The sequence below is a fragment of the Bradyrhizobium sp. AUGA SZCCT0169 genome (assembly GCF_018130085.1).
Taxonomy (GTDB): domain Bacteria; phylum Pseudomonadota; class Alphaproteobacteria; order Rhizobiales; family Xanthobacteraceae; genus Bradyrhizobium.
Window position 1 is genome coordinate 1 of record NZ_JAFCMC010000030.1, and the last position, 88884, is coordinate 88884.

Below are 88884 nucleotides of genomic sequence, written 5' to 3' on the forward strand. Positions count from 1 at the left end.
GAATGGCAGCCAGCATCGATGAATTGCTGCAGCGTATCCGCGCATTGCGCGGGATTGCCGACGACGGCGATGCCGGCACCCGGGCGAACCTTGGTGATGCCGGTCCATAGATGCGGCAGCAGCAGGTCGCCATGTTCGCGGGCAAGCTGCTGCACGCGCAGGTTCGCCTCTGATTTATTGTAGAGCGTCTTCATCTCCTGCTTCTGCCGTTCGGTGGCATGACGCACCAGTTGATCCGCGGCCTCCCAGGCGTCCGCTTCGTTTTCACGGCAGATCACCTGCAGCCGCATGCCGAAGCCGATGTCGTTCTCGCGGTCATGGGCGCGGGCCATCTGCCTGATCTCGGCGATATTGCCGGCGATCCGCTCCGGCAGATCGCCCCAGAACAGATGCACATCGGAATGTTTCGCCGACAATTCCCAGGCCTGGCGCGAGCCGCCGCCGAGATAGAATTTTGGAAACGGCTGCTGCAGCGGACGCGGCCTGATATGCGCGCCCGACAGTTTGTGGAACTTGCCTTCGAACGTCACCGGGCCGCGCGTGGTCCATAGCGCCTTGAGGATCGAGACCTCTTCCTCCATCAGCGCGTAGCGCTCCTCCTTGGCGTAACGCACGCCCTCGCCTTCGACCTCGCTCTCGTTCTGGCCCGCAATCAAATTGATGCAGATGCGCCCGCCTGACATCTGGTCGAAGGTCGAGATCATCTTGGCCAGCAGCACCGGATTGATGTAGCCGGGCCTTGCTGCAATCAGCGGCCTGATCGTCGACGAGCGTGCCGCCATGAACGCGCCCGTGATCCACGCCTCCCAGCACACCGAGCCCACCGGGATCAGCAGATATTCGAACCCGGCCGCTTCCGCCGCCTGCACCACGCGATCGCAGAGTTCGGGGGAACCTGCGACCTGCGCCTCCATCAGCCCATAGGCCGTGGTGTCGCCATGCGTGGGCAGATACCAGCCGAATTCGAGCGGACGCATCGACGCTTCTCCCTGCAAACGCCGGTCTATCCGGCTCGTGTTGCGCAACAGTCTAGAGCATGATCCGGAAAAGTGGGCACCGGTTTTTCCGAAAAGATCATGCTCAAACAAAAAGATAGCTCCCAAGCGCATGCCGCAATCGGGTTCCGGACGACGTATCGTGACTTGAATCAATTCAGCTGATGGCTTTTTTGATACCCATGACATCAACGGCACGCTAAAGATGGCACCCATGTCACCGGTCTCACTCCTTCTGAATATTGTCTGGATCGTGCTTGGCGGCGCGTGGATGGCATTCGGCTGGCTGGTGGCCGCCGTGATCATGGCCATCACCATCATCGGCCTGCCCTGGGCACGGGCGGCGTTCAATATCGCGGCCTACACGCTGTTTCCGTTCGGGTTCAGGGCGGTGTCGCGCGACCTCTATACCGGGGAGGAGGATATCGGCACCGGACCGCTCGGCGTCGTCGGCAACATCATCTGGCTGGTGCTGGCGGGATGGTGGCTGGCGCTCGCGCATGTCGTCACGGCGGTCGTGCTGGCCGTGACCATCATCGGCATTCCCTTCGCCTGGGCACACCTCAAACTGGCCGGCATCGCCCTATGGCCGATCGGCAAGATCATCGTTCCGGCGTAACGATCTCTCCGATCGATCCGGCGCGGTGCAAGCCTAATCTTAAGCCGCGGTCTCGGCCGGCGGCTTCAGCCGCTCGAATTCATCGTCGCTGATCTCGGTCTGGGCGACCAGCACGCTGCAGCGCAGCCGCTTGACCAGATAGCTGCCGACGGAACCGAACCAGCGCGCCAGCGGCCCTTGCGGACGATGCCCGACGACCACGAGATGCGCGCCGATTTCCTCGGCCACTTCCGCGATCTTTTGCCCGGCATCCCCCACCTCCAGCCGCGAGGTCGGCGTAAAGCCCACCGCCTTCAGCCGCTCGGTGCCTTCGGCCAGGATCGCCTTGTAGTCTTCGGTTTGCAGCTCGATCGGAATGGTAAGCCCGGCCTCCGGCGTCATGATCGAGGAAACCTCGACAACCGCCAGCAGGAAGACCTCGGCACGGCACATTTGCGCGAGCTTGGCGCCCTCCCGCAGGGCGCGCCGGCCCTCAACGGACCCGTCATAGGCCAGCAGAACCTTCTTATACATCGGACGTCCCCATCGATGGTCGAGAAGATCAACAGACCAAGACTAGCACCAATCCGGCGGAACGGATCAGGATTTTTGACGGGCGATGAGGCTCCGCCCCCTGCCACCTTAGTCTCAGCCGGTCTCCGCAAGGCGCCGACTCCCGTGCACCCGCAGCTCGGCTGGATAGAGGCTTGTCATCCGAAGCTGGATCGGCGAGCCGGATACTCCCTCAGGAAACGGCGCCTGTTGCGGGGCGGCACATCATTTCGGATCAGAAGAACACCCGGGGCAGGTTTGGCGGGACCCGCCGGCGGCCGGCTGGACAATCGGAAATTGGTAGCCTCTCCGGGGCAATCAATGTCCGACTACACCTTTCAATCCGGCATAGATTGATCCAATTGCAGTAGCAGCCGCACCGGCGAGAGGCCCGACGGTCCGCAATAAATCCTGCATGAGACGCGCTCTTCGACGAAGCTGCTCCTCCCCAACATGAGGCCCGAGAAGGCGAGCAAGCCTGAATGCGGCTGGGTTTGGACGGCCACCACGCGACAACGTGTTTGGCAGCACCTGGAACACCAAAACACTCAAGATGTTTCCGGTGACGAATGCCAGGCAGATGCTGGCCATATATTCCGCAACTTCACGCCACTCCACTTGCGAAGCTGGAAGAATGGGTACGCCGTCGTTGACACCCGTTATGACAAGCATAAGGACGACGCTGACCGCCGCAGCGAGTATTCCTAACGGGAATGCTCCACGTAGTCCCAGCCGACTTATCGTATAGGCGAGAAAACCAAAAGGAACAGGAATGATGACGGACGCCAGGCGCAAATAGATTGGTTGGATGTTGAATACGATCGTTACAAGGACATGAGAGACAACCAGCAAGAAGACCGGGGCAAGGATATATAGAACTGAATAGGTAACAAAGCAGCGAACAGGATGCTTGATTCGGTCGAGCTTGGCGCCCGTTCGATCAAGCTCTTGCTGCAACTTGTCAAACTCGAAGACGAGTTCCTGAATTTCCAGGAGTACCGGGCGAACGATTCGAAGATCTCGCGAGCAATGCCTGCAGGCGATCGCTTCGTGTTTGACGGTTTCGGCGCAGAAGGGACATTCCATCAGCTTCGGCTACGCTTCTTGGCACGCACAAGGGAGTCAATTTCTTCCCTCATCCTGAAAAGCTCGTCGCGCGCGCCATCTATTTTTCGTACGAGGTCATCTCGTTCCGCGATCAGCGACGCCGGCACGCCGACGTCACGAGAGCAGGAGCTGCAAACAAGAACGGCAGGCTCAATTTCGGACGCGCAATATGGACAATTCATTTTCATCCAATTCGAATGTTGAATTCAAATGTAGCCACGAAGCCGATACGTTCCCTGCGCCCGTCAGGGCATGACCTTGAGCTTGATGATTTTGGAGAACGCACGGCCCTCCGAGTCTTTGATCCCAAACTGTATAAAGTGCTCGCCCGGCGGCAGCTGTGCGTCAGGAATGTCTATGCCCGATTGTTGAGCGAAGGGCCTAATTCGAGGGGTCAGGTCAACTGTTGGATTCTTGATATACGTTGCCCGAAATGCATCCAGGTCAATGGCCGAACCGCCGAACGCTCTAAATTTCAACTTTAGATGCATGGGCGCGCGAAGCGCAGCCTTGTCTTCCATATCAAGCTCGATCTTCGGTCCGCGCGTAATGCCGCGGTCAGACGGAGGGGGCATTTCTTTCGGAGGGGGCAACTTCGCTTCTTCCTCCGTGACAATTACGGTCTTGGCGAAACTTGGCTGCCCCGTCATCGCCACAAGGCAACTTGCCATTGCGGCAGCGGCAAGCGCAGCTCGCAGGGTCATCTGACAAGGCATTTCCAAACCTTTCTCCGGTCGCTGATCGACTAGCGTCGAAGGAGCCGGTTCCCGTACGGCCCCCACGGGTATCATAACACTACCGCCGTAAGGATTGTCGCGCGCGCCTTTGAGAAGAAGCTGATAGCATTGGTCTTATATTTGCGGTTGTAAGAGGTGGACACACCATGTCGGCCAACAATAATCGTTTGATAGAAGTTTTTTCTCGCGCAATCGCTTTTTCAATTCTTGCATTGGTAACAATGTTTGCCAATCCCGCTCTTTCACAATCGGGGAATCCAGCGCTCCAAAGGTGCCGAGAAACGGTTGGGAGACCAATCGTAATGCCGTGCATGAGAGCGGGTGGAAACCTTGAATCATGCCGAGCTCTCGCAACCCCAAAGGTCAGAGCATGCGTTCAAGCCGCTATGGGCAATGCGGCAGGACGACCACACGGCTCTCCTCCAGGACAAAAGCGCTCAGCAGCAGGGCCGGCTGTCGGTCGGGCGAGAGCGCTCATCGAACAAGGAAAGTTTGCGGCGGCAATCACCGAGCTTGATCAGGCGGTCAAACAGGATCCCCAGTTTGCATTTGCGTTCGCCTGGCGCGGCACGGCCAAGAGCCGAATGGGACAGTTCAGCGAAGCCATGCCAGATCTGAACGAGGCGTTGCGGCTCGATCCTCGAAACGTGCTCGCGCTCGTCCAGCGCGGATACGCCTTTTTCTTGTTGAGGGATAATGGAAAGGCGCTGGCCGACCTGAACGCTGCCGGAGAAATTGATGCCGGCGCGCCTGGGCCTTACGCTTTTCGAGGCTTGGTCTACTCGGATATGGGAGAGCAGGAGAGAGCTCTTACAGAACTCAACAAAGCTTTGAAATTGAATCCGGACTTTGCAGTGGCCCACGGGGGAATCGGCGGCGTCTACAACAAGCAACAGGAATACGAGAAAGCCTTGTTGGCATTCAACAAGGCCCTCGCGCTCGCTCCGCGACACGTGCCGAGCCTTAGCGGAAGAGGCTTCAGCCATTTCAGCCTTGGCGAATATGATCGAGCAATTGCTGACTTGAATGAATCGATCAAACTCATTTCCAAGTTCTCGAGGCCCTACGTAAATCGCGGCCGATCCTACCTTGCCGTTGGCAATTTGCCGGCGGCGATAGCGGACTTTGATGAAGCGCTCAAATTAGAACCAAAAAACATGACGGCTTTGCTTCAACGCGCTTCCGCGTTCGAACGCTCGCGAGAGCTGGAGAAGGCGCGTACTGACCTTCAGGCTGCACTCAGCATCGCCCCATCGCATCCTGTAGCTGTGGCAGGCCTCGAGCGGATCGATACGAAGCTCGGTGCGACGCGTCCATCCAATGAGCGGGCGGGTGGCCGCATCGCTTTGGTAATCGGCAATTCCAAATACGAAAGTTTCGATTCGCTCGCGAATCCGAAACGGGACGCGGAACTCGTGGCGGATGCGCTTGGAAAATCAGGCTTCCAGAGCGTGAAGTTGTTGACCGACGCAAGCCGGGAGACGCTTTCGGCCGCGCTGCAGGCTTTTTCCAATGACAGCAAGAATGCCAACTGGGCCGTCATTTATTTTGCAGGACATGGGATTGAGCTCGATGGCAGCAATTATCTTGTTCCCGTTGATGCAAAGTTTGAAACGGACGCCGACATTCCAAAGGAAAGCGTGGCCCTCGATCAAATCCTCAACGCCGTCAGCTCGGCTGATAAAATGCGCCTTGTGGTCCTGGATGCATGCCGGGAAAATCCGTTTGCTGAAAAGAAGTCACTTTCCGTGGGGAGGGGTTTAGCGAGGATCGAGCCCGAAAGCGGAACACTCGTCGCATTCGCGACCAAGCACGGTCATCTCGCGACAGATGGCGCAGGGGAAAACAGCCCGTTTACGACTTCTCTCATTCGACGAATGGATGCTCCCGGACTGGAGATCGCCCAATTGTTTCGTATGGTCCATGATGACGTTTACACAAGCACGGGAAAGAAGCAGGAACCTTTTACGTATGGGCAATTGTCGGCGCAGGGCTTCTATTTCAAGGCGAGATAGATCCAAATCGCGCTGCAACGCACCGGCCATCCGCGCCCAATGAGCCACTGGAATATCCAAGAACCGGATAATTGACCCGCCACGGTCCCGGTCGGTTTGACGCGCGCTCGCGGTCCCGGCACCATTCGATGAACGGTTGCCTTAGGGGCTTGCTTCCCGAAATAGCCCCAAAGGCCGTTGCCGTCACCAGACCAATCGGCTAAATGAAGCCCCACTGCACCCGTAGCTCAGCTGGATAGAGCGTTGCCCTCCGAAGGCAAAGGTCACACGTTCGAATCGTGTCGGGTGCGCCAATAAAGTGCACCCCAATATCCTGTCCCCCGGGGTCACGCAGCGGAGTGATGAGTGACCCGGAATGGCTGAAGCTGATCTAGACGCCGTAATCCGGCAACTCGCCAAAGCACAGAACAAGAGCCTGATGGCCGCCGCCAAAAAGCGGCAGGGCCTGTTTATGGCCAAGGCCGCCTCGGCCAAGGACAAGGAAGCCAAGGCGCGGTTCAAGCTGCTCGCCCAAAGCGCGATGCTGCATGGCACGGCGGCGGCGAAACGGCTGCAGAACTCCGCCGACAATGCCGCCGACAGCTACGCGCGGGCGGTTAAATACGCGGCGGAAGAAATCGCGGCGATGAAGCTCGCCAAGAAAACCGAGAAGCAGGCCGAGAAGAAGGTCGAGAGGCAGCCTGCGAAGGCCGCGAAGAAGACCAAGAAGGCCGCCAAGAAAAAGGCCTGAGCGCGGCTAGCCGCGCAGTATTTCCTTCAGCTTCAGCACCGCGCTGTCGGGCGTTGTGACGACCGGCCGGCCCGAGGCTTTCGCGACCATCTCGGCGGCGGGCGCCATGCTGTATTGCGCCAGCGCGATCAGGTCGCAATCACGCAGGTCCCTGGACGCCTCCACCACCAGACGATCATGCGTGGCGCGATCGCCGCGGTCGAGGGCGGCCATGGCACCATCAGCCAGTTTCGGCACCAGCTCGATCGAAGCCGGAAATTCCCGCGGCATCGACACCAGCGTCGGCGGGAACGAGGACAGCAGGCCGATTTTGCGGCCCCTGGTGACAGCCTGCTCGATCATCGCCTCGTTCGGCTTGAGCACCGGCATCGGCGCATGCGCGCGTGCCACCGCTTCGATGCACGGACCGAAGGCGGAACAGGTAAACAGGATCGCATCCGAACCGGTGCCCGCCGCGTAGCGCCCAAGTTGCAGGAAGCGCCCGGTCATGGCCTCGGTGAGCCCGCCATCGCGCGCCAGATCGGCCGACAGGCTGTCGTCCAGCAAATTCATCAGCCGCGCGTCGGGCCAAAGTTTTGCAAACGAGGCCTCGATCGGCACGATCGAGTGTTTCAGGGCGTGGATGAGGGTAATGCGCATGCTGATCAGTGTGGCGGCGGCGCGATCGGTGTCAACCCGGTGCGCCGCCATTGTCACCGCACCCGCCAGCACCAGGCGGGAGGCGATTCACGCCGATTCGACCTTGCCGGGAACCCCGGCGATCTGGCGCTGAACAACGGACTGACGGCGCCGGCACTTGCCGCCGCGGTCACACGCTTGAATCGTGGCGCGGGCGCCGGCGCTGATCGCGTTGTAGCCGGGCGGGATCGCGATCCCTGCGGATCCGGTTCTTGAAACGGTGACCGACGACGATGAGGGCATCTTGACGACGCCCGGCATCATCGGCTGCGGGCGATGCAGGCAAATCCGTTTCGGCCGGCTGGTTATCCTGACTCACGGCTTCGAGCGCCGCGAGAAAATCGCGGCCCGCTGACGTGATCTGCCATCCCTCGTCGTCACGCAGCACATAGCCGGCGCCAAAGATGTCGATCGCCGGAACGCGTCGGGCCAGGCGTTTGATGCGCGCGTTCCAGTCCGGGCCGCTGGCGGAGAGAATGACGATGTCTCGCTTGAGTGAAGCAAGCGTGGCCCGGCCGCTGCCGTGACTGGCCAAGACCTTCAGAATAGCAACCTGTATACTCACGCCAACGCCTCGAACCGCGACGGTTCTTTTTGTTCTGTGCGATCGGAGGCGACCGTATTTTCTCGTTGAGGCGCCCGTCCAGCAACCGCGACCAGTTATCCGCAGCCTTGAGAAGGGCTTACGCATGCTTTCGCAAGCCGCCGCCTCTGCAATTCCGCGGGGCGGCATGCGCGGGCGTTCACGCAGCCTTGCGCGCGCCGACGCGGCGTTCGGGCCGCGCTGCCGACATCGACTCTTCCTCACCGTCCTGCGCCGCGCCCCAGAACTCCGACACCGTTGGTCCATCCTTGAGCCTGATGTCGAGCAGGAATCCCCAGATCTCGTGCGGCCAGACCCGGCGCCCCATCTGCGTGTACCAGCGCATCGCGTGCCGCAGGCCGGCGTCGCGATGGAACAGGACGCGCAGGATCGCCTTCGGGCGGCATTGCAGCATCATTTCGGTGAACTTGAACCAGAGCAGCACGCGCCACGGCGCCATATTGCGCGTCGCCAGCACCTGATGCTTGTAATCCCAGCGGCGTCGGTCGGTCTGGATCACGCGGCGATCGGCCGCGAGCCGGAAATACGGCGTCCAGCGGTGCGGCGTGACGTAGAGCATCTGGATCTGGTCGGGATCATACGACAACAACTGCCGCAACCCACGCCAATGATCGCGATCGGTCTCCTCCTCGAAGCCGACCACCCACGTCGCCATCGACAGGATGCCGTGCTGGCGCATCAGACGGATCGCTTCCCGATCGGTGGTGGTGGTCGCCCCCTTGCGGATCAGTTCGAGCGTCTTCTCGTCGGTGTTCTCCATGCCGAGCAGGAAGCGCTGCCAGCCTGCCTTCTTGTAGAGGTGAAGAATATCGGCGTCGCGCACGATGTCGTCGGCGCGGGTCGAGCCGACCAGGATCAGATCGACGTTCTCCGCGATCAGCGCCTCGAGGAAGGCGCGCCATGCCTTCTTCGACACCGTCGGATTCTCGTCGGCGAAGTTGATGACCTTGACGCCGTGCTCGCGATGCAGGCGCGCCAGCTCTTTCGCGAACCGGACGGGATCGCGGTGGCGCCAGCGGGTCCAGAAGCCGCGCTGGCCGCAATAATTGCACAGATGCGGACAGCCGCGCGAAAACTGCACCACCACGGCGCGCAGGCCGCCCCAGTAGCTGTACCGCGCGTGATCGATCAGTTCCCAGCCGACCCGGTAGGCATCGAGATCGCGGATCACGGGCGCAGGCTGAGTGGCGCTGATATCGTTGCCGTCGCGGAAAGCGATGCCCGCGATAGTGCCGAGATCGTGGCCATATTCGAGCGCACGCATCAGTCGCCGTGCGGTCTCCTCGCCCTCGCCGCGCACGATCGCGGTGACATAGGGCTCATCGCGCAACACCTCGCGCCAATGATAGGTCGGGAACACGCCGCCATAGACGATCAGAACATTGGGCATAGCGCGCACGATTGCCTGCGCGATCTCGGTGATGACGGGATGGCCCGAGGTCGAGCCGGAATGGCCGAACAGCACGGCGTCCGGCGCGAATGTCAGCGCCTCCGCTGTGATTGCTTGTTCCAGCATCGGGCCGAACTCGCCATCGAGCAGGCGAACCTCGTGGCCGTCGTCGATCAGGGGGCCGCCGATCGACAGCAGGCCGAGCGGCGGCAAATGGTCATCGGGGATCCGGCTGCCGATCGAAGGATGCGGCACGTTGACGAGAAGAATACGCATGGGACGTCGCTCCGCTCTGTTGGCGTCATCGTTCGTCCCCGCATGTCGTGAAAGAGCCCGGCCCCCCCGGGCCGGCGCCTGGTAAGGGAATTAGAGGCTCGGCACCTCTTCCGGTGCGATCGCCTGCAGGCCGCCGAAGCGGCGTTCGCGGCGATGGAACGCGCCGAGGGCTTCGGCAAGATCCTGCGCCTCGAATTCCGGCCACATCCGTTCGGTGAAGTGCAGCTCGGCGTAGGCGCCTTCCCAGAGCAGAAAGTCCGACAACCGCTTTTCTCCGCTGGTGCGGATGATGAGGTCGACGTCGCGAAGGTTTTTTTCCCCGGTGATGAGTTCGGCGAGCCGCTCGCGGGTGAGATCGACAATGCCGGCCGCGCGCGTTGCGGCGTTGAGGATGGCGTCGCGGGCCGAGTAATCGACCGCGATGCGCAGATGCAACGCATCGCCGGCGGCGGTGGCCGCTTCCGCGCGGGTGATGGCATGGGCGATGCCTTCGGGAATGCGATCGCGGCGTCCGATCACGGTGAGACGGACGCCGTTGCGGACCAGCGCCTCGACCTCGTTGGCGAGATAGAATCGCAACAGCGCCATCAGCGCAGAGACTTCGGTCTTCGGTCGACGCCAATTGTCGCTGGAAAAAGCATACAGCGTCAGCGCACCGACGCCCTGCCCTGGCGCCGCCTCGACCACGCGCCGGATCGCTTCGACGCCGGCCTCGTGGCCGCGCAACCGCGACAGCCCGCGCCGCGTTGCCCATCGGCCATTGCCATCCATGATGATGCCGACATGCAGCCGCGCCGCGTCTTGCGTGGCTTCAAGTTTGGGCGAGAGATTACTTTGCATCACAAAGTCTCCGATCAAAAAAGGGGATGGCGTCAGACCGGCAGGATGCCGAGCCGGGCGATGGCGATGTCTTCCTTGCCCGCGGCCTTGGCGGCGTCGCGCACCAGACGCTCCAGCACGGCGAGATAGTCGAGGAAACGGCGGCGGCCGCTCTTGGTCAGGCGGCAGGTGGTGTGGGGACGGTTGCCTTCATACCCCTTGGTGACCTCCACTAGGCCAGCCTCCTGCAGAACCTGCAGATGCCTCGAGAGATTGCCGTCGGTGAGGCCGCAGAGTTGCTTGAGGTCGGCGAAGGCCAAGCCCTTCGGGTGGGCCATCAGCGAGGTCAGGAGCCCGAGCCGCGCTTTCTCGTGGATCACGCGATCGAGCCCGTCGTAGGAGAACGGCGCGTTGTTGGCTTCAGTCTTCGGCATCATTCTCTCCGGACGCAAAATGCAGCAGTGCGGCCATCAGGAGCTGCCCGACCGCGAATGGCACGCCCATCATCCAGGGCGACAGCAGATGGTCTTGGCTGGCGAGCAGCAGGACAGTAAAGCCCGACAGGAAATACCAGGCACCGCCGAAGGCGATGCTGCGCGGCAATGTGCGCACCGAGGCGAACACGCCAAGGCTGACCAGCACCTGGCACAGTCCCGGCAGCATCCACAGCGTTTCGGGCGCGAACTTCCACAGCATGATCCCCAGCAACAGGCCGGCGACACCGGGCGGGAGAAATTGCTCGAACGCCTGCTGGATCATGGCGTCGGCGAGGCCCGAATGATGCCGGCGCGAGCGCGCCAGCATCTCGAACCAGATCAGCGCGCCGGAGAACAGCGCGGCGGCCGCCCAACCGGCAAAGAACATGACCGGCTGCCCGGTCGGATCGTTGAGCCAGAGGAATTGCAGGATCGCCGTGAGCAAGGCGATGCCGCCGGTGGCGGCAACCGTTGCCGGACCATAGCCGCGAAACGCGGTGCCGGCCGCAATCTGGCTGCGGATCGCCAGGATATCGGCCAACGCCTTGTCGAGGTCGCGCATCGCTTACCCTTACTTTGTATCGCAAAGTATACCGGATCACAAAGTAAATGCAAGGGCGATGCGCGAGGCCTGCGATTGCGTGATTACCTCAACAGCTTATTAGCGTGTGACGCCTGGCGGCGGCTTCAGACCTTCACCAGGCTCTCGAAGCCGCCATAGATCATCCGCTTGGCGTCGAACGGCATCGACTTCATATCGCCCATCGATGATTTGAGCCTGGGATCCGCCATCACCTTGGCATTGATCTTGTCGCGCTGCGCGCGCGATTTGTAGGTGATCCAGGCGAACACCACGGTCTCGCCCGGCTTCTGTTTGACGCTGCGCGGAAACGAGGTGAGCTTGCCGACCTTGACGTCGTCCGCAACCCATTCGCGGTAATCCAGCGCGCCGTATTCGCGCCAGATCTTGCCGGCCTTGGTGGACATCTTGCGATAGGCCGCGATGTTCTTCTTTGGAACTGCGACGATGAATCCGTCGACATAGGCCATGGGTTTTGTTCCCTCTGCTTGTTCGCGTCACTGCAGGGAGCGCAAGCGACGACTTATGTTAGGAGTGACAGCAGGATGCCTGAACCGGCGCCGGTGTGTAATGGTCACGTAGCCGCACCCAGTCCATCGGATAGGGCAGATCCTCCTCGTGACGACCGAGCGGCGTCAGGTCGAGATAATGATAGGCAGCGTTCATCATGTCGAGGCCGCGCGCGAAGCAGGAATAGGTATGGAAGATAGTCCCGGCCTCGTCGCGATAGAACACACTGATGCCGGGCGCTTCCTCCATGCCGATGCGGGTGGTTCCGAAATTGTACTTGTCTTCGCCTGAGTTGAGCGCCTCCGGCGTGAACGACACCTCATAATCGTAGTTGAAATCGTTATTCCCCGACGACAGCCAGTCGAAGGTCCAGCCCATCCGCGTCTGAAACGCGGCAAGCTTTTCAACCGGCGCCCGCGAAATCGCGACCAGCGTGGCGTCGCGCGCGGCGAGATGCGGAATCATGCGCTCAAATCCATCAGCCCAGAACGAGCAGTGCTTGCAACCTTCGTTCCAGTCCGGCGCAAACATGAAATGCTGCACCACGAGCTGGCGGCGCCCCCTGAACAGCTCGGCCAGCGTTACCTTGCCGCCGGGCCCGTCGAACGCATAGTCCTTGTCGACCTTGACCCAGGGCAACGCGCGACGTTCCTCGCTCAGGCGCTCGCGCGCCTGCGTCAGTTCCTTCTCATGCACGAGATGGGCTTTGCGCGCGGCGATCCAAGCTTCGCGCGAGACGACATTATGCGGCTGCATGGGCAGCTCCTGTGTTGAGCGTTCAGCTGACGAATTGTTCGAGCTTGCCGAGCAGTTCGGTCCAGCCCTTCTCATGGCCGTCGCGCGCGGCCTCATTGAAGAACTGCTCGTGATGCAGCGTCAACAGCGTGCCGGCGCCGTCCGGCTTCAGCGAGATAGTGAGTTGCGATTCGCGTTCCGGCGTCGAGTGCCAGGCCCAGCTCATCACCAGCAGCTCGTTCGGTACGATTTCGCGGTAGACGCCGCCGGCTTCAAAATACTCGCCGTCAGTGGCGTAAAAGCTGATGCGATAGCGGCCGCCGACGCGCAGATCGGTCTCCGCCTGCACCGAACCTTCCCTGACCTTCGCGGGCCCGAACCACGCCGCTAGCTTTTCCGGGTCGGTCCACGCGGCGTAGATTTTCGCCGGCGCCGCATTGATACGACGCTTGAGGGTGAGGCTTGGGCTGGTTGCGATACCGGCGTCGCGGCGAGAATCTGGCTGGATGCTTGACTGGGTGGCCATGGGTCTTCCTCCACAAAAGCTGCAAGACGGTCGAGATTGTCGGACCAGAAGCGCTGGTAGCGGTTCAACCAGTCCATCGCCTGCTCCATAGGCTTGGCGGTCAACCGGCACGCCACGGTGCGGCCGGTCTTCTCGCGCGCGATCAGGCCGGCATCCGACAACACGTCGAGATGCTTCATGATCGCGGGCAGCGACATCGCAAAGGGCTGCGCCAGTTCGCTCACGGAAAGGCTTTCGCGGTCGCCGAGCCGCGCCACCAGCGCGCGCCTCGTCGGATCGGCGAGGGCTGCGAAGGTACGGTCCAGGACGTCTTCGTAATACTTAACCATATGGTTTAGTATAGATGCAAAAGATCAGGCGTCAAGCGCCCGCTGCTGATTTTCCTGATCAATAATCCCGATAGACCCGGCCGCGCCGCGGCTGCTGGTTCAACGCCGCGCGCGGATTGACGTTGCAATAAACGCCGCGCCCGGCGGCGGAGGCCATGCACTGCTGATAGGTCTGGTAAGAACAGTCGCCGGGAATGCCGACGCCCCGGCCCTGAACGCAATAGGGGTAATCGTAAGCGGCCGCTGGCGTCGGGCCAGCCATCGTGGCCGATCCCGCCGCCAGCGCAACCAACATTGCCAGCTTCGCGTTGCGCATGATGGAATCCTCCTACGCGGCAACCATACCGCGTCGCCGGGTCGCCTCAGGTTCAAAACCTCGCGACCCGGAGCAGGTTCCCGAGAGACGCGCTACTGCACCTTCTCGATATTGGCGCTGTCGATCACTTTCTTCCACTTCTCGGTTTCTTCCACGATCATCTTGCCGAACGCATCAGGCGGCCCGATCAGCGGCTCACCGCCGAGGTCGACCAGCTTCGCCTTGATCGCGGGCTCCGCCAGCACCGCGTTCACTTCCTTGTTCAGCTTCTCGATGATTTCCTTGGGCGTGTTCTTCGGAGCGCCCATGCCGAACAGCGCGCTCGCCTCGTAGCCGGGAATGGTATCGGCAAGCACCGGCACGTCAGGCAGCAGCCCGGACCGCACCGTCGAGGTCACCGCCAGCGCTCGCAGCGAACCGGCACGGATGTGCTGCAGGATCGAGGGCATGTTGTCGAAGATCACCTGAACCTGGCCGCCGAGCAGGTCGGTGATCGCCGGCGCTGCGCCGCGGTAGGGCACGTGCTGCATCTTGGCGCCTGACATCATCATGAACATTTCGCCGGACAGATGCACTGACGTGCCGTTGCCCGAGGACGCCAAATTCACCTTGCCCGGGTTGGCCTTCACATAGGCGATGAACTCGGCAACCGTCTTCGCCGGCACGTTATTGTTGACCGTCATCACGTTCGGCACGCGATTGAACGCCGCGACCGGCGCGATGTCGCGCACGACGTTGAATTTCAGGTTGGCGTACAGAGACGCGTTGATGTAGTTCGCCGGATTGACCAGCAGAAGCGTGTAGCCGTCCGGTTCGGCGTTGATCACCGATTCGGTGGCGATGTTGTTGCCGGCGCCGGGCTTGTTTTCGATCACGAATTGCTGGCCAAGCCGCTCCGACAGCCGCTGGCCGAGCAGGCGCGCAATGATGTCGGTGGCGCCGCCGGGCGGATATCCGACCACCCACTTGACCGGCCGCGTCGGATAATCCGCCGCCAAGGCAGTGCCGATCGAAGCGGTCATCGAAAGGCCGATTGCCGTCAGGCAGATCGCGGTACGGCGTGAAATCATGAGTTATTCTCCCTGGGGGCCCGGGTTCACCCGGGCCGTTTCTATTGAACTGAGCAAGGGCCGCGTTGTAACAAACAAACATCCATGCGACCAGTGCGACGCAACGCCCTCAAGGCGCGACCAAAGGATTAGGCATGTCCGTCAAAGTGAGTGCGCTCGATCATCTCGTCATCAATGTCTCCGACGTGGCGCGTTCCGCCGAGTGGTACCGGAACATCCTCGGCATGGAGATCAAGGTGTTCGATCCGGGTCCGGGCAAAACGCCGCGGACGTCGCTGGTGTTCGGGAACCAGAAGATCAACGTGCGGCCGCGCGATGCCGACAAGGTCGAGTGGTTCACCGCCGATCATGAGACCGCCGGCAGCGACGATCTGTGCTTCCTGACCGCGAGCACGCCGGACCAGGTGGTCGCGCACCTCAAAGCCAAGGGCGTCGCGATCGAGGAAGGCCCGGTCGCCAAGCAGGGCGCGCGCGGCACGCTGCGCTCGGTGTATTGCCGCGATCCGGACGGGAGTTTGATTGAGATATCGTCGTATGAGGATGGTGCGGCGTAAGGCGTTTTGCTTTTTCGTCATGGCCGGGCTTGACCCGGCCATCGACGTCTTTCTCTCCGCCATACCGTGAAGACGTGGATGCCCGGGACAAGCCCGGGCATGACGAGCTTCTACGATTTGCGCGCCGCGCCATCCGATGGCAGAACTACTCCCAAGCAATAACCAAGGCGGCTCTCGAAGCTGCACCGGGAGGACATATGCCCATTTCACAAGCCGCTCCAGGCGTCGTCGGACCGTTCGCCGGCCTCGACGTGCCGTGGCTGCTGGGGATGCGGGCCGAGAGCCGCCGCGATCATCCGTTTCTGATCTGGGCGCCGTTCGAGGCTCCGGCGCGGAGCTGGTCCTACGGCGAATTTCACGAACGCGTCGGCGCGCTGGCGGCGGGCCTGGTCAAGCGCGGCATCAAGCCCGGCGACTATGTGCTTGTTCATCTCGACAATTGCATCGAGGCGATGCTGGCGTGGTTCGCCTGCGTCGAACTCGGCGCCATCGCCGTCACCACCAACACCCGTTCGGCCGCCGCCGAAATGGAATATTTCGCCGGCCATTGCGGCGCGGTCGCCGCGATCACCCAACCGTCCTATGCCGAATTGATTTCGGCCCATTGCCGCGATCTGCGCTGGATCGCCGTGATCTCGCACGACGCCGGCGCGGTGCCCGCGCAGGGCGCCGCACGCGGCGACAGTTTCGAATCGTTGTTTGCCGACAGCGCCGACCGGCCGCGCCGCGCCGCCGACCCGTTTGCGCCGTGCAGCGTGCAATATACCTCCGGCACCACGTCGCGCCCGAAGGCAGTGCTGTGGACCCACGCCAACGCGCTGTGGGGCGGCAAGATCAACGCCGCCCATGAGGATTTGCATCAGAGCGACGTGCACCAGACCTACCTGCCGCTGTTTCACACCAACGCGCTGGCGTATTCGATGCTCGCAACGCTGTGGGTCGGCGCGTCCTGCGTGATCCAGCCGCGATTTTCCGCAAGCCGGTTCTGGAACGTCGCGCTGGAACATGGCTGCACCTGGACCTCGACGATCCCGTTCTGCTTGAAGGCGTTGCTCGAGCACGAGATCCCGAAGCATCACAAATTCCGGCTCTGGGGCACCGCGGTGAACGATCCGCCGCCTTTCGCCGCCTTCGGCGTCAAGACCATCGGCTGGTGGGGCATGACCGAAACCATCACCCACGGCATCGTCGGCGAGGTGGACCAGCCCAACACGCCGATGTCGATCGGCCGCGCCGCGCCGGAATACGAGATCCGCATTACCGATGACGACGGTTCACCAACCCAAGTCGGCGACACCGGCAATCTCCTGATCAAGGGCATTCCCGGCCTGTCGCTGTTCGCCGAATACCTGCACAACGACAAGGCCACCCGCGAGAGCTTCGACGAGCACGGCTATTTCATCACCGGCGACCGCGTCACGCTGCTGGACAACGGCTTCATCAAGTTCGGCGATCGCGCCAAGGACATGCTGAAGGTCGGCGGCGAGAATGTCGCGGCGTCCGAGATCGAACAGGTGGTCGCGCTGGTGCCGGGCGTGCGCGAGGCCGCGGTGGTGGCGAAGAAGCATCCGATGCTGGACGAGGTGCCGGTCGTGTTCATCATTCCGCTGGAGGGCGTCGCGGCCGCGCCGGCCGAACTGCAGGACAAGGTGATGGCGGCCTGTCGCAATGCGCTGGCCGACTTCAAGGTGCCGCGCGAGATAATTTTTGTCGACGAGATGCCGCGCTCGACGCTGGAGAAGGTGGCGAAGGCGGAATTGCGGAAGTTGCTGGAGTGAGCGCGGCTGTCTTCTTCGTCATTGCGAGCGTAGCGAAGCAATCCATACTTCCGTTCACGCTGAGATGGATTGCTTCGCTGCGCTCGTAATGACGCGGAGAGCCTAGCCATACCCGAACGCGATCGGGCGGAAGGCCTGCAGCAAATGCTGGTCGAGCTTGTCGCCCATCTCTTCCATCACCCTGAACGCCTTGACGTGGGTGAATTGCAGCCGGTAGGCGCGCTTCTCGACCAGGGCGGCGTAGATGTCCACGATCGTCGTCAGGCGCACGATGTCGCTGATCTCCTTGCCGGAGAGGCCGTCGGGATAGCCGGTGCCGTCGAGGAATTCATGGTGGTGCAGCACCACGTCGAGCATTTCCGGCGGAAAACCGCCTTGCGCCGCCAACGCGTCATAGCCGCGGCGCGGATGCTGGCGCATCTCGTGCATTTCCTCCGGCGTCAGCGGATCCGGCTTGTCGAGGATCGCGACCGGGATGAACGCCTTGCCGACGTCGTGCAACAGCGCGGCGCGGGCGAGACGGCGCTGGTCGTCCTCGCGCATGCCAAGGTGCTGCGCGAAGGCGACCGCAAAGCCGGTGACGAACAGGCAGTGCCGATAGCTGTCGGTGTGGTGGCAGCCGACCGTCGTCAGCCATTCACGCAGCGAGGTGTGCTTGATGGCTTTCAGAATCTTGTTTTCGGCCTGCACGATGTCGCTGTATTTCAGCGGCTCGCCGGCCCGCATGCCGTTGAAAATCCTGACCATGACGCCGTGCGCGGCTTCGACACCGCGGTTCAGCGCCTTGCCGCGGTCGGTCTCGTTGTAGGAACTGTCGTCCGGGAACGCGGCCCGGATGCGCTGCAGGATGCCTTGCGCGTCGAACGGGCGCGCGATGGTGTCGGTGGCGCCGAGCGCCCAGGCCTGCATCGAGCCGTGATGCAGCGCATCCGCCAGCACGAACAGCCGCGGCATTTCGCGATAGGCCTCGGTGCGCAGCTTGTTGCGCACCATCTGCACGCTCTCGGCCGAGCGCAAATTGATATCGACCACGATGCCGGAGAGATCGCGCGCCGGCGCGTCGGGAATATCCGTGGTGGCGATCATGTCCACCTGGCCGACCGACTGCAGAATGCCGGCCAGTTCGCTGCTTTGATCGCTCCGATCCGACGCCAGCAGCAGCCGGCGCTTGGACGGAGTCTTGTTGGTTAATGCTGTCATAGGACCCCAGGGCCTTGCGGTGATGACCGTTCGCCAAGCTACCGGATAAGGAGTTCCCTGTGGCTTAAGACGTATCGTGAATGTTGATTGATCAGGATTGTTAGAATTTTAGGGATTCCATTCGCGGTTGTTGCCTGATCGCGGGCCGCCGCTCCACACAACTGTCGTCCTCCGCGAAAGCGGGGGACCCAGTACGCCGCGGCTTCTCGGCTCTATTATCAGCGCCTCTGGAATACTGGGTCGCCCGGTCAAGCCGGGCGATGACACTGAATATGTGGCTACGATCTCGCGGCGCATGGCGCCCGAGCTTTGCCAGAAAATCCTTACCCCCAAAATCAGAGGGCGCAGGGAATGCCGGATGCGCGCTGCACCCGCGGTCTCATGTGCGATTGTGCATAAGAATGCTGCACATGAGCATACAGGGCAGCGGAGAGCATCCGACATTCCCTGCGCAATGGCTTTACGGCTTATGACGCGCTCTCCCCGGTGAGACGGCCTCTATTGCCACCGTCACTGCGCAGGGCGTGAGCCATTGCGCAGCTTGACGCCGTTACGGGCGCCAGGACCACACGCTTTCACCGTACGCATCAGCCGCGACCGTCAATCGCAACCTCAGCGTCCACCGCATCCCCGCCCCTCGTCATGACGACGGCCGACGCCCCTCTGAGTGGGACGGGATGGCGATAGATGCGCACTGATTTGGGTCGGGCGACAACAGAAACATTTTTGATTTACGGAAATTTTTGGCTTGACACGATTTCTGTAAATCGCAAGTGATTTGCCCGTCGGGTTGATTTGTCGCAGCCGAAACCGCAAGATTGCGCATGCGCGCAAGGCGACTCAATCGGGGTTTTGCAATTCATCCGGAAGGAAACTACGGTGGAAGATAATGCAATCAGCCGTGGTCGATTTGGATGAATGTTGTTGGTCGGATCGAAAGCGTTTGGCGCTATCCTGTGAAGAGCATGCGCGGCGAAATGCTGCCGGAAGCCTATGTCAGCTTCTCCGGAGTTTTGGGCGACCGCCTCTACGCGGTCCACAACTCGGCCGCGCCCACGGCATTTCCGTATCTGACGGCACGGGCTCGCCCGGATATGCTGCTGTATCGTCCGTTTTTCCGCGAGCCGGCGCGTTCGGTGCTGCCGAGCAACCTTGCCGAGGCCGAGGCGCGCGGACCTGGCATCACCCCGCTTTTTCCGGGCCTTGAGGATCTGGCCGTCGATGTCGCGGCACCGTCGGGAGAAATTTTTGGGGTTGATGATGACAGATTGCTCGGCGCGCTGACCGACGAATCGTCGCCGGGCACTCTGACGATGCGACGGTCCGATCGCGCGATTACGGATTGCCGGCCGCTGTCGTTGCTTGCGACCCGGACGATCGACGGCATTGGCCGCGCAGTGGGCCTGAGGCTCGACAAGCGCCGCTTTCGCGAAAACCTCTATGTCGATCTCAACTCCGGCGAAAGCTTCGCCGAAGACGCCTTCGTCGGCCGGCGGCTGCGGATCGGTCCGAAACTGACGGTCCACATTCTGGAGCGCGACATCCGTTGCCGCATGATCAACATCGATCCGGAGTCGCTCGAAGAGAACTCCGAGATTTTGCAATATGTCGCCAAGAACCATGACAACAGAGCCGGCGTCTACGCCGCTGTGCTGGTGGAGGGTCTGGTTCGACCGGGTGACGAGATCGTTGTTGAGGATTAATCACGGCGTAGTTCTCTTCAACCGCTGATCGATGCGAGATGGCGGATTAAAGGGAATCCGCCCAGTTCCAGCCAATAGGCACGTGGTCTTGATTTCGGCCAAAGAGATGCCGAAGTTTCGCAGGCATCAACGTCAGGAATGAATCATATGGCCACCTTTATCCTGATCCCCGGAGGCTGGCAGGGCGGCTGGGTCTACCAACAGGTGGCCGAGATACTTGCCGCGCACGGGCACAAAGCCTTGCCGATCACGCTTTCAGGGCTCGGCGATGCTCCCGCCCCGATGGCCAATCTTGAAACCCACATTGGTGAGGTCGTCAGTGCCGTGAAGTCGCAGCAGGGCGACGTGGTCCTTGTTGGGCAATCCTACGGCGGGATGGTCGTGAGCGGCGCGGCCGATGCTGCGCCATCGCAAATCCGGGCGCTGGTCTATGTGGACGCCTATGTGCCTGACACCGGCGACTCCGTCTGGTCGCTGACGACGCCGCGTTTTCGCGATCTCTTCGTCGCGGGCGCGAGGGCCGACGGACTAAACTGCGCGCCGCCTCCCACCCTTGACCCGCGATGCCGGCCGCATCCGATGGGGACGTTTCTGCAATCCATCAATCTCAGCGGACGCTGGCGCGAAGTGCCGCGCAAGACCTTCGTCGGGGCGCATGGCTGGGAGGGCAGTCCGTTCCTCGACCTTTATCAACGCTTGAGCGGCGAGCCGGAGTGGTCGACCTTTGCCCTCGATTGCGGGCACAATGTAGCGCGGCTGCAGCCCGAGGCTTTGGCCGAGATATTGCTGGCTCAGGTTTGAACGAGCAGTGCGTGCAATCCATCCAAGGCGGAAGCTTAGTCACTGCGTAGGGCGGGTTCTCTTTAACCCGCCATCTCGCAAATCGAGCGGCGGGTTAAAGAGAACCCGCCCTACGAAGGTCTATGGCCAACCGTGGTGCGATCACCGTCGTTCGCCGAAGTCCCCGCTCGTCTCGCCATCCCCAGCCCAATCCTCCGGAAACAATCCGGCGCCAACATCGCGATGAAACGAGGAATGCGGCCAATCGCGCACGCGCGTGACGAGGCCGTGCTTGAGCGGATTGATGTAACAATACTCGACGTGGCGCGCATAATCAGCTTCGTCGCGAATAAGGTGCTCCCAAAATCTGCGTTGGCCACGTTCGTTGCGCGCGACTCGAACAGCGCTGAGCCGCTCCTGCTTCGGCAATGCCCGCGCGAAACGGCTCTTGATCAGACGCCAGCGGGTGGAGAAGTCATGATCACCGGGCGGCAGCGTCCAGACCGCATGCACATGATCGGGCAACACGACGAAGGCATCGATCGTGAACGGATGACCCATACGCGTTGCCGCAACGGCGTCGCGCAAGCTCTCGATATGCTCGACGAGCAGGGATTTCTGCCGCTCCAACAGGTTGACCGTAAAGAACCAGCAGCCGCCTGGAACGAACGCGCGACGATAATTTGGCATAGGGCAAAGGATAGCACATGTCGGAGTTGCGTTGCGGCCAAGGCGGCGGGATTACGTAGGGCGGGTTCTCTTTAACCCGCCGCCCGATTGCGAGATGGCGGGTTAAAGAGAACCCGCCCTACGAAGGTCTCCCAAAAAAAAATCCGCCGGAGAAATCTCCGGCGGATCGTTGATGCTGCATAACCTTAGGCGCCCTTACGCCTTCATGCTCGCCTTGACCGCCTCCGCCGTGATCGGCAGCGCGCGGATGCGGGCGCCGCAGGCGTTGAAGATGGCGTTGCCCAATGCTGGTGCGATCACGGTCACCGCCGGCTCGCCGACGCCGGTCGGCTTTTCGCCGTTGGCGATGACGTTGACGGCAACTTCCGGCACCTGGCTCATCCGCAGCGGCGTGTAGGTATCGAAGTTGGTCTGCTCGATACCGCCATCCTTCAGCGTCGCCTTCTCATACATGGCGAGCGAAAGGCCCCACAGCGCCGCACCCTCGACCTGGGCGCGGATGTTGTCGGGATGCACCTGCATGCCGACGTCGGTGGCCACGGTCAGTTTCTTGACCTTGACCTCGCCGCTTGGCGAGACCGCGACATGGGCCACACAGGCGGTCCAGCTGGCCGTCGCCCGTTCCTGCGACGACACGCAGGCCACGCCCATGCCTTCACCTTTCGGCAGTTTGACGGTGCCGTAGCCGGCCATGCCCATCGCCGCGAGCAGGGTGCTGCGCAGACGCTGCGCGCCACCATCGTTCTTGCCTTTGCCGTCGAGCAGGGAGATCCGGTACTCGGCGGGATCCTTGCCGGCGGCGTGGGCGAGTTCGTCGATCATGCTTTCGACCGCCCAGAAGGTCCAACCCGGCGCGACCGACCGCAGCTGCCCCGACGGGGTGGCGTTGTGCGCCATCTCGTTCTTGATGGCGCGCACATTGTGATTGGGCACGGAATAGAAGAAATCCGCGCCGTTCACGGTGAACGCATCCAGCGGCCCCTTCTTGTCGACCGAGGGCGACAGGAAATCGGGGATGCCCCAGCGCTGGGTCGGCCACGCACTGACCACGTCGTGATTGAGCGCGATCAGCTTGCCGTCACCATCGAGGCCCGCCTTGACCTTCTGGAAGGTCAGGGGGCGCGAATAGTCCATGGTCATGTCGTTTTCGCGGGAGTAGATCACCTTGACCGGCTTGCCGACGGCCTTCGCCGCCTGCACCGCGGGCACCATCATGTCGGCGTCGAGACGCCGGCCGAAGCCGCCGCCCAGCCACATCTGGTGCATCACGACGAACTTTGGATCTATACCGGCGGCGCCCGCCGCGATCGCGCCGGAGCGCGTCGCGAACTGATTGCCGGAATAGATATTCAGGATGTCGCCCTTGAACTCCGCGGTGGCGTTCATCGGCTCGAGCGGCGCATGGATGTTGATGCTGGTGGTGTACTCGGCCTCCAGCACTTTCGCCGCCGTCCCGAAGGCCGCCGCGGTATCGCCGTCCTTGACGAAGAACTGCCCGGAATCATCCAGCTTCTGCAGCCGCTTCGCCTCCTCGAGCAATGACTCGCTCGACAGCTTGGCGTTCGGACCATTGTCATAGGCGATCTTCAGCGCTCCTGCGGCTTTCTTCGCATTGGCATAGGTGTTGGCGACCGCCACCACCCAGCCCGTCGTGCTGCCGGTCTTGTCGTCGAGCGTCACCGCCTTGATGAAGCCCGGCACTTTCTTGGCTGCGGAATCATCAACCGATTTCACTGTGGCGCCAAAACGCACCGGCGGGGTCACGACAGCGCCGTAGACCATGCCCGGCAAATTGACGTCGATGCCGTATTTGGCCGTGCCGTTGCTCTTCGGCGGGATGTCGAGCTGCGGAACGGAAACGCCGACCATGGTGTATTGATCGGGGGTCTTGAGCTTGATCGCCTTGAGTTCGTCCGGCGTAAAGGTTTTTGTAATTTTACCGCTCTTGACGATGTCGGCAAAACTCATCGACTTCTTCGACTTCGGATGCGACACGGTGGAATCGCGCACCACCAGTTCGCCGGCGGGAACGCCCATGATCGTGGCCGCCGCCTGCGTCAGCGCGATCCGCCCCGCGGCGCCCGCGCGGCTCATCGCATCGAAGTTCATCATGGTCGACCAGCTGCCGCCGGTGATCTGCGCGCCCAGAACGGGATCGTTGAACTTCGGATCGTTGGAGGCGAGCTGAACCCGCATGTCCTTCCAGGACGAGCCGAGCTCTTCGGCAACGATCTGCGCCATGGTGGAAGCGATGTGCTGGCCCATATCGGCCTTGCCGCACGTCACGGTGACCAGGCCATCGGGTCCGATCGAGTACCAGACGCTGGGATCGAACTTGGCCGGGGCCGCCAGCGCCTGATCGGCGCCGAGAAGGCCGGGGACAGCGGAGTACCCGAGCGCGAGACCTGCTGCGGCGGTGCCGACGAGGAAGGAGCGGCGGCTGAGGTCGGCCGGTTCGCGGTCCAATTTTTCCTGTGCGATCTTTTTCACGTGCGTGTTCATGTTGGCCTCCGCTCGGTGCCGGCGCTGGACGCGGTGCGCATGTCGGCGGCGGCGCGCAGAATCGCCTTCTGGATGCGGGAATAGGTCATGCAGCGGCACAGATTGCCGTCCATATGCGCAACCACTTCTTCCTTGGTCGGATTGGAATTCTTGGACAGCAGCGAAGCCGCCTGCATGATCTGGCCGGACTGGCAGTAGCCGCATTGCGGAACCTGCTCGATGATCCAGGCCTTCTGCAGCGGATGATCGCTCTTGGGGCTGAGGCCTTCGATGGTGGTGATCTTCTTGCCGACGGCCTCGCTGACCGGAGTCTGGCAGGACCTGACGGCTTCGCCGTTGACGTGAATCGTGCAGGCGCCACAGAGGCCGGCGCCGCATCCGAATTTCGTACCGGTCATTTGCAATTGTTCGCGAATGACCCATAGCAGCGGCGTATCGTTCGCCGCCTCGACGGACATATTCCGCCCGTTGATATTCAGATTTGGCATTTGCGCTCCCCTTCCGGTGTTGGAAGCCGCTTACGGCGGCAACTCACTGTTGGGCATTTGCTGACACCCACCGGGTCGATGTCAGTCGGCGCGCAGAATGATACCGATCGGAATTAGAGGCAATGCAATTTGGAATCGTTCGAAGGGAATAAAATTTTGAAAAATCTGGTTGTGCGCTGCGGCAAGGTCTTGCGCGTGCCATTGATTTGGAATGCCCGCGGCGTGGGCACGGTCCGCCATTTCCGCATTTCCCAACCGCTGACGGATCGCGCTAGGATGCCGAAATTACGCATGATTGTTTTGGGAAAATCGCAATGCCGAAGATCAACCGTGGCGGCGTCGACATCTATTACGAGGTGCATGGCAGCGGCCCACCGCTGCTGTTGACCCACGGTTATTCCTCGACCTCCGGGATGTGGCAGGGCCAGATCGAGGCGCTGTCGAAACATCACAAACTCGTGTTGTGGGACATGCGCGGCCACGGCCAGTCGGATTATCCCGATGATCCCGCAGCCTACAGCGAAGCGCTGACGGTGGCCGACATGGCGGCATTGCTCGACGAAGTCGGCGCCGACAAGGCCATCATCGGCGGGCTGTCGCTTGGCGGCTACATGTCGCTGGCGTTCTATCGCAGCTACCCGGAGCGTGTGCGGGCGCTGCTGATCATCGACACCGGACCCGGCTTCAAGAAGGACGATGCGCGCGAGGTCTGGAACAGGCGCGCCCATGACACCGGCGACCGTTTCGAGCGCGATGGACTGGACGTTCTGAAATCCGCCAGCCGCGAACGCTCCGGCGTCAGCCATCGCGACGCGTCGGGACTGGCACGGGCCGCGCGCGGCATGCTGATCCAGCGCGACGCGCGCGTGATCGAATCGCTGCCCGACATCAAGGTGCCGTCGCTGGTCGTGGTCGGCGCCGACGACACGCCGTTCCTGGCCGCGTCCGATTACATGGCGGCAAAAATTCCCGGCGCGAAGAAGGTGGTGGTTCCGGCCGCCGGCCACGCCGTGAACATCGATCAGCCGCAGGCTTTTATCGAAGCGGTGCTGCCGTTCCTCGGTGGTCTCGATGTAAAGGCGAGCGCGAGGGCCGCGTCATGAAGGCCATTGCCGCGGCTCTGCTTCTCGTCGCCAGCGCCGCACCCGCGCTCGCGCAGAAGCTGCCGCCGTTCGGCGGCCCCTACCCGCCCCCGTTCACCGAAACCCTGTCGAACACCATACCATTGGAGTTCGGCATGGATGCGATGGAAGCCGAACGCGCGCTTGGCACCCCGCTCAATTACGTCAAGGGTCGGCCGGGCAATGAGGTGTTCCTCACGTTCCGCGATCTCGGCGGCAGCGGCTTGTTTCCCAGCAAGCACCGGCTCTATCTGCAATTCCGCAAAGGCCGGCTGGCGGGCTGGAAGGGCGACTGGGGTCACAACTGGATGTGGCAATAACCGCCGCCTTCCCTGCAACAGGCTTCGTGCAACCACTTCAACGAAAAGCAACCCTTCAACAAAAAGGATTGAAACGTGGGACAGGATATTACACTGACGGCTTCGGACGGTTTCAAACTCGGCGGCTATCGCGCCGATCCGGCGGGCGCGCCCAAGGCGGCCATCGTGGTGATCCAGGAGATCTTTGGCGTCAATCACCACATTCGTTCGGTGTGCGATCGCCTCGCGAGCGCCGGCTATGTCGCGATCGCACCGTCGATCTTCGACCGCATCACGCCCAATTTCCAGAGCGGCTACTCGCCGGACGAAGTCGCGAACGCGCGAAAGTTCGTTGCCAATCCGGATTGGGCGGCGATGCTGCTCGACAGCCAGGCTGCGATCGATGCGGTCAAGAGCGTGGGTCCGGTCGGCATCATCGGCTTCTGCCTCGGCGGCAGCATCGCCTTCGCCGCCGCGACCAAACTGACGGGGCTATCGGCCGCGGTCGGCTATTACGGCGGCGCCGTCGTCCGCTTCGCCGACGACATGCCGAAAGTGCCGACGCAATTGCATTTCGGTGAAAAGGACGCCGGCATTCCCTTGACCGACGTCGAGACCATCAGGACCAAGCGGCCCGACGTCGAAGTCTATGTCTATCCCGGCGCACAGCACGGCTTTCACTGCGACGAGCGGGCCAGCTACGACAAGACCAGCGCCGACATCGCCTGGCCGCGCAGCCTCGATTTCTTTGCCAGGCATTTGAAGTGACGACAAAGTCGTCATACTCCACTGTCGTCCCGGCCTTGAGCGCAGATGCGCAATTGCGCATCGGGGGACCCATACTCCGTGATGTCCGTTGTTGCGGAAGGTCTCTAACGCCGGCGATCTCACCGATAGGCCGCGGCGTATGGGTCCCGGCTCAAGGCCGGGACGACGGATGAATTGTAGCCGCGCTCTCGCCCGCCTTACTCGCCCTTGACGCCGGTGGCTTTCACGACATCCGCCCAGCGCGCGGAGTCGCGGCGCAGGGTGGCTGCGAAGGTTTCCGCCGAACCGCCGACCGGCATCAGGCTGACCGTCTCGAGCCCTGCTACTCCCTCGGGGGATGCGATGATGCGGGCCAATTCCGCGGACAGTTTCGTGACGATGTCCTTGGGCGTTGCAGCTGGCACGAAGACACCGACCCAGCCTTCGGCCTCAAAGCCCGGGAAACCGAGTTCGGCGAGCGTCGGCACGTTCGGCAGTTGGGTCCTGCGCTTTTCGCCGCCGACCGCCAGCGCCCGGACCTTGCCTGCCTGGATTTGCGGGCCGGCCGTGGTCAGGTCGACGAAGCCTGCGGTCACCGTGTTGTTGAGCAGATCGTTCACCAGCGGCGCCGCGCCACGATAGGGAACATGGGTCATGTCGATGCCCGTGTTCTTCTTCAGGAGTTCGCCGTAGAGATGTGACGTCGTCGCGTTGCCGAACGAGCCGTATGGCACCTTGCCGGGGTTCGCCTTGGCGTGATCGATCAGTTCCTTGACCGTCTTGATCGGCTGCGCCTCGGGGACCGTCAGCACGATCGTCGAGAGCCCGACCTGGGTCACCGGCGCGAGATCCTTGAAGACGTCGTAGGGCAGTTTCGCAACCAGGCTCGGCGCCTGGATGATCTGGGTGATGGCGACCAGCACGGTGTAGCCATCGGGCTGCGCCTTGGCGACGTAATCATTGCCGACCACACCGCCGCCGCCCGACTTGTTTTCGACGACGACAGGCTGCTTCCACGCTTCCGACAGTTTGTTGGCGAGGAGGCGCGCCGAAACGTCGGTGGCTCCGCCCGCGGGATACGGCACCACGAAGGTTATGCGCCGCTCCGGATAGGACTGCGCCGCCGCTTGATCGGCGGACACGCACACCGCCGTCATCGCAATGCCTGCGATCATGGCAGCTGAAATGGCGGTGCGCACGAGCTTGATTGGCAGCCGGATGCTCATCTTTTCTCCAAGTGATTGATAGGTTGATTTCGCTGGATTGCGTTGACGGCGGCATAGGCCGCCGGCCTGTGAGAGGCAAGTTCCGATCCGGCGCCTGACGCCGAATGCGCTGATTCACCACAGCCGGCCATGACAATGCCGCTGCACGGAATTTTTCGACCAGCACCGCCCTTAGATTTGCGGCTAGAACCAGCGCTCGCCGACCAGCACCGTATCGCCCGGGCTGATCGAGGTGCCGGGCGGAACGATGTAGCGCGCGGTTCCCGAAGCGTCGGTGTGCGTGACCGTGACCCGGTCGCGCCGCGCGCGGGGCGAGAAACCGCCGGCAATCGCCACCGCGCTCTCGACGGTCATGTTGGGCACGTAAGGATATTGTCCGGGCGCCGCCACTTCGCCGAGGATGAAGAACGGACGGTAGGCTTCGATCTCGACCGCAACGGAGGGATCACGGATGAAGCCGGCGCGCAGCTTGGCTGCGATCTCGGCCGCGAGACCGGCGGGCGTGCGGCCGCGCGCCGGCACCGAGCCGATCAGCGGAATCGTGATCGAGCCGCCGGCATCGATCGCGTAGGTATTGGTGAGGCCTTCCTGGCCGTAGACCACGACGCGCAGCCTGTCGCCGGCATCGAGATGATACGACGTGTCATAGCGGACCGGTTCGGCATAGGCGACGGGCGCTGCGACAACCACGGGCGCGGGCGCGTAAACCGGACGCGGCGTTCTGGCAAAGGACGCGCGCATCGCGCTGATGGCGCCGCCGCCGCTATTGTCCACGACGGCGACCGGCGCCGGCGCCGCGCCATAGGTCATGGCGTCGAGATCGGCTTGCGGCGCGACCGCGACGGGTCCGGCCGTGCGCATGCACCCCGACAGAGCGAGCGCGGCCATCATCGCAGCGATCGAAAATTGAAACGCGCGCGCAACTCGCACCGGAGCATCCCTCAAAGCGAGACAGCTCTAGTCTTGCACCGGTTATGGTTAACAAAACGTTTTTTTGGGGTGGGGTCCTCAACGGAACACAGCGAGCAGACCACCGTCATTGCGAGCGCAGCGAAGCAATCCATCTCGCCGCAAAAAGAAAGAATGGATTGCTTCGCTTCGCTCGCAATGACGGGGCTAGGCGGCGCTCACATCAACACCGATCGGGCACGACACGCCGGTGCCGCCCAGCCCGCAATAGCCGGCCGGATTCTTGGCGAGATATTGCTGATGATAGTCTTCGGCAAAATAGAATTCGCCTGACGGCGCGATCTCGGTGGTGATGGCGCCAAGACCCTTGGCTGCCAGCGCCTTCTGGTACATCGCCTTCGACGCATCGGCGGCTTTGGCTTGCGCATCGCTGCGCGTGTAGATCGCGGAACGATATTGGGTGCCGACATCATTGCCCTGGCGCATGCCCTGCGTCGGGTTGTGATTTTCCCAGAACGTCTTCAGCAGCGCCTCAAGGGAGATCTTCTTCGGATCGAACACGACCAGCACCACTTCGGTGTGACCGGTGCGGCCCGAGCAAACTTCTTCGTAGGTCGGATTGGGCGTGTGGCCGCCGGCGTAACCGACGGCGGTCGCAAAGATGCCCTCGCCGAGTTGCCAGAACTTGCGCTCGGCGCCCCAGAAACAGCCGAGCGCGAACACCGCCTGCTCGAGACCTGCAGGATAAGGCGGTTGCAGCTTGCGGCCGTTGACGAAATGGGTTGACGCGGTCGGGATCGGCGTGGCGCGGCCCGGCAGCGCTTCGGCGGCACTCGGCAACGCGGTGGTCTTGCGCATGAACAACATGGATTGCCTCCAGGCGGAACATCGGCTGGCGCGCAAACGGCGGCAGCGGGCTCACTTCTATATAAGGCTTTACGCGGGTTGCCGCAGCCCTGTTACGCAAGCCTCCTTAGATTAAGCCTTGGCAACGCCGGCCTTGCCGAACCAAAGCCTGTCAGTCCCGCGAATAGCCGATCAGCGGCTTGCGGGGCCGGAACAGGATCATCAAGAGAATGCCGAACACGCCCAGCACCGCGAACACCGGCTGGTCCAGCAGGACCTTGATGATGCTGTTCCAGAGCCAGGGCGCGGCACTCTCAACCGAAGTGCGAAACGCCAGCTGGCTGGACTGGTGGATGTCGTTCCAGAACTGCCCAAACCGGGTGAAACGCAGCGTCTGGTCGGCGACATACCGTGCGCCGTCATAGACCATGAAGATGAATCCGCCGGCCAGGAGCAGCAGGCCAATTAGCCGGAAGAAACCGCGGATCATGCGTCACCTTATACCTGTCGGGCCCGGAGGGCCGTCAGCCCAATACCGGGCCCCCCTAATAAATTCAACCTCGTCAGCACCTTATGCGCCATTTCCGGCCGGATTTTCCGGTTTTTGGAGGGGCCGGAAAGCGTTGACGGTGCAGAACCAGCCCTCTATAAGACCCCCAATGGCGGCGGGCGCAATCCCGCCGCCGCTGTTCTTTGAGCCGCGCCGCGGTGGGAGCATTTTGGCTCCCGAGCATGGCGACCTCAAGGACACCTTGAAACACACCAGCGCAATTTGAACGGCCGGCGCGCTCAAGCCCGACCACCCGAGCGATGACAGCCGAAGGATAGTTGAGAACATGGCCAATACCACTTCCGCCAAAAAGGCGACCCGCAAGATTGCCCGCCGCACCATCATCAACAAGTCGCGCCGCACCCAGATGCGTGGTGCGGTTCGCACCGTCGAAGAAGCCATCGAGAGCGGCGACCGCGATGCAGCGTTGAAGGCGATGGCGCGCGCGGAACCGGAACTGATGCAAGCCGCGCAGCGCAACATCATTCACAAGAACAACGCGAGCCGGAAGGTGTCACGCCTGACGCACCAGATCGCCAAGCTTGCGAAATGAACTGACGGAAAAAAATATTCGTCAAAAAAGCCCGGCCCTGGCCGGGCTTTTTCTTTTTTCCAATTCGATTGTCCCGTTGCTGCACAGTCGAGCGCGTGTCATATTTCTTCGGCCCCGTAGTTTTACGCGGTGCAGTTTGTTGCAACGGCAATGCTGTGCGCAGACGCGAGATGCACAGCACGTTTTGCTGCGCGAGATTCAAGTTTTGTTGCGCGGGGTTCAAAAAGATTTCCGCGGTTTACCCGCAACAGCCGCGCGAGAGTTACCCTAAAAAAGAATCGCGAAAAACTTCGTCTCGCTAACCACTTATCCACATAGCGACTTCAAGCGGTTTGAAAACCGGTCCGCGCAAGCGCGATTGTAACGGTTTCTTAAAATTTTTCTCGAGTGCGTCGAAAATTGTCACGATGCGCAAGCGCGCGCGATTCTGTTCACGAATCCAAAAACTTGCTTTCGAGTGTCACAATTGCAGCGCGGCCACACAGCCGAAGACTCGGTCACGCACGTCGATTCACGGATTGTCAGAATTTCCGCTTGGTGTACATCTATGGTCGTTCGCGACGCCCACGGCTCTCCAGACCAGCGCGGTTTGAGACCCAAGGGTGGACGTGCAAATCGGCGGCGGTGTGCGCGTTAGCGACGCTTTCCAAGCGATGCTAAGTTGGTAACTCATAGCAATATGAGAATGGTTGTTCTGTGTCTAAATTTCTCAGGCGTGGCGTGCAGGTTTCGCGTGTCGATGACTAGGGAGATAAGGCAGGTGTTGGCAACCGCATCGTTGGGAACGCGTAGCGCGTGAACGTGTTGAAGACGACAGACTGAGGTTACGCGGCGGCGCAGCGCCGGGCATTCGATGTTCGGTAGCGGCAGACTGACTTTGAAAAACACTTTCGACATGACAACTCGCCGCGCGCTTTCGCGGCGAGAGGGGGAGGCACTATGCTTTACGGAATCGCGGCATTAGACGGACGCATTTCACAACAGACCGTATTGGTTTCTCCAGCCTTCTTTTCCAACCATTCCTCGGTGCGAACTCCGGATGGACCGTCGAGTACGCGCTGACCTCACGGGAAACCTTCTTCTCCAACCGACAATCTGACCAGCGGCGGTTCGCGCCGAACGGTCGATCCATGTCCGGAGTTGAAGTCCCGTTTGAGGTCGCGCCTTGCAGCACCCCTGTTGGCAGGAACCCTGCAAGGCGATTTAGCAACGAACATTACTCTTTCAGAGAAGTTATCAGGCAATGACGAATATCGAACAGGATCGCTGGTCGCGGGTGAAGGGTCGGTTGCGGACCACGGTAGGCGAAGACGTCTATACGAGCTGGTTCGCGCGCATGGATCTGGAAGGCGTGCAGGACGAGAACGTCCATCTGTCGGTTCCGACCCGGTTCCTCAAGAGCTGGATCCAGGCGCATTACGCCGATCGCGTTCTCGCCTGCTGGCAGGCCGAGATGCCTGAGGTGCACCGGATCGACCTCACCGTGCGCACGGCGATGCGATGCGCCGCACCCGCGAAGGAAGCTCCTGCGCCGGCCGATCAGCGCCGCGTCGAGCATGCCAACGGCCGTCCCGCGCCCGAGCTGCGCGCCACCGCGACCGCGCCGGTGTCCGCGAGCCATGATGCGCTCGGCGGCTCGCCGCTCGACCCGCGCCTCACCTTTGCAAGTTTCGTGATCGGCCGCTCCAACACACTGGCGCATGCGGCGGCACGCCAGGTCGCCGAAGGGCGGCGCGGCGATGCCGTGATGTTCAATCCTCTCTATATTCACGCCGGCGTCGGTCTCGGCAAAACCCATCTCCTGCAGGCCGTCACATGGGCCGGCAATTCCGGCAACGAGCGCAAGGTGCTCTATCTTACCGCCGAGAAGTTCATGTACGGCTTCGTCGCGGCGCTGAAGACGCAGACGGCGCTGGCGTTCAAGGAAGCGCTGCGCGGCATCGACGTGCTCGTAATCGACGATCTGCAATTCCTGCAGGGCAAATCGACCCAGGCCGAGTTCTGCCATACGCTGAACGCGCTGATCGATGCCGGCCGCCAGGTCGTGATCGCGGCCGACCGTCCGCCGTCCGATCTCGAAAGCCTCGATGATCGCGTGCGTTCGCGGCTGGCAGGCGGCCTCGTCGTGGAAATGGGTTCGCTCGGCGAAGAGCTTCGGCTCGGCATCCTCAAATCGCGCGTCGCCGCGGCCCGTGCCCATCATGCGAGCTTCGACGTGCCGGAGCCGGTGCTGGACTATCTGGCGCGCACCATCACCCATAACGGCCGGGATCTCGAAGGCGCCATCAACCGGTTGCTCGCGCACTCCAAGCTCAACGCCCAGCCGGTGACGCTGGAAATGGCCGAGCGCGAAGTCCGCGACCTGATCCGTCCGCAGGAACCGAAGCGGATCAAGATCGAGGACATCCAGCGCGTGGTGGCCCGGCAATATAATGTCAGCCGTTCGGACCTGTTGTCCTCCCGGCGCACCGCCAATGTGGTTCGCCCGCGCCAGGTCGCGATGTACCTGGCCAAGACGCTGACGCTGCGGTCGCTGCCCGAGATCGGCCGCCGGTTCGGCGGACGCGACCACACCACGGTGCTGCACGCCGTGCGCAAGATCGAGGCACTGGTGTCCCGGGATACCGCGCTGTCGGAAGAGGTGGAATCGCTGAAGCGCCAATTGCAGGAATGACGCAGTCGTTCCGGCCTAGTGCGCAATAGCGCACGGGGCGCCGGAACCCATACTCCGCGGCCGGGCGTTTGGGCACCCTGGCCGACGGCTTATGCAAGCCACACGCCTGTGGTTATGGGTCCCCCGATGCGCAATTGCGCATCTGAGCCTACGCCGGGACGACGGTGAATTTGCCCGCAAACCGTGGGAAACGGCGTCGCTATCCCTTGCGCTTGGGCTCTATCCGCGCCACCTTGCGGTCCCCCCGAAGGTTTGATCAAGTCCCATCTTGATCCGGCTTTCGGGTTTCAATGGCCGCGGCGCGCCTTCAGGGCCGCCCGGCTTTTCCATCTTAGGGATCAGGCGGGTATTGCAATGAAGGTCACCGTCGAACGCGCGCAACTCCTGAAATCGCTGGGCCACGTCCATCGCGTGGTCGAGCGCCGCAACACCATCCCGATCCTCGGCAACGTGCTGATCCGTGCCGAAAACGCCAAGCTGTCGCTGAAGGCCACCGACCTCGACCTCGAGGTGACGGAAACCCTGGCGGCGGAAACCGGAACCGCCGGCTCGACCACCGTGCCGGCGCATATGTTCTACGACATCGTCCGCAAGCTGCCCGATGGCGCGCAGATCGTACTGGAGGCCGACGGCGACCGTTCGGTGCTGGCGATCCGTGCCGGCCGTTCGCGCTTCACACTGCAGACCCTCCCCGAAAGCGATTTTCCCGATCTGGCCGCCGGCGACATGACGCATTCGTTCTCGCTGGCCGCCGCCGACGTCAAGCGCCTGATCGACCGCACCCAATTTGCGATCTCGACCGAAGAGACCCGCTATTACCTCAACGGCATCTACCTGCACTCGGCCGGCAGCGCCAAGGCTGCGACCCTGCGCGGGGTGGCGACCGACGGACACCGGCTGGCGCAGATCGATCTGGTTCTCCCGAAGGGCGCTGTCGGCATGCCCGGCGTGATCGTGCCGCGCAAGACCGTCGGCGAGGTGCAGCGGCTGATCGAGGACAATGAAGCCGAAGTCTCGATCGAATTGTCGCAGGGCAAGATCCGCTTCACCCTCGGCAATGTGGTGCTGACCTCGAAACTGATCGACGGCACCTTCCCGGATTACGGCCGCGTCATTCCGCAGAACAACGACAAGGAACTGATCGTCGACAAAAAGGATTTCGAGGCTGCGGTCGACCGCGTCTCGACCATTTCGAGCGAACGCGGCCGCGCGGTGAAACTGGCATTGTCGGCCGGCAAGCTGGTGCTCTCGGTGACCAACCCGGATTCCGGCAGCGCCACCGAAGAACTCGAAGTCGAATACGCCTCCGACGCGCTCGATATCGGATTCAACTCACGCTATCTGCTGGATATCGCCGCCCAGATCGAAGGCGAGGTCGCGGTGCTGCGGCTGGCCGATCCCGGCTCCCCGACCCTGGTGCAGGACAAGGACAACAAAGGCGCGCTCTACGTGCTGATGCCGATGCGGGTGTGAGGAATTAGCTGTCATTGCCGGGCTTGACCCGGCAATCCATCACCTTCGAAAATGACCTATTGGGTATACATTCTCGCAAGTAAGCCCGGTGGAACGCTATATGTTGGCGTGACAAACAATCTGGTGCGGCGCGTCTACGAGCATCGAGAGGGTTTGGCAGACGGCTTCACCAAGAAGTACGGCATCAAGACATTGGTATATTTTGAGCCGCACGAAGCAATCGCCACGGCACTTCAACGCGAGAAGAACATCAAACATTGGTCGCGCGAGTGGAAAATCGACCTGATTATCGCGAGCAATCCCGACTGGCGAGATTTGTACGAAGAGATTGTCCGCTAGCGCGGACGATGGATTGCCGGGTCAAGCCCGGCAATGACAACCTGATATGACCCCCTCCCGCATCCATAAACTGACGCTGACGCATTTTCGCAATTATCGGGCGGGGAGCGTGCAGACGCGCGGAGACGTCGTGGTGCTGGTGGGACCGAACGGCGCCGGCAAGACCAATTGCCTCGAGGCGATCTCGTTTCTGTCGCCGGGACGGGGCTTGCGGCGCGCGACGCTGGAAGATGTCGCGGACAATCAGGGCGACGGTTCCTGGGCCGTCTCCGCCGAAGTCGAGGGCGCGCTGGGGCTTGCGACGCTGGGCACCGGTATCGATGCGCCGGCAAATGAAAACAGTTCCACTGGCCGGCGCTGCCGGATCGATCGCGAGCCGGTGAGTTCGGCAACGGCGTTCGGCGATCATTTGCGCATGGTGTGGCTGACACCGGCGATGGACGGGCTGTTTCTTGGCGCCGCCTCGGAACGGCGGCGCTTCTTCGACCGGCTGGTGCTGGCGATCGACAGCGAGCATTCCAGCCGCGTGTCGGCGCTGGAGCGTTCGCTGCGCTCGCGCAACCGGCTGCTCGAAGTGCGCAATTACGATGACCATTGGTGCGACGCGATCGAGCGCGAAACCGCCGAGCTTGCGGTCGCGGTTGCCGCCACCCGCGGCCAGACCGTGACAAAACTCGCAGCGATGCTGCGCGAGCGCGGTGCGGCTTCCGCGTTTCCGTCGGCGCAGATCATGCTCGACGGCTGGATGGAGAATGCGCTGGTGAGCGAACCTGCGACGGCCGTGGAGGATCGTTACCGCGAGATCCTGCGCGCTAGCCGGCCACGCGACGCCGCGGCCGGCCGTACGCTGGACGGTCCGCATTTGACCGACCTGCAGGTGGTCTACGCGCCGAAGAACATGCCGGCGCGCGATGCCTCCACCGGCGAACAGAAGGCGCTGCTGATCGGGCTGGTGCTGGCCCATGCCACGCTGGTCGCCGAGATGACCGGCATCGTGCCGCTGTTGCTGCTCGACGAGGTCATCGCACATCTCGATCCGGGCCGGCGGAAAGCACTGTTCAATGAGCTGGCAAAACTCGGCGCGCAGGTCTGGATGACCGGCGCCGATCCGGCGGCATTCGCCGATATCGGCGCATCCGGCGAGGTTTTCGACGTCGATTCCGGCCAAGTCGCCCGTCGCCCCTGAGCAACAGGCGCCCGGTTGAACCTCAACGCCCACCCGCGCGACTAGACTCCAGTAATCGCGCCATCGATGCGCGGCCATCGCTGCTGCGCCAGGCATCGGCAATATCCGGAGATACCCATGTTTGGAACGACGCGCGGGACGCTGGTCCCGGCACGAAAACACCTGTTTGCTCTCACCCTCGCGGTGATCGCCAGCGTGCCGGTTGCCGCCAGCGCCGATTACACCGCTGACACCATGGTCGATGTCCGCACCCTGCCGCGGCCCGAAGGCGCCGTGGAAAAAACGGCCGAGACCAAAACCCATCACGGCAAAACCTATCGATTGACCTACGACATTCCGGCTTCCGTCGCGGCCACGGCCGCGGCGACGAAGAAATCGCTGGCCGCCGACGGCTGGGTGGAATATGTGCGCCCGCTCGAAAACACCTCCTCGTCGGCTTTCAAGAGAGGACGGCAAGGACTGAATATGAGCGTCTGGCTGGGCAAGCAATCCACCCTGTCCTATAATAGCTACATCCCAATTTATGCGAACGTGCCGTTCCCGCCAGGTGCCGTCGACATCCTCTACGACGAGCGGCGGCCCTATCTTGGCTGCATCGCCCCGACCGGGTTCGACGCAACGCTCGACTTCTTCCGCAAGGAGATGGAAGCGATCGGCTGGAGGCCGCTCGAAGCCGCGGAGGCGGCCGCGCGCTGGCCGAACGCGCAGCTCAGCGAGACGATCGAGAACGGCGTGCGCGCCTATTACAGCCATGATGCCAAGAATGGCCCTCATCAGCAGCGGCCGGTGATGCTGACGCTGCAGCGCCGCGACGACGGACGGACCGGCGTGGAGATCCGGGTTGCGCCATTTGCGATGCCGGAAAAGCTCGAAGCCGCTGACGACGTGTCCGGCCTGCCGATACCGAAGACAACCCAGAGCCTGCGCGGTTCCGGTGATTCCAATTCGGTCGACCGCAGCCTGGACATCGGCGTCGTTGCCGAGCTTCCCGCAACGCTGGCGTTTTATCGCCGCGAGTTTGCGGCGCGGAGCTGGACGGAAGAGACGCGCGGCGCCGTCGTCACCCCGGACAACGTCACGCTGAATTTTTCCTCGGCCGAGCAAACCGCCACGCTGAAGCTCAGCCGCCGATATGACATGACGATGGTCAATGTCGCGACTCACATGAAGGAAGCCGCCCTCGCCGCGCGCGCCAAGGCCAAGAAGGAAGCCGACGCGAAGTTTCTCAGCGATGCGGCGGCCATGGCAAAGGAGATCATCGCAGCCGACGAAGTGCGGCGGGTGGCCCAGGCCGCCAAGCTGTCGGACGCGCCGCTGCGCGCCCTTGCCGACAATTCGAAACCCGTACCGCTGCCCGAGAACGCCGAAGAGGTGAAGTTCGAAGCCGCCGATGGCCGCCTCGATTTCTATTCCCCCTCGACCGTGAGAGCGGTCGCGGCGTTCTATAGCGGCGCGCTGAAGGCTCAGGGCTGGAAAGAGAAGCCCTCGCCCATCAACCATGCCGCCATGGCCGTGATGGAGTTCTCCAAAGGCGGCAAGGCGATGTCGCTCACGATCATGCAGATGGGCCCGAGGGCGAAGATCAGCGGCTACGGATCGGCGCTGGTGGTGGCCGATGCGAAGATGGCCGCCAAGCCCGGTGCAGCAGACGCCACTCAGGCGTCCAGCGGCGCCAAAGCGGCGGTGCAGGTTCTCGAAGCCGACCCCGAAACCGATGCCGACGCGCCGTTTCCGATGCCCAAGCAGCGTGGTTCGACTGTCTCCCGCGGCAGTGGAAAGCTGCCTGGCAGCAACGCTCCGTTCCGCAGGGAACTCGAAATCAGCGTTCCTGCGGATCTCGCTTCCGTGCTCGCCTTCTATCGCACCGAGCTTGGCAAACGCGGCTGGAAGGAATCCGCGGAGCGCGCCGTCGCGCAGGCAGACCGCGTGCAACTGGCATTTGCGTCGCCCGATGGGCCCGCACAGCTAAAACTCGGCCGCGCCAAGGACGAGACCACCGTCAGCCTCGCACAGAAATATACCGAGGTCGCCGCAAAGGCCGGCGTGATCCCGAAACCGGGTCAGGCCAGGCTGGTGTTCGGCAACATGGGCGGCGGTGAAGCCGCGGTCACGATCAACAAGCAGACGATCAAGCTCGCTGCCGGTGCCGGCGGGCCGCAATCGGCGAAGCCTCCGATGCTCGACCTGCCGCCGGGCAAATACGCCTATTCCGTGAAGGTCGCGGGCCGTCCGGCACGAAACGATACGGTCGAAGTGACCGCTGACGACGCCTGGGGCCTGATCATTGCGCCGAGCGGAGATGCGTTGTCGCTGCAGATGTATTGAGGGGCCTGGCGCGGCGTGCTCGCGGGCGCTTGCGTCCCGGGCACGCGGGTGGTTGCACCGTTCTCCGGCAGCTCCGTTGCGGCCTGCCATTTTCTGCCGCAACGGCATCTGAAAAACAGGCACTTGAAGGCCCGGAATCATGCCTCGAATCGTCCTTTTCAGAGGCCGCCGAATCGCCCCTTGAGCGCCTTGAAAGAGCGCCAAAAAACACTATTTATTCAATAGCTTGAAGACAGAGACTTTGCGCTAGGCGCATGGCCTCTTTCATGGCACAAATAGATCAATCAGCGCCTCATATTGCGCAGCTGATTCGGGACACCTCGAAGGCCTTACATGACAGAACCTGCCCGGCAGACACCTGCCGACACTGAGCATCCCATTCCGATTGAATATGGCGCGGAATCGATCCGGGTGTTGAAGGGGCTCGACGCCGTGCGCAAGCGGCCGGGCATGTATATCGGCGACACCGATGACGGATCCGGCCTGCACCACATGGTGTACGAGGTCGTCGACAATGCGATCGACGAAGCGCTTGCCGGTCACGCCAGCGCGGTCGAAGTCGTGCTCAATGCCGACGGCTCGGTGACGGTGCGCGACGATGGCCGCGGCATTCCGGTCGACATCCACAAGGGCGAAGGCATTTCCGCGGCCGAAGTCATCATGACCCAGCTGCACGCCGGCGGAAAATTCGACCAGAACTCCTACAAGGTCTCCGGCGGCCTGCACGGCGTCGGCGTCTCCGTCGTCAACGCGCTGTCGAGCAAGCTGCAGCTTCGCGTCTGGCGCGACGGCAAGGAGCATTACATCGAGTTCGCCCACGGCGATTCCGTTGCCCCGCTCAAGGTGGTGGGTGAAGCCAATGGCAAGCGCGGCACCGAGGTGACGTTCTTTGCGTCGTCCGAAACCTTCACCAATGTCGAGTATGATTTCGCGACGCTGGAGCATCGCCTGCGCGAGCTCGCGTTCCTGAATTCCGGCGTCAATATCGTGCTGTCCGACATGCGCCATGCGGTCGAAAAGCGCGAGGTGATGCAATACGCCGGCGGCGTCGAGGAATTCGTCAAATATCTCGACCGCAACAAGAAGGCGATCGTGCCCGCCGCGATCATGGTGCGGGCGGAATTGAACGACATCGGCGTCGAGGCCGCGCTGTGGTGGAACGACAGCTACCACGAGAACGTGCTGTGCTTCACCAACAACATCCCGCAGCGTGACGGCGGCACCCATCTGGCCGGCTTCCGCGGCGCGCTGACGCGCCAGGTCAACGGCTATGCCGAGGCCAACGCGAAAAAGGAAAAGATCGCGCTGACCGGCGACGATTGCCGCGAAGGCCTCACCGCGGTGCTTTCGGTAAAAGTGCCGGATCCGAAATTCTCGTCGCAGACCAAGGACAAGCTGGTCTCCTCGGAAGTGCGCCCGGTGGTCGAAAACGTGCTCAACGAAGCGCTGGCGGCATGGTTCGAGGAACACCCGTCAGAAGCCAAGGTCATTGTCGGCAAGGTGATCCAGGCCGCCGCCGCGCGCGAAGCCGCCCGCAAGGCGCGCGAACTGACCCGGAAGAGTCCGCTTGGTAGCTCCTCGCTGCCCGGCAAGCTCTCGGATTGCCAGGAAAAAGACCCCGCCAAATCCGAACTGTTCATCGTCGAGGGTGACTCCGCAGGCGGCAGCGCCAAGATGGGCCGCAACCGCGAATTCCAGGCGGTCTTACCGCTGCGCGGAAAGATCCTCAACGTCGAGCGCGTTCGCATGGACAAGATGTTGTCCAGCGAGCAGATCGGGATACTGATCGCAGCGCTCGGCACCGGCATCAGCGACGATTTCAGTGCGGACAAGCTGCGCTACCACAAGATTATCCTGATGACGGACGCCGACGTCGACGGCTCGCATATCCGCACGCTGCTGCTGACCTTCTTCTATCGGCAGATGCGCGAATTGATCGACCGCGGCCATCTCTTCATCGCCCAGCCGCCGCTCTACAAGGTGACACGCGGCAAGTCCGAGCAGTACCTGAAGGACGAGCGCGCGCTGGAGGATTACCTGATCGCAGCCGGCCTCGACGATTGCGTGTTCAAGCCGGCCACGGGCTCGGAGCGTGGCGGCCGTGACCTGCTGTCACTGGTGGAGGACGCCCGCGTCATCCGCGGCATCCTGCATAATCTGCACAGCCGCTATAACCGCATGGTGGTCGAGCAGGCCGCGATCGCCGGCGTTTTGAGCCCGAAGATCACAAGCGATATCAGCAACGCCAATGCCGCCGCCGATTATATCGCCAAGCGGCTCGATGCCCTGGCCGACGAAGTCGAGCGCGGCTGGAGCGGGCGCTTCACGGAGGGTGAAGGCTTCCTGTTCGAACGCACCGTCCGCGGCGTCAAGGATGCCGCCATCATCGACGACGCGCTGCTTGGCTCCGCCGACGCCCGCAAGCTCGACGATTACGCGGCGAAGCTGCAGGAGGCCTATCCGAAGCCGGGCCTGTTGCGCCGCAAGGATGCCGAGATCGCGATTCACGGGCCGGTCAGCCTGTTCGAAGCGGTGACCGACGCCGGCCGCAAGGGCGTGGCGCTGCAGCGCTACAAAGGTCTCGGCGAGATGAATCCGGAGCAGCTCTGGGAAACCACGCTCGACACCAACGAGCGCTCGCTGCTGCAGGTGAAGATCAAGGAGGTCGACGAGGCCGACGACATCTTCACCAAGCTGATGGGTGACGTGGTCGAGCCGCGCCGCGAATTCATCCAGGATAACTCGCTCAGCGCCAATGTCGACGTGTGATGCACGGAGTTCCAGTGGCGCCCATCCAGTACATCGTTGAAGGCGGCCACCGGCTTGCGGGCACCATCGAGCCGTCGGGCAACAAGAACGCGGCGCTGCCGATCATCGCGGCGGCGCTGCTGACCGACCATCCGGTCACGCTCGAAAACGTTCCGCGGATTCGCGATACCGAGACGCTGGTCGAACTGATCCGCTCGGTCGGCGCCGCGGCCGAATGGGAGCAGCGCAACACGCTGAAAATCCACGCCAAGGAAATTCGCGCCGCCGATCTCGATCCCGAACTCTGCGCGCGCATCCGCGCCTCGATCCTGCTGGCAGGCCCGCTGCTGGCCCGTTGCGGCGAGGTGGCGCTGCCGCCGCCCGGCGGCGACGTGATCGGCCGCCGCCGCCTCGATACGCATTTTCTGGCCTTCGAACAGCTTGGCGCCACCGTCACGGCGACGCACCGGCTGGAGTTCCGCGCCTCGCGACTAAAGGGCGCCGACGTTTTCCTCGACGAGCCCAGCGTCACCGCCACCGAAAACGCGCTGGTCGCCGCGGTCGCCGCCCACGGCACCACGTATCTGCGCAACGCCGCCTCCGAGCCGCATGTGCAGGACCTCGCCAACTTTCTGGTGGCGCTCGGCGCCAAGATCGAGGGCATCGGCACCAACACCATCATCATCCACGGGCCGGCGACGCTGGGCGGGACCAGCTACGCGATCCAGCCCGACCATATCGAGGTCGGCTCGCTGATCGGGCTCGCCGCGGTGACGCGCTCGCCGCTGCGCATCGCGCGCGCCGGCGTCGAGCATCTGCGCTCGGTCCGGATGGGCTTTGAGCGGCTCGGCATCGTCTGCGGCGTCGAAGGCGACGATCTCGTGGTGCCGTCCGGCCAGACCATGAAGATCCAGGACGATTTCGGCGGCCATGTGCCGAAGCTCGAAGACCAGCCCTGGCCGGCCTTTCCCGCCGACCTGATGTCGATCGCCATCGTCACCGCCACGCAATGCGACGGCGTGATCCTGATGTTCGAGAAGATGTTCGAATCGCGGATGTTCTTCGTCGACAAGCTGATCTCGATGGGCGCCCGCATCGTGCTGTGCGACCCGCACCGGGCCATCGTGGCGGGCCCGAGCCGGCTGCGCGGGGCATTGATGACCTCGCCCGATATCCGCGCCGGCATGGCGATGCTGCTGGCGGCGGTGGCCGCGGAAGGCACCTCCACCATCAACAATGCCGACCAGATCGAACGCGGCTATGAGCGGATCGAGGAACGGCTCAATGCACTCGGCGCCAGGATTACGCGGGTGCCGGCGCGCGACGGCGGATAGAGCGTTTTCAAGCGAAGTGGACGCCGGTTCGCGTGAAGAAGACGCGTCCAAACCAAAATCTACCGCAGCCACCGTCACTTTTTCGGCCCGTCGCCGTGTTAGTCCTGATCCATGACCTCGCTCGACAAAATCGACGCAACCTCGCTCGCGCCTGTCCCGGCGGCGCGGACGCGCGGCCATCTGGCTGAGGAGTTCGCCGAAACGCTGAAGCTCGCGGTGCCGCTGGCGCTGACCCAGCTCGGGCAGATCGCGATGATGACGACCGATCTGGCGTTCATCGGCCGGCTCGGCGGCGAAGCGGTTGCCGCGGCAGCCCTCGCGCATACGGTCTTCTTCGTGATCTTCACGTTTGGCCTTGGCCTGGTGTCTGCCGTGGCGCCGCTGGCGGCGCAGGCTTTCGGCGCGCGCGATCCGCGCATGGTGCGGCGCGCGCTGCGCGTCGGCCTGTGGGCGGCGGTGTTGATCTCGGCGCCGCTGATGATACTGCCGTTCCGCGGCGAGGCGATCCTGATCGCGCTCGGCCAGGCGCCGGCTGCCGCAAAGCTTGCGCAACAATATCTGTTCGGCCTCGCCTGGGGTATCCTGCCGGCGCTGTGGTTTATCGCGATACGCGGCTTCATGAGCGCCGTGAACCGGCCCGAGCCGGTGCTGTGGATCACGCTGGCCGCGATCCCGGCCAATGCGCTGCTGGTCTATCCGCTGCTCTACGGCAAATGGGGCCTGCCTGAGCTTGGGCTGTTCGGCGCGGGCCTTGCGACCAGCATCGTCAATCTCGGAACGTTCCTCGCCGGGCTGTGGTTCACCGCGCGCCGCCGGCCGTTCCGCAAATATCACGTGCTCGGCCGCATCTGGCGGATCGACTGGCCGTTGATGGGCAAGCTCGTCGTCATCGGCGCGCCGATCTCGATGGCGTTTATGCTCGAATACGGATTGTTCGGCGCGGCCGGCCTGCTGATGGGCCTGATCTCAACCACCGCGCTCGCCGCGCACCAGATCGCCCTGCAGATCGCGGCCATCCTCTACATGGTGCCGTTCGGGATCAGCATGGCGGCCACCGTCAGGGTCGGACATGCGGTCGGGCGCCGCGACCGCGACGCCGTCAGGCGCGCTGGCTATGTCGCGATCCTGCTCGGGACGGTGTTCATGGCGACGATGACGCTTGCCGTGATCCTGGGACGGTTCACGATCGCCGAACTGTTCCTCGGCGAAGCCGTCGACGCCACGGCGACGCTGACGGCAACGCTGCTGCTGGTCGGAACCACCTTTTTCATCACCGACGGGATTCAGACCGTCGCCAACGGCGCGCTGCGCGGCATGAACGACACGCGCATCCCCCTGTTGTTCGCCACCTTCAGCTACTGGCTGGTCGGCTTTACCTGCGCCTGGGCGCTCGGATTTCGGACATCGCTTGGCGCCGGTGGCGTCTGGGTCGGGTTGTCTGTCGGCACCGTCGTGTTTGCTATTCTGCTGATCTTGCGCTTCCGCCTGCTGTCGAACAGACTGGCGCTGCAATGACCGTTCGTGAAGTCACACCCGCCATCGACCCGAACACACTGCCCGGCGCGCAGTTTGCCGACGCTTTCCGTATCGAAATCGGCGATCGCGCCCTCAATGCGCGGCAGGCGGCCGAGCGCATGATGGCGCGGCAGCCGCGATGGGCCGAAGCGCTGCTGACCCTGCGCAACATTCTGGTGGCGCCGTTTGGCCTCAAGACGTCAGGCGCAAGTTCGACCCCCAGAGAGATGGTCGGGATATTCCCGATCGTCAGCGAGCAGCCCGACCGGCTGGTCGCCGGCTTCAACGACAAGCATCTGGATTTTCGCATCGTCGTCGACGTCGCGACATCAGGCGCCGCCCGGGAGGTCACCGCAACCACGCTGGTGCTGACGCACAACTGGCTGGGGCGGACCTATCTGGCCGTCATCATGCCGTTTCACCGGCTGATCGTCCGCAGCCTGCTGCGTCAGGTCGCGGCCTGAATCGGCACGTAAGCCGATCTCCATCGACCCATTGCCCGGCGTGAACCTGTTGTTCCGAACCTGCGACTGAAACCGGGAGACCGTGGCTGACGGCCGTGGTCGCACGACCTTTTTTTGCGTCGGCGGCAGCTTCTGCCTGCAGCCTTGCGCCCCCGCGTTCGGAGACCCTCATGCGTCTGGTAAAGTTCTTCCACCGCCCACCGGGCGATGATGATCGCGGTCTGCTGTTCATGCCCGGCGACGAGCCGACAGTCATCGGCAAGTATATGAACGAGGCGCCGGGTGCGCGGAAAAAAGACGAGTTCCTGCGCAAGGCATATTCCAAACCCAAGACCGCCGTCGCCACGTTCCGCCGGCAAGCCGCCGAACTCACCGCAGCCGGCTATGTCGAAACCACGCACACGGATTACATGCTGCGCAATCTGCTGCCGGATCCAGAGCCCAAGCCCGACTGGCAAAAAGGCCTCGACGATCTGATGCTGGCAGCAATGGGCGAACCGCTTGACGTGCAGGCCAAATATCTTGCCGCGCTTCGGGATACGCCGGCTGGTACACCAAGAAGGCGGTGAGTGAAAGCGACCTGCTTCAGGCCGAGGAGGAACTCGGCGCCAGGCTGCCGAAGGATTATCGCGAATTCCTCGCGCAGCATGGCGAGGACGAATTGCAGGTCCGGCTGGCGGACGATTCGGCCGAATTGTGCTTCTACCGCCCGACGGACCTGGCGACCCAGCGCAGCAACCTGTTCAACTTCATCGCGCTCACCGAGGACGATCCGGAGAATATCGACGCCTACTTCCGCGGAGCAATATGGCGTGGCGGCGCGCGATCTGCTGCCGGTCGCCGAACCCGCCCATCACAGCCGCTGCCTGGTGATCAATCTCGGGCAGGGCGAGCGCTTCGGCTGGTGCTTCCTGTGGGACCATGACGGCGCCTTCGAACTGGAACAGGCGGCCCCGAGCTTCGAAGCCGCATTGAAGGCGCTGACCGACGGCATCGCGAAACGCGATGCCGCTACGCTCAGCTTTCTGGGCGTTTATCTGGACTAGATTCTTATTTTGACGCGTTTTCTTAACGCGAACCGGAGTCCACCCCGGATCGGGTCCGGGGCAGGCTTTCGCTGGAAAACGCTTTAGCCGGCGGCTTTGTGGACCACTCCGAGACACAGCGATCGAGATCGCCGATGTTTTGGCGCATCTGCTCGAGCGAAAATCCGAGTGCGTAGAAGCGCTCGGCGGCATCGCCCGCCAGGGGGCGGATCAGACCATCGCGGCGGACAGAGGCTACTTCCTCCGCGTAGCCCTGCAGCGCGAATTGCACGGGGTCGATCACCGGCGGGCTGGCGCCGTTGCGCAATGCGGCCGCCGACGCGCGCAGATGGGCGTCAATCGCCTCACGCACGCCGGACAAGGGCGTATCCAGCCGCGACTGCACGTTCGCAGGCAATGCCACCAGACACTCCCGCCCGATCATCACGACGTCATGACGCAGCCGAAGGATGGTCCGCAGCAGCGGGCCGGTGTCCGGCCCTGATGACAGACGCGCCGCGCGTTCGCGCTCGGCTTCCTGCCCCATCGCATGCAAGGCCGTCACCTCGGCACCGATGCCCTCCTGGATCCGGTGCGGGGCTTCATTGTCGAGGCCGTGCGTCAGGCCAACGAGCAATTCAGAGAATGCTCCCGCGATCAGTTCGATCACGCGCGCCGCATTGGCGCGGATCTGGCGATGCGCCCGCGACGGCAGCACGAGAAAGGAAGCCGCAAGCCCGGTGGACGCGCCGACGGTGACCTCGATCAGGCGATCGATCACGGAATCGAGCGGACTGGTGTGGTGCATCTCCGGGATCAACAAGACGATGACACCTGTCACCGTGGCCGCGGTCAGACTGGGGTTGAGCGATCCGAGATAGGCCAGCGGCGCTACCGTGAGCACCAGCAACGCCAGCAGCGCCGCTTCGCTCGAATGCGGAATCAGCACCGCAAGCGCTCCGCCGTAGATCGCACCACCGATCGTGCCAAGCATGTAGTCGGTGGTCGCCTTCAGCGACCGGCCGACGCTCATCTGGGTAACGATCAAGGAGGTCAGAACAGCCCATAGCGGCAGCGTCAGATGCAAGGCGTTCGCGATGGTGTAGGCCACAACCGCCGCCACCGTCACCCGGATAGCCAGCGCCAGTTGCGTTCGCCGCGACCGCACACGGGTTGCCACACGCTTCAGGAAGCCAGCCATGCGCCCCATTCCGCAATCTGCAGGCGATCCCGCCGGTAAATGAGCTTTAGCATAGCTGGTGCCCGCGACCCGGAGACGGCTTGAAAGGTGGATTCAGCCCGCCTACCCTGCGGGCCAAAACGAGGAAACATGATGGCCAACGAAACCGCAACGCTCGCCTCCTATGTCGCCAATCTGAAATTCGAGGACATTCCCCCGGAGGTATTGGCGCGCGCCAAGGTGCTGACGCTGGATTTCCTCGGCAGCACGATCCGGGCGCGGCGCGATGCGGAATCCACCGCCTCGCTGCTGAAGATGCTGGAAGCCTTGGCGCTGGACGGCAAGGGCGAATCCACCGTGTTCGGCGATGCCAAGACCTGGACGCCTGCGGTCGCCGCCTTGCTCAACGGCGCGCTCGGCCATTCGCTTGACTTCGACGACACGCATGCCGATTCCTCGCTGCATCCGAGCGCGCCCGTGGTGCCGGCGGCGTTCGCGGTCGGCGAGATGGTCGGCGCCTCGGGCCGCGACGTGCTCACCGCCATCGTCGCGGGCTATGAAGTGTGCTGCCGGCTCGGCAACGCGCTCGACCCCACTTCGCATTATGCGCGCGGCTTCCACCCCACAGCGACCGCAGGAACCTATGGCTCGGCCGCCGCCGCCGGAAAGCTGTTCGGCCTGTCGCAAGACCAGATTGTCTCGGCGTTCGGCGTTTCCGGCAGCCAGGCCGCCGGCTCGCTGCAATTTTTGGTCAATGGCGCCTGGAACAAGCGCTATCAGGTCGGCGCCGCCGCGATGAACGGCGTGATCGCGGCGACCCTGGCGCGCAACGACTTTGTCGGTTCGAGCGAATCGGTCGAAGGCAAGCACGGCTTGCTGGTCGGCTACAGCGACAACGCGCATCCGGACAAGGCGATCGCCGGCCTCGGCAAGACCTATGAGACGCTTCGAATTGGCGTAAAGCCCTATCCGAGCTGCCGCTACACCCACGCCGCTTTGGATGCGCTGATCGCGATGCGCCGGGAGCACAATCTGACGCCGGACCAGATCAAGCGCGTTGAGATCGGCCTGCACCGCAACGGCATCACGCTGACTGGCGACGCCGCCACCAAGCGTCACCCGACCTCGATCGTCGGCGGACAATTCTCGATGTTCTTCACCGGCGCGCTGGCGCTCGACCAGGGCCGCTTCGGCTGGGACGATTACGACCGGCTCGGCGACGCCGCCATCAATGCGCTGGCCGACAAGTTCGACGTGGTGCAGGACGATCGCCTCGAGATCGGCCGCACCCATCCCTTTGGCGCGCGCGTCTCCATCACGACAGACGATGCCGTGCATGAGCGACTCTATGCCGATCCCTCCGGCGAGCCGGATTCATTCCCGGACGCCCAGGCGATGCAGCAGAAATTTCTCACGCTCGCCCGGCCAGTGCTGAACGGCCGCGCGGATCAGCTTGCGGACGCGATCCTCTCGCTGGAGCGATTCGATCGCGTCGCGAAGGCTACGCAGTTGGGAAGGCAGTAAGACGGGCTTGCGCGGGTGTACCCTCTCCCCTTGTGGGAGAGGGTGGATCATCGTGCGAGGCACGATTGAGACGGGTGAGGGGTTCTCTCCCCGCTCGAATCTATCCGATTGGTACTCGCTGATAGAACCCCTCATCCGGCGCTTCGCGCCACCTTCTCCCACAAGGGGAGAAGGAAGAGTCTCCGGATCGCATTCAATTCGTGCCCGCTACCTTCGCCTTGTCGCCCACCGCCGCTCGGTCAGCCGCGCGCAGTGAACTTAATGCAGATTCAATTTTGGCTCGCCCAGGATTTGCAGTGCGTTGTCCGAGGAGCCCAAACGGCGAAGCGATCCAGACCTGGTTGCCGCTCGATGGATTGCTTCGCTTCGCTCGCAATGACGTGAGGCGCAATCCCGTCATTGTTGCTATAGTCAGCGCAAAATCCAAAGGAGTTTCTCATGAGCTGGCAACCTTCCAACGACCCCGTGCTCGGCGATCCCAAGACCTGCGACGCACTTGACCTCATCATCGTGCCGCGCACCCGCGATCTCGGCGATGGATTCGTGGTGCGGCGCGCGCTGCCGCATGGCAAGCGGCAGATGGTCGGTCCCTTCATCTTCTTCGATCATTTCGGGCCGATGCAGTTCATCGCCGGCAACGGCATGGACGTGCGCCCGCATCCGCATATCGGGCTTGCCACCGTCACCTATCTGTTTGACGGCAGCATCATGCACCGCGACAGCGAGGGCAACATTCAGGAGATCCAGCCCGGCGCGATGAATCTGATGACCGCCGGCCGCGGCATCGCGCATTCCGAACGCACGCCCGACGTGCAGCGCCGCGATGGCCAGAAGATGCTGGGCCTGCAAAGCTGGATTGCGCTGCCGGCAGGTTCGGAGGAAATCGCGCCATCGTTCCAGCACTACGCCGCCGACAGCCTGCCGACCGTCAAGGACGGCGGTTTCACCGCGCGCATCATCGCCGGCAGCGGCTTTGGCGTGAAGTCGCCGGTCACGATGGTATCACCCTGGTTCTATACCGAGGTGACGGCCACCGCCGGCACCAGCGTGCCGCTCGACCCTGACCACGAGGAGCGCGCGATCTATCTGGTCGACGGAGAAGTCGAGATTGCGAACGAGCGCTACGAGGCGCCGCGCTTGCTGATCTTCCGGCCCGGCGACCGCATCACGGTGAAGGCGATCCAGCCGACGCGGATGATGTTCCTCGGCGGCGACGCGCTGGAGGGCCCGCGCCATATCTGGTGGAATTTTGTCTCCTCCAGCAAGGAGCGGATCGAACAGGCCAAACAGGACTGGAAAACCGGCCGTTTTGCCCATGTTCCCCAGGAACACGAGTTCATTCCGCTGCCGGAGTGAGCTATCCCTCGGCAACCAAAGCTCCGCTGCCCGCGCTTCACCCGCGGGCGCGCTTCTTGAAAGCATGACACCATGAACGCGATGCTCGCCAGCGATTTGCCCCTGCCACGGATCGGGCGCGGCAAGGTCCGAGATATCTATGCCGTCGGCCACGACCGCGTGCTGCTGCTGACCACCGACCGCATCAGCGCGTTCGACGTCGTGATGGCCGAAACCATCCCGATGAAGGGCGCGGTGCTGACCCAGATCAGCGCCTGGTGGTTCAGGCAGCTCGCAGATGTCGTGCCGCATCATATGATCAGCGCCGATGCCGACGAGATCATCGCGCAGGTGCCCGTGCTGAAGGCGCACCGCGCCGACATCGCAGGGCGCGCGATGCTCTGCCGGCGCACCACCGTCTTCCCGGTCGAGTGCGTGATCCGCGGCTACATCTCGGGATCGGCCTGGAAGGAATATGCCGCATCGGGCACGCTGGCCGGCGAGAAGCTCAAAGCGGGTCTGGTCGAGAGCGAGAAGCTGGAGCCTTCGATCTTCAGTCCGGCGACCAAGGCCGAGACCGGGCATGACGAGAACATCACGGTGTCGCGCGTGCGCGAGCTCCTTGGCGACGAGGTCGCCGCCACGCTGGAGCGTATGGCACGCACCATCTACGAATACGGCGAGAACACCGCCCGCAAGCAAGGCATCATCATCGCCGACACCAAATTCGAATTCGGCCGCGACGCTGACGGCCGCATCATCCTGATCGACGAGGTGATGACACCAGACTCTTCACGGTTCTGGGCGGTCGACGTCTACAAGCCCGGCCAGGGACAGCCGAGCTTCGACAAGCAGCCGCTGCGCGACTATCTCGACAGCGAGCGCCGTGCCGGCCGCTGGAACGGTGACGCCCCGCCCCCGCCGCTCCCGGCCAGTGTGGTGGATGCCACCAGCAAGCGCTATCTGGAAGCGTATCGCCGGGTGACGGGGACTGAGCTGAAGATTTGAAGCCGCCGCACGGTAAGATTGCCACAGCACCGCGCCTCTCAAACGGTGTCGTCCCGGCGAAGGCTCAGATGCGCAATTGCGCATCTGAGATCGCGCTCGCTTTGCTCGCTTGTCCGGGACGACAGTGGTGATGGCGGTGCTCACCGCCTCACGCTAGGCTCCTCCCAAAATCGACAATTGGGAGGCAAGCATGTCCGAAGAAAATTCCGTGCTGGTCGAGCGCGATGGCCCCGTGACCATCGTTTCCATCAACCGTCCGCATTGCCGCAACGCTGTCGACGGCGCGACGACGCGCAAGCTCTACGATGCGTTTCTGGCGTTCGACGCCGACGAAGCGGCATCGGTTGCGGTGTTCACCGGCACCGGCGGCTATTTCTGCGCCGGCGCCGACCTCAAGGCGGTGGCGGCGGGCGATCCCAACAAGAAGCGCGAGATCGGCGGCCATGACTCGATTGCGCCGATGGGGCCGAGCCGGCTGCGGCTGTCAAAACCTGTGATCGCCGCGGTCGAGGGCTTTGCGGTCGCCGGCGGCATGGAACTCGCGCTCTGGGCGGACATGCGGGTCGTCGCCGAGGACGCCACCTTCGGCATCTTCTGCCGCAGGTTCGGCGTGCCGCTGATCGATCTCGGCACCATCCGCCTGCCGAGGCTGATCGGCCATTCCCAGGCCATCGACCTGATCCTGACGGGGCGCCCGGTCGGCGGGCCGGAGGCGTTGCGCATGGGCCTTGCCAATCGCCTGGTGCGAAGAGGCGAAGCCGTTGCACAGGCCATTGCGCTGGCCAGGGAAATCGCGGCCTTCCCGCAGACCTGCATGCGCGCCGACCGGCTCTCGGCGCTGCGGCAATGGGACCTCGCGGAGGAAGACGCCATCGCCAACGAAATGCGCGGCGGGCTGAAGGTGATCGCCTCGGGCGAGACACTCTCAGGCGCTGCACGATTCGCCTCCGGTGTCGGCCGCCATGGCGCGTTCGGCGGAGACGCAGGAACGACTGACGGCGCCGTCACACGTCCCCTGTCACAAGAATAACGTTGTGATCTGTGTCTGCGGTCTCTACCACTGGCAGGGGTGCCGGGGGCAAGTGGGGCGTGGTCAGTCGATCTCTTAAAGGCGAGCCGGAGTTCATTCGGAAGACCTTCAATGACATTCTCGGCGGCAGCGCCGCCAGTGTCCTGACGATTACATTTGGCCTGTCCTACGCGCTTCTGATTTTTACCGGCCCGCTGACGCCATATCTCTCCTACGGACTGGCCGCGACCTTCATCTCCTCGGCCATTCTCGCCGCGGTCATCGCCTGGGGAAGCTCCTTCCCGTTCGCGATTGCGGCGCCCGAGAGTTCCACGGCGGCGATGACCGGAATTCTGGCTGCGTCGCTGGTCGAGCACGTCATCGCAAGCGATCCCTCGGCATCGCCGCTGGCCCCGGCACTGATGACGCTTGGCCTTTCCGCCATCGTCACCGGCATCGTGCTGTGCGGCTTCGGGGTGACGCGGATGGGCCGCGCGATCCGCTACGTGCCCTATCCCGTCGTGGGCGGGTTCCTCGGCGCCACCGCCTGCCTGATCATTTTGGGAGCGATCCGCGTCATCACCGGCCATCGTCTCCAATTCTCGACGCTCGATCAATTCGCCAACATCCTGACCCTGTCCGAGTTGGCGGCGGCCTGCGCGATGGCGCTGGCGCTGTATCTGACCTGGCATCGCACCCGCACCTCGTTCGGCCTGCCGGCCATGCTGGTCGGAGGCGTGGTCGTTGGACATATCGCTTTCTGGCTGGCGGGCTTCACCTCGGCAGAAGCGCAGGCCTCGGGATGGACGTTTCAACCGCCGCCCAGCGTCAGCATCATGCTGCCGTGGAGCACGGCCGAGATGGCCCGCTATCCCTGGCATGCCGTGCCGGACCTGCTCGGCAATCTGGTCGCCGTCATTTTCGTCACGGCGTCGAGCACGCTGTTCAACACCGCGGGCATCGAGGTTGTCGCGCACCGCGAAGCCAATCTCGAGCGGGAATTGAACGTCACCGGCCTTGCCAACATCCTGTCGGGCGCGTTCGGCGGCTATACCGGCTGTATCTCGGTCAGCCGCACCATCCTCAACTTCAGCAGCGGCGGGACCGGCCGGCTCGCCGGCCTGACGGTGGCCGCGATCTCGGTGCTGATGCTGGCGGTTGCTCCTGTTCTGCTCGGCTATATGCCGAAATTCGTGCTCGGGGGTCTGCTGATCTATCTGGGCGCCGATCAGCTGCACAAATGGATCATCGAATCGCGGCGGCGCCTGACCAAGACCGAATATGTCTCCCTGCTGGCGATCATCATCATCATCCTGCAGTGGGGCTTTGTCGCCGGGGTGCTGATCGGCGTCGTGATCGGCTGCGCGACATTCGCGTTCACGGCCGCACGGATCGACCCGATCAAATTCAGCTTTGACGGCTCCGAATATCGCAGTTCGCTGGATCGTTCGCGCGACGACCAGACGGTTCTGACGGCCCATGGCGGACAAATCCAGGGCCTTAATCTGCAAAGCTATCTGTTCTTCGGTTCCGCCAACCGGCTCTACCAGCACGTCAAGGCGCTGCTCGCGCAGCGTCCGGAATGTCGCTATCTGGTGTTCGACTTCAAGCTGGTTACCGGGTTCGATTCATCGGCGGCCTACAGTTTTGCCCAGATCAAGCGCAGCGCCGACGAGCGACACATCGAACTGGTGCTGGTTCATTTGCCAAAACTCGCCGAGAAAGCGCTGCGGTCCAGCGGTTTCATCGCCGGCCGGGTTCGTATCGTGCCTGAGCTCGATCATGCGCTGGAGCAATGCGAGAACGAGATCATTGCGAAGCATCAAGGCCACGAGCAGGAGGAGGCCAATCTGCGTGACTGGTTCACCCAGATTCTTGGAACCCCGCGCGACGCGGTGGCGCTGATGCATCGCTGCGAGCGTGTCGAGATCGACGCCGGAGAGATCATTGTCAGTGCCGGCGACGCCGCCGATTCCATGCATTTCATCCTGGACGGCCGCGTTGGCATCATGGTGCCGGCTGCGGAAGGCCGCACCACGCGGGTGCGAAGCCTCGGCCGCTACACGACGATCGGCGAGATGGGTCTTGTATCGCAGGCGCAACGCAGCGCGACGATTCAAGCCGAGGTCGCGAGTATCCTGTACGTCCTGAGTGCGCATCAGTTTGAAGCGCTCAAGATCGATGACCCCTCGCTCAGCCAGAAGCTGCTGACCTATTTCGTATCTGTTATGGCCGAACGACTTACTTTTGCCAATCGCACCATTGCAGTGTTACGGCGATAGAACGTTGCATTCTGCAGCCTTTCCTCCTCCGGGTTAGAGCATATGACCGCACAGGCTGGCGCGAAGACCTTCTCCACCACCAACTATCGCCTGCAAAGCGGCGTCGTGATGCCCAAAGTGACGATCGCCTTTGCGACGCTCGGCACGCTGGCGCCCGATCGCAGCAATGCTGTGCTGGTCACGCATGGCAACACCAGCGGCCCGCAGATCATCGATCCCGGTGGCACGACGGGCGAAGGCAGCTGGAGTGAGATCGTCGGCCCCGGCAAGGCCGTCGACACCAATCGCTATTTTGCGATCTGCCCGAACATGCTGGGCTCCTCCTACGGATCGACCAATGCCCGGAGTATCGACCCCGCAACCGGCAAGCCCTACGGGCCGCGATTCCCCGACATAAATGTCAGCGACATCGTCGGCACGCAGCGGCTGCTGCTCGATCATCTCGGCATCGACAAACTGGTTGCGATCGTCGGCCCGTCCTATGGCGGATTCCAGGCGTTGCAATGGGCCGTCAACTATCCCGACGCGATGAAGGGGATCGCCGCCGTCGTCACCTCGCCGCTGGTGCCGCGCGAACGATCCGAGGGCAATGTCGCGCGCCTGCTCGGAGCGCTCTCGAAGGACCCGAACTGGAATGGCGGCGATTATTACGATCGCGGCGGGGTCGTGGAGACCATGACCGGGATCCGCATGGCGACGCTGAAGACCTACGGCATCGAGACCCGCCTGAAAGCGACGATGTCCGATCCTGCGGAGATCGAAGCCGCGATCCGCGACGAGGCGGCGCGGTGGGCAGAGGGATTCGATGCCAATTCGCTGATCATTCTTGCCAAAGCGCTGCGCGACTTCGACGTGACCGGGCAATTCGGCCAGATCAAATCGAAGGTCCTGTTTGTGCTGTCGCGGACGGACAAATTGTTTCCGCCTGACATCGCGCCCGGCGTGATGCAGGGATTGAAGGCCGCCGGCGTCGATGCCGATTATTTCCTGCTCGACAGCGAACTCGGCCACTCCGCCTCCGGCCTCGACGCCCACAAATGGGCGCCGCGGCTGAAGCGGTTTATGGATGAGATCTGAACGTCACGTATCTAACCACCGTCGTCCCGGCCTTGAGCTCAGATGTGCAATTGCACATCGGGGGACCCATACGCCGTGCCGTCAATGGCCACGGCAAGTGCAAGTGGCCTCGTTGAAGCATGTCGCTCCTGTAACAGACGACCGGGGTTATGGGCCCCGGCGTTCGCCGGGGCGACGCAATCAAATCCCCGCCATCATCACGTATTTGATCTCGACATATTCTTCCATGCCGTGATGCGAGCCTTCGCGGCCGAGGCCAGACTCCTTGACGCCACCGAAGGGTGCGACTTCGGTGGTGATCAGCCCGGTGTTGACGCCGACCATGCCGGACTCCAGCGCTTCGGCGACCCGCCAGACCCGGCCGAGATCGCGTGAATAGAAGTAGGACGCGAGCCCGAACGGCGAGGCGTTGCACATCGCGATCACGTCGGCCTCGTCCTTGAAGCGGAACACCGGCGCCAGCGGCCCGAAGGTCTCTTCGTGCGCGACCAACGCGTCGGGCTTGACGTTCGACAACACCGTCGGCTCGAAGAAGCTGCCGCCGAGCGCATGGCGCTTGCCGCCGGTGACGATTTTCGCACCGCCCTTGACCGCATCCGCGATGTGCTTCTCGACCTTGTCGACCGCTTCCATGTTGATCAGCGGGCCCTGCACCACGCCGGCTTCCGTGCCGTCGCCGATCTTCATCGCCGCGACCTTGGCCGAGAGCTTTTCGACGAACTGGTCGTAGATCTTGTCCTGGGCGTAGATGCGGTTGGCGCAGACGCAGGTCTGGCCCATGTTGCGATACTTGGAAACGATGGCGCCTTCGACGGCGGCATCGATATCGGCGTCGTCGAACACCACGAACGGTGCGTTGCCGCCGAGTTCGAGGCCGAGCTTCTTCACGCCGACGGCGGCCTGCTGGTACAGGATCTTGCCGACTTCGGTCGAGCCGGTGAAGCCGACGAAGCGCACCGCCGGGTGCTCGCACAGCACCTTGCCGATCGCCGAGGAATTGCCAGTCAGGATGTTGAACACGCCCTTGGGCACGCCGGCTTTTTCGGCGAGCGCCACCAGCGCCAGCGCCGTCAGGGGCGTTTCATTGGCGGGCTTGAGCACGACCGTGCAGCCCGCGGCCAGCGCCGGCGAGACCTTTCGGGTGATCATCGAGCAGGGAAAATTCCACGGCGTGATCGCGCCGCAGACGCCGATCGGCTGCTTGATCGCGAGCAATCGCGCATCGGCGCGCTGGGTCGGAATGGTTTCGCCATAGACACGGCGCGCTTCCTCGGCGAAAAATTCGACATAGGCGCCGCCGATATCGACTTCGCCGAGCGCTTCCGTCAGCGGCTTGCCCTGTTCGGAGGTCAGGATCAGCGCGATGTCTTCGCGGTTGGCGATGATCAGGTCGAACCATTTGCGCAGGATGTTGGAGCGCGCCTTGGCGGTCAGTTTGGCCCAGGCCGGGAACGCGCGCTCGGCGGCTTCGACCGCTTGCGTCGTCTCCGCGGTGCTCATGACCGGAATTTTTGCCAGCTCGACGCCATTGACCGGATTGGTCACCGGCTTTGACGCCTTCCCGGTCCAGGCGCCGTCGATGTAGCACTGCTCACGCAGCAGCGAGGGATCCTTCAGGCGGTCGCGTAGGGAGGGGGCGGATTGCGAAGCGCGTGCGGCGACGGGCGGGTTCATGGCGTAACTCCTCGGAGTTTTCTTGGGATTTTTTGGGTATTGATCCGAGTATAGGCCTATTCAGCCGGCAATGCATCGGCCGCAAACGCGCGGCTGATTCAAGCTATCTTGAAGGCTCGTTGCGGCCCGATCAGACCGCGCTGCCCATATAGGTTTCGCGACGGCCGATCATGCGCTCGGCGGCGGCCTTGGCGTCGGCGCGCGAGGACGTCGCGCAGGTACGGTATTCCAGCTCGGGCAGTTTGGCGCTGCGGCGCGAGAACCAGGATCTGGAACCGACTTGCAATTGCGCCAGCGCCACGGCGACATTGTCGACCGCCTCGAACGAGTGCAGCGCGCCGGTGCCGGCAACACGGACCTCGTAGAGGCCCGGAGAGATCGGCGCCTCGATGTTCTCACTGCGTCCGGGGCGGGGATATCGTTTCCATTCACTCCAGGTCGAGATCATCGCGGCATCCTCGCAATGGGAAAAACTACAACCATTTTCATCAAATCATTCAGTTCGGGGGCAGCGTTTCTGCTGGAATCTGAATGTCTTACTGCAAAGAATCAGCACCGGGAATCATTATGGAATCAACTTATCGTTTGTGCCCGAAGCGGTCATCGATATTGCCGTTCGTCCACCGCGAATTGTGGCGGAGTGTTGCAGTTTTGTGTCGCCCGCCTGCCCATCACGAGATCGCGACGTCAGCGGCAAGGCGCCGCGAGCGCTTGCGGGATTGCGATGCCGGGGGGAAGATCGCGGCACTCCATAACAACAAACGGGAGGTGACCCATGCAAAGCAAAGCTCAGATCGATCAGGTTCTGCGTCAGAAATGCGAGGCCAAGGAGATTCCCGGCGTGGTCGCCGTCGCGGCAACCGGCAGCGAGGTGATCTACCAGGGCGCGTTCGGCAAACGCGACCTCTCCAAGGACGATCCGATGACCGCCGACAGCGTGTTCTGGATCGCCTCGATGACCAAGGCGATCACGTGCGCCGCCGGCATGCAGCTCGTCGAGCAAGGCAAGCTCTCGCTGGACGAGCCGATCGGCAAGCTGCTGCCTGATCTGGCCTCCCCGCAGGTGCTGGAAGGTTTTGACCCCAAGGGCGAGCCAAAACTGCGCCCGGCGAAGAATCCGATCACGCTGCGCCATCTCATGACCCACACCGCCGGCTACTGCTACGACGTGTGGAACGCCGACATGGGGAAATACCAGGATAAGACCGGGACCCCGAACATCTTCTCCTGCCTGAACGCCGCGCTGAAGGGGCCGATCATGTCCGATCCCGGCACGCGCTGGGAATATGGCATCAACATCGATTTCGTCGGCAAGGCGGTGGAAGCTGCGAGCGGCCAGCGTCTCGACGCTTACCTGCGCGATTATATGTTCGCACCGCTCGGCATGAACGACACCGGCTTCAAGATCACGGATTCCCAGCGCCAACGCCTGGTCGGCATGCATGCGCGCGGCGAGGATGGCTCGCTGGCGTCGATCCCGTTCGAGCTCGAACAGAATCCGGAATTTCATATGGGCGGCGGTGGCCTCTACAGCACGGCCGCTGACTACATCAAGTTCACCCAGATGATCCTCAATAAAGGCAAGGGCAACGGCAACCAGCTGCTGAAGCCGGAGACCGTGGCGTTGATGGGCCAGAACCACATCGGCGATCTCACCATAGGCAAGATGCCCACCATGGCGCCGATGTACACCAACGATGTCGATCTCTATCCGGACATGGTGAAAAAATGGGGGCTGAGCTTCCTGATCAACACCGCCAAGACGCCGGAGGGCCGCAGCCCGGGCAGCCTCGCCTGGGCTGGCCTCGCCAACACCTATTTCTGGATCGATCCGGCGCGTAACGTCGCCGGCGTGATCCTGATGCAGTTGTTGCCGTTCGTGGACGCGAAATGCCTGGAGGCCTTTGCGGGCTTCGAGCGTGGCATCTATGCCGGGCTCGACGCAGGGAGTGGCCAGAGGGCGGCTTGAACGCGAACTGTCGAGACGCGGTCCGACCCCGCCCCACCCACAAATCGTCATCCCCCGCCTTGTGCGCAATTGCGCACTGGAGCGGGGGAGCCAGTACGCCGCGGCCTCTCGGTGCTATAATTGACGCCACTGGGATACTGGATCCCCTGCATGCGCGGGGGGATGACAACCTTGGGTGTGGCACGATGACCGAACCAACCGCCAGCTACGTTTGCGGCACAGCCGATGCACCTCTGCTGGGCGACACCATCGGGCAAAGCCTCGATCACGCGGTGCGGCGCTGGGGCGACCGCGAGGCGCTGGTTTCGCCGAGCCACAATGTCCGCTGGACCTGGAAGGAATTTTGCGAACGCGTCGATGCGCTGGCGGCCGGCTTTCTGGCGCTCGGGCTCGAACGCGGCGCGCGGATCGGCGTCTGGTCGCTCAACCGGCCGGAATGGACGCTGACGCAGTTTGCCGCCGCGAAAGCCGGCATCATCCTCGTCACCATCAATCCGGCCTATCGCCTCAGCGAACTCGAATTCGCCCTGGCAAAGGTCGGCTGCGCCGCGATCGTGACCGCTACCGCGTTCAAGACCTCGAATTACATGGAGATGCTGAACACGCTGCTGCCCGAGCTGGCCACATCGACGCCCGGCGAGTTGCAGGCGGCGCGGCTGCCGAAGCTGCGCGCGGTGATCCAGATCGGTGGGCCGGCATCGCCCGGCACCATCGCATTCGAAGACGTGACGCAGATGGGCAGCGCGCGGCACCGCGAGACGCTGGCGGAGCTGGCCAGGACGCTGCAGTTCGACGATCCCGTCAATATCCAGTTCACCAGCGGCACCACAGGCTCGCCGAAGGGCGTTACGCTGACGCACCACAATATTCTCAACAACGGCTATTTCGTCGGCCGCGCCATGCGCCTGACCGAACAGGACCGCATCTGCATTCCGGTGCCGCTGTATCACTGCTTCGGCATGGTGATGGGCAATCTCGCCGCGGTGACGCTCGGCGCCACCATGGTTTATCCCGGCGAGGGTTTTGATCCGCTGGCGACGTTGCAGACCATCGAGAAGGAACGATGCACCGCGCTCTATGGCGTGCCGACGATGTTCATCGCCGAACTCGATCACCCCGAATTTGCGCGCTTCGACCTGAAATCGCTGCGTACCGGCATCATGGCCGGCGCGCCCTGCCCGGTCGAGGTGATGAAGCGCGTCAACAACGAGATGAACATGGGCGAAGTCACGATCGCCTACGGCATGACCGAAACCAGCCCTGTCAGTTTCCAGAGTTCGACGGACGAGCCGCTGGAACGCCGCGTCTCCACGGTGGGGCGCATCCACCCGCATGTCGAGGTCAAGGTAGTCGATCTCGAGGGCCGCATCGTGCCGCGCGGGATGCGCGGCGAACTCTGCACCCGCGGCTACAGCATCATGCTGGGTTACTGGGACGAGGCCGAGAAGACATCCGACGTGCTCGACGCCAATGGCTGGATGCACACCGGCGACATCGCGATCATCGACGCCGAGGGCTATTGCAACATCGTCGGCCGCATCAAGGACATGGTGATCCGCGGCGGCGAGAACCTTTATCCGCGCGAGATCGAGGAATTCCTCTATCGCCATCCCAAGATCCAGGACGTGCAGATTTTTGGCGTCGCCGACGAGCGCTATGGCGAGGAACTGTGCGCCTGGGTTCGCGTCAGACCCGGCGAAACGCTGACCGCTGACGAGGTTCGCGCCTTCTGTCACGGCCAGATCGCGCACAACAAGATTCCGCGCTATGTCGAGTTCGTCGAGGAATTTCCGATGACGGTGACGGGGAAGATTCAGAAGTTTTTGATGCGGGACGCGGTCGAGGCGCGGCTTGGATTGAAGGCGGCGAAGACGGCGTGAGTTTGACTGCCGGCAATGTATTTGCCGGACGCGTTGCCACGCCACACTCAACTGTCGTCACCCGCGCAGGCGGGTGATCCAGTACGCCGCGGCTTCTCGGTTCGATCATTGACGCCTCTGGAATACTGGGTCGCCCGGTCAAGCCGGGCGATGACAGTTGGGGTGTGGCGATCATTGCCGGAGGCCCCCGCAAATCACAAACACGTCCCGCTGCCGGCCATGTCGCCGCAGGGGACGCGCTTGGAAAGCTGCTGAGCTTTTTTCTTCGCATTGGCCTGCGCGTTGGTTTCGAACACGCTCCGCGGCACGAGCTCGGTCGCACGGCGATAATCGGCGGCGGCTTTTTCGGAATCGTTCTGCGCCTCGTAAACCTGCGCCCGCGCAACGTAGCTCTCGATGGTTTCGCGGCGTTCGACCGCCTCGTTGAGGTCCTTCAGGGCCTTCGGATAGTCGCGCAGCGCCGAGAAGACGCTGCCGCGCAGCGTCAGCGCCGACGCATCCGAAGGCCGCGCCTTGAGGACGAGATCAAGGTCCGCCAGCGCGCTGCGCGTCTCGCCCTTGCCGAGATAGGCGCGGGCGCGAAGCGTGCGCGCCATGCTGTCATCCGCCGCCTTTCCCACCACGGTATCGAGGGCGACGATCGCGCGATCGAACTGGCCCGAATTGACCAGGGCAAGTCCGCGGCCGAAGACGGCGGTCTGGTTGGAAGGATTTCGCTCGAGCACGGCGTTGATATCGGCCAGCCCTTCGGCCGAGTTGCCCTTCATGAGCAGCACCACGCCGCGGGCGGCCTTGGCCAGATCGTACACCCGCGCCAGGGCCAGCGCCTGGTCGAAATCGGTCAAGGCCTTGTCGAGCTGATTGAGCGACATCTGGGTGATGCCGCGCTCATAGAAGGCGGGGCTCATCCTGGGGTCGATCGCGATCGCGCGATCGAAATCGGCAAGCGCAGCCGGGGCTTTCCCCAACTGCCGTTGCACAATGCCGCGGCTGTAATGGGCCTGCGCGCTGTTGGGGTTGATCTTCAGTGCCGCTTCGACGTCGACCATGCCCTGGTCGGGCTGTCGCATGGCAGCCGACGTCACCCCGCGCAGCGCCAGCGCCGTCGCGTCATTCGGCCGGAGCTTGATCAGTTCATCGAGGTCGGCGCGGGCCTCGGCGAGTTGTCCGAGCCTGGTGCGCGCGCTGGAGCGGAGTTGCAGCGCGGCCTCATCGCGCGGATCGGCTGTCAGCACCTGGTTCAGGAGCCCGACCGCATCGGCGTACTTGGCCTGGACGATGAGCTGCCGCGCCCGGTCGAGCAACGGCTTGCCGGCAGCATTGCCTGATGGCGCGGCTTGCGGCAGTGGAGCGATCTGGCCGGCCATCTCGGATGTCGACGGCGCTGCCGGCAGCGCCTTCGGCTTGTCGTTGCCCTTGTCGCCGCCTTGAGCCTTCGCCAGTTCCGTCTGCATCGCGAGCGTCGACTGGCGCAGTTGCTTGGCCGCTGCACTGTCGGGCGCCACCGCCAGGACCGCGTCGAGATCGGCCAGCGCGCGGGTGTAATCGCCCTTGGAACTGTAGAGCTGGGCGCGCGCGTAATAGGGCGCCATGTCGTTTTTCGGGCCCTGCGCGATGGCGCGCGAAAAATCCTCGATGGCGCGATCGATATCGCCCTTGCGGCGGAAGGTCTGCCCGCGCCAGTAGAACGCCGCCGGCACATTGACGTTGATCGCAATGGCGGCGTTCAGGTCGCTGAGCGCCTTGTCGAGCTGACCACTCTCGGAATAGGCGCGGCCGCGGCTGACATAGGCCGGCGCGAAATCCTGACGCGCGGCGATGGCCGCGTCGAAATCGCCGATCGCTTCCGGCCAATTCCGCTGCTGAGAACGAAGATTGCCGCGCGACAGCAGCGCGAACGCATTCTTCGGCTCGATCTCCAGCGCGCGATCGAAATCGGCCTTCGCCAGATCCAGTTTGTTGCTCCGCTGATAAGCGATGCCCCGTTGCAGCAGCGCCTGAACCGAATTGGAATCCAGCGTCAGCGCCGCTTCGGCATCCGCCAGGGCCAGATCGATCTTCGCCGAATTGAGATAGAGCCGCGACCGGCCGAGATAGGCCTTGATGCGGTCGTCCGTCGGGCGCGCCGTATCATTGATGATGGAAGCACACGCCGCTTCCACTTTCGCCGGCGGCCCGCTGTTGCAATCCGCCAGATCATCCGCAACTGCCGGGGCCAGTGGCTGGCACAGCGCGGCGGCCGCGATGGCCGCGAGAAACCAGATGCGGGAAGCGACTTGCATTTGTTTGGGAGGAACCAGAGCCGACCTCCGTGCCGCAATATCAATGGGTGAACAAAATATCGAGATGGGGATGGAAAGGCAATTCAGCGTTGTGGCAGATCCGGCGAGCGAAGCGAAGCAATCCCTAGGGAGGCGTAACGGATGGATGGATTGCGTCGTCGCTTCGCTCCTCGCAATGACGCGGATATAGCGTCACGTTCCCGCGGCGCGATGCGCCCGAGTTGTACCTTTAGTTTCACGCCCTGGAAAACAGAGGGCGCGGGGAATGCCGGATGCGCGCTGCACCCGCGGTCTCGTGTGCGAATAGTGCAAAAAAGCTGCACACGAGCATACAGGGCAGCGGAGAGCATCCGACATTCCCTGCGCAGTGGCTTTACGACTTATGACGCGCTCTCCCCGGTGAGACGGCCTCTATTGCCACCGTCACCCCTCCGAAGCGTTAGCTTCTTCAGAGCTTGACGCCGTTACGGGCGCCAGGACCACACGCTTTCGCCGTACGCCTTTGCCGCGACCGTCAATCGCAACATCAGCGTCCACCGCACCCCGCCCCTCGTTGTGACGATGGCCAACGCCCCTCAGAGTGGGACGGGATGCGGCGGATGTAACCGGTGATTTGGGGGTGGCGTCAAGAGCTATTTCTGCAAACCAGAATTATGGCATTGCTAGTGGCGAAGCAACTATCTATTGATGAGCCACCGCGCTTGCGTTGCATAGGCAGCTGTGCGGCTATCTGTCGGCGACCCATGCCAGTCGTGGCGCTGTCGTCTACATCAGCCGCGGCGAGATTGTTTGGGTCGGCGATGAAACGGTAAAACAAGTATCACCACAGCCCTGGTCAGGAGTAGGTGACCGGGCGTACCTGTTAGCGCTTTATCAGCTCTGACAACGCAAGCGTACTATTGGCGGCCTAGCGGTGCCAATGCGCATCATGAAATGATCAGTTGAGCAAAGCCATCGATTGATGGGTTCAAATCGGGGAGGCGCAACCACCTATGCCGACATTTGCTGGCGCCTTGGTAAATCCACCGTTGGTGTAGTCACTCGTGCTCCACATTAAACACCGACCTTGTCCCGTCGGCGAACTCCAACTCAACATCGACACGCTTGGGCAAGGAAGCGCGCACGTAGCCAGTGAGCTTTTGACCAGCCTCATCGAGCATCGTTCCAATCATTAGATTTCCGTTTACACGAATGTTCGTGAAATTGCTTTGCGGCACGGCGCCCGAAACCTTCAGCTCGACTCGCGTCATAGGCTCGACGGGAACATCTAATCCGCCAGCAGGAGCGCGAGGATCCCTCGACGCATGGAGGTCGGACAGGTCGAACCGACTGCGAAAACCTGAGGGCTTGAGTGTACTGTCGAGTACGGCTCCCGAGGGCACCGTGGATCGCTTAGACGAAATGCCCCTGACCTCAAACGGCTTCATGTCGACCATCCTTAATAAAGGAGAGATCATCGATTGCGATGCTTCCCCGAGCGTTGTTGAAGATCAATGCAACAGACGCGAGGTGCCGTAAATCGGGCTGCTGTGGCCTGGAGAAGAGGCTGATTGGCAATGCGATGGTGGTTAAAGCGGTTTTGAATGTTTCCTGGTCGGCGGCCGGTGAAGGCACATGCAGTCCCAAAAGTTCGAGATTCACAGTGGCGACAATTCCATTCTTGTCCTGAAGCTCTACCGTAAAAGTCTGTGGACTTCCTGCCGTGTTCAGCGCTGGTGATTGGTCGGCCCCGTAGTTTTGACCAACGCGCATTGCGATCGTGTCAAATTGGCTTGCATTGAAATCCCCAAGCGCTGTTCGATAAATCGCGCCGGCCGCGCGCCAATCGATCGCAAGCGCCTTGCCAACATGATTGAACGCATGATCGGCCGGGCTTGCTCTTCGCACAAAATCCACGATCTCCAACAGAACACCTTTCGCCGTGGCAGCCGCTACCAACTTGTCGTGGAGCACTTTCCACCCCGCAGGCGTCAAATCAAACGTCGGATCAATCTGTCTCAGTTTTTCCTTCAACGCGGCTGTTGCCTGCGCATTGCCCGCATCCGCCAGATATCGCAAGGCTTGTAGCATAGCATCGACCATAGCGGCGATCTCGGAGCGAAGATAATCGTAATACTGCGCGTAGTTTGGATCACCCAGATACTGGTGATATTGAAGGTATTTTGGAATCACGTTTCCAATCGACTCCGCATCTATTTTGAAGCGCTCGAGATCTATCTCCCGGATAAAGATTTCGCCTGCCGTTTCAGTGCCGAGTCCGAGTCCATTGGTCTTGATATCGAACTTTCCTTCGAAAGTGTCGATATCGCCACGCAGCACGGGAGAGAACAAGGGAAAGAGCTCTAGCGCTTCCAGCGTTTCTGGCTTCACCGAACCGTTGAGAATCCGATCGAAGCCGGTCGCGCCGCGCAGTTCTCGCTCGAAGAAGGCCGTGGTATAACACTTCGCAAGCGCTTCATGTTTGTCGCGGGACAGAATGCGATTATTGACCGTGCTCCACTCGCTGTCCCAGTTCTCGGAGAAGTAATTGTGGATCGCTCCCGAGACGAAAATGCCGGCGCGCCGGCTGGCGGCTCGGTCCCACAAGCGAAATGACTGACCGTCGCTGACATCCGCATCGAGGTCGCCGTAGAGAAGAAAGAACGGCAGGGGCGGCCGGACGCCCATGAAGTCGACCGGCGCGATGGAAAATACGGCGCGGATTCCGTGCAAGCCGCCTAATTCGTTGTCCAACGCCCCGGCGCGGCATGCCGCTTCTGCCCCTCGCGAATGGCCTACCAATCCAACGGATTTGAAGTTGCCTAAACTCGCGCATACCGGATGCTCTGCAAGCGCTGTTATCGTTCTCAAAATTGTTCGAGCGCGATGCTCTATTGCTCCGCCGGTCACAATCGGCGGCTTTTTCGAAACTCCAGTTCCTTGCGGACCGACCAGATCATTTAAGTCGATGCTTGCGCACACGTAACCATGCGAAGCCAAGCGACGGCCGATATAGCCGAGGCCGCGGAAATTTTCGATTGATGCGGAATGCCGGCCGTGGGCCAGAATGATCAGCGGAAACTTTTCGCCGCCATTCGATACTGGGTAAAGCAATAGTCCCCGCAATTGAACCGTCAGGGGCTCAAAGATGCCGTCAACGGGCTGGATCGTAAACGCTCCCAATGAGTAATCTTCATCTTTGACCGCCCATGATCCGGGTTGATCGAGTTGCATTGCACCATCCTCGCAAGGGCAAAGCTTGACGGGAACTCGCCAAGGTCTTGACCACCTAGTCTATCATGGATAGCTTCTGCAGCTAGTGGTAGTGAACCAGGGGAGGAAAGTATGCCAAGCGGTAATCCGAATCCCAACCAAAATCCCAACCCGAACACAAACCCAAATCCGAATTCTAATCCGAACCCAAACCCAAACCCGAACAAGAACCCGAATCCAAATCCAAATCCAAACACTAATCCGAACCCCAACACGAACCCAAACCCTAACCCAAACCCCAATACAAAAGGGTCTTCAGCGTCTGCTCTGACGGTGCGGGCCAGCATTAGCATGGCGCGGTCATTCGATATTCCGGAAGGAGCGGAAGAGCGCATCGCTCGGGATTTCGGACGGTTGCTAGACCAGGGTCTGTTCAACAGGCCGGCGCCGCCCGCTTGAATCCGATTAGCGATTTCTCGAGGGCAGATCCGTGCGCTTCGATAAACTGCCCTTGCTGGATGATGACTTCGACGCGGCTCAACTTCTGAACGCCGTGGCGAATAGACGCAGGGATCGAGTTGCTCGCGGTTCCCCTCCAGACGATCCGACTCGCACATTCCTAGATCCTGAGATTGCGAAACAGGTTTATGAGGCGGAATGGGACCAGGACCCATTCACCGCGGGGGCCGTTGTGCCGGACCCCGACTTCGCGGAGTTGTTAGAAGGAGCGAAAGCACAGATCATTGAAGCAATGCCGGAATGGCGCGAAGTTCTCTCGCTTCCTGTGCGGGTGATGGTCGTTCCGACCTCCACATATTTCGGCTATTCAATCTTGAGCAGTCCCCAACACATCTATTTGGCATCATTGGATGATCAACGGCGCGACCCGCGCCTATTGCTCGAAAATTATCTGCACGAGTTCGCGCACCTTTGGCTTTACCTGATAGAGGAGGTGCATCCCTTCGAAGAAGCATTGCATCGCCTCACCTACACGCTTCCTTCCGGAACGAGTGGCAGGACAGTGACGGCAACTATGGATGCCGCATATGTTGCCGCCGTGTTGCGGCGTTACTACGCCCGGGTTGACAACGTACCACGACGCAGCGAACTTACTGCGTACGTCGCTGGTTGCCTCATGCAGATTAAAGACGATCCGGATCTGACAGAGGTCGGGCTCAGCGTTTGCCGCCGCTTGGCGAGCGAACTCACGGTGCATTTTCACTCATCCAGAATGGCAGGGCAGTAGCGAGGAGCGTCCGCGGGCGAGCTTGTTGGCGAGGGCAATTGCCAGCACGTTGTGATGCAGCCGATTCCTAGCCGCCTCAATCAGTTCTTGTTCCTTTTTTTGTTGTCGCAACGCGATCAATTCTATTCGGCAAGCGAGGGCGGAGCACAGCCACATTTCGAAAGTGAAAATCGTTTGGATGCCCTTTCCCCTCCCACCCTTAGCAGAGCAGCGCCACATCGTCGCCACGGTGATGCGCTGATCGCGCTGTGCGACCGGCTAGTGGCGTCACCGCTGTCGCCTGCTCGATGCGCTGCTGGCTGAGGTGCTGGCGCCGGCAGAGGCCCGCGAATACGAAGCTTGCAGAATGAATTGACCGCTCACCTTTGCCGATTTAACGGCCAAGACGTGCATGCCCGGGTCAAGCCCGGGCATGACGAGGCGAGAGGTCGCGCCCCTCGCAAGCCGCCTACACCGGCAGCCCGTTCTTCTGCGCCAGTTCCTTCAGCGACACCTGCGGCCTCGCGCCGATGTGCTGGATCACTTCGGCCGCCGCGAGGGCGCCGAGGCGGCCGGAATTTTCATGGCCGGCGTTGCGGACGAGGCCGAACAGGAAACCGGCGGCGAACAGATCGCCGGCGCCTGTCGTGTCGACGAGCTTTTGAATCGGGAAGGCCGGCACCGCGACGACGCCGTCTTTCGACGCCACGACGCAGCCCTTCTCGCTGCGGGTGACGATGCCGAGTTTGGTGTCGGCGCGCAGCTGCTTCAGCGCCGCTTCGAAATCGGGAGTTTCGTACAGCGATTGCAGCTCGGCCTCGTTGGCGAACACCAGATCGACGGTGCCCTTGCGCATCAGGTCGAGAAACTCGTCGCGGTAGCGGCCGACGCAGAATGAATCCGACAAAGTCAGCGCGACCTGGCGGCCGGCGCCATGGGCGATGGTCGCCGCCTTGACGAAGGCTTCCTTGGCGTTCTTCGGATCCCAGAGATAGCCTTCGAGATAGATGATGCTGGAGGCCGCAATCTGCGCCGCGTCGATATCGTCGGGCATCAATTCCTGCGCCGCACCGAGATAGGTGTTCATGGTGCGCTCGCCGTCCGGCGTCACCAGGATGTAGGAACAGCCGGTGGCAGGGCCGCCGCTTGCCGCTTTGGTTTCGAATGCGACGCCGGCGGCGCGGATGTCATGGGTGTAGAGGCCGCCGATCTGATCGTCGCGCACCTTGCCGACATAGGCGGCGCGCGCGCCGAGATTGGCGATGCCGACGATGGTGTTGGCAGCGGAGCCTCCGGACATTTCGGTGGCCGGGCCCATATCGGCGTAGATCGCCGTGGCACGCGCCTCGTCGATCAGCGCCATGCCGCCCTTGGTCATGCCATGGCGGCCGAGAAAGGCCTCGTCGGTCTGCACCAGCACGTCGAAAATCGCATTGCCGATCCCGAGAACGTCATATTTTGCGTCGGCCATCTCACCGTCCTGTTGCAGCCATCATGAAGGGCGGGGCCTATCACGGCCGGCGCAAGGCGTGAACCCATAAATCGCGTGAATTGATTCGGATTGGCCGGCCGATGTCCGCTTTGCACCAAAAATGGGCGGCAACCGCCGGGAAATCAGGCCGCCAACGAAGCGTGCTAGCGCAGCGGCATGACAAACGTAAAACAGGTTTCCTCGGCCGTCGACGTCACGTTAAGCGAACCCTCGTGCGCCTTTGCGATCTGCGACGCGATGTGCAAGCCGAGGCCGAGGCCCTGCCGGCTGGCACGAACCTCGCCGCGGAAGAACGGCTCAAACAGCTTCTCCATCGCGGCCTCGGGTATCGGCTCGCCGCCGTTGGCGACCGACAGTTTGAACAGCCCGTCCTCCGTCACCGCGCGGACGCGCACCGGCTCGTTGGTCGCGCCGTGGCTGAGCGCGTTGCCGACCAGATTGGAAACCAGCTGTCCAATCCGGATTCGATCGCAATTGACGGGAGCGTCGATGGCATAGACGGCTTCGATCTGGCGCCCCGGCGACGACAGCCGCAATTCGTCGATCACCTGATGCAGCATCTGTTCCACGGGTGCGTTGGCATTGCGGGCCAGGACAATGCCGCCGCCGAGCCGCCCTCGCGCAAAATCGAGCACGTTGTCGATCAGCCCGGCCATCCGCATCACGGTGGTCTCCAGCATCGCCAGGATCTGGTGCTGCTTTTCCGTGGTCGCGTCCCGTCCCAGAATGCGCGCGCCGGCGCTGATCGATGCCAGCGGGTTGCGCAGGTCATGCCCCAGCACCGCGATGAACTGCTCGCGCAATTCGGAATTCTCACGCTCGCGCGCAAGGCCCGTGGCGGCCATGTCGCGCGCTTCCAGAAGTCCCCGCTCATACAGTCTTCGATCGACGGCCTTGATCAGGGCAATGCGCGTGAACAGGGTCTTTCCGCCGGCATCCCGGCCATCGGTGGCGCTCGCAATCATCTGCAGATGCTCGCCGCTTGCTGTCACCATGTCGATGGCGAAGCCGTCGAAGAAGCCCTGCATCCTGAGCAGCGGCGCGATGTGGGTTTCGTAGTAGATGCGGCCCGCGATGTTGAGGAAGCCAGAGAGCGGCTTGCCGATCATTTGATCTGATGTGTGGCCCGTCCAGCCAAGCAGCGTCCGGTTCACACGCGCTATACGGCCGTTGGTCAGCAGCGTGACATAGCCGCAAGGGGCATTGTCGAACATGTCCTCGAAATCATCGATGCGGGGACTGTCCACCGCGCCACTCAGACGAACGTCTTCATGGCGGCGATCACTTCATCGGGAGCGCTCAAATTGGGGCAATGCCCGGTAGCCTCCAATATGATGAATTCGCTGCCCGGAATGCCGCGGTGAACAAACTCTCCAACCTCCTTTGCGGCGATGATGTCCTCGCTGCATTGTAATATCAGCGTTGGAATATCGACCTTGGCCAGGTCGGCGCGATTGTCCGATTTGAAGGTGACGCGGGCGAACGCCTTGGCGATTTCGGGATCGGTTCGGCAAAAGCTGTTGGTCAGCTCTTCGCCGAGTTCAGGGCGATCCGGATTGCCCATGATCGCCGGCGCCATCTGGGCCGACCATCCCATGTGGTTGGAATCAAGAAACTGCAGTAGTTCCTCGATCTGCTGTTCGCTGAATCCACCGACGTAATTGTCGTCGTCCATGTACCGGGCGGAAGGCCCGACCATGACAAGCTTGCCAAACATGCCGGGCGCCTTCTGCACCGCCAGCGCGCCGATCATGCCGCTCACCGAGTGCCCGACGAAAACGGCATCCTTCATCCCGAGTTCGCGGCCGATCTCGACGACGTCGTCGGCATAACCCGCAAGCGTCGCATATTTCGATTTATCGTAGGCCTTGAGGTCGGAGCCGCCGGCGCCGACGTGATCGAACAGCACGGTCTTGAAATCTTCCGCGAAGGCCGGCTCCACAAACCGCCACATGTTCTGGTCGCAGCCAAAACCGTGGGCGAAGACCATCGCCTTCTCACCCGTCCCGCGGACGCGGACGTTATTTCGTGCAACGACGCTCATATCCTGCACCCGTCTGCCATTCGCCGCGAGGCTATCACCATTGCTTCCGCGCGCGCCACTCACCCCGGCGGACAGCAATCGAATGAGTTCGCGCTGGATTGCATGGAACCCGAGACCCCTGACGTAAATGCTGTTGGACGCCCGCTGCCCGATCGTCACAAGGTCAGCCAGCGGTCGCGAGCCCATACAACTTCAGATCGCCAGGCCGATGTCCGCTTTGAAGCGCCGAGCTGACTCGATGCCGCACCGGCGCCATCGCCGCCGGTTGTCTCACCCAGCCCTGACTTGCACATGCACACCCCATTTGATCCAGTACGGCGAGCGCATCGGACCAGCGCAGGGAGCAATGAGTGGCCGCGCAGTTCAACATCGATGCCTATAGCGACGCGCTCGTCCTGCTGGGGACGGCCGGCATTGTCGTTCCCATGGTGCGCCGCTTTGGGTTTAGCCCCGTGCTCGGCTTTCTGGCCGCGGGCGCGCTGCTCGGCCCGCTCGGACTGGGCTCGCTGATCCACGCGTTCCCGTTCTTGTACTGGCTTACCGTCGTGGATGCCAAGAACGTGGCCGGGATCGCCGAACTCGGCGTCGTCTTCCTGCTGTTTCTCATTGGCCTCGAGCTGTCCTACGAACGTTTAAAGGCGCTGCGCCGCCTGGTGTTCGGCCTCGGCAGCCTGCAGTTCATCCTGACGACGGCCGTGATCGCCGGCATCGCGGCCCTGTTCGGCAACCCCTCCGCCGTATCGATCATCCTCGGCGCCTGCCTTGCGTTATCCTCGACCGCGATCGTCATCGAGGTGCTTTCCAACCAGGGCCGGCTTGGCACCACGGCAGGCCGAACCAGCTTCGCCATTCTGCTGGCGCAGGATCTGGCGGTAATTCCGGTCCTGGTCTTCATCTCCATCCTGGGCAAAGGCTCGGGCAGTTCGGTCGTGACCAGCCTCGCGCTCGCGCTGGTCAATGCCACCGTCGCCGTTGTCGCGATGGTCATCCTCGGACGTCTGTTGCTGCGGCCGCTGTTTCGGCTGGTCGCCGCCACCGGCGCCAGCGAATTGTTTGTCGCCGCCACCCTGTTCGTCATTATCGGCACCGGCGTCGCCGCCGCCATGGCGGGCCTTTCCATGGCGCTGGGCGCCTTCATCGCCGGGTTGCTGCTCGCCGAGACGGAATTCCGCAAGGCCATCGAAACAACCATCGGCCCTTTCAAGGGACTGCTGCTCGGCTTCTTTTTCTTTACCGTCGGCATGAACATCGACGTGCGCGAAATCGCACGCGAACCATTCTGGCTTGTTGCCTCCGTCATCGGCCTGATCGCCATCAAGGCCGTCCTGCTCACCGGCCTCGCCCGGACCTTTCGACTGCCCTGGCATGCGGCGATCGAAACCGGTCTGCTGCTGGGCCCCGGCGGCGAGTTCGCGTTCGTCGGCATCGGCCTTGCCACCTCGCTCGGCCTGATCAGCGCCAATGTGTCGAGCTTCACGCTCGCGGTGACATCGATCACGATGGCGCTGATTCCGGTGCTGGCCCTGGTCGCACGGCGGCTGGCGCCGAAGTTTCGCGAGCCCAAGGCGCTGGATCCCGAGCTCAGCGTTGCCCCGAGTGGAGGCGCCGGACACGCCATCGTCATCGGGCACGGCCGGGTCGGTGAGGTCGTCTGCTCCCTGCTCGGCCGGCACAGCTGTACCTATCTCGCCGTCGACAACGACGCCGATGCGGTCCCGGCCCAGCGCAGGAGTGGGCGCGAGGTCTATTACGGCGACGCGACAGACCCGGAATTTCTCAAGAGCTGCGGCGTGATGAAGGCAAAGGCCGTCATCGTAACGGTGGCCGCCAAGGACGCGATCGACGAAATCGTTCGTCAGGTACGCGCGCTGAGGGCGGATATCGTCATCGTCTCGCGCGCCCGCGATGCCGACCATGCACGCCACCTTTACGCGATCGGCGTTACCGACGCCGTGCCCGAAACCATCGAGGCCAGCCTGCAGCTGTCGGAAGCGGCGCTGATCGGACTGGAGCAGGCGATCGGACCGGTGATCGCCTCCATCCACGAGAAGCGCGATGAATTCCGGCGCGAGCTGCAGCAGGCGGCGGCAAAGAGCCCTGCCGAAACCACCCGTGCGATCCGCCCGAAAAGCTTTCGATCGCCCAGGACAAGGCAAGACCATCGCGGGCAAGCGCAGCCTGATTGAGGGCAGGCGGTAGCGCCAGCACGCCCAACCGCTGCTATAGAGACGCGATGATCCGCTCCTTTCTCACGGTATCGACGGGAACGCTGGCCTCGCGCCTGCTCGGATTCGTGCGCGATTCCCTGGTCGCGGCGCTGCTCGGCGCCGGCGCTGTCGCGGATGCGTTCCTGGCGGCCTTTCAACTGGTCAATGTGATCAGGCGCCTGCTTTCCGAAGGCGGGCTGAACGCGGCGCTGGTACCGGCGTGGCTGCGCGTGCGCGAGACCAGTGGCGCGGTGGCGGCGGCCGCCTATGCGGGCCGCGTGCTCGGCACCGTCACGGCGGCGCTCTTCGTCGCCACCCTGCTGCTCGGATTGCTGATGCCATTCGTGATCATGGCGCTGGCGCCGGGATTTTCCGGCCATCAGACGCTGCAGCTTGCCGTCGACAATGCCCGCCTGATGCTGCCCTACCTCGCCTTTGCCGGGCCGGTGACCGTGATGATGGCGCTATTGAACGCGCAAGGCCGTTTTGCGCTCACCGCGTTCTCGCCGCTGCTGTTCAACATCGCGTTGATCGCGGTCATGGCCGTGCTGCTGGCGTCGCGGCCAGGTGCCGTACTTGCCGCACAGATCCTCGCCGCCACCGTCGGCGTCGCCGGCCTGCTGCAACTTTCCGTTCTGGTGTTGCGCCGTGGCGGCAACATCGCAACGCCGCTGCGGATTTCGTTCGATAAGGAAATTCGCGGCTTTCTCGCCAAGGCCGTCCCCGGCATGATCGCGAGCAGCACGCCGCAATTATTGATGGTGGCCGGCGCGATCGTCGCCTCGTCATCACCCTCGGCGGTGTCGTGGCTCTATTTCGCCAACCGCCTGGTCGAGCTGCCGCTCGGCATTGTCGGCGTCGCCATGGGCACGGTGCTGATGCCGGAAATGACGCGCGCCCTGCGCGGCAAGGATCAGGCCGCGGTCGCACATGCGCAATCGCGCGGCCTCGAACTCGCCGTCGGACTGGCGCTGCCGGCGATGCTGGGATTGATCGTGCTGAGCGAGCCTGTCGTGCGCATGCTGTTCGAACACGGCGCCTTCACCGCGGATGACACCGCCGCGACGGCGCGCGCGCTGATGTGGCTGGCGCTTGGGCTACCCGCCAATGTGCTGGTCAAGGCGCTGTCGCCGGCGTTCTTTGCGCGCGAGGACACGCTGACGCCGCTGCTCGCGACGCTTGCGGGCATCGTCCTTGCGATCGCGCTTTCCGTGCTGCTCGGCCATTGGTTCGGCGCCAGCGGCATCGCCGCCAGTCTCGCGATCGGGGCATGGAGCACGGCCTTCGGCCTGACCCGCCGGGGCGGCGAAACGTTCGGGTTTTCGATCGACGCCGCCGCGCGGCGGCGGCTGCCCGGCATCCTTGCGGCCGCGCTGGCGATGGGCGCGGCACTGTGGCTGGCGGCACGGTTTACGCCGGCGCTTGCGCCTGGTGCCCACGGCCTGGTGCAGGCGATCATCCTGCTCATGCTGATTGGCGCCGGGATTGCGGTTTACGGCCTGTTTCTGCGGCTTTTCGGCATCACCGGATGGCGCGAGACGGTTAACGCGATCCGGCAAACCAAGCCCGCCGACTTGCGCGACTAAGCCTTAAATGGCAAACGAGCGCGCCAAACCGACAATTCGCAGGAAGCATTACCATGGCCATGGTTGAACGGGTTTTTTCAGGCGTCCAGCCGACGGGCAATCTGCATCTCGGCAATTACCTCGGCGCGTTCGTCAACTTCGTGAAGCTGCAGGAAACGCATAACTGCATCTATTGCGTCGTCGACATGCACGCGATCACGCAAGGGGTCGACGTCTGGGGCGGCCCGGCCGAACTGACGCGCTGTACCCGCGAGGTGACCGCGGCCTTTATCGCCAGCGGCATCGATCCGAAAAAGCATATCGTATTCAACCAGAGCCAAGTCACCGGTCACGCCGAGCTCGCGTGGATCTTCAATTGCGTGGCGCGGATGGGCTGGCTCAACCGCATGACGCAGTTCAAGGACAAGGCCGGCAAGGATCGCGAGGCGGCCTCGGTCGGGCTTTACGATTATCCGGTGCTGATGGCCGCCGACATCCTGGTCTATCGCGCCACCCACGTGCCGGTTGGCGAGGACCAGAAGCAGCACCTCGAACTCTCCCGCGACATCGCGCAGAAGTTCAACAACGACTTCGGCGACTCGATCCGCGGCCATGGCTTTGGCGACGGATTGTTCTTTCCGCTGCCCGAGCCCGTGATCACCGGGCCCGCGACGCGGGTGATGAGCCTGCGCGACGGCACCAAGAAAATGTCGAAGTCGGACTCATCGGACAATTCGCGGATCAACCTCACCGACGACGCCGAGACCATCGCGGCGAAGATTCGCAAGGCCAAGACCGATCCGGAACCGTTGCCATCGGAGGAAAAGGGGCTGGAAGGCCGCCCCGAGGCCGACAATCTCGTCGGCATCTATGCGGGCCTGTCGGGCCGCAGCAAAGCCGAGGTGCTGGCCGAGTTCGGCGGCGGACAGTTCTCCAACTTCAAGAACGCGCTGGTGGAACTTTGCGTCACCAAACTCGCGCCGATCGCCTCGGAAATGAAACGGCTGGTCGCCAACCCTGACCATGTCGATTCGATCCTGATCGACGGCGCCGAGCGCGCCGAGGCGATCGCCGCCGAAACCATGAAAGCCGCCAAGGACATCGTCGGCTTCATCCGCAAGCGGTAGTATCTGGCCTGATCACAGGATTTGCGACGGCGCTTGTCTGACACGGCTGCGCCGTGGCAGCATGCGTCGGTTTGGCGCAGCACCGGGACATGCATGACCACCCAGCGACGAAGCTACGAGACGGGTCACAAGCCAAAATGTCTAGTCATCGTTGACGACACCGCGGAGTGGGACCGCGCGGTCTACTATGCCAGCCGCTGGGCGATCCGGGTCGGCGGCGGCGTGGTGATGCTGCGCATCATCGAGATCGAGGACCAGAACCAGCAATGGCTGGGGGTTGCCGACATCATGCGCGCCGAAGCCGAGGACGCCGCCAATGAGGCGCTCGACCGCGCCTCCGGCCGCGCCAACGGCATTGCCGCGATCACGCCGGAGCGGGTGATTCGCGAGGGCAATCCGACCGAACAGATCCTCGACGTGATCGACAAGGACGTCGATATTTCGATGCTGGTGCTGGCGGCCAATCCGGGCGCCGAAGGCCCCGGGCCGCTGATTGCCATGATCGCACAGGCCGCCGGCTCGTTCCCGATCCCGGTCACCATCGTTTCCGGAGACCTCAAGGACGCCGAAATCGACGCGCTTTCCTGAGCGAAATGAGGGAATTGCGCCAGGAAGGGCTGGTCTGCGCCCCTTGACCGTGCGCCGGCCGATGCCATCTGCTAGAGCGAGGCTCTAGCTTTTTGTTTTTGACGCGTTTTCTTCACGCGAACCGATACCCACTTCGCTCGAAAACGCTTTAGAGTAACCCCCACGCGCCGGCCTTGAACCGGCGACGCCGGAGAAATCAGATGTTTATCCAGACCGAAGCGACCCCTAACCCCGCCACCCTGAAATTCATTCCGGGCCGAACCGTGCTCGACACCGGCACGATGGAATTCGCCAACCGCGAAGCCGCCTCCCGCTCGCCGCTGGCCGAACGGCTGTTCGACGTGCAGGGCGTCAAGAGCGTGTTCTACGGTGCCGATTTCGTCACCGTGACCAAGGACGACAGCGACTGGCAGCATCTCAAGCCGGCCATCCTCGGCGCCATCATGGAACATTATATGTCCGGCGAGCCGCTGCTGGCCGACGGCACCGCCGGCAATGACGAGGCGCTCGACGAGGAAGACGAGTTCTTCAACGAGGCCGACGCCGACACGGTGGCGACCATCAAGGATTTGATCGAGACGCGGGTGCGCCCCGCCGTCGCCAATGACGGCGGCGACATTACGTTCCGCGGCTTCAAGGACGGCGTCGTCTATCTCAACATGAAGGGCTCCTGCGCCGGCTGCCCGTCCTCGACGGCAACCCTGCAGCACGGCATCCAGAACCTGCTCAAGCACTTCGTGCCCGACGTGGTCGAAGTCCGGCCGATGTGAGCTGGCTGCGTAGGGTGGGCAAAGCGCAAGCGTGCCCACCACTTCTGATCGCGGTAAGGTACCGGTTGCCAGCAGCAGGATAAGAGGTGGGCACGACGCGAAGTGCGCCTTTGCCCACCCTACGAAGCTGCTATAAACCTCTTCATGTTAATCCTCGCCATCGATACCGCGCTTGATGCCTGCGCTGCGGCCGTGCTCGATACCGACACGACGAAGATCATCGCGCAGGAATCGCAGGCGATGAAGCGCGGCCACGCCGAAGCCCTGATGCCGCTGATCGCGCGGGTGATGAAAACATCCTGCGTCGCGTTCACGTCACTCGACCGTGTCGCCGTGACCAAGGGGCCCGGCAGCTTTACCGGATTGCGTGTCGGCCTCTCGGCCGCCCGCGGCATTGCGCTGGCGGCCGGAAAGCCGGTGGTGGGATTGACGACGCTGACCGCTTACGCGGCGCCTTTCGTCGGCGAGAACAGCGAGCATCCGATCATTGCCGCGATCGATGCGCGCCACGATCATGTGTATTTCCAGGTGGTCAGCGGCGACGGCGGTTCACTGGTCAAGCCGAAAGTGGCGCCGATTTCAGAAGCACTCGAGGCCTCCCGCTTCGGCACGCCGCACCTGGTCGGCAACGCCGCGAAAATCCTCGCCGACCGCTGGCCATCAGATGCGCCGCCGCCGTTCAGGGTCGACACGCAGCCGGCGCCCGATATCACCTGGGTGGCGTGGCTGGGCGCCGCGGTCAGCCCGGAAATGTCGCCGGCCAGTCCGTATTATCTGCGCGCGCCCGATGCCAAGCCGCCCAAGGACCCGCTGCCGCAAGCCTCGCAGCCGGCATCCTGATGGCCTTGCGATCCCTGTTTTCAAAATGGTGGCGCGGCGGCACCGCCGTGGTCGAACCGGCCAGCCAGCGCGACGCGGCGCGGCTGGCGCAGCTGCATGGCGCCTCGTTTCACCGTGGCTGGGGTGAAGGCGAGTTCGAGGCGATGCTGACCGAACGCAACACGCTGGTTCATCGCCTCCGGCAAGGGCGCAAGGTGATCGGGTTTGCGGTCTCGCGCATGGCCGCGGACGAAGCCGAAATATTGTCGATCGCGATCGATGCCGGCGAGCGCGGCCGCGGCCTGTCGCGCAATTTGCTGCTGACCCATCTTGGCCATCTCGCCGGCCGCGGCGTGCGTTCCATCTTCCTGGAAGTGGAAGAAAACAATCAGCCGGCGCGGCGGCTGTATGAATGGGCCGGATTCGGCGTCGTTGGGCGCCGCGAACGCTATTATCAGCAACCCGGCGGGGAGCAATTGAACGCACTTCTGATGCGGCGTGACTTGTCGTAAACTGCGCGGGGTGGCAAAACACCCTGCCCTGCTCTCTAAGGCAAGACCATATGCCCGTCCTGAAATCCCCGCCCGCGCACAAGAATACCGGTATCGAGGCACGCTGCGCCGCCACCGGCATGCGCATGACCGAGCAGCGCCGCGTCATCGCGCGGGTGCTGGCGGATTCGGTGGATCATCCCGACGTCGAGGAACTCTACCGGCGCTGCGTCGAGGTCGACGACAAGATCTCGATCTCGACCGTGTACCGCACCGTAAAGCTGTTCGAGGACGCCGGCATCATCGAGCGGCATGATTTTCGCGAGGGCCGGGCGCGCTATGAGCAGATGCCCGACAGCCATCACGATCACCTGATCAACCTGCGCGACGGCAAGGTGATCGAATTCACCTCGGAAGAAATCGAGAAGCTGCAGGCCGAGATCGCCCGCCAGCTCGGCTACAAACTGGTCGATCACCGACTCGAACTGTATTGCGTGCCGCTGGACGAAGATAAGTCCTGAAGCACTTGCCTCCTCAGCTCATCATTTTCGATTGCGACGGCGTGCTGGTCGACAGCGAAGTCATTTCATGCCGCGCGCATGCGGAGACGCTGACGCGCCACGGCTATCCGATCACGGCGGATCAGGTGCTGCAGCGGTTCCTCGGCGTTTCCGACCGTGAAGCGCGGTTGACGATCGAGAACGAGACGGGCCGCCAACTGCCCGATGATTTCGAAGCGCAGGTCAAGACGGCCACGTTGAAATTCTATGAGGGCGATCTGCAGGCAATTCCGCATATCGGCGAAGCGATATCAGCGATCACGCTTTCCAAATGTGTGGCGTCGAGCGGAACGCCGGAAAAAATCCGCCACGGTCTCACCTGCGCCGGGCTCTACGATCTTCTGCTGCCGCATATTTTTTCCGCCACGCAGGTCAATCGCGGCAAGCCTGCCCCGGACCTGTTTCTGTTCGCGGCCGAACAGATGAATATCCGGCCGCCTCAATGCCTAGTCATCGAGGACAGCGTGGCCGGCGTCACCGGCGGCCGGGCCGCCGGGATGACCGTGCTGGGCTTTCACGGCGGCAGCCATTGCGGCCCAGGTCATGCCGAATTGCTGCGTGACGCAGGCGCTGCGGTCACTTTCGGCGATATGCGGCAATTGCCCGATCTAATTGCGCGGATTGGGGTCGATTAGGGATGGTCATTCCGGGGCGCGCGAAGCACGAACCCGGAATCTCGAGATTCCGGGCTCAATGCTGTCGCATCGCCCCGGAATGGCGGCTCTAAACCGCTGGATTTTCGGCCATTTAGGCTATATTTGACCCCAGACCGGGCGCCGCATGGGCGCCGACCAACCCCGCATTCAGGTTCCATGAAGCCGCCGCGCAAGCTGCATATCAAGTCATATGGCTGCCAGATGAACGTCTACGATGCGCAGCGCATGGTGGACACGCTGGCTGGCGAAGGCTTTGTCGAGACCGACAGCGCCGAGGATGCGGATCTCGTCATCCTCAACACCTGCCACATCCGCGAGAAGGCTTCCGAAAAAGTCTACTCCGAACTCGGGCGCTTGCGTGTCGCCAAGGATGAAGCCGCGCGAAACGGCCGCGAAATGCGCATCGCGGTCGCCGGTTGCGTTGCGCAGGCCGAGGGCGAGGAGATCATCCGCCGCGCGCCGACCGTCGACGTCGTGGTCGGCCCGCAGAGCTATCATCATCTGCCGCAGCTGCTCGCCCGCGCCAAAAGCCATGGCCGCGCGCTGGAGACCGAATTCCCGGTCGAGGACAAGTTCGGCTTTCTGCCGCCGCCGAAGCCCGCGGCGATCCGCGCGCGCGGCATCTCGTCGTTCGTCACCGTGCAGGAAGGCTGCGACAAGTTCTGCACCTTCTGCGTGGTGCCTTACACGCGTGGTGCGGAAGTCTCCCGGCCAGTTGCAAAAATCATCGACGACGTGATGCGGCTCGCCGACAATGGCGTGCGCGAGATCACGCTGATCGGGCAGAACGTCAACGCCTATCACGGCGAAGGCACGGACGGACGAACCTGGCCGCTTGGCAGGCTGCTCACTCGTCTGGCCGAAATCCCCGGCGTCGCGCGCCTGCGCTATTCGACCAGCCATCCCCGAGACGTCGATGATTCGCTTATCGAGGCGCATCGCAACCTGCCCGAGTTGATGCCGTTCGTGCATCTGCCGGTACAATCCGGCTCCGACCGCATTCTGGCTGCCATGAACCGGAAGCATACCGCCGATGATTACCGCCGCGTCATCGACCGATTTCGCGCCCGCCGCCAAGATATTGCATTTTCATCGGATTTTATCGTCGGCTTCCCCGGCGAAACCGAGGGAGAATTTGCCGCCACCCTCGCGCTTGTCACGCAAATCGGGTACGCTGGGGCTTATTCGTTCAAATATTCGCCGCGGCCCGGCACGCCGGCGGCGGACATGCGGGAGACGGTGTCAGCGGCAGAAATGGACGAGCGATTGGGGCGGCTTCAGGAATTGATCGACAGCCAGCAATCGGCCTTCAACAAGGCCATGATTGGCAAGACTGTCGATGTGCTGTTCGAACGCGCGGCCCGCAACCCCGGCCAGATCGTCGGCCGCACCGCCTATCTGCAGCCCGCGCATGTGATGGCATCACCGGATATCATCGGAAAAGTGCTGCCGGTCGCCATCGACAGCCTGGAGCGCTACAGCCTGCTCGGCGAACTCGCAGGCGCCTCCGCGCGTCCCACTTTATCGACGCTTTCACCCATGACCGATTCTTCTCAAGTAAACGCGGGAGCCTGAACCCTTGCCAAAAAGCGCATCGGATTCACCTTCGCTTGCTCCCAGCCGCAAATTTGATCGCGACATGCAAATACCGCCCGAAACCCAAGTCGTCATCGACTTCGACGACAACCGCGCCGCTTCCGCGCTGGTCGGCCCTTACGGGCAGAATCTCGCGCTGATCGAACGCCGGCTTGGCGTCGTCGTGGATTCGCGCGGCAATCACATCACCATCGCCGGGTCGCGCGACGGCTGCGACGCCGCACGGCGCGTCCTCGAAACGCTCTACGCCCAGGCGGTGTTGGGACAGGATCTGGCGCAAGGCGACGTCGAAGGCGCCATCCGCGCCGTGATCGCGCAGGGATCGCTGTTTGAATTCGACCCCAAGGCCGCCAAGAACGCCTTCGAGACCATCAATCTGCGCAAGCGCCCGGTGCGGGCGCGCACCGCCGCGCAGGATTCCTACATCCGCGCGCTGAAACGCAGCGAGATGGTGTTCGGCGTCGGCCCGGCCGGCACCGGCAAGACCTGGCTTGCAGTGGCGCATGCCGCGCAATTGTTCGAGCGCAAGGAAGTCGATCGCATCATCCTGACGCGGCCCGCGGTCGAAGCCGGCGAACGGCTCGGCTTCCTGCCCGGCGACCTCCGCGAAAAAGTCGATCCCTATCTGCGGCCGATCTACGACGCGCTGTATGATCTGATGGATGCGCGCGTCGTCGAGCGCGCGCTGCAGGGCGGCGAAATCGAGATCGCGCCGCTCGCCTTCATGCGCGGCCGCACGCTGACCAACGCCGTCATCATCCTGGACGAGGCGCAGAACACCACCTCGATGCAGATGAAGATGTTCCTGACCCGGCTTGGCGAGAACAGCCGCATGATCATCACCGGCGACCCCTCGCAGGTCGACCTGCCGAATGGCCAGACCTCGGGACTTGCCGAGGCCGTCAAGCTGCTCGACGGCGTCGAGGGGATCGCGCAGGTGAAGTTCACCGCCGAAGACGTCATCCGCCATGAACTGGTGGCGCGGATCGTCGCCGCCTATGAGGGCTTGCCGCAAAAACCGGCGACCGGCAGATCCTGATGGCCAGACCTTTGGCTTTGGGCCCGCAGCAGGCGGGCCCGGGCCGCAACCTAAATGCTGGACTGCAAAACCCTGGAACGAAATTGTCTTCCGTCCACCCCGTAACCGAAGTCCTCGTGGTCGCCGATTGCTGGCAGACCGAGCCCGACGCCGAGGCGGTGATCCATCGCGCCATCAACGCCGCCGCTGAAATCGCCGATGCCGATGTCGGCGAAGCGGAACTGGCAGTCATGCTGACCGACGATTCCGGGATTCGAACCCTGAACAGCAATTGGCGCGGCATCGACAAGCCGACCAATGTGCTATCGTTTCCGGCGTTGCAGCCGACCGGTGCGGGAACGCCCGACGATGCACCGCGCATGCTCGGCGATATCGCCATCGCCTATGAGACGACGCGCAAAGAGGCCGACGACGAACAAAAACCGTTCGATCACCATCTCAGCCATCTTGCGGTGCACGGGTTCCTGCATCTGATCGGCTACGATCACGAAAAAGACGACGACGCCGAAGCCATGGAGAGTCTCGAGCAGGAGATCCTCGCGCAGCTCGGCATTCCGGATCCGTATGCGGATCGCGATCCCCATGCGGACCGGGAGCGGATGGACTGACATGCCGGACTCCGACCCTACCCACGACAATCCGCGCAACATGCCCAACCTTCCGGCCGTGGTGCAGGAAGGCGAGGTGCTGCGCCCGACAGCGGAGAACTGGCTGACGCGCGCGATCCGCACGCTGTTCGGCTGGAAGCCGGGATCGGTCCGCGCCGATCTGCAGGTCGTGCTCGATGCCTCGACGCCGGACGAGGTGGGCTTTTCCGCCATCGAGCGCACCATGCTGCGCAATATCCTCGGGCTGCACGAACGGCGCATCGCCGACGTGATGGTGCATCGCGCCGACATCGTCGCGGTCAAGCGCGACATCCCGCTCGGCGAATTGATGAGCCTGTTCGAAAGCGCGGCGCATTCGCGCCTCGTCGTCTACAACGAAACCCTCGACGACCCCGAGGGCATCGTGCACATCCGCGACCTCCTGGCGTTCATGACCGCGAAGGCGCGCATCGGCGACACCACCAAGGCCAAGCGCAAGAAACCTTTCCCCGCGGGCCTCGATATGCGCGCGGTCGATCTGGCGCAGCCGCTGGCGGACGCCAACATCATCCGCAAGCTGCTCTTCGTGCCGCCGTCGATGCGGGCGATCGACCTTCTGGCGCAGATGCAGGCCTCGCGCATCCATCTGGCGCTGGTGGTCGACGAATATGGCGGCACCGACGGGCTGGTGTCGATCGAGGACATCGTCGAACAGATCGTCGGCGAAATCGACGACGAACATGACAGCGACGAGCCGCCGGCGATCGTGCGGCAGGCGGACAATTCATTCATCGCCGATGCCCGCGCCAGCCTCGAGGACGCCCGCTCGGTGATCAGCGAGGATTTCATCGCCGGCGAGGACGAAGAGGTCGCAACCCTTGGCGGCTATCTGGTGTCACAGGTCGGCCGCCTGCCGCTACGCGGCGAGATCATTTCAGGCCCCGGCAATTACGAAATCGAAGTGCTCGACGCCGATCCACGGCGGGTCAAGCGGCTGCGCATTGCCGTCCGCAAGGAACGGCCCGCCCCCCGCACGCAGCGCGAAAGCCGTCGCCGCGAAGCTGCGCCCGACCCCAATGCGCCGCAGGCCAATGACAACGCGCCGCCATCGTCCAGCGATGGAGCCGGCTCGCAGTGATTCCCGCCAGCAAACTTCGCACCGCCGGTCTTGCGATCATCCTGGCGTGGGGATGGAAGCGCGCGGCCCTTGCGCTGGTGGCCGGCGCATTCTCGGCGCTGGCGATGGCGCCGTTCAATGCATGGCCGGTGCTGTTCCTGACCTTTCCGGTCGCGGTCTGGCTGATCGACGGCGCCGGTGCGGGGCGATGGCGCGGCGTGCCGGCGGCCGCGATGTCGGGCTTCTGGTTCGGGCTCGGCTATTTCGTCGTCGGACTTTACTGGATCGGTTACGCCTTCCTGGTCGATGCGCCAACGTTCGCCTGGCTGATGCCGTTCGCGGTGCTGGGCCTGCCGGCCTATCTCGCGCTGTTCACCGCGGCAGCCTTTGCGCTGGCGCGCCTGCTCTGGACCCGCGACGCTTCGCGCCTGCTCGCGCTCGCGATCAGCCTGACGATAACGGAGTGGCTGCGCGGCCATCTGCTGTCGGGATTTCCCTGGAATTCGTTCGGCTACGCGCTGTCGGAGCCGCTGGCGCTGGCCCAGACGGCATCGCTGATCGGGCTGTGGGGGATGACGTTCCTCACGGTGGCGATCTTCGCAAGCCCGGCGGTCCTGATCGATGGCACCTCGCGCGGGCGAAAACCCTGGCTCGCGCCGGCGGCGGCGCTCGGCCTGCTCGCTGTCATGGCCGTGTTCGGCGCCATCAGGCTGTCGCTGCAGCCGACCGTGCTGACAAAGGTCAAGCTGCGCATCATGCAGCCCAATCTGCAGCAGGACGTCAAATTCAATTACGGCGCCAAGGCGGAGGTGATGCAGAAGTATCTGACACTGTCCGATCGGGCTTCGGGGCCCCAATCGACCGGCGTCAGCGACGCAAACATTTTGATCTGGCCGGAATCGGCGTTCCCGTTCTTTTTGACCCGCGAAGCCGATGCGATGGCGCAGATCGCCGACCTGCTGCCTAGGGGGACGGTGCTGATCACCGGCTCGGTGCGTGCGCCCGACCTCCCGCCGGGCGTGCGAGTGACGCGCGCCTACAACTCGATATATACGATCGACCATGACGGCAGCGTGCTGTCGGTCTACGACAAGCTGCATCTGGTGCCGTTCGGCGAATATCTGCCGTTCCAGAGCCTGATGGAAAAACTCGGCTTCGTGCAGTTGACGAGGGTCCAGGGCGGGTTCATCCCGGGCACCCGCCGCCGCGCCATGGAAATACCGAACGCGCCGCGCGCGCTGCCCCTGATTTGCTATGAGGCGGTATTCCCCGGAGATATAACGACAGGGGACGAGCGCCCGGGCTGGATCATCAACGTCACCAATGACGGCTGGTTTGGAATTTCGACCGGTCCCTATCAGCATCTGCAGCAGGCGCGCCTGCGCGCCATCGAAGAAGGCCTGCCCGTTGTTCGTGCAGCCAACACCGGCATTTCAGCCGTGATCGATCCGTCGGGGCGCATTGTCGCACGGCTCGGCCTTGGCATTGAAGGCGTGCTGGACGCCAACCTGCCAACGGCTTTGTCGCCGACGATTTACGCGCGGCTTAGAGACATTCCAGCGGGCATGATGGTGGCTGTTGCGTTGCTGCTGGTCACCCGGCGCCGCTTTGCGAGGCGAAAAGCCTAAAGTTTTGCATACTGCCGGTGTTGCGGTCGCCCAAAAAACACAACCTGCGCCAATCCACTAACTAGTTGACAGACCGACCGCGTAATTCGCATTCTGGGTTCCGCAACCAAAAACAAGAACCAGTCAGTTCATTGCTCAAATTGTCCGCAGTTCAACCCGATCCTCCGAGCAGGATTTGACGGTACCGGCGCCTGAGGCATACTCCGCTATGCCTCATTCCCCGGCGCGCAATCCCAGGAGTGTTGGAGATGTCCACCAAAGCGCCAGATCCTGTTGACAAATATGTCGGCAGCCGCGTTCGCATGCGACGCATTATGCTGGGCATGAGCCAGGAAAAACTCGGCGAGGCATTGGGCCTCACCTTCCAGCAGGTTCAGAAATACGAAAAGGGCACCAACCGGGTCGGCGCCAGCCGCCTGCAGCGGATCTCGGAAATCTTGCAGGTGCCGGTTTCGTTTTTGTTCGACGGCGGGCCGAGCGGTGCTGTCAATGCCGACGGCTTCAGCGAATCCGGTTCGCCCGCCTACGTTGCCGACTTTCTCGCCACTTCCGAAGGCCTGTCGCTGACGCGGGCGTTTACGCGCATCACCGACGCCAAGATGCGCCGCAGTATCGTCGAACTGGTCGAACAGATCGCCGCGCGCGAAGGCCCCGACCAGCGCTGATTCAGCTGCCATCACCGGATGTTCCGATTGACGCGCCCGCCGGCGCGAGCGCATGACATTGGCTGAAATTGCCTGGACCGAAAATCCTTGGCCCGAAATTCCTTGAAGGCAAAGCGCTGATGACCGGAACCACCGCCAATCCGTTTGATTCCAGTTCGATCCTCGACGGCATCCGCCGCTGGGTCGAAATCGAGACGCCGACCGAGGTGCCCGCACAGGTCAACAAGCTCGCCGACCTCGTCACTGACGGCTACCACGACCTGCCCGCGACCGTTGAGCGGATCGCAGGAAAGGACGGATGCGGCGATCATGTGGTCGCGCGTTCGTCATGGGGGCAGGACGCGCCAGGCATCCTGGTGCTGAGCCATCTCGATACCGTGCATCCCTTGGGATTCATCGAGCGGCTGCCGTTCAAGATCGAGGGCGACAGCGTCTTCGGTCCCGGCATTTATGACATGAAGGGCGGCGCCTATCTCGCCTACCATGCCTTTCGCCAGATTTGTGCGGACGGCGCGCGATCGCCGCTCGGCATCACCCAGATGTTCGTCTCCGATGAAGAAATCGGCAGCCCGACGTCGCGTGCCCTGATCGAGACGGAGGGGCGCAAGGCCAAGTATGTGCTGGTGACCGAGCCTGCCCGCGACGGCGGCAAAATCGTCACCGGACGCAAGGGCGTCGCGCGCTTCGAAGTCTTCATCAAGGGCGTGCCGTCGCATGCCGGCACGCGGCCAGAGGACGGCCGCAGCGCCATCCGCGAACTCGGCAACGTCATTCAGACGCTGGAGGCGATGAACGACCTCAAGCGTGGCGTGTCCGTCAATGTCGGCGTCGTCAGGGGCGGCACCAAGCCAAACGTGATCGCAGAGGAGGCCTATGCCGAAGTCGACATGCGCGTGCCTGGCATTGCCGAATCCGACGAGCTGGTGCCCAGGATCCTCGGCCTGAAATCAGGCACCGAGGGCGTCAGCGTCACCGTCACCGGCGAACTGAATCGCCCGCCTTACGAAAAGAGCAACGCCGGTGCGGCGCTTTATGAGCACGCCAAGACGCTCGCGGCCGAAATCGGTTTCGATCTGGTCGACACCTTCACCGGCGGCGGCAGCGACGGCAATTTCACCGCGCCCCACACGGCGACGCTCGACGGCCTCGGGGTCGACGGCAAGGGCGCGCATACCCATTACGAGCAGATGTACATCTCCTCGATCGAGCCGAGGGCGCGGCTGCTGCACCGGCTGTACCAGACGCTGCGATGACGGTCTCACCCCGCGACATCGGCGATCGCGACGCTCCGCCGGATGACGGCGCCGCCGCGCATGCGCACGGCTCGTTCTTCGGCCGCCGCAAGGGCCACAAGCTGCGCATCCATCAGGCCGACCTGATCGACAATCTGCTGCCGTATCTGGCGCTGGATATCGGAAGCCCCGCGCCCGATGATCTCACCGGCATCTTCGAGTCGAAGCCCGATGCTGTCAGGCTGGAAATCGGATTCGGCGGCGGCGAACATCTGATCGCCGAAGCGCAGGCGTTTCCCGATATCGGGTTCATCGGCTGCGAGCCCTATGTCAACGGCATGGCGAAAATCCTGACGCAGATCGAAGCCCACAACATCGGCAATATCAGGCTTTACGCCGGCGACGCCGCCGAATTGCTGGCATGGGCGCCGCCGCGATCTCTGGCGCGGATCGATCTGATCCATCCCGATCCCTGGCCGAAGCGCCGGCACTGGAAGCGGCGCTTCGTGCAGGACGCCACGGTGGCCGCGATGGCCCGCATCCTCAAGCCCGGGGCTGAATTTCGCTTCGTCAGCGACATCGACGATTACTGCGCATGGACGCTGGCGCATCTGCTGCGTTCGCCGGATTTTTCCTGGATGGCGGAACGTGCCGCCGACTGGCGCGAGCCGTGGAGCGGCTACACGATGACGCGCTACGGCCGGAAGGCCGAGCGCGAGGGACGTGTTGCGGCGTATTTGAGGTTTCGGCGGGTGGGTTCCTGACAAACTCAAGTTTCGTCATGGCCGGGGCATAGCCCTCTGAAGGACGGCGTCGCTTGCGCTCGCCTATGTCCCGGCCATCCACGTCTTACTGACTAAAGCGTGATGGCATTAGGTTCGATAGCCTGAGTTTTTGAGGTAGTTGGCACATTCCTCTGAGGTGAAGGCATCGAGTGCGCAGCCGATTGCGGCGCAGACCGCGTCGACAGTTCGCGCGGCAGCTTTGCGGAC

The 88884-nt window shown here is 62.8% G+C and carries 83 protein-coding genes and 1 tRNA gene; 50 read left to right on the forward strand and 34 right to left on the reverse strand.

The features are described 5' to 3' along the window. The coding region (locus JQ609_RS26185) for an LLM class flavin-dependent oxidoreductase (RefSeq protein ID WP_212275744.1) at nucleotides 1-977 on the reverse strand (977 nt) is incomplete at its 3' end. 232 nt (nucleotides 978-1209) lie between these two features. On the opposite strand from JQ609_RS26185, the gene JQ609_RS26190 reads away from it, so the two are divergent. Continuing rightward, nucleotides 1210-1614, forward strand: a complete 405-nt coding sequence (locus JQ609_RS26190) for a YccF domain-containing protein (RefSeq protein WP_211995477.1) — start codon at nucleotides 1210-1212, stop codon at nucleotides 1612-1614. 39 nt (nucleotides 1615-1653) lie between these two features. Here JQ609_RS26190 and JQ609_RS26195 read toward each other — a convergent pair whose 3' ends face one another. From JQ609_RS26195 to JQ609_RS26205, 3 genes are all read right to left on the reverse strand, one after another. Then, on the reverse strand, nucleotides 1654-2127 hold the full coding sequence (locus tag JQ609_RS26195; RefSeq protein ID WP_192736345.1) for a universal stress protein: 474 nt from the start codon (nucleotides 2125-2127) through the stop codon (nucleotides 1654-1656). Nucleotides 2128-2463: 336 nt separating this feature from the next. Next, nucleotides 2464-3231: a hypothetical protein gene (locus tag JQ609_RS26200; protein WP_212207077.1), complete on the reverse strand. Its 768-nt coding sequence runs from the start codon at nucleotides 3229-3231 to the stop codon at nucleotides 2464-2466. A gap of 266 nt (nucleotides 3232-3497) precedes the next feature. Continuing rightward, on the reverse strand, nucleotides 3498-3956 hold the full coding sequence (locus JQ609_RS26205; protein ID WP_212275746.1) for a hypothetical protein: 459 nt from the start codon (nucleotides 3954-3956) through the stop codon (nucleotides 3498-3500). Between the two features lie 419 nt (nucleotides 3957-4375). On the opposite strand from JQ609_RS26205, the gene JQ609_RS26210 reads away from it, so the two are divergent. The 3 genes from JQ609_RS26210 (at nucleotide 4376) to JQ609_RS26220 (ending at nucleotide 6734) form a co-directional block, all read left to right on the forward strand. Beyond that, nucleotides 4376-6004 carry a tetratricopeptide repeat protein gene (locus tag JQ609_RS26210; RefSeq protein ID WP_212207076.1) on the forward strand — a complete coding sequence of 543 codons (1629 nt, stop codon included), beginning with the start codon at nucleotides 4376-4378 and terminating at the stop codon, nucleotides 6002-6004. A gap of 216 nt (nucleotides 6005-6220) precedes the next feature. Beyond that, a tRNA-Arg gene (locus tag JQ609_RS26215) sits at nucleotides 6221-6297 on the forward strand. 62 nt (nucleotides 6298-6359) lie between these two features. Beyond that, on the forward strand, nucleotides 6360-6734 hold the full coding sequence (locus JQ609_RS26220) for a hypothetical protein (RefSeq protein WP_212207075.1): 375 nt from the start codon (nucleotides 6360-6362) through the stop codon (nucleotides 6732-6734). A 6-nt stretch (nucleotides 6735-6740) separates the two neighbouring features. Here the strand turns inward: JQ609_RS26220 and JQ609_RS26225 are convergent, their stop codons facing one another. The 12 genes from JQ609_RS26225 to JQ609_RS26280 form a co-directional block, all read right to left on the reverse strand. After that, a complete protein-coding gene (locus JQ609_RS26225; protein WP_212275831.1) occupies nucleotides 6741-7373 on the reverse strand; it encodes an aspartate/glutamate racemase family protein in 633 nt (210 codons plus the stop codon). Between the two features lie 169 nt (nucleotides 7374-7542). Next, on the reverse strand, nucleotides 7543-7977 hold the full coding sequence (locus JQ609_RS26230) for an aminoacyl-tRNA deacylase (RefSeq protein WP_312014896.1): 435 nt from the start codon (nucleotides 7975-7977) through the stop codon (nucleotides 7543-7545). Nucleotides 7978-8155: 178 nt separating this feature from the next. After that, nucleotides 8156-9682, reverse strand: coding sequence for a magnesium-protoporphyrin IX monomethyl ester anaerobic oxidative cyclase (bchE, locus tag JQ609_RS26235; RefSeq protein WP_212275748.1), 1527 nt, complete (start codon nucleotides 9680-9682; stop codon nucleotides 8156-8158). Between the two features lie 90 nt (nucleotides 9683-9772). Continuing rightward, nucleotides 9773-10522, reverse strand: coding sequence for a di-trans,poly-cis-decaprenylcistransferase (locus JQ609_RS26240; protein WP_212207073.1), 750 nt, complete (start codon nucleotides 10520-10522; stop codon nucleotides 9773-9775). Nucleotides 10523-10554: 32 nt separating this feature from the next. Then, complete coding sequence (locus tag JQ609_RS26245; protein ID WP_409363380.1) at nucleotides 10555-10938, reverse strand: transcriptional regulator; 384 nt, start codon at nucleotides 10936-10938, stop codon at nucleotides 10555-10557. Continuing rightward, nucleotides 10922-11539, reverse strand: a complete 618-nt coding sequence (locus JQ609_RS26250; RefSeq protein ID WP_212207071.1) for a hypothetical protein — start codon at nucleotides 11537-11539, stop codon at nucleotides 10922-10924. The genes JQ609_RS26245 and JQ609_RS26250 overlap by 17 nt, the downstream gene beginning before the upstream one ends. A gap of 125 nt (nucleotides 11540-11664) precedes the next feature. Further along, nucleotides 11665-12027: a DUF1428 domain-containing protein gene (locus tag JQ609_RS26255; RefSeq protein WP_212275749.1), complete on the reverse strand. Its 363-nt coding sequence runs from the start codon at nucleotides 12025-12027 to the stop codon at nucleotides 11665-11667. 58 nt (nucleotides 12028-12085) lie between these two features. Further along, entirely contained in the window at nucleotides 12086-12823 is a 738-nt protein-coding gene (locus tag JQ609_RS26260; protein ID WP_212275750.1) for a DUF899 domain-containing protein, read from the reverse strand. 22 nt (nucleotides 12824-12845) lie between these two features. Continuing rightward, complete coding sequence (locus JQ609_RS26265) at nucleotides 12846-13244, reverse strand: SRPBCC domain-containing protein (RefSeq protein WP_312014898.1); 399 nt, start codon at nucleotides 13242-13244, stop codon at nucleotides 12846-12848. Beyond that, on the reverse strand, nucleotides 13190-13657 hold the full coding sequence (locus tag JQ609_RS26270) for a helix-turn-helix transcriptional regulator (protein ID WP_212275751.1): 468 nt from the start codon (nucleotides 13655-13657) through the stop codon (nucleotides 13190-13192). Before JQ609_RS26270 ends, JQ609_RS26265 begins: the two co-directional genes overlap by 55 nt. Before the next feature lie 58 nt (nucleotides 13658-13715). Then, complete coding sequence (locus JQ609_RS26275; RefSeq protein ID WP_212275752.1) at nucleotides 13716-13973, reverse strand: DUF3551 domain-containing protein; 258 nt, start codon at nucleotides 13971-13973, stop codon at nucleotides 13716-13718. Nucleotides 13974-14065: 92 nt separating this feature from the next. Next, nucleotides 14066-15043: a tripartite tricarboxylate transporter substrate binding protein gene (locus tag JQ609_RS26280; protein WP_212275753.1), complete on the reverse strand. Its 978-nt coding sequence runs from the start codon at nucleotides 15041-15043 to the stop codon at nucleotides 14066-14068. A gap of 134 nt (nucleotides 15044-15177) precedes the next feature. On the opposite strand from JQ609_RS26280, the gene JQ609_RS26285 reads away from it, so the two are divergent. Beyond that, nucleotides 15178-15597 (forward strand): VOC family protein, encoded by a 420-nt coding sequence (locus JQ609_RS26285; RefSeq protein ID WP_212275754.1) that lies wholly within the window; start codon nucleotides 15178-15180, stop codon nucleotides 15595-15597. A gap of 197 nt (nucleotides 15598-15794) precedes the next feature. After that, complete coding sequence (locus JQ609_RS26290; protein WP_212275755.1) at nucleotides 15795-17375, forward strand: AMP-binding protein; 1581 nt, start codon at nucleotides 15795-15797, stop codon at nucleotides 17373-17375. Between the two features lie 102 nt (nucleotides 17376-17477). Here the strand turns inward: JQ609_RS26290 and JQ609_RS26295 are convergent, their stop codons facing one another. Next, nucleotides 17478-18575 (reverse strand): HD-GYP domain-containing protein, encoded by a 1098-nt coding sequence (locus tag JQ609_RS26295; protein WP_212275757.1) that lies wholly within the window; start codon nucleotides 18573-18575, stop codon nucleotides 17478-17480. A gap of 914 nt (nucleotides 18576-19489) precedes the next feature. Between JQ609_RS26295 and JQ609_RS26300 the strand changes: the two genes are divergently transcribed. Further along, nucleotides 19490-20278: an MOSC domain-containing protein gene (locus tag JQ609_RS26300; RefSeq protein WP_212209909.1), complete on the forward strand. Its 789-nt coding sequence runs from the start codon at nucleotides 19490-19492 to the stop codon at nucleotides 20276-20278. Nucleotides 20279-20425: 147 nt separating this feature from the next. Continuing rightward, entirely contained in the window at nucleotides 20426-21079 is a 654-nt protein-coding gene (locus JQ609_RS26305) for an alpha/beta fold hydrolase (protein WP_249128446.1), read from the forward strand. Nucleotides 21080-21220: 141 nt separating this feature from the next. Here the strand turns inward: JQ609_RS26305 and JQ609_RS26310 are convergent, their stop codons facing one another. The 4 genes from JQ609_RS26310 to JQ609_RS26325 form a co-directional block, all read right to left on the reverse strand. Further along, a complete protein-coding gene (locus tag JQ609_RS26310) occupies nucleotides 21221-21748 on the reverse strand; it encodes an REP-associated tyrosine transposase (protein WP_212275761.1) in 528 nt (175 codons plus the stop codon). A 195-nt stretch (nucleotides 21749-21943) separates the two neighbouring features. Continuing rightward, a complete protein-coding gene (locus JQ609_RS26315) occupies nucleotides 21944-24250 on the reverse strand; it encodes a molybdopterin cofactor-binding domain-containing protein (RefSeq protein ID WP_212275762.1) in 2307 nt (768 codons plus the stop codon). Next, entirely contained in the window at nucleotides 24247-24738 is a 492-nt protein-coding gene (locus JQ609_RS26320; RefSeq protein ID WP_212209912.1) for a (2Fe-2S)-binding protein, read from the reverse strand. The genes JQ609_RS26315 and JQ609_RS26320 overlap by 4 nt, the downstream gene beginning before the upstream one ends. An 81-nt stretch (nucleotides 24739-24819) precedes the next feature. Continuing rightward, nucleotides 24820-24978, reverse strand: coding sequence for a hypothetical protein (locus tag JQ609_RS26325; protein WP_212275764.1), 159 nt, complete (start codon nucleotides 24976-24978; stop codon nucleotides 24820-24822). 74 nt (nucleotides 24979-25052) lie between these two features. On the opposite strand from JQ609_RS26325, the gene JQ609_RS26330 reads away from it, so the two are divergent. From JQ609_RS26330 to JQ609_RS26340, 3 genes are all read left to right on the forward strand, one after another. Beyond that, nucleotides 25053-25841: an alpha/beta fold hydrolase gene (locus JQ609_RS26330; protein ID WP_212275766.1), complete on the forward strand. Its 789-nt coding sequence runs from the start codon at nucleotides 25053-25055 to the stop codon at nucleotides 25839-25841. Continuing rightward, complete coding sequence (locus tag JQ609_RS26335; protein WP_212209915.1) at nucleotides 25838-26179, forward strand: hypothetical protein; 342 nt, start codon at nucleotides 25838-25840, stop codon at nucleotides 26177-26179. Before JQ609_RS26330 ends, JQ609_RS26335 begins: the two co-directional genes overlap by 4 nt. A 75-nt stretch (nucleotides 26180-26254) precedes the next feature. Further along, a complete protein-coding gene (locus tag JQ609_RS26340; RefSeq protein WP_212275768.1) occupies nucleotides 26255-26926 on the forward strand; it encodes a dienelactone hydrolase family protein in 672 nt (223 codons plus the stop codon). A 197-nt stretch (nucleotides 26927-27123) separates the two neighbouring features. On the opposite strand, the gene JQ609_RS26345 is transcribed toward JQ609_RS26340, so the two are convergent. From JQ609_RS26345 to JQ609_RS26360, 4 genes are all read right to left on the reverse strand, one after another. Next, nucleotides 27124-28131, reverse strand: coding sequence for a tripartite tricarboxylate transporter substrate binding protein (locus JQ609_RS26345; RefSeq protein ID WP_212275770.1), 1008 nt, complete (start codon nucleotides 28129-28131; stop codon nucleotides 27124-27126). Nucleotides 28132-28314: 183 nt separating this feature from the next. After that, nucleotides 28315-29061, reverse strand: a complete 747-nt coding sequence (locus tag JQ609_RS26350; protein ID WP_312014897.1) for a polysaccharide biosynthesis/export family protein — start codon at nucleotides 29059-29061, stop codon at nucleotides 28315-28317. Between the two features lie 186 nt (nucleotides 29062-29247). Continuing rightward, on the reverse strand, nucleotides 29248-29907 hold the full coding sequence (msrA, locus tag JQ609_RS26355; RefSeq protein WP_212275772.1) for a peptide-methionine (S)-S-oxide reductase MsrA: 660 nt from the start codon (nucleotides 29905-29907) through the stop codon (nucleotides 29248-29250). Nucleotides 29908-30058: 151 nt separating this feature from the next. After that, on the reverse strand, nucleotides 30059-30376 hold the full coding sequence (locus tag JQ609_RS26360; protein ID WP_212275774.1) for a hypothetical protein: 318 nt from the start codon (nucleotides 30374-30376) through the stop codon (nucleotides 30059-30061). A gap of 346 nt (nucleotides 30377-30722) precedes the next feature. Between JQ609_RS26360 and rpsT the strand changes: the two genes are divergently transcribed. The 13 genes from rpsT (at nucleotide 30723) to JQ609_RS26425 (ending at nucleotide 46093) form a co-directional block, all read left to right on the forward strand. After that, complete coding sequence (gene rpsT / locus JQ609_RS26365; protein WP_212209920.1) at nucleotides 30723-30989, forward strand: 30S ribosomal protein S20; 267 nt, start codon at nucleotides 30723-30725, stop codon at nucleotides 30987-30989. Between the two features lie 1243 nt (nucleotides 30990-32232). After that, a complete protein-coding gene (gene dnaA / locus JQ609_RS26370) occupies nucleotides 32233-33663 on the forward strand; it encodes a chromosomal replication initiator protein DnaA (RefSeq protein ID WP_212275776.1) in 1431 nt (476 codons plus the stop codon). A gap of 354 nt (nucleotides 33664-34017) precedes the next feature. Further along, a complete protein-coding gene (gene dnaN / locus JQ609_RS26375; RefSeq protein WP_192736315.1) occupies nucleotides 34018-35136 on the forward strand; it encodes a DNA polymerase III subunit beta in 1119 nt (372 codons plus the stop codon). A gap of 51 nt (nucleotides 35137-35187) precedes the next feature. Continuing rightward, the gene (locus JQ609_RS26380; RefSeq protein WP_212209923.1) at nucleotides 35188-35475 is read left to right on the forward strand and encodes a GIY-YIG nuclease family protein; all 288 of its coding nucleotides are present in this window, start codon (nucleotides 35188-35190) and stop codon (nucleotides 35473-35475) included. 46 nt (nucleotides 35476-35521) lie between these two features. After that, nucleotides 35522-36661 carry a DNA replication/repair protein RecF gene (gene recF / locus JQ609_RS26385; RefSeq protein ID WP_212275778.1) on the forward strand — a complete coding sequence of 380 codons (1140 nt, stop codon included), beginning with the start codon at nucleotides 35522-35524 and terminating at the stop codon, nucleotides 36659-36661. 117 nt (nucleotides 36662-36778) lie between these two features. Continuing rightward, a complete protein-coding gene (locus JQ609_RS26390; RefSeq protein WP_212275780.1) occupies nucleotides 36779-38986 on the forward strand; it encodes a hypothetical protein in 2208 nt (735 codons plus the stop codon). Between the two features lie 333 nt (nucleotides 38987-39319). Further along, nucleotides 39320-41755, forward strand: coding sequence for a DNA topoisomerase (ATP-hydrolyzing) subunit B (gene gyrB / locus JQ609_RS26395; protein ID WP_212275782.1), 2436 nt, complete (start codon nucleotides 39320-39322; stop codon nucleotides 41753-41755). Between the two features lie 14 nt (nucleotides 41756-41769). Beyond that, nucleotides 41770-43068: a UDP-N-acetylglucosamine 1-carboxyvinyltransferase gene (gene murA / locus JQ609_RS26400; RefSeq protein ID WP_212275784.1), complete on the forward strand. Its 1299-nt coding sequence runs from the start codon at nucleotides 41770-41772 to the stop codon at nucleotides 43066-43068. A gap of 111 nt (nucleotides 43069-43179) precedes the next feature. After that, nucleotides 43180-44583, forward strand: a complete 1404-nt coding sequence (locus JQ609_RS26405) for an MATE family efflux transporter (protein WP_212275785.1) — start codon at nucleotides 43180-43182, stop codon at nucleotides 44581-44583. Beyond that, nucleotides 44580-45047, forward strand: coding sequence for a DUF2867 domain-containing protein (locus JQ609_RS26410; RefSeq protein ID WP_212275787.1), 468 nt, complete (start codon nucleotides 44580-44582; stop codon nucleotides 45045-45047). The genes JQ609_RS26405 and JQ609_RS26410 overlap by 4 nt, the downstream gene beginning before the upstream one ends. A gap of 170 nt (nucleotides 45048-45217) precedes the next feature. Next, nucleotides 45218-45616: a hypothetical protein gene (locus JQ609_RS26415; protein WP_212275789.1), complete on the forward strand. Its 399-nt coding sequence runs from the start codon at nucleotides 45218-45220 to the stop codon at nucleotides 45614-45616. Beyond that, nucleotides 45613-45972, forward strand: a complete 360-nt coding sequence (locus JQ609_RS26420) for an SMI1/KNR4 family protein (RefSeq protein ID WP_212275791.1) — start codon at nucleotides 45613-45615, stop codon at nucleotides 45970-45972. The genes JQ609_RS26415 and JQ609_RS26420 overlap by 4 nt, the downstream gene beginning before the upstream one ends. Further along, entirely contained in the window at nucleotides 45860-46093 is a 234-nt protein-coding gene (locus JQ609_RS26425) for a hypothetical protein (RefSeq protein ID WP_212275838.1), read from the forward strand. The genes JQ609_RS26420 and JQ609_RS26425 overlap by 113 nt, the downstream gene beginning before the upstream one ends. A 22-nt stretch (nucleotides 46094-46115) precedes the next feature. Here JQ609_RS26425 and JQ609_RS26430 read toward each other — a convergent pair whose 3' ends face one another. Beyond that, on the reverse strand, nucleotides 46116-47273 hold the full coding sequence (locus JQ609_RS26430; protein ID WP_212275793.1) for an aromatic acid exporter family protein: 1158 nt from the start codon (nucleotides 47271-47273) through the stop codon (nucleotides 46116-46118). Nucleotides 47274-47405: 132 nt separating this feature from the next. On the opposite strand from JQ609_RS26430, the gene JQ609_RS26435 reads away from it, so the two are divergent. The 6 genes from JQ609_RS26435 to JQ609_RS26460 all read left to right on the forward strand — a co-directional run bounded on the left by JQ609_RS26435 (nucleotide 47406) and on the right by JQ609_RS26460 (nucleotide 55487). Then, nucleotides 47406-48776: an MmgE/PrpD family protein gene (locus tag JQ609_RS26435; protein ID WP_212275794.1), complete on the forward strand. Its 1371-nt coding sequence runs from the start codon at nucleotides 47406-47408 to the stop codon at nucleotides 48774-48776. A 438-nt stretch (nucleotides 48777-49214) separates the two neighbouring features. Next, on the forward strand, nucleotides 49215-50132 hold the full coding sequence (locus JQ609_RS26440) for a pirin family protein (protein WP_212209943.1): 918 nt from the start codon (nucleotides 49215-49217) through the stop codon (nucleotides 50130-50132). Between the two features lie 72 nt (nucleotides 50133-50204). Continuing rightward, the gene (locus JQ609_RS26445) at nucleotides 50205-51119 is read left to right on the forward strand and encodes a phosphoribosylaminoimidazolesuccinocarboxamide synthase (protein WP_212275796.1); all 915 of its coding nucleotides are present in this window, start codon (nucleotides 50205-50207) and stop codon (nucleotides 51117-51119) included. 190 nt (nucleotides 51120-51309) lie between these two features. Then, complete coding sequence (locus JQ609_RS26450) at nucleotides 51310-52149, forward strand: crotonase/enoyl-CoA hydratase family protein (RefSeq protein ID WP_212275798.1); 840 nt, start codon at nucleotides 51310-51312, stop codon at nucleotides 52147-52149. Between the two features lie 59 nt (nucleotides 52150-52208). Continuing rightward, nucleotides 52209-54410 (forward strand): SulP family inorganic anion transporter, encoded by a 2202-nt coding sequence (locus JQ609_RS26455; RefSeq protein ID WP_212275800.1) that lies wholly within the window; start codon nucleotides 52209-52211, stop codon nucleotides 54408-54410. 42 nt (nucleotides 54411-54452) lie between these two features. Then, complete coding sequence (locus JQ609_RS26460) at nucleotides 54453-55487, forward strand: alpha/beta fold hydrolase (protein ID WP_212275802.1); 1035 nt, start codon at nucleotides 54453-54455, stop codon at nucleotides 55485-55487. Nucleotides 55488-55667: 180 nt separating this feature from the next. On the opposite strand, the gene JQ609_RS26465 is transcribed toward JQ609_RS26460, so the two are convergent. Together JQ609_RS26465 and JQ609_RS26470 are read right to left on the reverse strand one after the other, a co-directional pair. Then, nucleotides 55668-57161, reverse strand: a complete 1494-nt coding sequence (locus JQ609_RS26465) for an NAD-dependent succinate-semialdehyde dehydrogenase (RefSeq protein WP_212209951.1) — start codon at nucleotides 57159-57161, stop codon at nucleotides 55668-55670. 130 nt (nucleotides 57162-57291) lie between these two features. Continuing rightward, nucleotides 57292-57609 carry a hypothetical protein gene (locus tag JQ609_RS26470; RefSeq protein ID WP_212275804.1) on the reverse strand — a complete coding sequence of 106 codons (318 nt, stop codon included), beginning with the start codon at nucleotides 57607-57609 and terminating at the stop codon, nucleotides 57292-57294. Between the two features lie 327 nt (nucleotides 57610-57936). On the opposite strand from JQ609_RS26470, the gene JQ609_RS26475 reads away from it, so the two are divergent. After that, a complete protein-coding gene (locus tag JQ609_RS26475) occupies nucleotides 57937-59130 on the forward strand; it encodes a serine hydrolase (RefSeq protein ID WP_212275806.1) in 1194 nt (397 codons plus the stop codon). Nucleotides 59131-59315: 185 nt separating this feature from the next. Then, the gene (locus JQ609_RS26480; protein ID WP_212275808.1) at nucleotides 59316-61010 is read left to right on the forward strand and encodes an AMP-binding protein; all 1695 of its coding nucleotides are present in this window, start codon (nucleotides 59316-59318) and stop codon (nucleotides 61008-61010) included. A 194-nt stretch (nucleotides 61011-61204) separates the two neighbouring features. Here the strand turns inward: JQ609_RS26480 and JQ609_RS26485 are convergent, their stop codons facing one another. The 3 genes from JQ609_RS26485 to JQ609_RS26495 form a co-directional block, all read right to left on the reverse strand. Further along, nucleotides 61205-63292, reverse strand: coding sequence for a tetratricopeptide repeat protein (locus tag JQ609_RS26485; protein ID WP_212275810.1), 2088 nt, complete (start codon nucleotides 63290-63292; stop codon nucleotides 61205-61207). Between the two features lie 1037 nt (nucleotides 63293-64329). After that, the gene (locus JQ609_RS26490) at nucleotides 64330-64719 is read right to left on the reverse strand and encodes a hypothetical protein (protein WP_212275812.1); all 390 of its coding nucleotides are present in this window, start codon (nucleotides 64717-64719) and stop codon (nucleotides 64330-64332) included. Next, on the reverse strand, nucleotides 64706-66505 hold the full coding sequence (locus JQ609_RS26495; RefSeq protein ID WP_212275814.1) for a hypothetical protein: 1800 nt from the start codon (nucleotides 66503-66505) through the stop codon (nucleotides 64706-64708). The genes JQ609_RS26490 and JQ609_RS26495 overlap by 14 nt, the downstream gene beginning before the upstream one ends. A gap of 469 nt (nucleotides 66506-66974) precedes the next feature. Here JQ609_RS26495 and JQ609_RS35290 point away from each other — a divergent pair, with 469 nt between their 5' ends. Further along, nucleotides 66975-67730 (forward strand): aKG-HExxH-type peptide beta-hydroxylase, encoded by a 756-nt coding sequence (locus JQ609_RS35290; protein WP_212275816.1) that lies wholly within the window; start codon nucleotides 66975-66977, stop codon nucleotides 67728-67730. 448 nt (nucleotides 67731-68178) lie between these two features. On the opposite strand, the gene JQ609_RS26505 is transcribed toward JQ609_RS35290, so the two are convergent. From JQ609_RS26505 to JQ609_RS26515, 3 genes are all read right to left on the reverse strand, one after another. After that, complete coding sequence (locus tag JQ609_RS26505; RefSeq protein ID WP_212275818.1) at nucleotides 68179-69180, reverse strand: adenosine kinase; 1002 nt, start codon at nucleotides 69178-69180, stop codon at nucleotides 68179-68181. A gap of 164 nt (nucleotides 69181-69344) precedes the next feature. Beyond that, complete coding sequence (locus tag JQ609_RS26510) at nucleotides 69345-70415, reverse strand: HAMP domain-containing sensor histidine kinase (RefSeq protein WP_212275836.1); 1071 nt, start codon at nucleotides 70413-70415, stop codon at nucleotides 69345-69347. Between the two features lie 41 nt (nucleotides 70416-70456). Then, entirely contained in the window at nucleotides 70457-71245 is a 789-nt protein-coding gene (locus JQ609_RS26515) for an alpha/beta fold hydrolase (protein WP_212275819.1), read from the reverse strand. Between the two features lie 350 nt (nucleotides 71246-71595). Between JQ609_RS26515 and JQ609_RS26520 the strand changes: the two genes are divergently transcribed. The 17 genes from JQ609_RS26520 (at nucleotide 71596) to JQ609_RS26600 (ending at nucleotide 88656) form a co-directional block, all read left to right on the forward strand. Next, nucleotides 71596-73431, forward strand: coding sequence for a cation:proton antiporter (locus JQ609_RS26520; RefSeq protein ID WP_212209969.1), 1836 nt, complete (start codon nucleotides 71596-71598; stop codon nucleotides 73429-73431). Between the two features lie 47 nt (nucleotides 73432-73478). Then, a complete protein-coding gene (gene murJ / locus JQ609_RS26525) occupies nucleotides 73479-75038 on the forward strand; it encodes a murein biosynthesis integral membrane protein MurJ (RefSeq protein WP_212275821.1) in 1560 nt (519 codons plus the stop codon). 53 nt (nucleotides 75039-75091) lie between these two features. After that, nucleotides 75092-76144 (forward strand): tryptophan--tRNA ligase, encoded by a 1053-nt coding sequence (gene trpS, locus JQ609_RS26530; RefSeq protein ID WP_212275822.1) that lies wholly within the window; start codon nucleotides 75092-75094, stop codon nucleotides 76142-76144. A 93-nt stretch (nucleotides 76145-76237) separates the two neighbouring features. Beyond that, nucleotides 76238-76732 carry a universal stress protein gene (locus tag JQ609_RS26535; protein ID WP_192736286.1) on the forward strand — a complete coding sequence of 165 codons (495 nt, stop codon included), beginning with the start codon at nucleotides 76238-76240 and terminating at the stop codon, nucleotides 76730-76732. Nucleotides 76733-76932: 200 nt separating this feature from the next. Beyond that, nucleotides 76933-77502 carry a NifU family protein gene (locus JQ609_RS26540; protein WP_212209975.1) on the forward strand — a complete coding sequence of 190 codons (570 nt, stop codon included), beginning with the start codon at nucleotides 76933-76935 and terminating at the stop codon, nucleotides 77500-77502. Nucleotides 77503-77646: 144 nt separating this feature from the next. Then, nucleotides 77647-78342: a tRNA (adenosine(37)-N6)-threonylcarbamoyltransferase complex dimerization subunit type 1 TsaB gene (gene tsaB / locus JQ609_RS26545; RefSeq protein WP_212275824.1), complete on the forward strand. Its 696-nt coding sequence runs from the start codon at nucleotides 77647-77649 to the stop codon at nucleotides 78340-78342. Beyond that, nucleotides 78342-78833 carry a ribosomal protein S18-alanine N-acetyltransferase gene (gene rimI, locus JQ609_RS26550; protein WP_212209978.1) on the forward strand — a complete coding sequence of 164 codons (492 nt, stop codon included), beginning with the start codon at nucleotides 78342-78344 and terminating at the stop codon, nucleotides 78831-78833. Before tsaB ends, rimI begins: the two co-directional genes overlap by 1 nt. Nucleotides 78834-78883: 50 nt before the next feature. Then, the gene (locus JQ609_RS26555; protein WP_212209981.1) at nucleotides 78884-79333 is read left to right on the forward strand and encodes a Fur family transcriptional regulator; all 450 of its coding nucleotides are present in this window, start codon (nucleotides 78884-78886) and stop codon (nucleotides 79331-79333) included. Between the two features lie 5 nt (nucleotides 79334-79338). Continuing rightward, a complete protein-coding gene (locus tag JQ609_RS26560; protein WP_212209982.1) occupies nucleotides 79339-80007 on the forward strand; it encodes an HAD family hydrolase in 669 nt (222 codons plus the stop codon). A 177-nt stretch (nucleotides 80008-80184) separates the two neighbouring features. Further along, on the forward strand, nucleotides 80185-81603 hold the full coding sequence (miaB, locus tag JQ609_RS26565; protein WP_249128448.1) for a tRNA (N6-isopentenyl adenosine(37)-C2)-methylthiotransferase MiaB: 1419 nt from the start codon (nucleotides 80185-80187) through the stop codon (nucleotides 81601-81603). 4 nt (nucleotides 81604-81607) lie between these two features. Further along, a complete protein-coding gene (locus JQ609_RS26570) occupies nucleotides 81608-82663 on the forward strand; it encodes a PhoH family protein (protein WP_212209984.1) in 1056 nt (351 codons plus the stop codon). Nucleotides 82664-82746: 83 nt separating this feature from the next. Continuing rightward, nucleotides 82747-83271, forward strand: a complete 525-nt coding sequence (ybeY, locus tag JQ609_RS26575) for an rRNA maturation RNase YbeY (RefSeq protein ID WP_249119654.1) — start codon at nucleotides 82747-82749, stop codon at nucleotides 83269-83271. A 1-nt stretch (nucleotide 83272) separates the two neighbouring features. Then, nucleotides 83273-84388: a hemolysin family protein gene (locus JQ609_RS26580; protein WP_249119655.1), complete on the forward strand. Its 1116-nt coding sequence runs from the start codon at nucleotides 83273-83275 to the stop codon at nucleotides 84386-84388. Then, nucleotides 84385-85995: an apolipoprotein N-acyltransferase gene (gene lnt, locus JQ609_RS26585; RefSeq protein ID WP_212275826.1), complete on the forward strand. Its 1611-nt coding sequence runs from the start codon at nucleotides 84385-84387 to the stop codon at nucleotides 85993-85995. Before JQ609_RS26580 ends, lnt begins: the two co-directional genes overlap by 4 nt. A gap of 248 nt (nucleotides 85996-86243) precedes the next feature. Beyond that, entirely contained in the window at nucleotides 86244-86660 is a 417-nt protein-coding gene (locus JQ609_RS26590) for a helix-turn-helix domain-containing protein (RefSeq protein WP_212209992.1), read from the forward strand. Between the two features lie 119 nt (nucleotides 86661-86779). Continuing rightward, nucleotides 86780-87913 (forward strand): M20 family metallopeptidase, encoded by a 1134-nt coding sequence (locus tag JQ609_RS26595; RefSeq protein ID WP_212275828.1) that lies wholly within the window; start codon nucleotides 86780-86782, stop codon nucleotides 87911-87913. Continuing rightward, nucleotides 87910-88656, forward strand: coding sequence for a tRNA (guanine(46)-N(7))-methyltransferase TrmB (locus tag JQ609_RS26600; protein ID WP_212275829.1), 747 nt, complete (start codon nucleotides 87910-87912; stop codon nucleotides 88654-88656). Before JQ609_RS26595 ends, JQ609_RS26600 begins: the two co-directional genes overlap by 4 nt. Nucleotides 88657-88884 lie beyond the last annotated feature (228 nt).

Bases quoted from the DNA above. Each gene is read 5' to 3' on its own strand.
- JQ609_RS26225 (WP_212275831.1), bottom strand. From the start codon at position 7,373: ATGCGCATTACCCTCATCCACGCCCTGAAACACTCGATCGTGCCGATC.
- msrA (WP_212275772.1), bottom strand. From the start codon at position 29,907: ATGTTGTTCATGCGCAAGACCACCGCGTTGCCGAGTGCCGCCGAAGCG.
- JQ609_RS26320 (WP_212209912.1), bottom strand. From the start codon at position 24,738: ATGCCAAATCTGAATATCAACGGGCGGAATATGTCCGTCGAGGCGGCG.
- trpS (WP_212275822.1), top strand. From the start codon at position 75,092: ATGGCCATGGTTGAACGGGTTTTTTCAGGCGTCCAGCCGACGGGCAAT.
- JQ609_RS26495 (WP_212275814.1), bottom strand. From the start codon at position 66,505: ATGCAACTCGATCAACCCGGATCATGGGCGGTCAAAGATGAAGATTAC.
- JQ609_RS26595 (WP_212275828.1), top strand. From the start codon at position 86,780: ATGACCGGAACCACCGCCAATCCGTTTGATTCCAGTTCGATCCTCGAC.
- JQ609_RS26195 (WP_192736345.1), bottom strand. From the start codon at position 2,127: ATGTATAAGAAGGTTCTGCTGGCCTATGACGGGTCCGTTGAGGGCCGG.
- JQ609_RS26315 (WP_212275762.1), bottom strand. From the start codon at position 24,250: ATGAACACGCACGTGAAAAAGATCGCACAGGAAAAATTGGACCGCGAA.
- JQ609_RS26435 (WP_212275794.1), top strand. From the start codon at position 47,406: ATGGCCAACGAAACCGCAACGCTCGCCTCCTATGTCGCCAATCTGAAA.
- JQ609_RS26515 (WP_212275819.1), bottom strand. From the start codon at position 71,245: ATGAGCGTCGTTGCACGAAATAACGTCCGCGTCCGCGGGACGGGTGAG.
- JQ609_RS26475 (WP_212275806.1), top strand. From the start codon at position 57,937: ATGCAAAGCAAAGCTCAGATCGATCAGGTTCTGCGTCAGAAATGCGAG.
- recF (WP_212275778.1), top strand. From the start codon at position 35,522: ATGACCCCCTCCCGCATCCATAAACTGACGCTGACGCATTTTCGCAAT.
- JQ609_RS26310 (WP_212275761.1), bottom strand. From the start codon at position 21,748: ATGCCAAATTATCGTCGCGCGTTCGTTCCAGGCGGCTGCTGGTTCTTT.
- JQ609_RS26290 (WP_212275755.1), top strand. From the start codon at position 15,795: ATGCCCATTTCACAAGCCGCTCCAGGCGTCGTCGGACCGTTCGCCGGC.
- JQ609_RS26345 (WP_212275770.1), bottom strand. From the start codon at position 28,131: ATGAGCATCCGGCTGCCAATCAAGCTCGTGCGCACCGCCATTTCAGCT.
- JQ609_RS26590 (WP_212209992.1), top strand. From the start codon at position 86,244: ATGTCCACCAAAGCGCCAGATCCTGTTGACAAATATGTCGGCAGCCGC.
- murJ (WP_212275821.1), top strand. From the start codon at position 73,479: ATGATCCGCTCCTTTCTCACGGTATCGACGGGAACGCTGGCCTCGCGC.
- JQ609_RS26245 (WP_409363380.1), bottom strand. From the start codon at position 10,938: ATGATGCCGAAGACTGAAGCCAACAACGCGCCGTTCTCCTACGACGGG.
- JQ609_RS26250 (WP_212207071.1), bottom strand. From the start codon at position 11,539: ATGCGCGACCTCGACAAGGCGTTGGCCGATATCCTGGCGATCCGCAGC.
- JQ609_RS26405 (WP_212275785.1), top strand. From the start codon at position 43,180: ATGACCTCGCTCGACAAAATCGACGCAACCTCGCTCGCGCCTGTCCCG.
- JQ609_RS26465 (WP_212209951.1), bottom strand. From the start codon at position 57,161: ATGAACCCGCCCGTCGCCGCACGCGCTTCGCAATCCGCCCCCTCCCTA.
- JQ609_RS26445 (WP_212275796.1), top strand. From the start codon at position 50,205: ATGAACGCGATGCTCGCCAGCGATTTGCCCCTGCCACGGATCGGGCGC.
- JQ609_RS26430 (WP_212275793.1), bottom strand. From the start codon at position 47,273: ATGGCTGGCTTCCTGAAGCGTGTGGCAACCCGTGTGCGGTCGCGGCGA.
- JQ609_RS26490 (WP_212275812.1), bottom strand. From the start codon at position 64,719: ATGAAGCCGTTTGAGGTCAGGGGCATTTCGTCTAAGCGATCCACGGTG.
- JQ609_RS26240 (WP_212207073.1), bottom strand. From the start codon at position 10,522: ATGCAAAGTAATCTCTCGCCCAAACTTGAAGCCACGCAAGACGCGGCG.
- JQ609_RS26220 (WP_212207075.1), top strand. From the start codon at position 6,360: ATGGCTGAAGCTGATCTAGACGCCGTAATCCGGCAACTCGCCAAAGCA.
- dnaA (WP_212275776.1), top strand. From the start codon at position 32,233: ATGACGAATATCGAACAGGATCGCTGGTCGCGGGTGAAGGGTCGGTTG.
- JQ609_RS26360 (WP_212275774.1), bottom strand. From the start codon at position 30,376: ATGATCCGCGGTTTCTTCCGGCTAATTGGCCTGCTGCTCCTGGCCGGC.
- JQ609_RS26450 (WP_212275798.1), top strand. From the start codon at position 51,310: ATGTCCGAAGAAAATTCCGTGCTGGTCGAGCGCGATGGCCCCGTGACC.
- JQ609_RS26555 (WP_212209981.1), top strand. From the start codon at position 78,884: ATGCCCGTCCTGAAATCCCCGCCCGCGCACAAGAATACCGGTATCGAG.
- JQ609_RS26205 (WP_212275746.1), bottom strand. From the start codon at position 3,956: ATGACCCTGCGAGCTGCGCTTGCCGCTGCCGCAATGGCAAGTTGCCTT.
- JQ609_RS26330 (WP_212275766.1), top strand. From the start codon at position 25,053: ATGCCGAAGATCAACCGTGGCGGCGTCGACATCTATTACGAGGTGCAT.
- JQ609_RS26600 (WP_212275829.1), top strand. From the start codon at position 87,910: ATGACGGTCTCACCCCGCGACATCGGCGATCGCGACGCTCCGCCGGAT.
- JQ609_RS26580 (WP_249119655.1), top strand. From the start codon at position 83,273: ATGCCGGACTCCGACCCTACCCACGACAATCCGCGCAACATGCCCAAC.
- rimI (WP_212209978.1), top strand. From the start codon at position 78,342: ATGGCCTTGCGATCCCTGTTTTCAAAATGGTGGCGCGGCGGCACCGCC.
- JQ609_RS26540 (WP_212209975.1), top strand. From the start codon at position 76,933: ATGTTTATCCAGACCGAAGCGACCCCTAACCCCGCCACCCTGAAATTC.
- JQ609_RS26255 (WP_212275749.1), bottom strand. From the start codon at position 12,027: ATGGCCTATGTCGACGGATTCATCGTCGCAGTTCCAAAGAAGAACATC.
- JQ609_RS26510 (WP_212275836.1), bottom strand. From the start codon at position 70,415: ATGTTCGACAATGCCCCTTGCGGCTATGTCACGCTGCTGACCAACGGC.
- JQ609_RS26390 (WP_212275780.1), top strand. From the start codon at position 36,779: ATGTTTGGAACGACGCGCGGGACGCTGGTCCCGGCACGAAAACACCTG.
- JQ609_RS26210 (WP_212207076.1), top strand. From the start codon at position 4,376: ATGGGCAATGCGGCAGGACGACCACACGGCTCTCCTCCAGGACAAAAG.
- JQ609_RS26285 (WP_212275754.1), top strand. From the start codon at position 15,178: ATGTCCGTCAAAGTGAGTGCGCTCGATCATCTCGTCATCAATGTCTCC.
- JQ609_RS26480 (WP_212275808.1), top strand. From the start codon at position 59,316: ATGACCGAACCAACCGCCAGCTACGTTTGCGGCACAGCCGATGCACCT.
- JQ609_RS26300 (WP_212209909.1), top strand. From the start codon at position 19,490: ATGAATGTTGTTGGTCGGATCGAAAGCGTTTGGCGCTATCCTGTGAAG.
- JQ609_RS26535 (WP_192736286.1), top strand. From the start codon at position 76,238: ATGACCACCCAGCGACGAAGCTACGAGACGGGTCACAAGCCAAAATGT.
- JQ609_RS26190 (WP_211995477.1), top strand. From the start codon at position 1,210: ATGTCACCGGTCTCACTCCTTCTGAATATTGTCTGGATCGTGCTTGGC.
- JQ609_RS26325 (WP_212275764.1), bottom strand. From the start codon at position 24,978: ATGGCGGACCGTGCCCACGCCGCGGGCATTCCAAATCAATGGCACGCG.
- JQ609_RS26305 (WP_249128446.1), top strand. From the start codon at position 20,426: ATGGCCACCTTTATCCTGATCCCCGGAGGCTGGCAGGGCGGCTGGGTC.
- JQ609_RS26275 (WP_212275752.1), bottom strand. From the start codon at position 13,973: ATGCGCAACGCGAAGCTGGCAATGTTGGTTGCGCTGGCGGCGGGATCG.
- JQ609_RS26505 (WP_212275818.1), bottom strand. From the start codon at position 69,180: ATGGCCGACGCAAAATATGACGTTCTCGGGATCGGCAATGCGATTTTC.
- JQ609_RS26295 (WP_212275757.1), bottom strand. From the start codon at position 18,575: ATGACAGCATTAACCAACAAGACTCCGTCCAAGCGCCGGCTGCTGCTG.
- JQ609_RS26485 (WP_212275810.1), bottom strand. From the start codon at position 63,292: ATGCAAGTCGCTTCCCGCATCTGGTTTCTCGCGGCCATCGCGGCCGCC.
- JQ609_RS26460 (WP_212275802.1), top strand. From the start codon at position 54,453: ATGACCGCACAGGCTGGCGCGAAGACCTTCTCCACCACCAACTATCGC.
- JQ609_RS26440 (WP_212209943.1), top strand. From the start codon at position 49,215: ATGAGCTGGCAACCTTCCAACGACCCCGTGCTCGGCGATCCCAAGACC.
- JQ609_RS26200 (WP_212207077.1), bottom strand. From the start codon at position 3,231: ATGGAATGTCCCTTCTGCGCCGAAACCGTCAAACACGAAGCGATCGCC.
- miaB (WP_249128448.1), top strand. From the start codon at position 80,185: ATGAAGCCGCCGCGCAAGCTGCATATCAAGTCATATGGCTGCCAGATG.
- gyrB (WP_212275782.1), top strand. From the start codon at position 39,320: ATGACAGAACCTGCCCGGCAGACACCTGCCGACACTGAGCATCCCATT.
- JQ609_RS26380 (WP_212209923.1), top strand. From the start codon at position 35,188: ATGACCTATTGGGTATACATTCTCGCAAGTAAGCCCGGTGGAACGCTA.
- JQ609_RS26410 (WP_212275787.1), top strand. From the start codon at position 44,580: ATGACCGTTCGTGAAGTCACACCCGCCATCGACCCGAACACACTGCCC.
- JQ609_RS26470 (WP_212275804.1), bottom strand. From the start codon at position 57,609: ATGATCTCGACCTGGAGTGAATGGAAACGATATCCCCGCCCCGGACGC.
- JQ609_RS26260 (WP_212275750.1), bottom strand. From the start codon at position 12,823: ATGCAGCCGCATAATGTCGTCTCGCGCGAAGCTTGGATCGCCGCGCGC.
- dnaN (WP_192736315.1), top strand. From the start codon at position 34,018: ATGAAGGTCACCGTCGAACGCGCGCAACTCCTGAAATCGCTGGGCCAC.
- JQ609_RS26280 (WP_212275753.1), bottom strand. From the start codon at position 15,043: ATGATTTCACGCCGTACCGCGATCTGCCTGACGGCAATCGGCCTTTCG.
- JQ609_RS26270 (WP_212275751.1), bottom strand. From the start codon at position 13,657: ATGGTTAAGTATTACGAAGACGTCCTGGACCGTACCTTCGCAGCCCTC.
- JQ609_RS26415 (WP_212275789.1), top strand. From the start codon at position 45,218: ATGCGTCTGGTAAAGTTCTTCCACCGCCCACCGGGCGATGATGATCGC.
- rpsT (WP_212209920.1), top strand. From the start codon at position 30,723: ATGGCCAATACCACTTCCGCCAAAAAGGCGACCCGCAAGATTGCCCGC.
- tsaB (WP_212275824.1), top strand. From the start codon at position 77,647: ATGTTAATCCTCGCCATCGATACCGCGCTTGATGCCTGCGCTGCGGCC.
- bchE (WP_212275748.1), bottom strand. From the start codon at position 9,682: ATGCGTATTCTTCTCGTCAACGTGCCGCATCCTTCGATCGGCAGCCGG.
- JQ609_RS26335 (WP_212209915.1), top strand. From the start codon at position 25,838: ATGAAGGCCATTGCCGCGGCTCTGCTTCTCGTCGCCAGCGCCGCACCC.